Origin of the sequence: Rhizobium sp. SL42, from assembly GCF_021729845.1 — a bacterium.
Taxonomy (GTDB): Bacteria; Pseudomonadota; Alphaproteobacteria; order Rhizobiales; family Rhizobiaceae; genus Allorhizobium.
In genome coordinates this window covers 2,301,764-2,417,106 of sequence record NZ_CP063397.1, presented here as the reverse complement: position 1 = coordinate 2,417,106, position 115,343 = coordinate 2,301,764, and the positions used below count along the sequence as shown (strand labels likewise).

General features: G+C 60.9%; 102 protein-coding genes, 4 tRNA genes and 3 pseudogenes (2 of these 109 running past the window's edge). 50 read left to right on the top strand and 59 right to left on the bottom strand.

Annotation, left to right across the window (positions count from 1 at the left end):
• A protein-coding gene (gene traA / locus IM739_RS11480) for a Ti-type conjugative transfer relaxase TraA (RefSeq protein ID WP_237367892.1) crosses the window boundary here: on the bottom strand, positions 1-2,101 show its 5' portion. Its footprint begins 1,223 nt before the window's first position; 2,101 of the gene's 3,324 nt are visible here — the first part of the coding sequence; the start codon lies at positions 2,099-2,101; the stop codon falls past the left edge of the window.
• A 186-nt stretch (positions 2,102-2,287) separates the two neighbouring features.
• On the opposite strand from traA, the gene IM739_RS11475 reads away from it, so the two are divergent.
• From IM739_RS11475 to IM739_RS11420, 12 genes and pseudogenes are all read left to right on the top strand, one after another.
• Entirely contained in the window at positions 2,288-2,587 is a 300-nt protein-coding gene (locus IM739_RS11475) for a mobilization protein (RefSeq protein WP_237367891.1), read from the top strand.
• Positions 2,588-2,712: 125 nt separating this feature from the next.
• A complete protein-coding gene (locus IM739_RS11470; protein ID WP_237367890.1) occupies positions 2,713-3,636 on the top strand; it encodes a nucleotidyltransferase and HEPN domain-containing protein in 924 nt (307 codons plus the stop codon).
• A 503-nt stretch (positions 3,637-4,139) separates the two neighbouring features.
• On the top strand, positions 4,140-7,736 hold the full coding sequence (locus IM739_RS11465; RefSeq protein ID WP_237367889.1) for a YobI family P-loop NTPase: 3,597 nt from the start codon (positions 4,140-4,142) through the stop codon (positions 7,734-7,736).
• A gap of 158 nt (positions 7,737-7,894) precedes the next feature.
• On the top strand, positions 7,895-8,257 hold the full coding sequence (locus IM739_RS11460; protein WP_237367888.1) for a transposase: 363 nt from the start codon (positions 7,895-7,897) through the stop codon (positions 8,255-8,257).
• Positions 8,254-8,589 (top strand): IS3 family transposase, encoded by a 336-nt coding sequence (locus tag IM739_RS11455; RefSeq protein ID WP_237367887.1) that lies wholly within the window; start codon positions 8,254-8,256, stop codon positions 8,587-8,589. Before IM739_RS11460 ends, IM739_RS11455 begins: the two co-directional genes overlap by 4 nt.
• A complete protein-coding gene (locus IM739_RS11450; protein WP_336886413.1) occupies positions 8,561-9,052 on the top strand; it encodes an IS3 family transposase in 492 nt (163 codons plus the stop codon). Before IM739_RS11455 ends, IM739_RS11450 begins: the two co-directional genes overlap by 29 nt.
• 681 nt (positions 9,053-9,733) lie before the next feature.
• Positions 9,734-9,955 (top strand): helix-turn-helix domain-containing protein, encoded by a 222-nt coding sequence (locus IM739_RS11445; RefSeq protein ID WP_237367886.1) that lies wholly within the window; start codon positions 9,734-9,736, stop codon positions 9,953-9,955.
• Between the two features lie 609 nt (positions 9,956-10,564).
• Positions 10,565-10,729 (top strand): annotated as a pseudogene (locus tag IM739_RS11440) (JAB domain-containing protein); the annotation flags it as partial.
• Between the two features lie 163 nt (positions 10,730-10,892).
• Complete coding sequence (sthA, locus tag IM739_RS11435) at positions 10,893-12,317, top strand: Si-specific NAD(P)(+) transhydrogenase (protein ID WP_237367885.1); 1,425 nt, start codon at positions 10,893-10,895, stop codon at positions 12,315-12,317.
• 142 nt (positions 12,318-12,459) lie between these two features.
• Positions 12,460-13,656, top strand: a complete 1,197-nt coding sequence (locus IM739_RS11430; RefSeq protein WP_237367884.1) for an MFS transporter — start codon at positions 12,460-12,462, stop codon at positions 13,654-13,656.
• Between the two features lie 82 nt (positions 13,657-13,738).
• Positions 13,739-14,542, top strand: a complete 804-nt coding sequence (locus IM739_RS11425; RefSeq protein WP_237367883.1) for an endonuclease/exonuclease/phosphatase family protein — start codon at positions 13,739-13,741, stop codon at positions 14,540-14,542.
• A gap of 120 nt (positions 14,543-14,662) precedes the next feature.
• Positions 14,663-15,682, top strand: coding sequence for an LLM class flavin-dependent oxidoreductase (locus IM739_RS11420; RefSeq protein ID WP_237367882.1), 1,020 nt, complete (start codon positions 14,663-14,665; stop codon positions 15,680-15,682).
• A 170-nt stretch (positions 15,683-15,852) separates the two neighbouring features.
• On the opposite strand, the gene tig is transcribed toward IM739_RS11420, so the two are convergent.
• From tig to IM739_RS11395, 5 genes are all read right to left on the bottom strand, one after another.
• Complete coding sequence (gene tig / locus IM739_RS11415) at positions 15,853-17,334, bottom strand: trigger factor (protein ID WP_237367881.1); 1,482 nt, start codon at positions 17,332-17,334, stop codon at positions 15,853-15,855.
• 183 nt (positions 17,335-17,517) lie between these two features.
• Positions 17,518-17,602, bottom strand: a tRNA-Leu gene (locus IM739_RS11410).
• A 161-nt stretch (positions 17,603-17,763) separates the two neighbouring features.
• Positions 17,764-18,339: a GDYXXLXY domain-containing protein gene (locus tag IM739_RS11405; RefSeq protein WP_237367880.1), complete on the bottom strand. Its 576-nt coding sequence runs from the start codon at positions 18,337-18,339 to the stop codon at positions 17,764-17,766.
• A complete protein-coding gene (locus IM739_RS11400) occupies positions 18,336-19,445 on the bottom strand; it encodes a DUF2157 domain-containing protein (protein ID WP_237367879.1) in 1,110 nt (369 codons plus the stop codon). The genes IM739_RS11405 and IM739_RS11400 overlap by 4 nt, the downstream gene beginning before the upstream one ends.
• A complete protein-coding gene (locus tag IM739_RS11395) occupies positions 19,427-19,759 on the bottom strand; it encodes a hypothetical protein (RefSeq protein WP_237367878.1) in 333 nt (110 codons plus the stop codon). The genes IM739_RS11400 and IM739_RS11395 overlap by 19 nt, the downstream gene beginning before the upstream one ends.
• A gap of 416 nt (positions 19,760-20,175) precedes the next feature.
• On the opposite strand from IM739_RS11395, the gene IM739_RS11390 reads away from it, so the two are divergent.
• The 3 genes from IM739_RS11390 to trmFO all read left to right on the top strand — a co-directional run bounded on the left by IM739_RS11390 (position 20,176) and on the right by trmFO (position 22,378).
• Entirely contained in the window at positions 20,176-20,322 is a 147-nt protein-coding gene (locus IM739_RS11390; protein ID WP_007606945.1) for a DUF1127 domain-containing protein, read from the top strand.
• Positions 20,323-20,625: 303 nt separating this feature from the next.
• Positions 20,626-20,769 (top strand): DUF1127 domain-containing protein, encoded by a 144-nt coding sequence (locus tag IM739_RS24130; RefSeq protein WP_007606944.1) that lies wholly within the window; start codon positions 20,626-20,628, stop codon positions 20,767-20,769.
• Positions 20,770-20,968: 199 nt separating this feature from the next.
• Complete coding sequence (gene trmFO / locus IM739_RS11380; protein WP_237367877.1) at positions 20,969-22,378, top strand: methylenetetrahydrofolate--tRNA-(uracil(54)-C(5))-methyltransferase (FADH(2)-oxidizing) TrmFO; 1,410 nt, start codon at positions 20,969-20,971, stop codon at positions 22,376-22,378.
• A 30-nt stretch (positions 22,379-22,408) separates the two neighbouring features.
• Here the strand turns inward: trmFO and IM739_RS11375 are convergent, their stop codons facing one another.
• From IM739_RS11375 to yajC, 5 genes are all read right to left on the bottom strand, one after another.
• Complete coding sequence (locus tag IM739_RS11375; RefSeq protein WP_237367876.1) at positions 22,409-22,867, bottom strand: hypothetical protein; 459 nt, start codon at positions 22,865-22,867, stop codon at positions 22,409-22,411.
• Between the two features lie 117 nt (positions 22,868-22,984).
• The gene (locus tag IM739_RS11370) at positions 22,985-23,839 is read right to left on the bottom strand and encodes a phytoene/squalene synthase family protein (protein ID WP_237367875.1); all 855 of its coding nucleotides are present in this window, start codon (positions 23,837-23,839) and stop codon (positions 22,985-22,987) included.
• A gap of 17 nt (positions 23,840-23,856) precedes the next feature.
• Positions 23,857-24,255: an Mth938-like domain-containing protein gene (locus tag IM739_RS11365; protein WP_237367874.1), complete on the bottom strand. Its 399-nt coding sequence runs from the start codon at positions 24,253-24,255 to the stop codon at positions 23,857-23,859.
• A 4-nt stretch (positions 24,256-24,259) separates the two neighbouring features.
• Complete coding sequence (gene secDF / locus IM739_RS11360) at positions 24,260-26,821, bottom strand: protein translocase subunit SecDF (protein WP_237367873.1); 2,562 nt, start codon at positions 26,819-26,821, stop codon at positions 24,260-24,262.
• A gap of 65 nt (positions 26,822-26,886) precedes the next feature.
• Positions 26,887-27,234 (bottom strand): preprotein translocase subunit YajC, encoded by a 348-nt coding sequence (gene yajC / locus IM739_RS11355; RefSeq protein ID WP_007608272.1) that lies wholly within the window; start codon positions 27,232-27,234, stop codon positions 26,887-26,889.
• A gap of 209 nt (positions 27,235-27,443) precedes the next feature.
• On the opposite strand from yajC, the gene IM739_RS11350 reads away from it, so the two are divergent.
• Positions 27,444-28,322 (top strand): ATP-binding protein, encoded by an 879-nt coding sequence (locus tag IM739_RS11350; RefSeq protein ID WP_237367872.1) that lies wholly within the window; start codon positions 27,444-27,446, stop codon positions 28,320-28,322.
• 53 nt (positions 28,323-28,375) lie between these two features.
• Here IM739_RS11350 and IM739_RS11345 read toward each other — a convergent pair whose 3' ends face one another.
• From IM739_RS11345 to IM739_RS11280, 14 genes are all read right to left on the bottom strand, one after another.
• Positions 28,376-29,959: a peptidoglycan DD-metalloendopeptidase family protein gene (locus tag IM739_RS11345; protein ID WP_237367871.1), complete on the bottom strand. Its 1,584-nt coding sequence runs from the start codon at positions 29,957-29,959 to the stop codon at positions 28,376-28,378.
• A 208-nt stretch (positions 29,960-30,167) separates the two neighbouring features.
• Positions 30,168-30,821, bottom strand: coding sequence for a protein-L-isoaspartate(D-aspartate) O-methyltransferase (locus IM739_RS11340; RefSeq protein WP_237367870.1), 654 nt, complete (start codon positions 30,819-30,821; stop codon positions 30,168-30,170).
• Positions 30,818-31,588, bottom strand: a complete 771-nt coding sequence (gene surE, locus IM739_RS11335) for a 5'/3'-nucleotidase SurE (RefSeq protein WP_237367869.1) — start codon at positions 31,586-31,588, stop codon at positions 30,818-30,820. The genes IM739_RS11340 and surE overlap by 4 nt, the downstream gene beginning before the upstream one ends.
• Positions 31,589-31,621: 33 nt before the next feature.
• On the bottom strand, positions 31,622-32,905 hold the full coding sequence (gene serS / locus IM739_RS11330; protein WP_237367868.1) for a serine--tRNA ligase: 1,284 nt from the start codon (positions 32,903-32,905) through the stop codon (positions 31,622-31,624).
• A 106-nt stretch (positions 32,906-33,011) separates the two neighbouring features.
• Positions 33,012-33,821, bottom strand: a complete 810-nt coding sequence (gene tatC, locus IM739_RS11325) for a twin-arginine translocase subunit TatC (protein ID WP_237367867.1) — start codon at positions 33,819-33,821, stop codon at positions 33,012-33,014.
• The gene (tatB, locus tag IM739_RS11320) at positions 33,818-34,594 is read right to left on the bottom strand and encodes a Sec-independent protein translocase protein TatB (protein WP_237367866.1); all 777 of its coding nucleotides are present in this window, start codon (positions 34,592-34,594) and stop codon (positions 33,818-33,820) included. Before tatB ends, tatC begins: the two co-directional genes overlap by 4 nt.
• A gap of 121 nt (positions 34,595-34,715) precedes the next feature.
• Positions 34,716-34,943 (bottom strand): twin-arginine translocase TatA/TatE family subunit, encoded by a 228-nt coding sequence (locus tag IM739_RS11315; RefSeq protein WP_007608253.1) that lies wholly within the window; start codon positions 34,941-34,943, stop codon positions 34,716-34,718.
• A 13-nt stretch (positions 34,944-34,956) separates the two neighbouring features.
• Complete coding sequence (locus tag IM739_RS11310) at positions 34,957-36,084, bottom strand: ABC transporter ATP-binding protein (protein ID WP_237367865.1); 1,128 nt, start codon at positions 36,082-36,084, stop codon at positions 34,957-34,959.
• Between the two features lie 100 nt (positions 36,085-36,184).
• Positions 36,185-36,919, bottom strand: coding sequence for an SMC-Scp complex subunit ScpB (gene scpB, locus IM739_RS11305; RefSeq protein ID WP_237367864.1), 735 nt, complete (start codon positions 36,917-36,919; stop codon positions 36,185-36,187).
• Positions 36,920-36,926: 7 nt separating this feature from the next.
• A complete protein-coding gene (locus IM739_RS11300) occupies positions 36,927-37,796 on the bottom strand; it encodes a segregation and condensation protein A (RefSeq protein ID WP_442981040.1) in 870 nt (289 codons plus the stop codon).
• Positions 37,796-38,821: a beta-N-acetylhexosaminidase gene (gene nagZ / locus IM739_RS11295; protein WP_237367863.1), complete on the bottom strand. Its 1,026-nt coding sequence runs from the start codon at positions 38,819-38,821 to the stop codon at positions 37,796-37,798. The genes IM739_RS11300 and nagZ overlap by 1 nt, the downstream gene beginning before the upstream one ends.
• 128 nt (positions 38,822-38,949) lie before the next feature.
• Complete coding sequence (locus IM739_RS11290) at positions 38,950-41,940, bottom strand: SPOR domain-containing protein (protein ID WP_237367862.1); 2,991 nt, start codon at positions 41,938-41,940, stop codon at positions 38,950-38,952.
• A gap of 66 nt (positions 41,941-42,006) precedes the next feature.
• Complete coding sequence (gene argS, locus IM739_RS11285) at positions 42,007-43,767, bottom strand: arginine--tRNA ligase (protein ID WP_237367861.1); 1,761 nt, start codon at positions 43,765-43,767, stop codon at positions 42,007-42,009.
• Between the two features lie 60 nt (positions 43,768-43,827).
• Positions 43,828-45,045 (bottom strand): deoxyguanosinetriphosphate triphosphohydrolase, encoded by a 1,218-nt coding sequence (locus IM739_RS11280; RefSeq protein ID WP_237367860.1) that lies wholly within the window; start codon positions 45,043-45,045, stop codon positions 43,828-43,830.
• 209 nt (positions 45,046-45,254) lie between these two features.
• Here IM739_RS11280 and erpA point away from each other — a divergent pair, with 209 nt between their 5' ends.
• The 3 genes from erpA to IM739_RS11265 all read left to right on the top strand — a co-directional run bounded on the left by erpA (position 45,255) and on the right by IM739_RS11265 (position 47,219).
• Complete coding sequence (gene erpA / locus IM739_RS11275) at positions 45,255-45,587, top strand: iron-sulfur cluster insertion protein ErpA (protein ID WP_237367859.1); 333 nt, start codon at positions 45,255-45,257, stop codon at positions 45,585-45,587.
• Positions 45,588-45,594: 7 nt separating this feature from the next.
• Complete coding sequence (gene xth / locus IM739_RS11270) at positions 45,595-46,380, top strand: exodeoxyribonuclease III (RefSeq protein ID WP_237367858.1); 786 nt, start codon at positions 45,595-45,597, stop codon at positions 46,378-46,380.
• A 206-nt stretch (positions 46,381-46,586) separates the two neighbouring features.
• Positions 46,587-47,219: a hypothetical protein gene (locus tag IM739_RS11265; protein WP_237367857.1), complete on the top strand. Its 633-nt coding sequence runs from the start codon at positions 46,587-46,589 to the stop codon at positions 47,217-47,219.
• A 37-nt stretch (positions 47,220-47,256) separates the two neighbouring features.
• Here the strand turns inward: IM739_RS11265 and exoR are convergent, their stop codons facing one another.
• The 9 genes from exoR to IM739_RS11220 all read right to left on the bottom strand — a co-directional run bounded on the left by exoR (position 47,257) and on the right by IM739_RS11220 (position 56,736).
• Entirely contained in the window at positions 47,257-48,048 is a 792-nt protein-coding gene (gene exoR / locus IM739_RS11260; RefSeq protein ID WP_237367856.1) for an exopolysaccharide production regulator ExoR, read from the bottom strand.
• A 542-nt stretch (positions 48,049-48,590) separates the two neighbouring features.
• Positions 48,591-49,763 (bottom strand): OmpP1/FadL family transporter, encoded by a 1,173-nt coding sequence (locus tag IM739_RS11255; RefSeq protein WP_237367855.1) that lies wholly within the window; start codon positions 49,761-49,763, stop codon positions 48,591-48,593.
• 447 nt (positions 49,764-50,210) lie between these two features.
• Positions 50,211-53,138 (bottom strand): valine--tRNA ligase, encoded by a 2,928-nt coding sequence (locus IM739_RS11250; protein ID WP_237367854.1) that lies wholly within the window; start codon positions 53,136-53,138, stop codon positions 50,211-50,213.
• Positions 53,139-53,256: 118 nt separating this feature from the next.
• Complete coding sequence (locus tag IM739_RS11245; RefSeq protein ID WP_237367853.1) at positions 53,257-54,192, bottom strand: PopZ family protein; 936 nt, start codon at positions 54,190-54,192, stop codon at positions 53,257-53,259.
• Positions 54,193-54,388: 196 nt separating this feature from the next.
• Positions 54,389-55,057 (bottom strand): protein-L-isoaspartate O-methyltransferase family protein, encoded by a 669-nt coding sequence (locus tag IM739_RS11240; RefSeq protein ID WP_237371043.1) that lies wholly within the window; start codon positions 55,055-55,057, stop codon positions 54,389-54,391.
• 158 nt (positions 55,058-55,215) lie between these two features.
• Positions 55,216-55,545: a hypothetical protein gene (locus IM739_RS11235; RefSeq protein WP_237367852.1), complete on the bottom strand. Its 330-nt coding sequence runs from the start codon at positions 55,543-55,545 to the stop codon at positions 55,216-55,218.
• A gap of 204 nt (positions 55,546-55,749) precedes the next feature.
• Positions 55,750-55,823: transfer RNA gene (locus IM739_RS11230), tRNA-Cys, on the bottom strand.
• Positions 55,824-55,931: 108 nt separating this feature from the next.
• Positions 55,932-56,195: a hypothetical protein gene (locus tag IM739_RS11225; protein ID WP_237367851.1), complete on the bottom strand. Its 264-nt coding sequence runs from the start codon at positions 56,193-56,195 to the stop codon at positions 55,932-55,934.
• Positions 56,196-56,454: 259 nt separating this feature from the next.
• Positions 56,455-56,736 carry a hypothetical protein gene (locus IM739_RS11220; RefSeq protein WP_237367850.1) on the bottom strand — a complete coding sequence of 94 codons (282 nt, stop codon included), beginning with the start codon at positions 56,734-56,736 and terminating at the stop codon, positions 56,455-56,457.
• Positions 56,737-56,900: 164 nt separating this feature from the next.
• Between IM739_RS11220 and IM739_RS11215 the strand changes: the two genes are divergently transcribed.
• The 3 genes from IM739_RS11215 to IM739_RS11205 all read left to right on the top strand — a co-directional run bounded on the left by IM739_RS11215 (position 56,901) and on the right by IM739_RS11205 (position 58,931).
• Positions 56,901-56,975: transfer RNA gene (locus IM739_RS11215), tRNA-Asn, on the top strand.
• A 186-nt stretch (positions 56,976-57,161) separates the two neighbouring features.
• On the top strand, positions 57,162-57,389 hold the full coding sequence (locus IM739_RS11210; RefSeq protein WP_007606528.1) for a hypothetical protein: 228 nt from the start codon (positions 57,162-57,164) through the stop codon (positions 57,387-57,389).
• Positions 57,390-57,488: 99 nt separating this feature from the next.
• Positions 57,489-58,931, top strand: a complete 1,443-nt coding sequence (locus IM739_RS11205) for a cryptochrome/photolyase family protein (protein WP_237367849.1) — start codon at positions 57,489-57,491, stop codon at positions 58,929-58,931.
• 15 nt (positions 58,932-58,946) lie between these two features.
• On the opposite strand, the gene IM739_RS11200 is transcribed toward IM739_RS11205, so the two are convergent.
• Entirely contained in the window at positions 58,947-59,627 is a 681-nt protein-coding gene (locus tag IM739_RS11200; protein WP_237367848.1) for a hypothetical protein, read from the bottom strand.
• A 211-nt stretch (positions 59,628-59,838) separates the two neighbouring features.
• Between IM739_RS11200 and IM739_RS11195 the strand changes: the two genes are divergently transcribed.
• The 5 genes from IM739_RS11195 to sseA all read left to right on the top strand — a co-directional run bounded on the left by IM739_RS11195 (position 59,839) and on the right by sseA (position 63,844).
• Entirely contained in the window at positions 59,839-60,093 is a 255-nt protein-coding gene (locus IM739_RS11195; RefSeq protein ID WP_113141125.1) for a type II toxin-antitoxin system Phd/YefM family antitoxin, read from the top strand.
• Complete coding sequence (locus IM739_RS11190; protein WP_237367847.1) at positions 60,090-60,344, top strand: Txe/YoeB family addiction module toxin; 255 nt, start codon at positions 60,090-60,092, stop codon at positions 60,342-60,344. The genes IM739_RS11195 and IM739_RS11190 overlap by 4 nt, the downstream gene beginning before the upstream one ends.
• Before the next feature lie 261 nt (positions 60,345-60,605).
• Positions 60,606-61,643 (top strand): cysteine synthase A, encoded by a 1,038-nt coding sequence (locus IM739_RS11185; RefSeq protein ID WP_237367846.1) that lies wholly within the window; start codon positions 60,606-60,608, stop codon positions 61,641-61,643.
• 8 nt (positions 61,644-61,651) lie between these two features.
• On the top strand, positions 61,652-62,389 hold the full coding sequence (locus IM739_RS11180; RefSeq protein WP_237367845.1) for an alanyl-tRNA editing protein: 738 nt from the start codon (positions 61,652-61,654) through the stop codon (positions 62,387-62,389).
• Positions 62,390-62,410: 21 nt separating this feature from the next.
• On the top strand, positions 62,411-63,844 hold the full coding sequence (gene sseA, locus IM739_RS11175; protein WP_237367844.1) for a 3-mercaptopyruvate sulfurtransferase: 1,434 nt from the start codon (positions 62,411-62,413) through the stop codon (positions 63,842-63,844).
• Positions 63,845-63,891: 47 nt separating this feature from the next.
• Here sseA and IM739_RS11170 read toward each other — a convergent pair whose 3' ends face one another.
• Positions 63,892-64,803 (bottom strand): DUF4344 domain-containing metallopeptidase, encoded by a 912-nt coding sequence (locus IM739_RS11170; RefSeq protein ID WP_237367843.1) that lies wholly within the window; start codon positions 64,801-64,803, stop codon positions 63,892-63,894.
• Between the two features lie 168 nt (positions 64,804-64,971).
• On the opposite strand from IM739_RS11170, the gene IM739_RS11165 reads away from it, so the two are divergent.
• Positions 64,972-65,442: a DUF1203 domain-containing protein gene (locus tag IM739_RS11165; protein ID WP_237371042.1), complete on the top strand. Its 471-nt coding sequence runs from the start codon at positions 64,972-64,974 to the stop codon at positions 65,440-65,442.
• 139 nt (positions 65,443-65,581) lie between these two features.
• Here IM739_RS11165 and ald read toward each other — a convergent pair whose 3' ends face one another.
• Positions 65,582-66,700, bottom strand: a complete 1,119-nt coding sequence (ald, locus tag IM739_RS11160) for an alanine dehydrogenase (protein WP_237367842.1) — start codon at positions 66,698-66,700, stop codon at positions 65,582-65,584.
• 157 nt (positions 66,701-66,857) lie between these two features.
• On the opposite strand from ald, the gene IM739_RS11155 reads away from it, so the two are divergent.
• The 4 genes from IM739_RS11155 to IM739_RS11140 all read left to right on the top strand — a co-directional run bounded on the left by IM739_RS11155 (position 66,858) and on the right by IM739_RS11140 (position 70,558).
• Entirely contained in the window at positions 66,858-67,319 is a 462-nt protein-coding gene (locus tag IM739_RS11155; RefSeq protein ID WP_237367841.1) for an Lrp/AsnC family transcriptional regulator, read from the top strand.
• A gap of 94 nt (positions 67,320-67,413) precedes the next feature.
• Complete coding sequence (locus tag IM739_RS11150) at positions 67,414-67,749, top strand: PilZ domain-containing protein (protein ID WP_237367840.1); 336 nt, start codon at positions 67,414-67,416, stop codon at positions 67,747-67,749.
• Positions 67,750-68,088: 339 nt separating this feature from the next.
• On the top strand, positions 68,089-68,445 hold the full coding sequence (locus IM739_RS11145) for a PilZ domain-containing protein (protein ID WP_237367839.1): 357 nt from the start codon (positions 68,089-68,091) through the stop codon (positions 68,443-68,445).
• A 124-nt stretch (positions 68,446-68,569) separates the two neighbouring features.
• Complete coding sequence (locus tag IM739_RS11140) at positions 68,570-70,558, top strand: bifunctional 2',3'-cyclic-nucleotide 2'-phosphodiesterase/3'-nucleotidase (protein ID WP_237371041.1); 1,989 nt, start codon at positions 68,570-68,572, stop codon at positions 70,556-70,558.
• Positions 70,559-70,648: 90 nt separating this feature from the next.
• Here IM739_RS11140 and IM739_RS11135 read toward each other — a convergent pair whose 3' ends face one another.
• On the bottom strand, positions 70,649-71,608 hold the full coding sequence (locus IM739_RS11135; RefSeq protein WP_237367838.1) for a LysR family transcriptional regulator: 960 nt from the start codon (positions 71,606-71,608) through the stop codon (positions 70,649-70,651).
• 131 nt (positions 71,609-71,739) lie between these two features.
• Between IM739_RS11135 and IM739_RS11130 the strand changes: the two genes are divergently transcribed.
• The gene (locus IM739_RS11130) at positions 71,740-72,354 is read left to right on the top strand and encodes an FMN-dependent NADH-azoreductase (RefSeq protein WP_237367837.1); all 615 of its coding nucleotides are present in this window, start codon (positions 71,740-71,742) and stop codon (positions 72,352-72,354) included.
• 56 nt (positions 72,355-72,410) lie between these two features.
• On the opposite strand, the gene IM739_RS11125 is transcribed toward IM739_RS11130, so the two are convergent.
• The 3 genes from IM739_RS11125 to IM739_RS11115 all read right to left on the bottom strand — a co-directional run bounded on the left by IM739_RS11125 (position 72,411) and on the right by IM739_RS11115 (position 77,432).
• On the bottom strand, positions 72,411-73,667 hold the full coding sequence (locus IM739_RS11125) for a GGDEF domain-containing protein (protein WP_237367836.1): 1,257 nt from the start codon (positions 73,665-73,667) through the stop codon (positions 72,411-72,413).
• 90 nt (positions 73,668-73,757) lie between these two features.
• Entirely contained in the window at positions 73,758-77,006 is a 3,249-nt protein-coding gene (gene amt / locus IM739_RS11120; RefSeq protein WP_237367835.1) for an ammonium transporter, read from the bottom strand.
• Positions 77,007-77,108: 102 nt separating this feature from the next.
• A complete protein-coding gene (locus IM739_RS11115) occupies positions 77,109-77,432 on the bottom strand; it encodes an HlyU family transcriptional regulator (RefSeq protein ID WP_237371040.1) in 324 nt (107 codons plus the stop codon).
• Positions 77,433-77,589: 157 nt separating this feature from the next.
• Between IM739_RS11115 and IM739_RS11110 the strand changes: the two genes are divergently transcribed.
• Positions 77,590-78,609 carry an alpha/beta hydrolase gene (locus IM739_RS11110; protein WP_237367834.1) on the top strand — a complete coding sequence of 340 codons (1,020 nt, stop codon included), beginning with the start codon at positions 77,590-77,592 and terminating at the stop codon, positions 78,607-78,609.
• Here the strand turns inward: IM739_RS11110 and ilvA are convergent.
• A complete protein-coding gene (gene ilvA / locus IM739_RS11105; protein ID WP_237367833.1) occupies positions 78,602-79,852 on the bottom strand; it encodes a threonine ammonia-lyase in 1,251 nt (416 codons plus the stop codon). The two genes, IM739_RS11110 and ilvA, sit on opposite strands and share 8 nt — an antisense overlap.
• A gap of 98 nt (positions 79,853-79,950) precedes the next feature.
• On the opposite strand from ilvA, the gene IM739_RS11100 reads away from it, so the two are divergent.
• The 3 genes and pseudogenes from IM739_RS11100 to IM739_RS11090 form a co-directional block, all read left to right on the top strand.
• Complete coding sequence (locus tag IM739_RS11100; RefSeq protein ID WP_237367832.1) at positions 79,951-81,405, top strand: TrkH family potassium uptake protein; 1,455 nt, start codon at positions 79,951-79,953, stop codon at positions 81,403-81,405.
• 166 nt (positions 81,406-81,571) lie between these two features.
• On the top strand, positions 81,572-82,171 hold the full coding sequence (locus tag IM739_RS11095; RefSeq protein WP_237367831.1) for a hypothetical protein: 600 nt from the start codon (positions 81,572-81,574) through the stop codon (positions 82,169-82,171).
• A gap of 530 nt (positions 82,172-82,701) precedes the next feature.
• Positions 82,702-83,556, top strand: a pseudogene (locus tag IM739_RS11090) (GNAT family N-acetyltransferase); the annotation flags it as partial.
• A 122-nt stretch (positions 83,557-83,678) separates the two neighbouring features.
• Here IM739_RS11090 and IM739_RS11085 read toward each other — a convergent pair.
• The 3 genes from IM739_RS11085 to wrbA form a co-directional block, all read right to left on the bottom strand.
• A tRNA-Leu gene (locus IM739_RS11085) sits at positions 83,679-83,763 on the bottom strand.
• 79 nt (positions 83,764-83,842) lie between these two features.
• Positions 83,843-84,103 carry a PilZ domain-containing protein gene (locus tag IM739_RS11080; RefSeq protein WP_237367830.1) on the bottom strand — a complete coding sequence of 87 codons (261 nt, stop codon included), beginning with the start codon at positions 84,101-84,103 and terminating at the stop codon, positions 83,843-83,845.
• Positions 84,104-84,257: 154 nt separating this feature from the next.
• Positions 84,258-84,854: an NAD(P)H:quinone oxidoreductase type IV gene (gene wrbA, locus IM739_RS11075; protein ID WP_237367829.1), complete on the bottom strand. Its 597-nt coding sequence runs from the start codon at positions 84,852-84,854 to the stop codon at positions 84,258-84,260.
• Between the two features lie 274 nt (positions 84,855-85,128).
• Between wrbA and IM739_RS11070 the strand changes: the two genes are divergently transcribed.
• The 3 genes from IM739_RS11070 to gpt all read left to right on the top strand — a co-directional run bounded on the left by IM739_RS11070 (position 85,129) and on the right by gpt (position 87,676).
• Positions 85,129-85,914, top strand: coding sequence for a competence/damage-inducible protein A (locus IM739_RS11070; RefSeq protein ID WP_237367828.1), 786 nt, complete (start codon positions 85,129-85,131; stop codon positions 85,912-85,914).
• Between the two features lie 140 nt (positions 85,915-86,054).
• Positions 86,055-86,897 (top strand): universal stress protein, encoded by an 843-nt coding sequence (locus tag IM739_RS11065; protein ID WP_237367827.1) that lies wholly within the window; start codon positions 86,055-86,057, stop codon positions 86,895-86,897.
• Positions 86,898-87,178: 281 nt separating this feature from the next.
• The gene (gene gpt / locus IM739_RS11060; protein WP_237367826.1) at positions 87,179-87,676 is read left to right on the top strand and encodes a xanthine phosphoribosyltransferase; all 498 of its coding nucleotides are present in this window, start codon (positions 87,179-87,181) and stop codon (positions 87,674-87,676) included.
• Between the two features lie 69 nt (positions 87,677-87,745).
• On the opposite strand, the gene IM739_RS11055 is transcribed toward gpt, so the two are convergent.
• On the bottom strand, positions 87,746-88,567 hold the full coding sequence (locus IM739_RS11055) for an SDR family oxidoreductase (RefSeq protein ID WP_237367825.1): 822 nt from the start codon (positions 88,565-88,567) through the stop codon (positions 87,746-87,748).
• On the bottom strand, positions 88,564-89,757 hold the full coding sequence (locus tag IM739_RS11050) for a phytanoyl-CoA dioxygenase family protein (RefSeq protein WP_237367824.1): 1,194 nt from the start codon (positions 89,755-89,757) through the stop codon (positions 88,564-88,566). Before IM739_RS11050 ends, IM739_RS11055 begins: the two co-directional genes overlap by 4 nt.
• Positions 89,758-89,853: 96 nt before the next feature.
• On the opposite strand from IM739_RS11050, the gene IM739_RS11045 reads away from it, so the two are divergent.
• Complete coding sequence (locus IM739_RS11045; RefSeq protein ID WP_237367823.1) at positions 89,854-90,879, top strand: LacI family DNA-binding transcriptional regulator; 1,026 nt, start codon at positions 89,854-89,856, stop codon at positions 90,877-90,879.
• Between the two features lie 41 nt (positions 90,880-90,920).
• Here IM739_RS11045 and IM739_RS11040 read toward each other — a convergent pair whose 3' ends face one another.
• Together IM739_RS11040 and IM739_RS11035 are read right to left on the bottom strand one after the other, a co-directional pair.
• On the bottom strand, positions 90,921-91,550 hold the full coding sequence (locus tag IM739_RS11040) for an NAD(P)H-binding protein (RefSeq protein WP_237367822.1): 630 nt from the start codon (positions 91,548-91,550) through the stop codon (positions 90,921-90,923).
• A 168-nt stretch (positions 91,551-91,718) separates the two neighbouring features.
• Entirely contained in the window at positions 91,719-93,626 is a 1,908-nt protein-coding gene (locus IM739_RS11035) for a methyl-accepting chemotaxis protein (RefSeq protein WP_237367821.1), read from the bottom strand.
• 784 nt (positions 93,627-94,410) lie between these two features.
• Between IM739_RS11035 and IM739_RS11030 the strand changes: the two genes are divergently transcribed.
• The 4 genes and pseudogenes from IM739_RS11030 to IM739_RS11015 all read left to right on the top strand — a co-directional run bounded on the left by IM739_RS11030 (position 94,411) and on the right by IM739_RS11015 (position 101,183).
• The gene (locus IM739_RS11030; protein ID WP_237367820.1) at positions 94,411-98,187 is read left to right on the top strand and encodes a vitamin B12-dependent ribonucleotide reductase; all 3,777 of its coding nucleotides are present in this window, start codon (positions 94,411-94,413) and stop codon (positions 98,185-98,187) included.
• Positions 98,188-98,835: 648 nt separating this feature from the next.
• Complete coding sequence (locus IM739_RS11025; RefSeq protein WP_237367819.1) at positions 98,836-99,228, top strand: hypothetical protein; 393 nt, start codon at positions 98,836-98,838, stop codon at positions 99,226-99,228.
• A gap of 1,114 nt (positions 99,229-100,342) precedes the next feature.
• Positions 100,343-100,627 (top strand): GIY-YIG nuclease family protein, encoded by a 285-nt coding sequence (locus IM739_RS11020; RefSeq protein ID WP_237367818.1) that lies wholly within the window; start codon positions 100,343-100,345, stop codon positions 100,625-100,627.
• 127 nt (positions 100,628-100,754) lie between these two features.
• Positions 100,755-101,183 (top strand): annotated as a pseudogene (locus tag IM739_RS11015) (VOC family protein).
• A gap of 82 nt (positions 101,184-101,265) precedes the next feature.
• On the opposite strand, the gene IM739_RS11010 reads toward IM739_RS11015, so the two are convergent.
• A complete protein-coding gene (locus tag IM739_RS11010) occupies positions 101,266-101,697 on the bottom strand; it encodes an OsmC family protein (RefSeq protein ID WP_237367817.1) in 432 nt (143 codons plus the stop codon).
• 1,408 nt (positions 101,698-103,105) lie between these two features.
• Here IM739_RS11010 and IM739_RS11005 point away from each other — a divergent pair.
• Entirely contained in the window at positions 103,106-103,417 is a 312-nt protein-coding gene (locus tag IM739_RS11005; RefSeq protein WP_237367816.1) for a DUF1883 domain-containing protein, read from the top strand.
• Positions 103,418-103,450: 33 nt separating this feature from the next.
• Here IM739_RS11005 and IM739_RS11000 read toward each other — a convergent pair whose 3' ends face one another.
• The 3 genes from IM739_RS11000 to IM739_RS10990 all read right to left on the bottom strand — a co-directional run bounded on the left by IM739_RS11000 (position 103,451) and on the right by IM739_RS10990 (position 107,307).
• Positions 103,451-104,764 carry a replication-associated recombination protein A gene (locus IM739_RS11000; protein WP_237367815.1) on the bottom strand — a complete coding sequence of 438 codons (1,314 nt, stop codon included), beginning with the start codon at positions 104,762-104,764 and terminating at the stop codon, positions 103,451-103,453.
• Positions 104,761-106,173 carry a DegQ family serine endoprotease gene (locus IM739_RS10995; RefSeq protein WP_237367814.1) on the bottom strand — a complete coding sequence of 471 codons (1,413 nt, stop codon included), beginning with the start codon at positions 106,171-106,173 and terminating at the stop codon, positions 104,761-104,763. The genes IM739_RS11000 and IM739_RS10995 overlap by 4 nt, the downstream gene beginning before the upstream one ends.
• 108 nt (positions 106,174-106,281) lie before the next feature.
• Positions 106,282-107,307: a serine hydrolase domain-containing protein gene (locus IM739_RS10990; RefSeq protein ID WP_237367813.1), complete on the bottom strand. Its 1,026-nt coding sequence runs from the start codon at positions 107,305-107,307 to the stop codon at positions 106,282-106,284.
• 148 nt (positions 107,308-107,455) lie between these two features.
• Between IM739_RS10990 and IM739_RS10985 the strand changes: the two genes are divergently transcribed.
• Positions 107,456-107,821, top strand: coding sequence for a lysozyme inhibitor LprI family protein (locus tag IM739_RS10985; protein ID WP_237367812.1), 366 nt, complete (start codon positions 107,456-107,458; stop codon positions 107,819-107,821).
• 93 nt (positions 107,822-107,914) lie between these two features.
• Here IM739_RS10985 and IM739_RS10980 read toward each other — a convergent pair whose 3' ends face one another.
• The 3 genes from IM739_RS10980 to IM739_RS10970 form a co-directional block, all read right to left on the bottom strand.
• Positions 107,915-108,244, bottom strand: coding sequence for a DUF5615 family PIN-like protein (locus IM739_RS10980; protein ID WP_237367811.1), 330 nt, complete (start codon positions 108,242-108,244; stop codon positions 107,915-107,917).
• The gene (locus tag IM739_RS10975) at positions 108,244-108,468 is read right to left on the bottom strand and encodes a DUF433 domain-containing protein (RefSeq protein WP_237367810.1); all 225 of its coding nucleotides are present in this window, start codon (positions 108,466-108,468) and stop codon (positions 108,244-108,246) included. Before IM739_RS10975 ends, IM739_RS10980 begins: the two co-directional genes overlap by 1 nt.
• Before the next feature lie 147 nt (positions 108,469-108,615).
• On the bottom strand, positions 108,616-109,524 hold the full coding sequence (locus tag IM739_RS10970) for a LysR substrate-binding domain-containing protein (protein ID WP_237367809.1): 909 nt from the start codon (positions 109,522-109,524) through the stop codon (positions 108,616-108,618).
• Between the two features lie 115 nt (positions 109,525-109,639).
• On the opposite strand from IM739_RS10970, the gene IM739_RS10965 reads away from it, so the two are divergent.
• Positions 109,640-110,776, top strand: coding sequence for a TauD/TfdA family dioxygenase (locus IM739_RS10965; RefSeq protein WP_237367808.1), 1,137 nt, complete (start codon positions 109,640-109,642; stop codon positions 110,774-110,776).
• Entirely contained in the window at positions 110,773-111,537 is a 765-nt protein-coding gene (locus IM739_RS10960; RefSeq protein ID WP_237367807.1) for a class II aldolase/adducin family protein, read from the top strand. Before IM739_RS10965 ends, IM739_RS10960 begins: the two co-directional genes overlap by 4 nt.
• 9 nt (positions 111,538-111,546) lie before the next feature.
• On the opposite strand, the gene IM739_RS10955 is transcribed toward IM739_RS10960, so the two are convergent.
• The 3 genes from IM739_RS10955 to IM739_RS10945 form a co-directional block, all read right to left on the bottom strand.
• Complete coding sequence (locus IM739_RS10955; protein ID WP_237367806.1) at positions 111,547-111,975, bottom strand: VOC family protein; 429 nt, start codon at positions 111,973-111,975, stop codon at positions 111,547-111,549.
• A 167-nt stretch (positions 111,976-112,142) separates the two neighbouring features.
• Complete coding sequence (gene ilvD, locus IM739_RS10950) at positions 112,143-113,978, bottom strand: dihydroxy-acid dehydratase (RefSeq protein WP_237367805.1); 1,836 nt, start codon at positions 113,976-113,978, stop codon at positions 112,143-112,145.
• 420 nt (positions 113,979-114,398) lie between these two features.
• On the bottom strand, positions 114,399-114,602 hold the full coding sequence (locus IM739_RS10945; RefSeq protein WP_237367804.1) for a DUF1059 domain-containing protein: 204 nt from the start codon (positions 114,600-114,602) through the stop codon (positions 114,399-114,401).
• Positions 114,603-115,058: 456 nt separating this feature from the next.
• Between IM739_RS10945 and msrP the strand changes: the two genes are divergently transcribed.
• Positions 115,059-115,343, top strand: partial view of a protein-methionine-sulfoxide reductase catalytic subunit MsrP gene (msrP, locus tag IM739_RS10940; RefSeq protein WP_237367803.1) — the start only. Its footprint extends 663 nt past the window's final position; 285 of the gene's 948 nt are visible here — the first part of the coding sequence; the start codon lies at positions 115,059-115,061; its stop codon lies off the right edge, out of view.

Sequence of the window (115,343 nt, the reverse complement as noted above, 5' to 3'; positions counted from 1 at the left end):
CGGAACGGGTGGTCTTCTGCCCGGCGCCGTCGAGCCGTATCTGTATTGCGTCCGGCTCGACGGCCCAAACCGTTCCCAGCATGCCGTTCTTGACGCCGAGGTCTCGATTGTTCTCCAGCAGGACGATCCGGTCACCCGATGCAAACGACCGCTTGCCGCCATTGGTCTGGTAGACCACTTCCCGCCCCAGACCGACCTGCTCCTCATCACCCCGCGCCAGTTTCCCCAGCTCCTGGAGGCCTGCTCGGATATCGGCGTTGATCGCGCGAACATCGACGCGGCGATGGGTCAGCGCGATCCGGGATCCGCTTGGATGCGCCTCCAGGTCGGCGAGATAATCACTGACGAGTGCCGCCCGCGCCTGGACCCTGTCGTCGCAGAAGTTCACGGCACCATGATCGGCATAGCTCGCCAGCCCCTCGCTCGTGCGATGGGTGGCAAAGGCGATCGAAGCCTCGCGCTGCCAGCCTTCGTTCTGCCGGCGGATTTCGGAAAGCTCGACGGCGCCGATGCGCTCGGCAATCGCCCGGAACGGAGACCCCGCCCCAATCGCCTGCAGCTGTTCATGATCGCCGACCAGTACCAGCTTGGCGCCGCGCAGCTCGGCCTCCGCCACGAACTTCGCCAACTGCCGGCTTCCGATCATGCCTGCTTCGTCAATAACGAACACGTCCCCTTTGCCAAGCTCCCCCTTGCCCGCCTGCCAGCCATATTCCCAAGACGCCAAGGTGCGCGATGCAATGCCGGAGGACTCCTCAAGTCCCTCGGCCGCCTTGCCGGCGAGTGCCGCGCCATGAACCCGGTAGCCCTGCCGTTCCCAGGCATCGCGTGCGGCAGCCAACATGGTTGACTTACCAGCGCCGGCAAAGCCGATCACAGCAGTAATCTGCTCAGGCCCGCTAATGTGGCGGATCGCTGCGCGCTGTTCTTCGCTCAGGCCGGAACGCTCAATCACCCGCTCCCGATCATCTAGGCGATTTTCGCCGCGTTCAACTTTTCCTGATAGGGAGGCAGCCGTCCTTGCCCTGATCGCATCGTCCTGTAGGTTCAGTGACTGATCGACATGATGTCGATTAACGCCATGGCTGCGGCGCTGCCCCAAAGCTTCAGCGCTCGCCGCCATGGCGTGCTCGATCTCCACCATTTCTCGTGTCGAGTACCGCGCAAGCGCGCCATTCTGCTCAGGCTGCAATTCCACCAATGCCGGTGATGCCATGACGGCGACAAAGGCATTCAAGAAACCATTGATATCGTCGATATAGCGATGCAGCGCGCGCGCCACGTCATAGCGATCGAACACGCTCTTTTCTGCTGTGATGATTGTCAGCACCTGCTCGGGTTTGGCGCGAACCAGATCGGCGTTGCGACGTGCCGTCTCCGCATCGATCCTCGATCTTGACACCTCCAGCCCGCGCCGATCCATCTGCGAGGCAAAGACACCCATATGTTCCGTCGGCTCGATCGCAAGGCCACGCTCCAGGTGCGACCGGTGATCAACCCGGATATCAAGACCGGCCCGCACCAGATGGCGGTTGACGTGGTTTTCCCAACTTTGCCTGATATCGCGAAGCTGCATATGCGAGGTCGGCTGGTCGTGGTTCAGCAGCCACTTGTTCTCCCGCTCGATCAGCGTCTTCTCACCCAGCCCATCGGGCGTGATCATGCGCGTCGTCATCACCACATGGGCATGGTCGTTGCGTACATCACCTTCCGTGTGTGGCCGGTGAATGGCGAAGTCGACGGCAGCGCCATAACGGTTGGCGAGTTCCTGGGCGAAGTCCCGTGTCAGCGACAATCGTTCCGCCGCACTCAGCTCATGCGGAAGCGCAATCTCGAACTCACGGGCCACCCGGGCGTCCTTCCGTTTCTCCGCCTGCTCCACCGCATTCCAAAGCGCCGAGCGATCCAGAGCCCAATCCGCCTTCACGCCTTGCGGCAGCACGATCTCGCAATGCTCAACGCCGCGCTTGGCTGTGAAATCATGCACGAGGCCATCGCGTTCATTCAAAAGCCGCGATGCCGTACGGTAGGCGACAGCAGCCACCGCACTGCGACCGCCGCTGCGCGCCACCGGCTTCATGCTGCAATGATAGATCGCCATGCCAGCCTCCAATCGGACGAAGGCCCGTCCTGAGCGCTGAGTAGCCTTGCTACTCGTAAGTGCGCCCTTGCACTTCCTTCGCTTCGCTACGGTAACATGCGGGATTCCGCTTCGCGGCTAACACTTCTGCTAGTTGCCTCAACGGATTGCTTGGGTTCCAATCCGGCATTCTCAAGAGGGATGGGCATGGCACGCAGAGCGATCAGGGAAAGACTGGAGCAGCTTGAAGCGCGCAGACAGGTGCTAGTCGCGCGGCTCGCAAAACAGGAACGGGCTCGCGACACCAGGCGCAAGATCCTGCTCGGCGCGCTGGTGCTGCAACGGCTGCACACCAACAGCAAGGCGGAATTCTCGCAGCATCTGGGCGAATGGCTGAGGGCTGAACTGCCGGGCTTCCTCATCCGTGACGGCGACAGAGAACTGTTCGACGACATTCTGGCCCCAGCACCTATGCCCAGAGAAATCAGCGAGAGGAGCCCAGAATGACGTTGACCGCCGAGCAGCCCAACCGTGCCGCTTTGTGTTTTGCTTGCCTCTGGTGTAACACCGGCCCATACCATACGTCTGATTTGTCGATCGTTTCCACCTGACTCGCGGATGATATTACCGCCATGATGAAATCATCTCTCGATCATATGCCGCCACGCAAACAGCGCGAACTCGCACGCGTTGTCGAGGTCCTGCACGAGGAGTTCGAGGACGCGCTGAAGGAGGGAACCGCCGACTTCAAGAAGCGCGGCCGCATCCTGAAGATCATCCTCTTCGGCTCCTACGCCAAGGGTGGCTGGGTCGACGAGCCCTTCACCATGAAGGGCTACCGCTCGGATTTCGACCTGCTGATCATCGTCAACAATCGCAAGCTCTGCGACTACGCCGAATACTGGCACAAGGCCGCCGATCGGCTGATGCGCGATCCAGCCATCGAAACGCCGGTCAGCTTCATCGTGCATTCCCGTCGCGAGGTGAACACCTACCTCAAGGAGGGGCAGTATTTCTTCTCCGACATCCGCAAGGAAGGCGTCATCCTGTACGAGCTCGATGATGAGCCGTTGGCGGAGCCGCAGAAGATGACGCCCGAGGAACGGTTGAGGTTGGCGGTAGAGCATTTTCAAGCGAAGCTGTCTTTTGCGGATGGCTTGCTTGACGGCTTCCAGTTTCATCTGAGCAAGAAGCGCTACAGTCACGCTGCTTTTGAGCTTCACCAAGCGATCGAGCAGGCCTACGCGTGCATTCTTCTGACGCTCACGAACTACGGGCCACCATCGCACAACATCAAATTCCTCCGCTCGCTCGCGGAGGAACAAGATCGCCGACTGGCGGAAGCATTTCCACGCGACCAGCATCGAGAACGGGCGTGGTTCAACACGCTGAACGAAGCCTATGTGAAAGCACGCTATTCCGAGCATTTTGAAATCAGCGCAGAAGCGCTGGCTTGGCTAGGCGCGCAGACGGCCGTGCTGTTGAGCATTGTGAAGCAAGTATGCGAGGGTCATATCGAACAGCTCCAGGCACAACTCGGGGATGTCTGCAGGTAGCGTGAACACAGCTGAAATTGGACACTACGTCTCAGGGCCGATGTGGAACCGCATTGCTCCTGGCCAACATAGCCGGTATCTTTGGCGAAGAGATGCATCGATCAAAGCGATACGGACGCTTGGCCAGAGGCTATCATGTTTCAGACGGAGAGCCTGGAAGGCTGCAAAGCGATATGGGTTGGGCGACGGCAGTGGGCAAAGATTGCACCACTCTCGCCGGGCAAGTCGAGGCCCCAGGTCGGACCGGCTCGGATATCTTAGCCTTGATCTCTTCGCTTGTGCGTCTGTTCATTTTTGTTCTCCCCTATCTTCCTGTGTTGGCGCCCCGATAGGCGGGGCCGTTCAGAAGCCGGCAGCGGATGGTCCGCAGAGAAAAAATCCCGGGATAGTTGAATTTCTGTTTCGACGGACGTTGCGACCTCGGCCGCTTTCCATACTAATCTCACCGGTGTGGGAGTCTCGTTCTTCGCGAAACGCGGACCGGCATTCAAGACTCGAACGATATGAATCGACTTACGGAATTTTCGTCAGTGAACCCTTTGCGAAGAATTTGGCAGAGCCTTGCGATTACGTCGTCGCCGAGAGGGTCAGCGAGCCGTTTTGTTGATCTAGCGCCCACCGGCGATGCTGACCAAACGGGAATATATTTTAGGGCGCTCGAATACGCGACCAGCAATCCGGAAGTGCTCAACATCGCGCTCACGGGCCCTTACGGCTCGGGAAAAAGCAGCGTGATCAAATCGTTTCTTTCCCGTTACACCGGAACGGCGTTGCAGCTGTCGCTGGCATCATTTTTGCACGATGGTGAAGTTCCGGGTATGCGCGTCAGCAAGCAGGAGATTGAACGCAGTATTCTGCAGCAAATCCTCTACGGGGCAGATGCGAACCGACTGCCACTATCCCGTTTCAAGCGAATACAGACCCCAAAAAAATGGTCGCCCCTTAATTCGCTGTTTGTATCGATCGCAGTTTTCTGCCTCTGGTACCTGTTCAGCAAGCAGGCTGATTTGCTCTCGGGCAACTACTTCAAGCCGTTTCAAGCGTCCAATTGGTTCAACTTCTTCTGCTTTGCGATTGGCTCAATCTTCGTCTGGCGGATGATCCACAGCGTTTACATAAAGAGTTTCGGCTTTTCACTGAAAAGCATCTCGCTGAAAGATATCCAGATCGCCCCCCATGCCGCGGACGAAGAGTCTATTCTCAACAGGCACCTGGATGAAATCCTCTATTTCTTCCAATCGACAAAATACGATCTGGTGGTCATCGAGGATCTTGATCGGTTCGAAAATCCCGACATCTTCGTCACCCTTCGCGAAATCAATGGCCTCATCAACGCGAATGCGGGGATCCACCGACGAGTCAGGTTCCTGTATGCTCTTCGGGACGACATCTTCGTCAATACCGATCGAACGAAGTTCTTCGAATTCATCGTGCCGGTAATCCCGATTATCAACCATTCAAACTCCATCGACAAGGTCCTCGAACACGGCCAGCGGGTCAGCCTCGACGCCCGGATCGACCGGCGTTTCATCCGTGACGTGTCGCGCTATCTCAGCGATCTCAGATTGATCGCCAATATCTTCAACGAGTATGTCATCTACTCGTCCAATCTTAAGGCGGACCAAGACAATGTGCTTGATCCCAACAAGCTGCTGGCCGTGCTGATCTACAAGAATGTCATTCCGAAGGATTTCGCAGCGCTGCACCGCCAAGAAGGCGCGCTGTCGAAGGTCCTGAGCCGATACGAAGAATATATTTCAAAGATCGAAACCGGAATTCGGTCCGAACTTACCTCGACCCAAGCGGAGCGCGAAGAAGTCGAGAAACATTCGCTCCGTGATCAAAAGGAACTCTGCCAAGTTTATGCGATGGCGATTATCGAGCGTGCGCAGCCGTACACAACGGCAGTCTCGGTTGCCAACTCAAACGTGCCGTTCACACAGCTTGCTCGTTATCCCGATCTGCAAAGAATTCTGGCGCGCGACACAATCACGGCCCTGCATGTAAATGGGCAGCGACTGGCAATCGATATCAAAGGAGTTGAGGCGGACGTCGATCCGACAAAGACATTTGCAGAGCGCAAGATCGAGGTCGAGCGCAAGTCCATAAAATATCTAGCAGGGCTAGAGAAAAGGACCCAAGAGCTAAAAACCCAACTCGCCTCGCTTCGAACGCGAAAATTCAATGAAGTCGTCAGGGAGAGCGCGAGCGTGATCGAGGAGGTCTTCGCAGAGGTCGGCGAGAACAGCGATCTTCTAAAATTCCTGATCCTGGAAGGATATCTCGACGACACCTACTACCAGTACATCTCACTATTCCACAGCGGGCGCCTGTCGCCAAACGACAACAAATTCCTGATCCAAATCCGTAGCTACAACAATCCCAGCCCGGACTTTCAGATCGACAACGCTCAGGAAGTCGTGGCTTCCATGCGGGAGGAAGATTTTGGCCACCACTACGTCTTAAACAGATTTGTCATTGATCAGCTGTTGGCTGATTCTCAGAAATACACGCTGCAAATTGCGGCCGCTATTCAGTTTATTGCCAATCATTTCGAGAAGTGTGCAGACTTCTTTTCGAGCTATTACGAAAGAGGAGTGCAAGTTGATCGCTTGGTTTCGACGCTTGCCGTTAGATGGCAGGCCTTCGCGGGCGTCGCCCTCGATGGTCCGCAGAGCGCGGCGCACGCGGCTCGTATTCTTGCCTACGCACCTGCGCAAATCTTCGAGGATGCCTCGTATCCCGGCCGTGAGGCCTTGATCGACTATGTCTCCGTCAACACTCTCCAACTCCTCAACCAGCGCGTCGAATTCGATCCGCGCCGGCTGGTCGATCTTGGCGCGCAAGTCGAAAATCTCGCCGATATTGGCGGTCACGAAGATCTGGTCTCGCTTGCAGCATCTGAAGGACTTTATCGGATCTCTATCGCCAACCTTCGATACATCATGGAGCATGTGGTCCGTTGGCGAAGTCTGGCCGATCTGGAGACACGACACTATTCAACGCTCCTGGAGGCAAACAGTATCGCGGTTCTGGCGCATATCGACCGAGGCTTTGACGTCTATCTGCGGGAGGTTTTGCTAAAGCTTGATCACAATACGGCTGAGGATTTGCCATGTATAGTGAATGTGATTGCTCGCCAAGAGGTAGATCAGGATCTACGCCGGGCGTTTCTCGAGATGCAAGCGGCTGTCTTTCCGTCGTTCGAGAGTGTTCCCCCCGGTTTCCACGGCACTTTGCTGACGAACGGGAAGATTGAGCCGACCTGGGCCAATTGCGTCTCCTTCATGGTCAGTGAAGCTTACAGCTCGGATCTGCTGACCGCGTATCTGCAGAGGGACGATACCAGAACTGCCCTCACTCTACAGCCAATGCCTGGCGATGATAGCGCACGCGTACTCTGCCATTTCCTGGTGGGCAATGAGACGTTTTCGCGTGATGTCTATAGAGTTTATGTCCGAATGCTTCCCAAGCGCTTTCCAGGGTTTCCTGACGTCAGCCCGAGCAAGATGAAGGTCTTGATCGAGGAGGACAAGATCGAATTTTCCGCCGAAAATGTCGAACACCTGGAGAGTGAGGATCTCAAAGTCCTGTTTGTTGCCCTGAATTTCGGTGCATATCTGGCTGATCCAAACAAGTATGCGATTGACGATCCGTTTCGGCACAAACTCTTGATTTCGGCAATCACCGACGCCCAGAAACTGCACGTGATCGCAGATATTGATCCCGGCTTCGTCGCCAGGAACGCGCCCGTTGCGTCAGTGATCGGTCCAATACTGGATCGCTCGAGCATCCGGCCAGACGATTTCGGGCCACAAGTAGTGCAAGCCGTCATCATGAATGCTCGGCCGGAAGCGCTGCAAATATCGCTGCTGAACAAGCTCCATGGTGCGCTGTCTGTGGCGGAAGTGCGCGATCTGCTCCGCGTCCTTCCAGAGCCGTACTGCGATATAGCCAGTTTCGGGAAATTTCCGCGGATCGACGATAGCGAGGCTAATCAGCAGCTCGCTTCATGGCTAAAGGAACGGAGCCTGATATCATCCTTTGCCCCCGCGTTGTTCGGCGGCATACGGATCAACACCTTCAGAAAGCCAACCTAACAGTCAGAATGCGGTCCGAAGACAAACGTCGAAGTCTCAGCAACCTTTGCTGTTGGTTTCCGCGCGGAACTGAGCCGGTTTTGGAGTGAACCCCTCGGGCTGGACCACGAGACCTGGAAAAACTGATACACTCTGCGGGCCTCAATCGGAGAAGGCTCATGAAGTCCCGAGGTCCATATCGACGGCATTCGACGCCGTTCAAATTGCAGCTTTGCCAGGATATTCGGAACGGCGTCATCGGACGGCGGGACGCACAGCGCACGTACGGCGTTTCGGCTAACCTCATCCAGCTATGGCTGACGCAGTTCGATCGCGGCGAACTGAACGACGAGGAGGCTGAGGCCAGCGTTATTGCTGAATACGAGGCCCACATTGCGGCGCTGGAACGTAAGGTCGGCCAGCTCACAATGGAGCTGGACCTGGTTAAAAAAACTCCGCGTCAGCCGATCGCCGGCGACAGCGGGAAGTCCTCCATCATCACCGGTCCCCGGCCTGTTCTATCCGACGGGGGTGTAAAGTGACCGATCTCCCGAGGAGCACTTACTATTACCGATCGACGACAAAGGCTTTGAATCTCGGCGACAGCGAGCTCGTTGCAATCATCGAGGACATCCAGGACGAGCTGCCTTGCTATGGATACCGACGCGTCACGCATGAGCTTCAGCGAAGAGGCCACCTCGTCAATCACAAGCGGGTCGCCCGCGTCATGCGTGCCAATGGCCTCGGGATCAAGCCTCGCAAGCGGTATGTTCGCACGACGGATAGCAACCACGGTTCGCCGATCTACCCAAACCTCTATCGCAACGTGATCCCGGCGCGACCCGATATGGTCTGGGTGGCAGACTTCACTTAACATCCGCATCGCCGTCGGCTTCTGCTATCTTGCCGTCATTCTCGACGCTTGCAGCCGGAAAGTCGTCGGCTATGGCCTGTCGAAACGACTGGATACGCCGCTGGCGCTGGCCGCACTACATTCGGCCATCGAGAACAGAAAGCCTCCGCCTGGCTGCATTCACCACACGGACCGCGGATGCCAATACGCAAGTGAGACCTTTCGACGAGCGCTCGATGCCGCCGGCCTGCAGGGTTCCATGAGCGCCGTCGGTAACCCGTACCATAATGCGCAGGCAGAGAGCTTTATGAAGACCCTGAAAGTAGAAGACATCTATCCTGCCGGCTACGAAACCTTCGCGGACGTCGCCGAGCGATTGCCCAGGTTCATCGAAGAAGTCTACAATGCCAAACGGTTGCACTCGGCCCTTGGCTACATGTCGCCAGCAGAATTTGAAACCCAACTCGCCCAGCAGGCGGCTTAGTTTGAAGCGCCTCGTGGTCCAGCCCGAGGGGTTCACTCCATAACCGGCTCAGTTCCGCGCGGAAACCAACACTTTGCCATACTGTCCCATTGCGCAGAACCTAGTTCTGCATCTGGCTAGGGATTTTTAACGAAATCTGTTTTCCGCCCCCACTTTTGGGGATCGGGTTTTCCCCGGAAACTGCGCCACCTCTGGAAAATGGATCGGTATCCAGAGGGTTCCTGTAGGCGCGAAACCCTTCCAAAACCTCTCGAATGCTACGTAAAATAATGCCAAAAACACAATCTCCGCCTCCGCGGTTAGGCTGTTGTATTCGACCTGAACCGCACGCAAGCGGCTGCCCTCCTCGTCGTATGTGGCGAGATACGGCCGCAGATGTTCGGCGGGCAACACACGCACCTCAGCAGGTCTGGCTTAGCCAAACACGTGGACCTCTCGCAAAGGGCTGACCCAGCAGTGAAATCGCAACGCTATATGGAATGACATGGCCCGAAAGCCCCCGTGTTGTTGTCAACTGAATGCTAGCTGTGTCGCGCAGCCAACACCGACTCACAAATTTGCTAGTCCTAAAACCCTGTGTTCTCTGCTTCAAATCGATATCTTTCGAACTTTCGCATTTGGGTTTTAGCTTTTACGCTCAACCATCAGGCCGATAAACCGGATTTGGAGAAGGAGTGTCACATGGAAGACAACAAATTTTTCACTGCTGATGAAGTGGCCGACCGCTATCGCGGTAGCATCTCCGTCGGAACATTGAGAAACTGGAGGGCGATGCGCATCGGCCCCAGTTTCGTCAAGATCGGCAAGGCCGTTTTATACCCAGCAGATGAGCTTGACGCGTGGGACTTGAAGAACAAGGTCAAGTGCCGTGATCGGATAGGCCTAAAAGACGCTGGGAGATGATCGTGCTTGATCATTGCGGGTGGTGCCCCAAGCTGGGTTCCGGAAAGCGTTTGCCCAGGACGCTACCGCTTTGATCGCTTGGCGGACAGCGACTATCGCTTCAATGCGACACAATGGTTCGAGAAGAACGCACTTGAGTCTGGCATTCGTCAGAGGAGTCGACGCGCAAGGTCCGGTGGGAGGCGGTGGGCGCTGATCAACGTCATTTGCACTTCCGATATTTAAACACGTCAATCGGAGCGGCACTCTCCTACGGGCTTAAGAATCATCGCCACCCTCGAACGGAAAACAATCTTGTTGTGTTATGGACTGGCTTGACACCATCGCCCTCAAGCATTGTAGTTGACTTGGGGAGGTGTTGAGGCACAACGTTTGTTCACTCGTGACTCCAGTTGCGTGTCGCACGTATATCGCGACAGGTGTACTCCCAGGATCGTGCCCCACAGAATCATGTTACCTTACGTGCGTATCTGGAAGTGGGAAGGATCGACCGGAATGTTGCGGGACATCTAAAGAAATTCATTAGTTCCAGCCACCAATCCCATACCCCCGTTTCGCAAGAAACATCGATAGTGCATTGGCAGACAATAGCTATTTCCTTCGGCTGCTGTGGTTCACAACCATCCGAGCGGCGACCCGACACCGTCGCGCGCCGACATTGATATGACGCGCACGATCATCGACACGGCAAAGCCTCTGGGTATTACTGTCCATGACCACATCATCATCGGCAAGGACGGCCATGCGAGCCTCAAGGGCCTGCGGCTGATCTGACCCGCCCGATAAGGGGTGGTGCAGAATTGCCGCGTGAGGGCAAATTTCCGTCGCAGACAGGCGCAAATTTTCGTCGATAACGAAACGGTTAGATTGCCCTGATAGTTTCGCCATGGGACACATTGCAGTGCAGCATCCGGCACACGAATCAGGGACGAATATCATGAACCAATACGACTTTGTCGTCATCGGCAGCGGCCCGGCCGGGCGCCGCGCCGCCATCCAGGCTGCCAAGCTGGAAAAGAAGGTTCTGGTGATCGAGAAGGGAACGCGCGTCGGCGGTGTTTCCGTGCATACCGGTACCATTCCTTCCAAGACACTGCGCGAAACCGCGCTGAACCTCACCGGCTGGCGCGAGCGCGGCTTCTATGGCCGAAGCTACCGCGTCAAGCAGGAGATCAATGCCGACGATCTTCGCCGCCGCCTGTTGATCACCCTCGACCACGAAGTCGAAGTGCTCGAGCACCAGTTCGCGCGCAACCGCGTGCAGCAGATGCGCGGCACGGCGACCTTCGTCGATGCCAATACGATCGAAATCACCAAGGAAGACGGTGAAGTTCTGCGCGTGCAGACCAAGGCGGTTCTGCTTGCCGTCGGCACACGCCCGTTCCGCCCGTCGCATGTCCCGTTTGATGGCGTCAACATCATCGACAGCGACGAAATCCTGGAGATCAAGGAGTTGCCGCGCTCGATGGTAGTCATCGGCGCCGGCGTCATCGGCATCGAATATGCAACGATCTTCTCTGCGCTCGATACCGCCGTCACCGTGGTCGAGCCGCGCGACACCATGCTTGACTTCATCGACAAGGAAATCGTCGAGGACTTCACCTACCAGCTGCGCGACCGCAACATGAAGCTGATCTTCGGCCAGACGGTCGAGACGGTCGAAAAGCTCGACGGCAAGTGCCGCGTCACGTTGAAGAACGGCCGGGTGCTGATGGCCGAAATGGTGTTGTTTGCCGCCGGTCGTGTCGGGGCCACCGATACGCTGAACCTTGCTGCCTGCGGTCTCGAGGCCGACAATCGCGGGCGCCTGAAGGTCAATCCCGAAACATTCCAGACCGCCGTGCCAACCATCTATGCTGCTGGTGACGTTGTCGGTTTCCCGAGCCTTGCCTCGACATCCATGGAACAGGGCCGCATTGCGGCGCGCCATGCCGTCGGCGCCCCTTCGCAGGAGCCGCCACAGTTCTTTCCCTACGGCATCTACGCCGTGCCGGAAATTTCCACCTGCGGCCTGACCGAAGAGGAAGTGATCCAGCGGAACATTCCCTACGAATGCGGCATCGCCCATTTCCGCGAGACCTCGCGCGGCCATATCATGGGCCTCGACAGCGGCATGCTGAAGATGATCTTCTCGCTGAAGACGCGCCGGCTGCTCGGCGTTCATATCGTCGGCGAAGGCGCTACCGAACTGGTGCATATCGGCCAGGCCGTGCTCAACCTCAAAGGCACGGTCGAATATTTCGTCGAGAACACGTTCAACTACCCGACGCTTGCCGAAGCCTACAAGATCGCCGGTCTCGACGCCTGGAACCGCATGGGCGAACTGAAGGTCGAGAAAATCGAACGCAAGGCTGCCGAATAAGCAACCGGCGGTTTCTGCGCGCGCCCGCCCGGTTATCGGACAAAAACGGGCGCGCGTCCGAGGCGACTCATGCAAAGCTGTCGCCTCCCGGCCAGCGCGCAATTGAGCAGCGAGGGTCACTTCGGCATCCAGAGACACATTCATGTTTTCATCCCTCGGCCATATTGCCGGCCGGCCTCAGCTTCTCGTCCTCGCCCTGATGATCTTCGTCCAGGGTTCCGCCTATGGCTCGACCCTCCCCTATCTGTCGGTCACGGCAATCGGGGAACTCGGCATGAGCGAAAAGGCCTATTCGCTGCTGGTATTCGTCTCATCGCTTGCTGCCGTGACGATCAGCGTCTCGCTCGGCATCCTGTCCGACACGGTCGGCGATCGGCGGCAGATGATCATCGCCCTGTCCCTCATGGGCATCGCCGGCTACGGCGCGATTTTCCTCTTTCCGTCGATCCCGGTTTTCATCGGCGCTACGGCGCTGGTCATCCCGTTCTTCAATGCCGTTGCCTCGCTGATCTTCGTCAGCGCCAGGGCGGAGACAGCAGACTTCCCGCCGACGGAAGCCGCTTCGATCAATGCGACACTGCGCGCCTTCATATCCGCCGCATGGGTGATCATGCCGGCGGCGCTCGGACTGGCGCTTGCCGGTTCCGCCAGCATGCTCGGCGCCTGGGGTGTTGCCGGACTTTGCGCCCTGTTCATTTTCCTCTGCTCCGCCTTCCTGCTGAAAGGACAGCCGCCGCGTCCGGCCCAGAACAGAGCCAGCTCAGGGTTCTTCGCCGCACTGAAGGAACTCGGGGCGCCGATCATGCTTGCGCGCATGATCTCGATGGCTTCGATCACCGCAACCATCCGCCTTTCGGCTACCGTATGGCCGCTGATCCTGACACTGGAGCTCGGCGGAAAGACCTCAGATGTCGGCCTTATTGCCGGGATGACCGCACTGATCGAAATTCCCTTCATGCTGATCTGGGCGGGACTCCTGAAGCGTTTCAGCATCCTCTCCATCATTGTCGCGGCAGCCCTGCTCTATGGCTGCTACATGACCGCACTGTCCTTCGCCGCGGCACCTTGGCACATCTATGCGTTGTCGGTCCCGGGTGCCGCCGCAGCGGCCGCATTGCTCGCCATGCCGCTCAACTATTTCCAGGAGCTGTTCCCGGGCCGCCCAGGACTAGGCACCGCCTTCAACCCGATCAACTCCTTTCTTGGCAATGCGATCACCGCCGTCACCTTCGCCGCCGGCTCGCACTATCTCGGTTATTCCGGGACGATTCAGCTCGGTGTCGCACTGGCGCTGGCCGGTATCTCGATCCTGATCACCGTAGAGCGTGTTCTTCGATGATCAAAGCCCGCGGTCAGCTTGAAGGGCAAGAACGGTCGAATTATCCTTTCGGTTCGACCACCTCGCCACATCAATGGACATCATGAAGATCGTTTCTCTCAATATCTGGGGCGGGATGCTGCATGCGCAGCTGATGCGCTATCTACCAAGTATCAACGCCGACGTGCTTTGCCTGCAGGAGGTCGCACGCGCGCCCAATGCGCGGCATGAGTGGCTGACCTATCGCGACGGGGCGGTCGCGCTGCAGCAGCGTGCGCATCTGTTTGACGAAATCGCAGCCGTCCTGCCGGGCCACGACGGATTTTTCTGCCCGACCGCCAGGGGCGAGCTTCAGGATGGCCAACACACCTGCTGGCAGGAATTCGGCATTGCAACCTTCGTGCGCAAGGATATTCCTATCATCGGCCAGGCGCTGGATTTCATTCACGGCAGATTCTCGCCAAACGGTTTCGGTGACCATCCGCGTTCGCGCAACGCGCATGGGGTCACACTTTTCGACCACGCGACCGCGGCGCCGATCACCGTCGTCCATCTACACGGCCTGCGCGATCCCGCCGGCAAGCAGGATACGCCAGCGCGCGAGCGCCAGACCGAAGCGCTGACAAGCCTGATCACGCGGCTATGGCGACCCGGCCAGCGGCTTGTGGTCTGCGGCGATTTCAACGTGCTGCCAGACAGCCATGTGTTTGCAGCGCTCGGCCGGCTCGGGCTCACCGACCTGGTGGCCGGCCGCGGCTTCTCCGATACGCGCACCTCCCATTACACAAAAGACGGACGGTTCGCGGATTATATGCTGGTCACGGCGGATGTCGTCGTGACGGCATTCACGGTGGTCGCAGAACCGGAGGTTTCGGATCATCGGGCACTCCTGCTGGATATCGGCTGAGACACGCCGTGACAGGCTCCTGTTTCGGGATCGGAGACAGTCTGTCACCGCATCCCCTCTATGAGACACTGCGCCTTGATGCCATCTAGGCTGCAATCGCCATCACGAAAGCGCATCATCATGAAGAAAATCGGTTTTCTCTCCTTCGGCCACTGGTCGCCCTCGCCGCATTCAGGAACACGCTCGGCGTCAGACACCCTGCTGCAATCCATCGACCTTGCGGTCGCGGCCGAAGAACTGGGAGTCGACGGCGCCTATTTCCGCGTCCATCACTTCGCCCGTCAGCTCGCGTCGCCCTTCCCGCTGCTTGCCGCCGTCGGTGCCCGGACATCGAAAATCGAGATCGGTACGGGCGTCATCGACATGCGCTACGAGAACCCGCTCTACATGGCAGAAGATGCCGGTTCCGCCGACCTGATCTCGCGCGGACGCCTGCAGCTCGGCATCAGCCGCGGCTCGCCGGAGCAGGTGATCGAAGGCTGGCGCTATTTCGGCTACCAGCCGGAGGAAGGCCTGAGCGATGCCGATATGGGCCGCCGCCATGCCGAGGTCTTTCTGGACGTGCTGAAGGGGGAAGGTTTTGCCAAGCCCAATCCACGGCCGATGTTCCCCAATCCGCCCGGTCTGCTCAGGCTGGAGCCGCATTCGGAGGGCTTGCGCGAACGCATCTGGTGGGGCGCCGGTTCGAATGCCACTGCCGTCTGGGCCGCAAAGCTCGGCATGAACCTGCAAAGTTCGACCCTGAAGGACGACGAGACAGGTGAGCCGTTCCATATCCAGCAGGCCAAGCAGATCCGCGCCTATCGCGCGGCCTGGAAGGAAGCGGGCCACACGCGCGCGCCGCGCGTTTCCGTCAGCCGCTCGATCTTCGCCATCGTCAACGACATGGACCGCGCCTATTTCGGCCAGAACAAGGACCAGGATTCGATCGGCTATATCGACGAAAGCACAAGGGCGATCTTCGGCCGGTCCTATGCGGCGGAACCCGACAAGCTGATCGAGGAACTGAAGCGAGACGAGGCGATCGCCGAGGCCGATACCCTGCTGCTGACCGTCCCGAACCAGCTCGGCGTCGACTACAACGCCCACGTCCTCCAGTCGATCCTGACCCATGTCGCACCAAGCCTTGGCTGGCGATGAGATAAATCGGCAATTCGCTAAATAGCGTCACCACATAGGGTGACGCTGTCTTCCGGACGAAAACAAAAGCTTGCAAGCCGCCATAGGCCGCACGCTTACGAAGAATACAAAAGCAGAAAGGCCGCCCGAAAGGGCGGCCTTTTGCAATTTCAGTCGGTGCCTACCGAAGATTATTCGGCGTCGCCTTCAGCGGCCTTCTTCTTCGGGGCTGCCTTCTTCTTCGGAGCGGCTTCTTCGCCTTCGGCGGCGTCGTCAGCCTTGGCAGCAGCCTTCTTCTTGGCAGCGGTCTTCTTGGCGGGCTTGTCGCCGTCTTCAGACTCGTCGTCAGCCATCAGCTCTTCCTTCGACACGGACTTGTCCGTGACGCTCACTTCGGCGAGCAACTTGTCGATGACCTTCTCTTCGAAGATCGGCGCGCGCAGCGAAGCCGATGCGCCCGGCGTGTTGCGGAAGAAGTCGAGGATCTGCTTTTCCTGACCCGGGAACTGCTGCAGCTGGGCAAACAGCGAACGCTGCATTTCCTCGTCGGTGACTTCGATACCGGCCTTTTCGCCGATTTCGGACAGAACGAGGCCGAGACGGACGCGACGCTCGGCCAGCGCGCGGTATTCGTCGCGGGCTGCTTCTTCGGTCGTGTCTTCGTCAGCAAAGGTCTTGCCGGACTGTGCGAGATCGGTGTTGATCTGGCGCCAGATGTTGTCGAACTCGGCGTCGATCAGCTTCGACGGAGCGTCGAACTTGTAGAGCGCATCGAGCTGGTCGAGGATCTGACGCTTGACCTTCTGGCGGGTGACGTTGCCGTACTGGCTTTCGATCTGGCCGCGAACGACTTCCTTCAGCTTGTCGACCGATTCGACGCCGAGCTTGGTTGCCAGTTCGTCGTTGATCTCGAGAGCGGCCGGAGCGGCGACTTCCTTGACGGTGATGTCGAAGGTCGCTTCCTTGCCAGCCAGTTCGGCAGCCGGATATTCCGCCGGGAAGGTTACGGTGATGACCTTTTCATCGCCAGCCTTGAGGCCGACGAGCTGGGCTTCAAAGCCCGGGATGAAGCGGTTCGAACCGATAACCAGTTCTGCGTCTTCGTCCTTGCCGCCGTCGAAGGCAACGCCATCAACCTTGCCGAGATAGTCCATGGTGACGCGGTCGCCGTCGGCGGCCTTGCCCTTCTTGGTCTCGAACGTGCGGGCGTTTTCAGCAATCTTCAGGATCTGCTCCTTGATCTCGTCGTCCGAGACTTCGACCACTTCGCGAACGATCTTGATGCCGTCGACCGACTTCAGCTCGATCGGCGGGATGATTTCGTAGGACAGCGTGAATTCGAGATCGGCCTGGGCGGACAGGATCTTTTCAGCTTCGGCTTCGTCCTCTGTCATGGCGATTTCAGGCTGGGTCGCCGACTTTTCGCCGCGCTCCGACAGGATCGCGCTCGGACGGTCGCGGATGATCTCGTTGACGAGTTCAGCCATGATCGACTTGCCATACATCTTCTTCAGATGCGCGGTCGGAACCTTGCCCGGACGGAAGCCGTTGATGCGAACCTTGTCCTTGGCATCCGCCAGGCGTTCGTTCATCTGCTGTTCCATATCCTTGGCCGGGATGATGACCTTGATTTCGCGCTTCAGCCCTTCAGCGAGCGTTTCGATAATCTGCATGTTCTTACCTTCATGTCGTGGCGGCCGTGCTCGGACAGCCGGTGGTTTCACTGAGCACGACGCCGGAATTTCTTTTCCCGGACGTGGCTGCGTCGCTATCGTCAAACATATGCCAAGCAAAACGGCGCCGGACAGACGGGATCAGCAAAGGCTGCCTCTCACATCAATCCCGCGCGGCTAAGCTGGTGCGGGTAGAGAGACTTGAACTCCCACGCCTTGCGGCACCAGAACCTAAATCTGGCGTGTCTACCAATTTCACCATACCCGCGTCCAAAAGCGCATGCTGCGTGAGCGCATGGCCCCTCCGGAGCGCGCGTCTCTATATCACCCGTTTTCCGCCGCGCAAAGGAAAAATGACACCCGTCCCCGGCCAAACCATGCAGGCATTCCCGGCGTTGGCACCGGGTTTGGCGCAAAGCTTGATGACAATCAGTAGAGCGGTTCCTGATAAAGCGGAGCGCCATCCAGCATCAGCGCGCGAATCTGTGCCTGGCCGCTTTCGGAGACACGCACGGCGACGGAGACCCGACCAGTGTTGCGTCCATCCTCGATCGGGCGCCCCTCGCCTTCCGGTACATAGTAGCTCTCGATGCCGTAGGTGACCCAGACCGTGCCATCGGCGCCGGTCGGCACATCATAGGAGCGCAAGGGCAAGGTATGCAGGACCACGCTGCCATCCAATGCAGGCAATGGCTGGAAGGAGGCTTCCGCCACGGTCCAGAATCCGTCCAGGCCGGGCTTCAGCCGCACCTGCAGCGGCATCTTCTCATCGCCGACGGGCCTGTCGCCGGTGACAAGCGCCGTGGAAATCGTCGAGATGTCGTAGCTGAGAATGACGTAGTCGCCACGCAGCAGATCGCGCGGATCGACGGGCGCCGTCTTCAACAGGATCTCTGTGCCATGACGCAGAATGCTGGCCCGGCTTTCGACCATGTAACCGAGGATCGCCGTCTGGCCGAGGCAGACGGCGAGTGCTGCCAGAGCGAAGCGTCTGGTTGCGATCATGGTTGCACCTCCGTCGGACGTCGGCCGAAATGTTTCTCAAGGCGGATGACGAGAAAGGCCAGCACGGCGACCACAAGACCGGCGAGCAGGAAGAAAGCCGAGGTTCCGAGAATGCTGTCGATGGTCTCATAGGACAGGTAGAGGACCTCCAGCGCAAAGACGATATAGGCGAGGAAGCGCACCGCGCCATTGTCTCGCCCCTCAAGCGCCAGCGCCGCCAGGCACAGCGCGATCACCAGGACGGCCAGGATTGCGTTCGTCTGGCCATCGACGGCGTTGCCATGCCAATAGCCGAGACCGATGAAGGCGAGCAGCAGCGGATAGAAGGTGATCGAGGCGCCGAGCCTGCCGCGCAGTTGCGACAAAGGTGATGCCGGAAGCGCAAACGCGAAGAAGATCGCGGTGCCTACGCCGGTCATCAGGGTCGCCCAGAGCACGTCATCGCCGAGCACATAGAACCAGACGCACCAGCTCAGCAGCAGCAGATAGGCAAAATGCTTGGCCGGATCGGTCTTGGTCCAGACGGTGAGCGCGGCCAGAACGACCGCTGCTGCCGGTGGCCAGTAGGAGGCCAGTTCATGCCAGCGGAAATCATAGTCGAATCGATCGATGATCGTCCAGAACACGACGAAGGACAGAATGCCGGCCATCACGGTCAGCGCGCCTGAGCGGAAAAATGCCGCAGAGACGGCGGTGACGACGAACCACAACAGCATGGCGGAGAATGTGTCACCCGACAGATGATAGAGTTGGCCGATCAGGGAAATCGCGCCGCCGAAACTGGCGGCTCCCAGCACAAGGCACGCAGCCGCCAGCCGGTCCGCATCCCGCGACCGGGCAAACAGCGCCGCCAGATGGAAGACCCAGATCAGCGCGACAATGCCGATGACCTTGGTCAGGCGCGGGATCGCCTGCCAATTCGACGCGACCAGCAACAGCACCGAGGCGGCAACCAACACCGCCGCCAGCATGACCAGCACGGTGCCGACGCTGAAGGCCGAGCGCCTCGAATCGACATCGGCGAGCAGGCGCCCGGCGGTCGTCTCGTCGATCAGCCCCTTGCGGGTCCATTCCTGCAAGTCCCGTTTCAAATGACCGCGATACATGCGTCCCCCGCAATCGATCCCATTGCCGATCCCATTGCCTCGCCAAAGGCAAAATTACAGGATTTGCCCGAAGTCTGGAACGGTCGGAAGAGAAACTCAATCGAAGATCGGCGGCCCACGATAAAAAGGCAAAATCCCCTCAAATAGTTAGGGGCATCCGGCGGTTTATGCGCAGCACATAATCCATGCGAATTGCGCATGGCTTCCATGACGATATTGCACTGCACAAGATGCCGACTCAGGCGTATATTCATAGCCAACAAAGGGCAGTTGAAATCACGTTTCACCAGCCCCGAGTGACCGGAAACGGTCATACCTGCTTCGGCCCCGCATTATCCTCCTCCCGATGCGGGATCGAATGACCAGCGACACTCCTCCTCCCAGTCGTTGGTCTGTCAAAATGACGCTCACCGGATCCTCCCCCGGTGAGCGTTATTCGTTTTGGCCAAGCCGTTTCCCCAGCATGCCGCCAGACATTTCCGCACCAGCCGGTGCTGCCCCAATGCGCATCTGCGCCCGCGCAGCCATGCCCGCTAATGCGGCAATGCAAACTGAGAGGCAATAGCCTCAAAAAGCATCAGTTTACAGTCGATTAACCGTGTTGTTATGCGATTTACGCATGGGTGGTGTGAGGCTTTATGTCTTCAATCGTTTCGCAATGCAGCATATATTCCAGTCATCGAATTTGAACACGGCGCCGACAGTTGCGCCCAACCCATGAGGCAAGGCCATGAACATCGCTCGCTCGCTCAACAACTGGCGCAAGTATCGTCAGACCATCACCGAACTCGGCCGCATGTCGGACCGCGAACTGCGTGACCTCGGCATTGGCCGCGAAGACATCCGTCGCGTCGCCCGCCACGCAGTCAACAGCTAATTCCGTCTCGGCGCCCAGGCGTCGGACAATTTGATCGATCTCAAGGCCTCCCGCTTGCGGGAGGCCTTTTGCGTTTCTGCCTCGCGCAATTTTCACAATGAAATCATGCGGCAAGATGGCCGGAACGCAGATGCCTAATTTCTGCGCTCTGCTGCTAATATCGTCATCATCATGCACAAACGCATAGCAGTCGCCTAGAATTTGCACTGCACAATCTTATTCTACGGGCGTATAAGAAGCTCAATCGCTGAGGCGGAAACGAACCGCCAGATCAGCAACCAAGATCCCACAAGGAAAACGACCATGAACCCGCTTCGCATTGCAAAAAACTGGATGAGCTATCGCCGCACTCTCGCTGAACTCGGCAACCTGTCGAACCAGACCCTCAGCGACATCGGCATCACCCGCTACGAAATCCGCAACATCGCTTCGCGCTCCTTCCGTTAATCGGAAGCCCGCCCTTGCGGCGACGGCATCAGGCGACGACTGTCAGACGGCACCTTGGGTGCCGTTTTTGATTCCAGGCCCTGTGCTGGCCTCTGCTCTGCATACCGCATTTGACCCATCCTGATTCGTGCGCGTTTTGCGTCCCGGATGTAGCGCAAAGCATGGACCTGCCGAGCCGCGCCATGATATGGAGCCGCTCATGACACACATCACCCTTTCCCCCATTCACATCATCGGCGGCGGCCTTGCCGGGTCGGAAGCCGCTTGGCAGGTTGCACAGGCCGGCGTTCCGGTCATTCTGCACGAAATGCGCGGCGTGCGCGGCACCGATGCCCACAAGACCGACAGCCTGGCCGAACTGGTCTGCTCCAATTCGTTCCGCTCCGACGATGCGACGGCCAATGCTGTCGGCGTCATCCATGCGGAGATGCGGCTTGCCGGATCGCTGATCATGGCCTGCGCCGATCGCCATCAGGTGCCGGCAGGCGGCGCGCTCGCCGTCGACCGCGACGGTTTTGCCGAAGCGGTGACCGCAGAGATCGACAAACATCCGCTGATTACCGTGGTGCGCGAGGAAGTCGCCGGCCTGCCGCCGGAAGACTGGGACCAGGCCATCATCGCCACCGGTCCGCTCACCTCTCCCGATCTCGCCGAGGCCATCCGCGCCAAGACCGGCGAGGATGCACTTGCCTTCTTTGACGCCATTGCACCGATCGTGCATCGCGACAGCATCAACATGGACATCTGCTGGTACCAGTCACGCTACGACAAGGTGGGACCAGGCGGCACGGGCAAGGACTATATCAACTGCCCGATGGACGAAGCCCAGTACAACGCCTTTCTCGACGCGCTGATCGCCGGCGACGCGGTCGGCTTCAAGGAATGGGAAGGCACACCCTATTTCGACGGTTGCCTGCCGATCGAGGTCATGGCCGAGCGCGGTCGTGAAACCCTTAGGCACGGTCCGATGAAGCCGATGGGCCTGACAAACGCGCATAATCCGACCGTCAAGGCCTATGCCGTCGTGCAGTTGCGCCAGGACAACGCGCTCGGCACGCTCTACAACATGGTCGGCTTCCAGACGAAATTGAAATACGGCGCCCAGGCTGAAATCTTCCGGATGATTCCGGGTCTGGAAAATGCGGAATTTGCACGCCTCGGCGGCCTGCATCGCAATACCTATATCCACTCCCCGACATTGCTCGACCCGACGCTGCAGCTGAAGGGTCGCACGGGCCTGCGCTTTGCCGGTCAGATCACCGGCTGCGAAGGCTATGTCGAGAGTGCATCGATCGGCCTGCTGGCCGGACGTTTCGCTGCGGCGGAACGCAAGGGCGAAGAGATCAGCCTGCCGCCAGCAACCACTGCGCTCGGTTCCCTGCTTAACCACATCACCGGCGGTCATCTCGTCTCGCATGATGAGCCGGGCAAACGGTCATTTCAGCCGATGAACATCAATTTCGGCCTGTTTCCCGAGCTGGAACCCGGCTCAATCGTCAAGCCGGAAGGCGTCAAGCGCTTCCGTGGCAAGGACAAGACAGTGATGAAGCGGCAGCTTGTGGCCCAACGCGCGCTTGCCGACTGCAAGGCATGGCTCGGCCTCGCTTAGTCGCAAAAGTCCGAATCGCGCTGCTGCCGATCAAGTGGTCGGCAGCCCCTTTGGAGCCGGATCGAGATCAGCCGGCCCGACATAGTTGCCAAGAAGCCAGAGTGACACTTCTGCCGCGTCGGCCGCCGAAGCGAAGGTGAACTCGCCATTGTGGGATGGCGAATCGAGAAACTCGACCGCAAAGCCCTTGCCATTGGCCAGGTTGCGGACCCGCACGGTACCCGGCTCGATCAGATGGCAGGCATAGTGGTTGCGCAAGGTGCGCATGATACCGGCCTTGTTGTCGTGCAGGCGGACAAAGACGGCCTTGGCATCTGCCGTTGCGTGAAGGCTGCGAATGGCTTCCTGCGGGAAGGCGCGGCCAAATTCGAGGATCGCCAGACCGGTGTCCTGCAATCCATCCTCTTCCTTATGTCTTGCCATGCGGGTGGAATAGAATGCGAGAGCAACGACTATTCCCAACAGGACCGCCCAAGTTACCACGCTCACCTTAAATCTCCCGCCGAGGCAATTGCATCATCATCAGTGATCTAGCAGCCGAGCCTTGCGTGAGCGTGACGCCGGCCGGCCGCATCCGTCCACGAGACAGTTCACCGGAAGGTCAGGTCAGATCCGCCCGGAGACCAGCGTCGCCATCATGCGCAACTGTCGGCGCCATTGCGGCGGACGGATGTCGTGGTCGAGGATTGCAGCCCCCTTGCCGCGCGCGGACAACAAGACCTTCTGCGCCAGTGTCATCGGCAGATAGGCCGGCAGAATGGAGCGAGCCGGGCGGCCGGAACGCCGGGCCTTTTCCAGATGATCGAGACCCAGACCGGCAAAGGCTTCGATCGCCGCCGACAGCCGCACCCTGTCAGAACCCTTGAGCAGGTCTGGACCGTCCAGGCCAACGGCGCGCAAAATTTCCAGCGGCAGATAGATCTGTCCGCGCGACCGATGGATCGGCAGCAGCAAGAGGCAACCGGCAACCGCCTGGGCGACACCCGCATGGCCGGCGGTTTCCGCGGAGGATGCCGCAGCAGCGGGATCGAGAACCAGGCTTGCCAGCTGGATCAGGGCGGCAGCCGTCTCACCGGCATAGCCCTCGAACATGCTGACCGTTTCCATCGGGTCGTCATAGAGGTCGAAGATACGGGCATCGGCCATGGCAGCCAGCGGCCCGAACGGCAGGTGGTAGGTCTGCATGGCCTGCAGCAGTTCGGCTGCCACCGGATTGGCATCCGAAGCACCATGGGCAATACCCTGCAGCAGATCGCGCCAGTATTGCAGCCGCACCTCGCCGGGAAGCGGTTCGCGAACGAGATCACGGACCCGCGCCAGTTCGGCATTGTAGGCATAAAGCGCCGCAACGCCGGCACGGCGGTCGACTGGCGTCAGAATAGCGGCAAGATAACGGTCTCGATCGTAGTCGCGCAATGCTGCAAGGCACAGCGCCTCGTTGGCCGGTTTCGTCTCGCTCAAGGCGCACCTATTTCGGTTCAGACCGCAACCAGCGCGGCGGCAACCGGACGCTGCTCGGCCAGCATGATATTGTATGTGCGGACCGCGGCTCCGGTTCCCATCGGATCCGTGGCAATGCCGCGCTGCTTGAGGGCGGCCCGGACATCCGGATCCACCAGGCGCATCTGCTTGCCGGTGCCCAGCAAGAGAAACTCGATGCCGCTCTCTGCCAACACGCGCTCGAAAACGGCAAGCGTCAGTTCGTCGCCTTCATTGACATCCCAGCCATAGACGCCGGACGGCAGCAACAGAAGCGAGCCGCGATGCGACATGTCGGCAAATCGAAACCCGCCATTGCCATAGGCATCAATCGGCGCCCGGCCGGGGAAATGAGCCTCGCGGATGACGATGCCCTTGTCTCCGAAGCCGAACGCCATTCGATCAGGCTCCTGCCTTGGCGGCTGTCTTCGTAGCCTTGTCGCCCTTGTCGTCGTCCTGCTGGAAGCTTTCGGGGCGAAGCCGGAATGCGATCAACACCGGTGCAGCGATGTAGATCGACGAGAAGGTGCCGATCAATACGCCGAACAGCATGGCCAGGGTGAAGGACGAGATGACCTCGCCGCCGAACATGTAAAGCGCAAGCAGGGCAAGCAGCGTTGTCGAACCGGTCAAAACGGTACGCGACAGCGTCTGATTGATCGAGATATCGATCAACACATTGAGCGGCATCTTCTTGTAGCGCCGCAGGTTCTCGCGCATTCGGTCATAAACGACGACCGTGTCATTGAGCGAGTAGCCGATGATCGTCAGGATCGCGGCGATACTGGTCAGGTTGAATTCCAGTCCGAGGAAGACAAACAGGCCGATCGTCAGGATCACGTCATGCATGGTCGCGATGATCGCGCCGACGGCAAACTGCCATTCGAAGCGGAACCAGATGTAGATCAGGATGAAGAGCAGCGACACGGCCACGCCGAGCGTCGCAGTGAAGGTCAAGTCACTCGAAACAGATGGACCGACAACTTCCACACGGCGGAATTCATACTGTTCCTCGAGTTCGCCGCGCACCTTGGCTATGGCGGACTGCTCCGCGTTTTCGCCACCTTCCTGCGCCTGCAGGCGGATCAGCACGCTCGCATCGCCGCCGAAGCCCTGCGCCTGGATTTCGCCCAGATTGAGCTGGCTCAGTCGCTCGCGGATATCGGAGATATCGGCATTGCCGTTGCGGGCCTGCGCCTCGATGATCGAGCCGCCCTTGAAGTCGATGCCAAGGTTCATGCCAAGCGTTGCAAAGCCAGCGAGCGATATGAAGGCCAGCGTCCCGGCCAACGCAAACGTGTAGTTGCGAACAGCCATGAAGCGAATGTTCTGGGCGTCGAAGATACCGGTGCGTACGCCCTTCGGGATATGCTTCGGACGCTTCCAGCGGAACCACATGGCCATCAGCCACTGGGTCATGGTGAAGGCGGTAAAGACGGTGGTCACGATACCGACCGCAAGCGTCACGGCAAAGCCGCGCACCGGACCGGATCCGAGGAAGAACAGAACGACGGCCGCAATCAACGTCGTCAGGTTGGCATCGACGATGGTGGCAAAGGCCTTGGTGAAACCGGTGTCGATCGCCTGGTGCAAGGGCCGGCCGGCCTTCGCCTCTTCGCGGATACGTTCATAGACCAGAACGTTGGAATCGACCGCCATGCCCATGGTGAGCACGATACCAGCAATACCTGGCAGGGTCAGCGTCGAACCGATCAGGCTCAACACCGCCAGGATCATGGCAACGTTGGCGGCAAGCGCGATGTTCGCCATGACGCCCCAGGAACCGTAAAAGGCGATCATAAAGAACACGACGAAGAGTGCACCGATGCCACTGGCGACGACACCGGCGTTGATCGAATCCGCGCCAAGGCCCGGACCGACGGTACGCTCTTCGACCACCGTGAGGGTCGCCGGAAGCGCGCCGGCGCGCAGCAGCACGGCGAGATCGTTTGCGCCTTCAACGGTAAAATTGCCTGAGATCTGGCCGGATCCGCCGAGGATCGGCTCGCGAATGACCGGAGCCGAAATCACCTGCTGGTCAAGCACGATGGCGAAGGGCCGACCGACGTTCTGCTGCGTTGCCTGAGCAAAACGCTGGGCGCCGCGGCTGTCGAACCGGAAGCTGACAACGGGTTCGTTGCTGCGCTGGTCGAAGGACGCCTGGGAATCGACGAGATTTTCGCCGGAGACCAGCGCACGCTTCTCGATCAGGTAGGGAACGGCCGGATCGTCGGTCGAATAGAGGATTTCAGACGACGGAGGCGGACGATTGTTCATCGCCTCGGTCACCGGCATCGAGGTGTCGACCATGTGGAAGGACAGCTTGGCCGTCTGGTTGAGCAGTGATTTCAGGCGCTGTGGATCGGTCAGACCCGGAACCTGGACGATGATTCGATCGGCGCCCTGGCGCTGGATAAGGGGTTCGGTCGTGCCAAGTTCATCGACGCGGCGGCGAACCACCTCCATCGACTGGGTCAACGCCGACGACACACGGTAGTCGATGCCGGCATCCGTGAGGTTCAACCGCAGAAGGCCGCCTTCCTGTTGTTCAAGCGTGACTTCCGCAATCGATCCGCCCGTCAGGCCGCCGGCGCTCACCGGATCGGTCAATGTGCGCAGCGCCTCGACGGCTGCCTCGACCTTGTCAGCATCGGTGATGCGGACCTGGACCTGCTGGCCGACGCCGGACAGGCCGGTGTAGCGAATGCTTGCATCGCGCAATTGCGCGCGGATATCGCCAACAACGGTTTCCAGCCGCTCCTTGACGATATCCGCACGCTCAAGCTTGAGCATGATGTGCGATCCGCCCTGAAGATCGAGGCCAAGCGTTACCTTGTTGGTCGGGAACCAGGATGGGAAAGCCGACAATTCTTCATCGCTGAAGGCGTTGGGCAAAGCCAACAGGACGCTGACCAGGACGGTCAACCAGATAAACACTGTCTTCCAGCGAGAAACGTATAACATGGCACTCTCAGAAATGAGGCGTCGAACAAAACGCAAAGGCCGGCGCGAGGCCGGCCTGGCGATGATTAGGAGGCAGCGTCCGTCTTGACGGGCTCGCCCTTGACGCGGACTTCGGCAATATAGGTGCGCATGGCACGAACCTTGACGCCGTCGGCGATTTCAACTTCGAGTTCGTTGTCGTCGACCACCTTGGTGACCTTACCGACGAGGCCGCCGCCGAGAACAACCTGGTCGCCGCGACGAATTGCGGACAGCGATTCCTGGCGCTTCTTCAACTGGGCGCGCTGCGGGCGAATCAGGAAGAAATACCAGACCACCATCAACGGTGCGAACAGCAGCAGCATTTCGAACCCGGAACCCATCGCGCTCGGAGCTGCGGTCGTTCCCTGGGCAAAGGCCTGCGTGATAAACATGAAAAACTCCTATGAAGACAAGCGGCAGGCTTCACGGCCCCCGCGTTCAGGTCGCCGGAATATAGTGACCAAGCCTGCGAATGCAACAAAAACAGCGTGCCTGCGTACCATTTTCCCGGCTCTTACCCTTTCAGTGGAAAATTCGCCATGATACCCGGCGGACAAGGGGCCTTCGAGGCCCGATGAATGCAGATCGCAAGGAGGTTGCCATGAGTGATGACACGACGCTGGCTCTGCTGGGTGAAGTCAAACGGCTGGCCGACGCCATCGAGCGGCTGGCCGGACCACCCCCGGTGGTCAACGATTGGAGCGCCGCCGACTGTTTTGTCTGGAACGCGGCGCGTCATCATCTTCAGCCTGTCGTGCGGCCCAACCGCGTCGAACTGCAGTTGATCCGCGGCGTCGATCATGTGCGCGACATCCTGCAGGACAACACGTTGCGCTTTGCCGAAGGATTTCCGGCCAACAATGTCCTGCTCTGGGGAGCCCGCGGCATGGGCAAGTCATCGCTGGTCAAGGCCGTGCATGCCGATATCCGCAAGACGACCGGCGTTTCGCTGAAGCTGGTCGAGGTCCATCGCGAGGATATTTCCAGCCTGCCGGGCCTTCTGGATATTCTCAAGATCGCCGAGCACCGGATCATCGTTTTCTGCGACGACCTGTCGTTCGACCATGACGATACCGCCTACAAGTCGCTGAAGGCGGCCCTCGACGGCGGCATCGAGGGACGGCCGGACAATGTGTTGTTTTACGCAACCTCGAACCGTCGCCATCTCTTGCCGCGCCATATGATGGAAAACGAGCAGTCGACGGCGATCAATCCTTCCGAAGCCGTCGAGGAAAAAGTCTCTCTGTCTGATCGCTTCGGCCTTTGGCTCGGCTTCCACAAATGCAGCCAGGACGATTATCTGACGATGATTGATGGCTATGCCGATCATTTCAAACTGCCGCTCGACAAGACGCAACTGCATCACGAGGCGCTGGAATGGGCGACAACGCGCGGCGGCCGATCCGGCCGCGTTGCCTGGCAATATATCCAGGATCTCGCCGGACGGATGCGCATTTCAGTCGACCGTCCACAAGCCTGAACGAAAAAGGCCCGGGTTCCCCCGGGCCTTTCTCACTACCTGGTACGCAAAACCTATTCCAGGAAAGTCATTGGATTGACCGGCGATGCGTTCTTGCGCACTTCGAAATGCAGCATCGGCCGCTTGACGTTGCCGCTCATGCCGGACGTGGCGATCGTCTGACCGCGCTGCACCTTCTGGCCGCGCTGAACGTCCAGAGCATCGGCATGACCGTAGACGGTGACGGTACCGTCGTCGTGACGGACGAGGACAGTGTTGCCGAGTTCCTTCAGCCCGTTGCCGGCATAGATGACCACGCCATTTTCAGCCGCCTTGACCGGGGTACCCGTGGGAACCGAGATCGAGATGCCGTCGCTGCGCTTGCCATCGACATTGGCGCCGAAACCGGCAATCACCGCACCGCGTGCCGGCCAGCGATACTTGCCGATGCCGGTTGCTTCCGGTGCTGCCGATTCGGTATCGACGGAGGCGACTTCGCTGACCGACTTGGTCGCGGTCGGCGCCTTGTAACCGGCAGGCTGGTTGCCGGCGGTTGATGCCGCAGGCACGGATGCCGTCTTGACCAGGTCGCTTGCCGGAGCCGCCTTGGCGACGCCAGCGCCGTTTGCCGGAATCCTCAGTGTCTGGCCGATACGAATATTGGCGGTGGTCAGGCCGTTCGCCTTTTTCAACTGTTCAACCGGCGTGCCTGTCGCCTTGGCAATACGGGCCAGTGAATCGCCCGGCTTCACCACATAGCTGCCGGGTGCATCGCCCTCGCCCGCGCCGGAGAGTGCCTTGCCATTGGCGCTGGCGGACGCCGTCTGCTGCTTTTCGCGCGAATTGAGCGAGGTCGGCAGAACCGCCACGTTCTGCTGCTGGTCGGGCAGGATCGGCTTCTTGCCGTCGAGCGGAACAGCCGACGAATCCGAGGCCGCGCGGGCTGCATTCGCACCGCCGCCGAAGGTCGGAATGATGACCATCTGGCCGCTTGCGACATCGCTGGACTTCGACAGGCCGTTGACCCGGAGGATTTCCTTCTGCGGCACGCCGTAGCGATCCGAAAGCGTGGCGATGGTTTCACCCGGCTTCAAGGTCACACGCGCACCGTTGGTCGCGCTCCAGCCAGCGGTCCTTGGCGTGGTGCCGGTCGTCGCCGGTTCAGCCAGGTTCCTTGCGGGAGCAGCCAGCGCCACGGTCTCATTGCCGTTCTGCGCCGGTGCGCTCGGGAAGGGCTGGGCCAGAGCTTCGGCACGGGCGGTGTTGCGATCGGTTCCGCCAGACGATGCGGCGCCGATCGGTGCCGCAAGTTCGGTGCGCTGGACGGCGACCGGCGTGCTGGCGGCGCGTGCCGAGGCGGGCTGATAGGTGCTGGCGGCGGGCATGGGCTGCGCCATCGCCTGCTGCTGGGTATTGTAGTTGTAATTGGGCTGCGAGGCGACAGAGCCGCTGCCAATATTCTCGGCCGGCATGGGAGCCTGACCGTTCATTCCGGCCTGCTGACGCGGGATCGATGCCGTGGTGATATTGTCCGTGGAAAACAGCGAGCTGAAACGGGTCGCATCGGAACTGCACCCGGCCGCGGTACTGGCCAGAAGAATGGCACCGCAGAGACGGGCGAAGGGCAATCCGGCTTTCGGCGATACACTTTTACGCATGACTCGACCCACATATGACGCAACGAACTATGGGGTTTATTAAAGCGCGTTAGTGTTACCGGCCGGTTAACCGCTCGGAATCGTTGTGAACTATTTCGACATTACGCATGTAATCACTTGACCATCGGCAGGCCGGCAACACCGTGCCGCCATCCGAAACCCTCTGCCAGACAAGCGATGCGGCCAGGCAGCAGACTTCCGGCTTGCGTCAGATATGCAGGGCGATTTTCGGCTGCATCGGCAGGAAAGGCACTTCGAAGAGGTCTTCCCGCTCGAAACGACTGCCGGTCTTGGTCAGCCGAACCATGATGCAGCGCTCTGCATCGACCATGATCGGCACCAGCAACATGCCGCCCGAGACCAGCTGTTCGGCAAAAAAACGCGGCATGGAAGGATAGGCGGAGGTTGCGAAGATGCGGTCGAACGTGCCCTCGCCGGGCAGACCGTTGCTGCCGTCCACCTGACGCAGGATGACATTGCGCAAACCGAGGCTGTCGAGCCGGCGCTGCGCATTGCCGACCAGGGTGCGGTAGCGTTCGATCGAAATGACGCGTTCGGCCAGACGCGCCAGCACGGCGGTGACAAATCCGCTGCCGGTTCCGATTTCCAGCACCCGCTGGCCCGGCTTGACCTGCAGCAGCGACAGCAGGCGCACGGCCAGATCCGCCCCTTCCATGAACTGCCCACATTCGATCGGGATCGATCGGCTGGAATAGGCATTCTCGGTATATTCCGGAGCGACGAATTGCGAGCGTGGCGTCTGCTCGACGGCGGTCAGCAGGTCGATATTGCTCAAGCCTTCGGCCCGCAAACGCAGAACCAGCGCGGCAAAACCTTCCTTCTCGAGCAGAGCTGACTTCACACGCCGCTCCCGAAGCCGAGGGCTGCCGCCACGCGGTCCTGAACCGCGTAGTCGGTCATATCGAGTTTGAGCGGCGTCACGGAAATCTTTTTTTCCCGCATCGCCTGCAGATCCGTGCCGGCGCGGAAATCACCCTTGCGATCGCCGAACTGCAGCCAGAAATAGGGAACGCCGCGATTGTCGTTTCGCTCTTCGACGCTGAGGCCGAAATCAAGCTTGCCCTGCCCCGTCACCTCGACACCGGCAACCTCCTGCGGCAAGGCGCACGGGAAGTTCAGGTTGAGAAAGGTCCCAGGCGGCAGATCGACGGTGGACAGCTTGCGGATCAGATCAGGCGCATGGGTTTCGGCCACATCCCACGGAACTGGCGTGCGGGCGACGTAGTCATAAACCTGGGAGAGCGCGAAAGATCGTACGCCATGCACCGTACCCTCGATCGCGCCGGCCACCGTACCCGAATAGGTCACGTCATCGGCGATATTACCGCCGGCATTGACACCCGACAACACGAGATCCGGCTTGCGATCGAGTACCTTGCGGATCGCCATGATCACGCAGTCGGTCGGCGTGCCGCGCAGGGCAAAGCGCTTTTCGCCAACTTCGCGCAAGCGCAGCGGCTCCGACAGGGTCAGCGAATGGGCAAGGCCACTCTGATCCGTCTCGGGCGCTACGATCCAGACGTCGTCGGAGAGCGTGCGGGCGATCCGCTCGAGAACGGCCAGACCCTCGGCATGGATCCCATCGTCGTTGGTCAGCAGAATACGCATCGCCCGTTCCCTCTTTCGGCTCAACTGGCCGGCTCAGTTGGCCTTTTCGATTTTCGTCAGACCGCCCATGTAGGGCAGCAGCACGTCGGGAATAGTGATCGAGCCATCCTCGTTGAGATAGTTCTCCATGACCGCGATCAGGCAGCGACCGACTGCCGTGCCCGAGCCGTTCAGCGTGTGCACGAAGGTGGTACCCTTGCCGTCCTTGCCGCGATAGCGTGCATTCATGCGCCGCGCCTGGAAATCACCGCAGACCGAGCAGGACGAGATTTCGCGATAGGTGTTCTGCCCCGGCAGCCAGACTTCGAGGTCATAGGTCTTGCGCGAACCAAAGCCCATGTCGCCGGTGCACAGCGTCAGCGTGCGGAAATGCAGACCGAGGCGCTTCAACACCTCTTCGGCGCAGGCCGTCATGCGCTCGTGCTCGGCAATCGAACTCTCCGCATCGGTGATCGAGACGAGTTCGCATTTCCAGAACTGGTGCTGGCGCAGCATGCCGCGCGTGTCGCGACCGGCCGAGCCTGCTTCCGAGCGGAAGGACGGCGTGAGTGCCGTGAAACGCAGCGGCAGCTTTTCCTGATCGAGAATTTCCCCGGCGACGAGATTGGTCAGCGTCACTTCGGCTGTCGGAATCAGGTAGCGACCATCGGTGGTCTTGAACAGGTCTTCCTCGAATTTCGGCAGATTGCCGGTACCGTAGAGCGTTTCGGCGCGCACCATCAGCGGCGACGACACCTCCGTATAGCCATGTTCGCTGGTGTGCAGGTCGATCATGAACTGGCCGAGAGCCCGTTCCAGCCTGGCCAAAGGCCCGGTCAGCACGGTGAAGCGCGAGCCCGACAGCTTGGTGGCACGTTCAAAATCCATAAAGCCGAGCGCTTCGCCGATCTCGTAGTGCTCCTTCGCCGGATGGTTCCAACCCGGCTTCTGGCCGGTCATGCGGGTAACGACGTTGTCGTTTTCGTCCTTGCCGACTGGCACGTCATCGTGCGGAATGTTGGGAATGCGCGACAGGGCGTCCGAAAGCTCGGCGTTCAACCGGCGCTCATCCTCTTCGGCTGCCGGCATCGTATCCTTCAGATGCGCCACCTCGGCCTTCAGCCTGTCGGCCAGCGCCATGTCCTTCTGGCCCATCGCGGCCCCGATCTCCTTGGAGGCGGCGTTGCGGCGCGACTGCATGTCCTGCAGCGACTGCACGACGGAGCGGCGCTTTTCATCCAGGGCGATCAGGCTGGCGGACAGCGGCTCGGCGCCGCGCTTGGCCAGCGCAGCATCGAGAGCCTCGGGATTGTCACGGATCCACTTGATATCGAGCATTGTCGTTCCAGGTCTTGATTTGGACCGGGATCGGATCTGGCCGGCGGCCTGGTCCGGCCCCATGTCGGCATGGGTTAAACCGGCGGCGGGAATGGCGGAGACCCGCCTATTCCGTCTCGTTCAAGGCAGCCTCGACAGCGGTGGTCTTGGCCCGATTGCGCTCGACGATTCGCGCCGCATAGATGGAAATCTCGTAGAGAAGGATCGTTGGCAGCGCAAGACCGATCTGGGAAAGCGGGTCCGGCGGCGTCAGAACCGCAGCGACCACGAAGGCAATCACGATGAAATACTTGCGCTTCTCCGCAAGCCACTGGCTTTCGATGATGCCGACCCGCGCCAGGAGCGTGGTTACCACCGGTAACTGGAAAACCAGGCCGAAGGAAAAGACCAGCGTCATGATCAGGCTGAGATATTCGGAAACCTTCGGCATCAGCGAAATGGCCACTTCGCCCTCGCCCGGTGCCTGCTGCATGGCGAGGAAGAACCACATCACCATCGGGGTGAAGAAGAAATAGACCAGCGAGGCTCCCAGAAGAAACAGCAAGGGAGAGGCAACGAGGAACGGCAGGAACGCCTGGCGTTCGTTCTTGTAGAGGCCGGGGGCGACAAACTTGTAGACCTGCGATGCGATCACCGGGAAAGCGATGACCATGGCGCCAAAGGCCGCGACCTTGACCTGGGTGAAGAAGAATTCCTGCGGCGCCGTGTAGATCAGCTCTGCCTTGGAAAGATCGAGGCCCGCCCAGAGAACAGCCCATTTATAGGGAATGACCAGCAGGTTGAAGAGCTGCTTTGCGAAGAAGAAACAGACGATGAAGGCCAGGAAGAACGCACCGATCGCCCAGATGAGCCTTGAGCGCAACTCGATCAGGTGTTCGATCAACGGCTGCGGCTTGTCTTCGATTTCGCCGCTCATGCACGGTCCTCACTCTTGGTCTTGCGGGGCTTGCGCGGGGCGGCAGGCGCTGCAACCGTTCCGGCTTGCGTAACGGCAGCGACGGGTTCCGCCGTCTTCGGTCCGGCCAACTCCGAACCGCCACTCTTCGGGGCGGCGACCTTGGGTTCAGCCACCTTGCCCGCGGTCTTCGCCGCCGGCTTTGCCTTGGGAGACTTGACTGCCGTTGCGGAAGTTGCAGGTGCCGTCGTCGTTGATGCGGTCTTGCGGCTCGCCGTCTTCTTGACCGGCTGATCAATGCCCGCCGGGGATGAGGTGGCAGGCGCTGCGGCGGCCGGTGGCGTCGACGCGGCAAGATCGGCAGGCGGCGCGGTCGGCGCGATCAGGTCCGGCAGGATCGAATGTTCGACGACCGGCGCGCTGGCCACGTCGCTGGCGGCTGCAGGGTGGCTTACGGCTGCCGGCTTCTCGGAGACAGAAGGCGTATCCACCCGGCTCGCCTTCTGCAGGTCGGACTTGATGTCCTGGCCCATCTGGCGCAGCGGATTGATCGCGTCGCGCAAGGAATTGGTCGGATTGAGCGAGCGGAGATCATCGACCGATTTCTTCAGATCGTCGAGTTCCGCCTCTCGCAGGGCTTCGTCGAACTGGGAGCGGAATTCGCCCGCCGTCTGGCGAAGACGCTTCGTCATCTTGCCGAATGCGCGGATCATCGGCGGCAGGTCCTTCGGACCGACCACCACGATCAGGACTACCGCGATGACGAGCAGCTCGGTCCAGCCAATATCCAGCATTCAACGGCTCCTGATGCCATAGTCCGGCGACGCGACGATATAGCGCCATTCAATCCCGCATCCATGCGACATGAGGTCCCGGCGGCATGGGCCGCCGGAACCGGATACGGGATAAGGGGTGTTACTTGGTCTCGTCGGCCTTGTGGTCGACAGTCTTCGCGGTGGTCGCACCGGGCGTGGTCGAAGTCGAGGATGCCGTATCCTGCTCGTCCTCGTCGCTGATGCCCTTCTTGAAGCTCTTGATGCCCTTCGCAACGTCGCCCATGAGTTCCGGAATCTTGCCACGACCGAACAGCAGAAGGACAATCGCCAGGACGATGATCCAGTGCCACAAGCTGAAAGAACCCATTACCTGCCACTCCTTAGATTTGCGTTTCCCCGATGTAGGGGGTTTCTATCGATTTTTCAAACACCAAAATGTCTCGGGGATCGACTGCGATACTCACATCCCTGATAGCTGGGGATAACAGATCGGCGCGGATGCGTGCCCTTACCGGACGCTCCGTGCCCGGTATGGCGAGGTCGAGAAGTTCAACCACGCCGAGGAAGCGACGGGCAAGGATACGGGCCGGGATCGAGCCGCCGCTTTCACGTACCGAAAGACCGGACAACCTGACGGCGATCGACACGTCGCTGCCCTCCACGAACCCGGCGGCAGAAGCAGCACCCAGCGGCGTCTCCACCCTGCCGCCCGCAACCGTTCCGGTAAATTCATTGATTTCCGAAAAGAAGGCTGCGGCAAACAGATCACGCGGTCGCCGATAGAGATCGTCGGAGGATCCGACCTGGACCAGTTGACCGTCGCGCAATAGCGCGATCCGGTCCGCCATGCGCATGGCTTCCTCGGCGTCATGGGTCACCACCACGGCGGTCGCCCTGCTCTCGCGCAGGATATCCAATGTATCGGCCCGAATTGTGTCCTTCAGACGCGAGTCGAGACCGGAAAAAGGCTCGTCCATCAACAGAACGCTCGGACGCGGCGCCAGAGCGCGGGCCAGCGCCACACGCTGCTGCTCGCCGCCCGACAGCGCATGCGGATATTTGTCGGCATAGTGCGACAGCCCTACCCGCTCGAGTGCCAGCATCGCCTCGGACACGGCATCCTTCGACGGCATGGCCGTCAGGCCAAAGCGGACATTGTCCAGAACGCTCATATGGGGAAACAGGGCGAAATCCTGAAACATCAAACCGATGCCACGCTTTTCCGGCGGCAGGAAGCCCGACGGACCAGCCACTTCGCTGTCATTGATCAACAGCCGGCCGCTGGTCTGCGCCTCGATGCCGGCGGCGATGCGCAGCAGCGTCGTCTTGCCCGATCCGGATGGTCCGAGCAGACACAGGACCTCGCCCGGCTCCGCCGTCAGCGTGACGCCGCGGATCGTGTCCTTGCCGTGATAGCGGTGGTGGATGTCCTCAAAGGTCAGGCGCGCGGCAAAGGTTACACCGGCCGTGCGCTGTCCGTCTCCATGCTGGCTTCTCGCTGGGGTCATTCCGTCGTCCGCGCGGCCTGCGGCCCGCAGGGTGCGCCGCCAGGACTGAGTTCCCACCGGGCATCCGGGGGACCTGCCGGTTACCATTCAAAAGCTGACCCTATTCCTCTGCTTCACCGCCCGGAGTCAAGAGGCCGAGTTCCTCGAGATCAAGCTGTGTGATCGGATCCTCCTCTTCGGTGAGGTCATCACCACCGAACGGAAGCGGAATATTGAAATTCGACGGGATGCGCCCGGACAGGAGACCGGCACCCTTGAGTTCCTCGAGCCCCGGCAGGTCTCGCAGCTCCTCCAGACCGAAATGATCGAGAAAATCACGCGTGGTGCCGAGCGTCACCGGCCGACCCGGCGATCGGCGACGGCCGCGAAACCGCACCCAGCCCGCCTCCATCAGAACGTCCAGCGTCCCCCTGGAGGTCTGGACGCCGCGGATATCCTCGATTTCCGCCCGCGTCACCGGCTGATGATAGGCGATGATCGACAGCACTTCCAAGGCCGCGCGCGACAGCTTCTTGACCTCTGTCTCTTCGTTGCGAATGGCAAAGGACAGGTCGGCTGCCGTGCGGAACGCCCAATAGTCGTCCACCTGAACCAGATTGACGCCGCGGCTGGCATAGTCGTCCTTCAGGCGATGGAGGATCTTGCCTGCGTCGATATCGCGCGGCAGTCGCTCGGCGATGAAATGGGTCGATACCGGTTCGGCGGAGGCAAACACCAGCGCTTCGGCGATACGCAGCGCCTCGCGCTCGTCGAAAGCCCGCTGCGGATCGGCGGTCTGCCTGCTACTCTCCGAATCCTGGTCATCGATGAAATCGCTCTGGTCACTGCCGCTCATGCACGCCTCATTCCACCGATTTCAGGGCTTGGGCCTTGGGTCCACTGCGCATGAAGATCGGCTGAAATGCGCCTTCCTGGCGGATCTCCAGCCGTCCTTCGCGCACCAGCTCCAGCGAGGCGGCAAACGAACTGGCTATAGCCGTCACGCGCTCTTCCTCGCTTGGCAGATAGCGCAGCAGATAGTGTTCCAGGGCCGTCCAGTCGTCGATCTCGCCGATCATGCGTGTCAGCATGCCGCGCGCATCGACGAGCGACCACACCTTGCGGCGCTCGATCGTCACCTGCGTAACGGCCTGACGCTGGCGCAGGGATGCGTAGGCTGTCAGAAGGTCATACAGCGTGGCCTCATAGGCACTCTCCGTCCGGCGCGGCACATGTTCCGGCGCGCCGCGGGCGAACACGTCACGTCCCAGCCGATTGCGGTTGATCAGGCGCGTGGCTGCATCACGCATCGCCTCCAGCCGCTTCAGCCGGAAGGCCAGAGTCGCGGCCATTTCTTCGCCCGAGGGTCCGTCGTCCTTGGCCTGCTGCGGGATCAGCAGCCGTGACTTCAGATAGGCGAGCCAGGCCGCCATAACGAGGTAGTCGGCCGCCAGTTCAAGGCGGATACGTCGGGCGCTTTCGACAAACTGCAGATATTGCTCGGCCAGCGCCAGCACGGAAATCCGCGACAGGTCGACCTTCTGATTACGCGCCAGAAACAGCAGCAGGTCGAGCGGTCCTTCGAAGCCCGCAACATCGATCAGAAGGGCAGGATCGGTAACAGCACGGTCCTCGGCATTGTCCTGCCATAGACTGTCCATCGGCATCGGCGCCGGGGTCTCGGCGTTCGACGGACGATTGACGATCGTCGGGAGGACCGGGCCGCGCACCATCAAGCAACCGCCAAAAGCGATGCGAACTCGTCGCGCAAGGCCTGCTCGTCGCTGTCATCCGGCAGTGTGAAGGCCGCCTCGACGGCATCGGCTCTTGCCCGCGCGGCACCCGACAGCTCGGACGCTGCAGCGGCAACCGCCTGCATTTCGTCCATATGGCCATGGCAATGCAGGATGACGTCGAGCACGCCAGCAATGCGTTCAGCCCGCTCGCCGATCGTACCCTTCAGGGCGTTCATCGAAATATCGTCCGACATCAGCAGCCCTTCAAACCCGATAGACCCGCGAATGATCTCGTCGGTGACGATCCGCGACGTCGATGCCGGATGCTCCGGATCGATATCGGAATATACCACATGGCAGCTCATGGCCATCAACTCGTTGCGCAACGCCTTGAATGGCAGGAAATCATGCGCTTCCAGGTCGGCACGCGGGACCGTGACCACCGGTAGATCATGATGGCTGTCGGCCATGCCGCGGCCATGGCCCGGAATATGTTTCATCACCGGCAGAACGCCACCGGCCTTCAGGCCATCGGCCGCCGCTTGCCCGATGGCGGCAACGATCTGCGGATCAGTCGCATAGGCGCGGTCGCCGATCACGTTGCTGGCACCCTCGACCGGTACATCAAGAACCGGCAGGCAATCGACATTGATGCCGAGACGGTAAAGGTCGAAAGCGTGAAGACGCGACAGCAGCCAGGCGGCGCGAAGGCCCTTTTCCGCATCGACACGGTACAATTCGCCGATCATGGCGCCGGACGGGTAGCGTGGCGCGATCGGATCGCGAATGCGCTGCACACGGCCGCCTTCCTGGTCGATCAGAACCGGCGCGTTGCGCCCGCCAACCGTCTCGCGCATTTCCGCGACAAGGTCCCGGATCTGTCCCGCCTCGCCAATATTGCGGCCGAACAGGATGAAGCCCCAGGGTTGCTCGTCGCGATAGAATGCCTTTTCATCCGCCGTCAGGCGTTGGCCGAGGCATCCGAGGATCATGGATTTTGATGGGGTGCGTGTCTGGTTCATGGCTGAATCATAGTTCTGGAGGGAGGAAAGCCGAAGCGGGGGATCGTGCGAGGACGGGCCTCATACACAGAAAAAGAGGCGGAACCTTCGGTCCCGCCCCCTGAATTATCCAATCGAAGCTGTCATGATCATTTCGAGACCAGGCAACTGCCGCCGGCCGCGCGATATTTTTCGCACAGCGCCACGGCTTCGGCCTTGCTGCCTGCGCCGACGCGAACCCGGTAGAACGTGCCCTTGCCAGGAATGTCGGCCTTGCGGATCTCGAACGGCTGACCACCGAGCACGCTGGCAAACTTGCCGGACAGGTTGCGGTAGCTCTTCTGCGCATCGGCTTCAGACGGCAGCGAAGCGATCTGGATGGCATAGCTTCCGGACGCTGCCGGAGCCGCCGGTGCCGTTGCAGCCGGTGGCGTCGGCGTGGCAGGTGCAACGGCTGCGGTTTCCGTCGGCGCGGTCTGCGTCTCGGTTGCGGCGGGAGCAGGTGCCGGGCGCACATTGCCCTGATCCGTCACGGTGCTGACGACATTGACGGGCTGCTGGGCCGGGCGGCTTGTCGGAATCGGTGCCTTGGGATCGGGCGTACCGGTCATTTCGGCTGCCGGCGTCTCGACAGGCGCGACAGCCGCCGTCTCAACCGGCGCAGAGGCAGTCGACGTTGCGACCGGCGGAACGACGCTGGTCTCGATCGGCTTGACGACATCCGTCGTGTTGGTGGACGGCTGGCTTGGTGCGGCCAGAACCGGGGTTGCCGGCTGCTGGCCGGCCTGCGGTGCGGCGGCACTCTGGGCCTGGGTCGCCACTTCCGGAACGTCCTGGGCAACCAGCGTGCCGTCCGGACGAACGATCATCGTGCGGACCTTGCGCGGCGTGATGGTACCGGGATCCTCGGCCGCAGCAGCGGTTTCCGCAGGCTGGCCATCCGGCAGCAGACGCGGATCTTCCGTCTCGCCGACCGGGGTGGCAATCGCGCCATCCTGGCCCTCGTTTTCCATCGGCAGGTTTTCCGGAATAAGGGTCCGCTGAACCACGTCCATCGGCTCTTCTTCAGACGAAATCAGGCTGGTCTGCTTGGGATCTTCAACCCCATTGCCGGCAACGCGGTCATAGACAGCCTTATCCTGGTTGGGCACGGATTTGCCACCCGGATTTTCCGGCACGATCTTCACCGGATCCTTGTCGGCTGCAATCACCTGCGGCTCGCCGCTCGTCAATGTGCCGACGGAGCCGGTGCCGAGCCATGCATAGAGGCCGCCGGCACCGAGCAGCAGGACTACCGCGGCGGTTCCCGCCATCAGATAGGGCTTGATCCGGCGGAACCCCTGGGCCTCTCCGGCAATGGTGATATGGCCGCGCGTTTCACGTTCAAAGGTCTGCGTCGAATTCAGCGAGGTGCGGAAGTCTTCCTCGAGAGCACGTTCGAAGGCCTCGAACTCATCCAGCGGCGGCTGTGCAGCCGCTGGCTTGACCGGTGTTTCCACGGCGACGCGACCGGCACTGGGCAGCGGGGTCGCGGGCGGCGGGCTGGCCACCGGTTCGTTGAACAACGTGGCCAGTTCGGAATCGATATCGAAATCGTAGTCGGCCTGAGGTGCTGCCTGTGGGCGCGCTTCAGCCATCGGCACTTCCGGCACGTCCATGCCGGAGAAGCTTTCGATCTGCTCGTCCTGCTCGGCTATCTCGGCTGGATCGAAGCCAACGCTGTCCTCGTATTCCGGCACTGCGCGGGCAGCCGGTTCAGCAGGCAACGGCTTGGCCGGGACAGGCTCAGACCGGACCGGTTCAAATCGCACAGGTTCAAATCGAACAGGCTCGGGCCGGACGGCATCGGACATGGCCGGCTGCGGCTGGTATTGCGGTTGCGACGGTACAGCCGGCGCGAAACTCACATCAGGCTGCGGCACGCTGCGCACAACTGGCGCACTCACTGTGACCGCAGGCGCCGATGGCTCGACCCTGGCCGACGTGACATTCACCGCCGACACGAAAGCCTGGGCGGATGCGATCGGTGCGACCTGGGCCGCTGCGACAGGCCCCTCGGCAACCGGCTCGATTTCCGACAGATCCAGGTCGAGCTCGTCCAACTGCAGGTCGAAGTCATGATCAGCGAAGGGATCGAACTCCTCGTCAGCGCCCAGCGGCGGACGCTGCAATGCCTGAGACGCTGCAACCGGCGCAATTTCTGCCGGCGCGGCAGCAGCCGGCGCCACTACCGGAGGCGCGACCGGTTCAATCTTGTCGACCGGGCCGCGAATCATGTCATCGGAAAAACTGAAGCCGAAATCCGGCTCGCCCTGACCAAGGCTACGGCCCGCAGCACCGGAAACCGGCACGGCATCATCAGACTGCTCGGAGAAATCGAAGGAAAAATCGCCGAGCTCAGGCACGACAACGTCTTCGGCCTCCACCGCAGGCTCGACCGCCACGGCAGACCAATCGAAAGCCGGTTTATCAAAGGAAACCTGAACGGTCGCCTGGCGCACGGATGCAGGCTCGACGACATCCGGGGCAACAACGGAGGAAACCGGAACCGAGACAGCCTGCGGAGCCGCGGCGGGCTGCAAGACCGGCTCCACGCGTGGCGCCGGCGCAAAATTGGCCAATGGAAGACGCAGGCGCGGCACTTTCTCGACACGCTGCGGCGCGGGCGGCGCCTCGACCTCGGCCACCGCCATCTCAAGCTCGTCAGCCAGATCCAGGGCAAACGATGGCTCGTCACGGGAGGCATCACCGGCCACACCGAAGGACACCTCCGGCTCGACATCAAGCGAGACACTCTCGAACGCGCCGTCATTGGCGAAATCCGGCTCGGCGCGTGGCGCCTCATAGGACTGCGGCGCAGGCTCGAAACGTGGCGCAACAGGCTCCGGCGCCTCGTAGAACCGGTCATCCTCGACCTGATGCGACGCAGGCGCCCCATAGACCGAGAACTCGCGGAGCAGTTCATCTTCGAGATTGAAATCGGACTCCGCCGACACCGGCACCTGCGGAAGCGACATAACCGGCTCCCGCTTCAACGGCTGGTCGAAACCGACAATGCGGGCAAGCTCCGCCAACGGATCATCATCCGCGAAGCTGTCGCTCTGCGATCGTATGCTGTTTGCGGCCTGCTTCTGTACCATTACCTATTTCCACTCATTCACGCGACAATACGCTTGCCAGTGCAATGCGGGGAAATGGTGACAATACTATCGCATTTCTAGCGGAGCTTCGGTGCCAGTAATGGCCAGTCCCGACTTCAACACGGAGGCGACAGCATGCACCAGCCCAAGCCTGGCGATGGTTAATTCTCTATGTTTATCGTTAACAAAGCGTAATTCGGGAGAATCCTTGCCCTTATTCCAATGAGCATGGAAGGAGCTTGCCAGATCATATAGGTAAAATGCAAGCCGATGCGGTTCCTGCGACTGTGCCGCTGCCTCCACAATTCTCGGGTATTCGGCCATTTTTCCAATCAATTGCAGCTCGGTCGGATCAGCGATACGTCCAGAGACGGCGGCAGGCAGATCGAGGCTGGCAATATCCAGATCCGGGAAGGCTTCCTTCGCCTGACGGAAGACCGACATGCAACGCGCGTGAGCGTATTGCACGTAGAATACCGGATTGTCCTTCGACTGTTCCGTCACCTTGGCAAAGTCGAAATCGAGCGGCTCGGAGCTCTTTCTGTAGAGCATCATGAAACGCACGGAATCGCGTCCGACTTCCTCGACCACTTCGCGTAGCGTGACAAAATCGCCCGAACGCTTGGACATCTTCACCGGCTCGCCGTCGCGGAACAGCTTGACCAGCTGGCACAACAACACGGTCAGCTTGCTCTTGCCTTCCGAGACCGCACGGTTGACCGCCTCCAGCCGCTTGACGTAACCGCCGTGGTCGGCGCCGAGCACATAGATCATCTCGGAGAAACCGCGGTCGAACTTGTCCTTCAAATAGGCAACGTCGGCGGCAAAATAAGTATAAGAGCCGTCCGACTTGACCAGCGGACGGTCGATATCGTCACCGACCTCGGTGGAGCGGAAAAGCGTCTGCTCACGGTCTTCCCAGTCTTCCGGCAACTGGCCCTTCGGCGGCGGCAGGGCGCCGCGATAGACGTGGCCCTTGAAGGTCAGGTCATTGATCGCGGTACGGATCCGGGCTGCACCATTGGCATGCAGCGAGCGCTCGGAGAAGAACACGTCGTGATGCACGTTGAGCTGGGCAAGATCGGCACGGATCATCGCCATCATCGCATCGATGGCGCGCTCCTTGACGATCGCCATCCAGTCCTCTTCCGGCATCTGGTGCAGCTTGACGCCAAACTCCGCGGCCAGCGCCTGGCCGACGGGCACGAGATAGTCGCCCGGATAGAGACCCGCCGGGATCTCGCCGATCTTTTCACCCAGCGCTTCGCGGTAGCGCAGGAATACCGACCGTGCCAGCACATCGATCTGCGCCCCGGCATCGTTGATGTAATATTCCTTGGTCACGTCATAGCCGGCAAAGGCGAGCAGGTTGGCCAACGCGTCACCGACCACGGCGCCACGGCAATGGCCGACATGCATCGGGCCGGTCGGATTGGCCGACACATACTCAACATTGACCTTGCGGTCCTGACCAAGTGTCGAGCGGCCGAAATCGGTGCCCTCGGCGATAATGGTCGCCAGCAGGCGCTGCCAGTACTCGGTCGACAGGCGAATATTGATGAAGCCCGGCCCCGCGACGCCAACCTCTGCGATATCCGGATCCTGCTTCAGCTTTTCACCGATGATGTCAGCCAGCGCACGCGGGTTCGTTCCAAGGCCCTTGGCGAGCACCATCGCGGCGTTGGTCGCCGCATCGCCATGGCTGGGATCACGCGGCGGCTCGACGACGATTCGGCTGAAATCGAGGCTTTCGCGCTTCTCGCGAATGCTGTCAATCTGCTCCAGCGCGGCCTTAATTCTGGTTTCGAAATCGGCGAATAGGTTCATGACTTCTACCTGCACACACGCCCGTTGCGGCTGTGTCTCTCAATGAAATTTGAGCGCTGCCTATCGCAATTCGGGAGTCTGGTCAAACAGCTCACGGTGAACGCGCACCGCATAGGTATCGGTCATGCCGGCCAGATAGTCGCCGACATGGCGGGCCTTGGCGCCGTCGTTGAGGCCGGAAATATGATTGACCCAGTAGTGGCTCTTCATCAGCGTCGGATCGGCCATGTACGCATTGAACAGATCGGTGACGATCTCGGCGGCCGCTGCACGAATGCGCATGATGTCCGGATGCCGGTAGATACGGCTGAACAGCAGCTTCTTGATCTGCTTGTCGGTCTCGGCCATGGCATCGGAGAAGGTAGCGATGGTCATCGACGCTGCCCGCACATCCTCGACGCTTTGCGGCTGCACCTTGCCCAGTCGGTCCTGCGCCACCCCGATCACGTCCTCGACCATGCGGGTGATCTGGCGCCGCATGATTTCGTGGGTAAAACGGTCATCGTCGAGATGCGGATAGCGATCGCGCACCTCCTTCATCAGGCCGGCCAGGAAGGGCACCTCCTCCAGCATGGCGAAGGTGAGGTAGCCGGAACGCAGGCCGTCGTCGATATCATGGGTATTGTAAGCAATATCGTCGGCAATCGCCGACACCTGCGCCTCAAGACCGGCATAGCTTGCCAGTTCCAGATCGTGGATCTCGCAATAGTCGAGGATCGGCTGCGGAACCGGTCCACGCGTGCCCTCGCCGCTTCTGGTCAACAGAGGGCCGTTGTGCTTGACGAGACCTTCCAGCGCTTCCCAGGTGAGGTTCAAGCCGTCGAAATCGGCGTAACGACGTTCCAGCTTGGTGACAATGCGCAGCGACTGCGCATTGTGGTCGAAACCACCATAGGGCTTCAGCACCTCGTGCAGGGCATCCTCGCCCGTATGGCCGAACGGCGTGTGGCCAAAATCGTGGACGAGCGCCACGCCTTCGGCAAGATCTTCGTCGAGCTTGAGCGCACGCGCCAGCGCTCGGCCGATCTGCGCCACCTCGATCGTATGGGTCAGCCGGGTTCGGTAGTGATCGCCATCGGGTCCGATGAAAACCTGGGTCTTGTGCTTCAGGCGGCGAAACGCCGTCGTGTGCACGATGCGGTCGCGGTCGCGCTGGAAATCCGAGCGCGTCAGGCTGCCGTCTTCGGGAAAGAGACGTCCACGGCTTTTCCACGGATTGCTCGCGTAAACCGCCCGGTCGCCAGACCCGAAACCCAGTGCAGATTTGTCAATCGTCATTCGCCTGCTGTCCGCTCCCCATTGACGCGCTACCTCAGCCTTCATACCTATAGCGGACGAAGCCGCAAGGCTGTTGGCCTCGATCAAGGTCTATCATGCAGCTCTAGCCGATGCGAAGCTTGCGGCATTTCGTGACATTTCCCGACAAGGGGCTGATCCTTGCCGATATTCCAGGTTTTCCACGGGCCTTGAACCCGTCAGGAGGCAACATGACGACGCAGAACGTGACACTTTCCCAAGCCGCCGCGAAACGAATCGCTGCGATTGTGGCCGCCGATACCGACAAGAACGCCTTGCGCGTCGCCGTCGAGGGCGGCGGCTGTTCCGGCTTCTCCTACAAATTCGACCTCGACAACCACCAGCAGGACGATGACATCGTGATTACCCGCGATGGCGCGACCGTGCTGATCGATCCGGTCTCGCTGATCTACATGGCCGGCTCCGAGATCGACTTCGTCGACAATCTTCTCGGCCAGTCCTTCCAGATCAAGAACCCGAATGCGGTTGCCAGCTGCGGCTGCGGCACCAGCTTCTCCGTGTGAGTGAATGATGAAAATAGCGACCTGGAACATCAACGGCGTCAAGGCACGCATCGAAAGCCTGTGCCAGTGGCTTCAGGACTCGCAACCCGACATCGTCTGCCTGCAGGAGATAAAGTCGGTGGACGAGGGTTTTCCGCGGCTTGAGATCGAAGCGCTCGGCTACCATGTCGAGACGCATGGCCAGAAGGGCTTCAACGGCGTGGCGCTCCTGTCAAAGATGAAGCCGGACGAGGTCAATCGCGGCCTGCCGGGCGACGACACGGATGAACAGGCCCGTTTCATCGAAGGCGTGTTTTCGGTCGCAGGCGGCGTACTGCGTATCTGCTCGCTCTATCTGCCGAACGGCAACCCGTCCGATGACCCGGTCAAATATCCCTACAAGCTGCGTTGGATGGCCCGGCTGGAGGCGTTTGCCCACGACCGCATGGCGCTTGAAGAACCGTTGATCCTGGCCGGCGACTACAATGTCATTCCGGAACCGTTCGACTGCCGCGATCCGAAGCAATGGGAAAATGATGCCCTCTTCCTGCCGCAGACCCGCGCGGCGTTCCGCCGTCTGGAAAATCTCGGGTTCATCGATGCAGTTCGCGCGACCACCGACGATGCCATGCTTTATTCCTTCTGGGACTATCAGGCCGGTGCCTGGCAGAAGAACAACGGGATCCGCATCGATCACCTGATGCTGTCGCCGGAAGCCTCCGACCGGTTGCGCTCGACATCGATCGAGAAACATGTCCGCGCCTGGGAAAAACCATCCGACCACGTTCCGGTGACGGGCATATTCGGCTTTTGACAGCTGAGGTCGGGCTTTCCCTCCGTTGACCTCTCCCTCCGCTCCTGCCGCCTCTGGCCTCCTTGCCCGACAGCCCCGGACAAGCCCTGCGCCCTAGTCTTGGGGCCAGGCTTTCCAGACGGGGTATCGGCTGCCGTTTTCGGCCGCGCCGATCTTTTCCCTGCGCAGGCTTTGCCGGGCAATAGAACGGGAGCGTTATATTCAAAATGGTTTCATCAATCAGTTCCGCAAACCAAACGATCACGCAGATCTTTCTGAAAGTGCAGAAAGAAACCCAGCAGGCCAGCGAAAGCGAAAGCGGCAGCAACGACGGCTACTACAGTTCGTCGCTTGCCAACCTGATGCGGACTTACGGTCAGGACGAGGACAGCACGGACGATACCTACAGCACCGGGCTTTTGCAGGCACTCAATGCCACCGAAAGCGAGGACGACGGGCTCTCCGCGCTGACAAAAACGTCGGATGACATCCAGACCGCCACGTTCATGGACAACCTGAAAGCAAAGCTGACGGAACTGTCACAGTCCGGAGACGGCGCGCTGAAAGCAAAAGAAATGCTGGCCGCGCTGGATGCCGGGACGCTGACGGTCACGGATGCTGAAAAAGGCAAGCAGACAACGGCTTGGGATAGCAGCACCGTCGATGGCGACAAGACCGCGACCGACGTCACTGCGCGCGACTGGTCGAGCTTCCTCCGGTCGGAGCTGAAACGGGAGAGCACGGGCGGCTACGAATTGACCGAAAGCGGTGCCCATGTCGACAAGACGACAGGCAACAGTGCCAGCTTCGTGCTTGTCGAAGACACCTATGTCTACCTGACATGGACCGCCGCAAGCTAGACCCGGTGATCGTCACGGACTGCGCGCCGTGGCGCTCTCACTGTTCTTGGTAGACTTCCGGGGCAAGCGCCACGGCAACGCGCCGGTCGTCTTCGCTGGCCATGGAGAATGCGCGCTCCTGCAAGTCCTGCATCCACGGACAATCCTTGGCGTTGCAGCGGTCGAGAGCCGCCGTCATGAACGCCAGCCCGCGAACAGTCTGGCCTTCCTCGAACAGGACATTGCCGAAGACCGACATGGCGCCCGCATGGCCGCTCTTGCGGGCAAGGTTGAGCCACTTCTTCGCCTGCTGGGTATTGGCGCTGCCGCCCTCCCCGGCCAGGATCATCTGGGCCAGGCGGAACTGCGCTTCGGGAATGCCGAACGTCGAGGCCGCCTGGAAATAGAGCTGGCGGGCCTGCGAGAGGTCGGAATTCACCGGGCTGCCCGGAATGCCTTGGCGATAGTAGCGGGCCAGCGACAACAGCGCGTTGACGAAGAACCCGGTGTCGTCGGAGCCCGGCTCGACGCCTTGGCTCGCGATCTCGGAATAGATCTTGAACGCCTCGAAATCATTGCGCACGACACCGTCTCCGGCGGCATACATATTGGCCAGCGCCCAGCGAGACCCGGTATGGCCCTTTTCGGCGGCATATCGATAGGCTTCGACGGCTTCTTCTTTCTGGCCCTTCTTGTAGGCATTGAAGCCGAATTTGAAGAGATCGAACGGACCGGATTCCTTGCTGACGCTGCCATTGATGTCAAAGGCATAGGCCGCTGGACTCGAAGAGAACAGCAGCGCCGTAGACAACAGCAGTATAGCCGAAGATTTCCAATCGCGAACTTGCATGGCTGCGTAATTCTTCCAGGACAAAACAGACATCAGCGCACCCATCCCGTCACCATGACGAGTCCAGCTGCGTCTGATCTTTTGATACACAATGACCGATGAACATCTGGTTCACGGCCCGATACTGCAACGGCGCCATTGTTGCGCCGGACGCTTGCACTTGTTCTCATGAGCCGAAGGTTAGGACAGCTTTCCGGCAAGACTGGGACAGAGATCAACTGGGATCCTTGCTGGCCAAAACGTCTGGCGTTGCGCCGACCACCCCTGGCCAAAAAGTCTTGAATTCGAAAGTGATCTGCGACCGAAAGGCCCATATAGAAACTCACGCACCATACACTCGAAACGGCCCCTGCACGTTTCTGAACAGCATCGGTGCTCCCCGTTTGTGGCGGGATGTGGACAAATTTGGCCGTTCGGTGGCCGCGATTGAAGGATAAACGATATGTTGCATAAACGTCACATTTTGACGCAGGTCGCGCTGCCAGTTTGCATAAAAGAAGCCCGGACAAGCCGGGCTTCTTTCTCACTCGATTGCTTCAGGATCAGAAGGCGATCTTGTAGGACGCCGTGAGCGCATAAGCCCAGTCACCGTCGGCGGTGGCGTTGAAGTCGGCTTTGTCGGCTACCGACTGTTCGCCGGAAGTCAGGTACGACACCGCACCGCCGAGGCGCAGAAGGCCGGGACCTGCCTTGATCTGCGTGCCCGCACCCAGCGTCCAGGTATCGCTGACGATATCGGCGCCAGTGCCGACTCCGCTATCCCAGGTCAGGCTCAGCGCGCCGGATACGGTATCGGTGAACGTGTGACCAACACCACCGGAGATGGTCCAGCCGTCCTTCCAGAAGAAGTTCTTCTGCTGATCGCCGAGGCGGGTAATGTTGTAGTTCAGGGTCTGGAGCACGCTCCAGTCCGTCCACTTGACGGAACCGAATACCAGCCAACCCGGTGCGACACCGCTCTGCAGGTTCAGTTCCAGCGACTGCGGCAGGGAGCCGTAGCCGGTTGCGGACAATTTCGAGCCCGTCGGAATGCCGGCGAACGAAAGCGGAGAATTGGATGTGAACGTACCATCCGCCTCATGATCCACCTGCGAGCGATACATCAACTCGGCGCGAAGAGCGTATTCGGTAATCTCGTAGGCAGCGCCGATGCGGTACCCAAACGCGCTGGAATCGTCCATTTCCAACGTGCCGAATGTCTTGCTTTCGGTGTAGTCGAAAGACTGAGAGAACACGCCGCCGATGAAATGGATATTGCCCGGACCTGCGGCAAAATTGACGGCGCATGTGCCGCCATATTCATTGGTATCGAAACTGGCTTCCTTCACGGCATTGCCGCCGAGGGCGCCGGTCGTGCCACCTGCAGCGATATCCGCGGCGCGGTCTGCGGCCTGCGCCTGCGTGCCATAGGTGGAGGACGCGCCAAAAGGCTGCGTGTAAGTCAGAGCACAGGAAAAGCTCTCAGAAATCTGGAATTTCGCAGCAAAAGACGGAATGCCGTAACTATCCGTGAAAGCGTCATCGGTACCGGCAGCGCCTCTGACCGTATCATAGTCGCGATCCGGCATGACATAGGTATAGCCGCCGCGGAAAACTGCCGTGCCATCCTCGTAGAGAATGTCCGTGTCAGCTTCGCCGCGGGCAAATCCGCCAGCATGCGCAGCACCGGCAAACGCACAGGCGCTGAGCAGGCTGAGGGTCAGTTTCTTTGTCAAATGTATCGCCATATCTCTCCCCAATTTTGGCAAAACTGTGAGTTGGGATCTTAGTCACGTCGGTGTGAATAACAATCGCACGCAAAAGGTGGAGAAATTGTTCCGACCGAGAAATTTTTACGTAATTAATTTGACGTGCACGTAAATCAGAAGCCAATTTGGACAAATATTGCTCAAACCTGCACACAGATACAAAAAGTTAGATTTTTTTCCCAAATGTGCGGCACGCTGTGTCGCAAGCGTCACAGCAGCGTCATACCTAAACGACGGGGGAAAACGGCGCGTTTTTGGGCTCCGTTGCTGTATTGCAGCATAAAATCCCCGCATAGAGAGCGATTCTGCATGCGATGCAGCAAAAACGAGCAGCGAACCCGCCGCAGCCCGGAATCGCAAACGCCGGACCTTCCGGCCCGGCGTTTGGAAAACGATTCTCTTTTACAACAAATATCAGCCGGCCTCGAGAACCCGCTTCAATGCCGTTTCCAGGCTCGCCTTTTGCACCTCGAGTTCCTGGAACCGCTCCCGCTCGGCGGCCACGACCTCCGGATTGGCATTGGCTACGAACTTCTCGTTGTTCAGCTTGCCGGAAATGCGGGCCATTTCCTGATCAACCTTGGCGATCGCCTTTTCCAGCCGTGTCTTTTCAGCTGACAGGTCGACCAGCGTGCCGAGCGGCAGGCAGACCGTTGCCTCGCCGACGACAATCTGGGCGGCGCCCTTGGGGGCGACGCTGGCAAAGGTAATGGCCTCGACGCGGGCCAGACGCTTGATCGATGCCTCGTGGCGAGCAAAGCGCTCCTGCGTGACGCCATTGGCGCCCACCGCGACCAGCGGCGCGATCGCGCCCGGCGGCACATTCATCTCGGCGCGAACCGAGCGGATGCCGGTGACCAGGTCGATCAGCCAGTTGATGTCGGCAGCGGCGGCCTCGTCGGCGAATTCCGGTGCCGGCCAGTCGGCGTGGCAGAGCAGCGTGTCCCGCGACTTGCCCTCGCCTGCCGTGTGCGCCCAGAGATCTTCCGTCATGAAGGGCATGAAAGGATGCAGCAGCTTGTAGGTCTGCTCCAGAACGTATGCGGCGCAGGCCTGGGCTTCGGCCTTGGCAATCGCGTCCTCGCCGGCAAAGACCGGCTTCAACAGCTCGAGATACCAGTCACAGAAGTTGTTCCAGACGAAGCGGTAGAGAGAGCCTGCCGCATCGTTGAAGCGGAAGCTTGCAATCGCCTCAGTCACTTCGTTCTCGGTGCGCGCCAGTTCCGTCAGGATCCAGCGATTGATGGCAAGCGTCGTCGTTTCGGGCAGGAATTTCGGATCCGCCTTCACGCCGTTCATCTCGGCGAAACGCGTGGCGTTCCACAGCTTGGTGCCGAAGTTGCGGTAACCGGCGATACGGGCCGGATCGAGCTTCACGTCGCGCCCCTGGGCAGCCATGATCGCCAGCGTGAAGCGCAGCGCGTCCGCACCGTATTCATCGATCAGTTCCAGCGGGTCGATGACGTTGCCCTTGGACTTCGACATCTTCTGGCCGTTCTTGTCGCGAACCAGCGCGTGAACATAGACGGTGTGGAAGGGCTCGACCGGATTGCCGTCCTCGTCCTTCATGAAGTGCAGGCCCATCATCATCATGCGGGCGACCCAGAAGAAGATGATGTCGAAGCCGGTGACCAGGACGTCGGTCTGGTAATACTTGTCGAGTTCCGGGGTCTCGTCCGGCCAGCCGAGCGTCGAGAAGGGCCAGAGCGCAGAAGAGAACCAGGTGTCGAGCACATCTTCGTCGCGGGTCAGGATCTCGCCGGGCTGGAAGTTCTCGAGCTTCTCCTCAACCCAGGCCTTCCATGGACCTTCATGGGCGATGTAATGCTGGATGGCGGCATGCAGCGCCTCTTCCTCGGTCTTTTCGACGAAAACCTGGCCGTCCGGACCATACCATGCCGGGATCTGGTGGCCCCACCACAGCTGGCGCGAGATGCACCAGGGCTGGATGTTCTCCATCCACTCATAGTAGGTCTTGTCCCAGTTCTTCGGAACGAACTGCGTGCGGCCCTCGCGGACGGAAGCGATGGCAGGCTCAGCCAGTGTCTTGGCGTCGACAAACCACTGGTCGGTCAGCATCGGCTCGATGACCACGTTGGAGCGGTCGCCGAAGGGCTGCATGATCTTCTTCGATTCGACATAGGGAATGTCGTTGCCTTCGGCATCCTTGACGGTGACCGCAAGGCCTTCGGCATTGATAGCATCGACGATCAGCTTGCGGGCCGCATACCGGTCGAGACCGCGATACTCGTCGGGAACAAGATTGATGCCATCGACTTCCTCTTCGCTCGGAACATGGCCGGACTTGGCGATTTCCAGCGCCTGGGCGGCGTAGTCGGCGTAAACCTCGCCATCGCTTCGCATCGAGGCGGTGGTGTCCATCAGGCGATAGAGCGGAATATTGTTGCGGCGGGCGACCTGGTAGTCGTTGAAATCATGGGCGCCGGTGATCTTGACCGCGCCGGAACCGAATGTCGGGTCGGGATATTCGTCCGTGATGATCGGGATCAGGCGGCGATGCGCCTTCGGTCCGACCGGGATTTCGCAGAGCTTGCCGACAATCGAGGCATAACGCTCGTCGGACGGATGAACGGCAACGGCACCATCGCCCAGCATCGTCTCGGGACGGGTGGTGGCGATCGAGATGTAGTTGCGCTCTTCCGAGAGGATGACGTTTCCGTCAGCATCTTTCTCGACATAGGTATAAGTCTCGCCGCCGGCGAGCGGATACTTGAAATGCCACATATGGCCTTCGACTTCGCGGTTTTCGACCTCGATGTCGGAGATTGCCGTTTCGAACTTCGGATCCCAGTTGACCAGCCGCTTGCCGCGGTAGATCAGGCCTTCCTTGTAGAGCGAAACGAAGACTTCCAGGACGGCGGCCGACAGGCCCTCGTCCATGGTGAAGCGCTCGCGCGACCAGTCACAGGATGCGCCGAGGCGCTTGAGCTGGTTGAAGATAAGCCCGCCGGATTCGTCTTTCCATTCCCAGACCTTGTCGATGAAGGCGTCACGGCCCATGGCGCGACGACCCGGCAATTGCTGTTCCATCAGCTTGCGCTCGACAACCATCTGGGTCGCGATACCGGCATGGTCCATGCCGGGCTGCCACAACACGTCCTTACCGCGCATGCGCTCGAAGCGGATCATGATGTCCTGCAGCGTGTTGTTCAGCGCATGGCCCATATGCAGCGAGCCCGTCACGTTCGGCGGCGGGATGACGATGGTGAACGTGTCCTCGCCCGGCTTCGCATTGGCGCCGGCGCGGAAGGCATCCGCATCTTCCCAGGCCTTGGCGATCTTCGGTTCGACGGCGGCTGAATCGTATGTCTTCTCGAGCATTTTCCGACCAGATTTTGGAGTTCTTGTTGTGGGATTGGTAAACAGGACTGGCAAATCCAAGTCAATAAAAAAGCCGCTCCGGACACCGGAGCGGCTCTCAACCCGGATCCTGTCGTGTTTAGCGGCGCGGACCGCGTGCGACGCGTTCGATCTCTTCGCGCACAAGGCGTTCAACCAGCGTCGGCAGGTTGTCGTCGAGCCAGTCGCGCAGCATCGGACGCAGCATGTCCTCGGCCATTTCGTCGAGCGAGCGGCGCTGCTGGCCATCGATGGCGGCGGCCAGTTCATCAAACGAGCGGGAAACGTGTTCGACGGTCGCGGCCGAGACCAGTGCATTGAGGCTCTGGCCGGCAGTTTGAGCGGTGTTCTGAACGCCCTGATCCACCGGGATCTCCAGTTCGACGACCGAAACGTCCTCTTCGATCATCTCGACCTCCTGCATCGGCAATTCGGCCGGCTGATCGAAGGACAGGTGCGGCTCCCGGCGCATCTGGACTTCGACTGAATCGATGGTCTGATGGCCGCGCTCTTCGACAGCGTGAACGACCGGTTCCGGCTGCCGGACCTGCGGCGCGCGCAATTCTGCAAGACGGCTGGTCATCAGCGGGCTTTCTCCGCGCGGTGCCGGCTCGGCGGGGGCGGGCTGCACCATGTAGCGATCGGCACGTTCCGAGGCCGAGCGCACGCGCGCGGCCAGATCGGCCAGCGACATGCTCTTCGGCGCTTCCGGCTGTTCGTGGCGGGGCTCGGGCTGCACGGTGCCGCGGAGGCTGCCGCTCACGCCCTGCTCGACCCGGTTGAGATCGGCAAGGGTTGGGCCTGCAAGTGCCGGGCCCGGATCGTTGGCAGGCGTGAATTCGACGGCCTCATAACCACGACCGTCGTTAGCCCCGTGCATGCCGGCTTCGATATCGCCATGTTCCTCGTCATACATGGACGGCATGTCGTCGGACACATCCTTGGCGCTGCCGGGATCATTGCTTTCAATGATCCGGCGGATCGATGCCAGGATCTCTTCCATGGACGGTTCACGTGCCACGCTTGGCTGAGCCATACTAATCCCCGTTGTCCCTAGAATGTTCGGCCATCAAGTCGCATCTCGGCCGATTCGGTTCACCCTAGGATACGCTTTCGCAGAAAAAAATCACGGCGGTGCAACGAACTGGCTTGATGCACAGCTTTGTTGCCCTGCTGAAAACAAAAAGGGCCCGCACGAGGCAGGCCCTGTCCATGATCGCCGTTTGCCGGGATCAGAAAACGAATTCGGCAACCTTGCGGAAACCCGGCAGCGGCTTGACCGACGCATTGAAATATTCGGTGTAAGAGGTGATGCCGTCGGCCTTGACATAAAGACGGGCGCGCGCGGCATTGCCGTAACCGACGACCGCCACCAGACGGCCACCTTCGCGCAACTGCGAAAGCAGCGCCTCGGGCAGAACCTCGATCGCACCATTGACGAAGATCACGTCATAGGGCGCCTCAGCGGGATAGCCCTGCTCCAGCGGACCGGTGACGACGGCCACATTGTCATAGCCAAGGCTGGAAAGGGTCTGAGTTGCCGTATTGGCCAGCGCCTCGTCCTGTTCGACCGCAACGACCGAGCCGGCCAGAGACGACAGGAGCGCCGATACGTAACCCGTTGCACAGCCAATCTCGAGAACGAGATCGTCGCGGGTGATGGCGGCAAGCTGCAGCAGCTTGGCCAGCGGCGACGCCTCCATGATATAGCGGCCGGTACTGCCGGCGACGGCCGGAGCCACCTGCATGTCCTGGTCGATATAGGCAAGCGCCTTCAGATGCTGCGGCACGAACGCTTCGCGTGGCACGGTCAGACATGCGGCCAGCACGGAATGCGACGTGACGTCGGTCGTGCGAATCTGATTGTCCACCATCTTGGTGCGTGCTGCTGTGTAGTCCATCATTTCCTGTCGCCCCATATCGGCCGGTGTCATGACCCAGTGTCTTAATTGCAGGCCGTCCGGCTTTCAAGACACACAGGGCGGATAGCTGCAGAATATCGCAGCTGCGGCAAAGGCTGCATATGGCATCGACAGACTGGCAGCTGGCAGCCCGATCGTCACTCGCCGATCGTATAGTTGCCAACCTCGCAGAAATCGGTCTTGTCGCTGATGTCCTCATAAGAGTTGTCTTCGAACACTGCGCGTGTGGAGTAGACACAGGCATCGGAATCGTCGGCAATGGTCAACATGCGCGACTTACCCGCCCAGAGACCGTGCTTGTTGAGCAGTTCGATGCGTTTGCCCGAGCCGTCAGCGGGCGTTGCGAAGAACTTTACGATCATGGCGCCCGATCTGTTGTCGAGCGTGAAGGTAAGGTCTTCGGCTGATGCCGCAACGGGTGCAAAAACGAACACGGACGCAAGAACGAAAGCGGTGACCTGACGCATGGCTGGCTCCTCAGCACTATCGGATTGAGATCGATCGCTGTGGATTGCGCCACGCACTGACGTCCGGCAATGGCCACGCCCGGCCAAAATCGGGCGCATCCCGCCAGACCCGGCGATTGGCACAAACTTGGCCGCAAGCCGCGGACAGTCGGCAGCTCTCAAGGCATAAATGCCAGAGCCCAAAGATGAAAAAGAAAGAAGAGTTGGAGGCCTCGCCCGGAATCGAACCGGGGTGCAAGGATTTGCAGTCCTCTGCGTAACCACTCCGCCACGAGGCCGTCCGTTTTGCTTAAAAGCGAGTGGTGGGCGGCGTTTAGAACGGATCGAGAGTGAGCGCAAGGGGAATTTTTGAAAACCCCGGCGCGGCATCGCAAATCTCAGATTGCTCAGCGCAAACTGTGGATCAGCCCGACCCCGGTCATCGTGCCAGCGGCGTCGGCGAGCTTTGCCGGATCGACGAGACCGGCTGCGTAGAGCTTCAGGACGACCCTGCCCAGGGTCTCGATATCGCCGACAGTACGAAGAGGATCACCGGCATCGTGCGCCATAAGCAGTGCATCATGCACGGCATCCCGCATCACACGAAGATCGACCGGCGACATGATCCCAGACACCATCTCCGGCAGAAACTGTTGAGCTGAATCGTTCATCGCCCCTCCTGCCCTGCCATCGGACTGGTCGTCCGTTTATCGCCAGGCTTGCGTCGTGATGACGTCGTTGATTCTAGCAGCACGGCGGCGGACGCGCATTTGCATTTGACATAGTCGCCGGACAAAGCCCCGCCTCAACACGGACGGGCCTCGACAATGCGCAACCACGCGAACCGAAACCAGACGGACCATCATCCGGTCCTGCGTCACGGCATCAGAGTTTACACCTCGGAGCGGTCGAGCTCCCGCACGCGAGGGCTCACTTGGTCCCGGCGCGCTTGACCTCCGGATGTCGCTTGCGCCACCAGATGGCGATGCGGCGACGCCGACGGCGGACGAAGGACAGGTCATGCGAGAGCACGAGGACGCCAAGCGGCACCATCCAGAAGCCGAGGATCGGCAGAAATCCGAGAAAGCCGCCGCCGATCAGAGCCGATCCTGTCGCGATCCGACCAACGCGAGACCGTGGAAAGGGGATTTCGAAGCCTGGAAGAACAAGTCGCCCGCGCGCGGCATCTATCCGGTATCTACGCTCTGCCAATCGTCAAACTCCCTGCATTTCCGGCATTTTCTGCTGCTTTTTCTGCCCTCAACAGATGGGTAGCCCACAGAATAAAACAAGCCGAATGCATTTTTTTTGAAAAACCGCTTGGCAAATCGAACCAGCATTTGTATTAGCCCACTCACACCGCGGCAAGCGGCTGTTCCCTGGTAGCTCAGCGGTAGAGCATTCGACTGTTAATCGACAGGTCGCCGGTTCGAATCCGGCCCGGGGAGCCATCTCATTCAAAAGGCCTGCGCTGTACAAGCGCGGGCCTTTTCTCTTTCAGGATCCTGCGTTCGCGGGCTTCCGCATCAACTCTCTTTCAACCTTCATCACTCGTCTTTTGTCAGTGCGGCAACTCCGTCTTCATCTTTGCTTGCTATCCGTCGAACATTGACAAATGGCATTTAGGAGAGTCGCAGATGTGGATCCAGCTTCATGACGGGGACGGCTTCCCCCTCTTCGTGAACATGGACAATGTGGTGGACTTCCGCTGGTTCGATCGGGAGAAATACACCTGCCTGCTGACAAACGCACCGGTCGCGGAAAAGCTCCATCGCCTCTATGTTCGCGAAAATGCGACGGAAATCATGGCATTGATTCATGCCGAGCAACGTCACCGTTCCCCCGCCGTGCTGACGGCTGCCTGAAGGCGCTTTTGCTCCTTTCCCGGCTAATTCCCACTCCGGCATGATCCTTCCGCGCTGATCCTTCGTATCAGGAGGTTAAACAGCAGATGAGTATCCGGAATGCCCTCGACCAAACCCCTGATTTTGTGGTTCCGCAAGGACCTGCGTCTCGATGACAATGCGGCACTGGCAACGGCGGCCGACGAGGGGCGGCTTGTTATTCCGGTTTATATCCGCGAGCCGGCCGAGGCCGGCACCGGACCGCTCGGAGCGGCGCAGGCCTGGTGGCTGCATCACTCCCTCGCAGCCCTTGCCCGCTCGCTTGAGGCGATCGGCAGCCGACTGACCTTGCGCAGCGGTCCGGCCGGACAGGTGCTGGACCAGTTGATCGACGAGACGGGGGCCGCCAGCGTCTACTGGAATCGCCGCTACGATCCACCGGGCATTGCCATCGACAGGGCGATCAAGGCGCGATTGACCGAAGACGGCCTGATCGTGCGCACCTTTGCCGGTCAGATCCTGCATGAGCCGACGCGGTTGACCACCGGCGCCGGCGGCAATTTCAGGGTCTACACGCCTTTCTGGAAGGCGCTTGAAAGCTCCGGCGAACCGCGCGAACCGGCGCCTGCACCGACCTCCCTCAACAAGCCGCCGTTCTGGCCAAACAGTGAACCGCTCGACAGTTGGGCCCTGCTTCCGACAAAGCCGAACTGGGCGAGCGGATTTTCCGAGATATGGCAGCCCGGCGAAGCCGGCGCCCTGGCGCGGCTCGATGCCTTTATCGAAAACGGCCTTGCCGGCTATCGAACCTTGCGCGATTTCCCTGCCCGGCCAAATACGTCGATGCTGTCGCCACATCTGGCGATGGGCGAGATTTCCCCGGCCCGGATCTGGCATGCGACGCGCGGCCTTGCCGGGCGCTTCGCCTCCGAAGACATCATCCATTTCCGCAAGGAAGTGGTCTGGCGTGACTTCTCTTACCATCTTCTGTTTCATTTTCCCGACCTCAAGTCGAAGAACTGGAATGCCAAATTCGACGCCTTTCCGTGGCGGTCGGCGCCGGATCTCCTGGAAAAGTGGCAGCGCGGCCAGACCGGTTACCCGATCGTCGATGCCGGCATGCGCCAGCTCTGGCGCCACGGTTACATGCACAACCGGGTGCGGATGATCGCCGCCTCGTTCCTGATCAAGGACCTGATGATCGACTGGCGCGAGGGCGAGCGCTGGTTCCGCGACACGCTGGTCGATGCCGATCCGGCGTCTAACGCCGCCAGCTGGCAATGGGTCGCCGGCTCCGGCGCCGACGCGTCGCCGTTCTTCCGCATCTTCAACCCGATCACCCAGGGCGAAAAATTCGACGTCGAAGGCCACTATATCCGCACCTTCGTGCCGGAGCTGAAGGCTATGCCGGACGCCTATATCCACCGGCCGTTCGAGGCGCCGCTTACGGTGCTGAAGGAAGCCGGCGTAATCCTGGGCGAAACCTACGCAAAACCGATCGTCGATCACAAACAGGCGCGCGACGAGGCGCTTGCGGCTCTGCAGGGGTTGAAGGGGGAGTGAGTTTCAAAGACATAGTCATTTGTAAAGCTCCGTCGAAAAAGGACGGGGAGTCAAATATTGAATGTCAGGATCAGTCGCATTCTCGCGAAGTCTGGGAGGATTTGGAATTAAAGTTGGACGCTCGCGTCCAATTGCAGTGAGCCATCCCAGCACCTTCTCCACTCGCCCCTCGGTCATCGGCTCGTCCGTAACCGACAACGTGATAGCATTGAGCAGATAGCCGGGGCCAAGGCTGGCCGCAAGGTTTCCGGGATCGACCCGGCGAACGGTGGCAGGGTCACCGATGTCGCCAAAGGTGACGAGCAGCGGATAGTGCTTGCGCGGCACGTCACGGGACTGGCCGGTGCTTGCAACCAGTCGGTCGAGATAGGGAAACATCTCCTCCTTCAGCAGTGCCTTTCCTTCCAGTTCCGGGAAAAAGGCGGTATAGGCTGTCCATTCGGTGTAGCCCTGGAGCAGGGCGAACAGATAACGGCCCTCGCCGAGATCGACCACGACCGCCTCGCCGGAGACGCCACCGCGCTGCATGCCGGCCGTATCGCCCACGCCCGTCCATTTGGGCGGAAACTCGATACGCGCGGACGTAACCGAACTGCCGGACTTCATCCCCCCCGTCGTCATGACGGACACCGTCAGTTTCTGATGCCATCGCCATTCCGGGAAATCGAAGAGCAGATCGCAGCCGGCAAGCGTCAAACACAGGGCCAAAGCCGCAAGAACCCTCAGCATCTTCACCCTTCGCACAACCTTGAGCCGCATTATCCGCAGACTTCCCCGCTAGGTATGAAGATCCGGTGAAGGCGATCGGTCAATTTCTAACGATCAGCAATGGAAACCGGCGTTGACGTGCGCTCACGCCGACCATGATAGCACTTGATTCCTGTACGCAATTGCGTACAATTCACCCATGAGAACCACATCCTACAGCGACCTGCGCAAGAACCTCGCCTCCCTGCTCGACAGCGTGACGGAGGACCGCACTCCTGTCCTGATCACCCGTGATCGCGGCAAGCCTGCCGCCGTTCTCATGTCGGTGGAGGATTTTGCTTCCTATGAGGAGACGCAGCATCTGTTGAAGAGCCCCCGCAATGCGGAACGCCTGCTCGAAGCGGTGCGTGAACTCGATGAAGGTAAGGGCGACGTGCGCGAGCTTTCTGAGTGAAGATCATCTTTCATGCGCGTGCCTGGGAGGATTACCTATATTGGCAGTCCACCGATCAGAAAATGCTGGCGCGCGTCAATCACCTGATCAGGGAAACCAGCCGGTCACCGTTTCAGGGTATCGGCAAACCGGAGCCGCTGCGGGGTGATCTGCGTGGCTGGTGGTCGCGGCGGATCGACCAGGAGCATCGGCTCGTCTATCGCCCGACGGAAGATGGCGTACTGATCGCGCAATGCCGCCATCACTACTGATCGATTTTGCGACGAATGAAAGCAGCCGGTTCGACAGCCTTCCAAATGTAGCCCAATCCGAACGCATTTTTCCTCCCCCCACCTCGGCGCGAAATGCCATTCCTTGCCTTTGCCGGCCCCCAAGCGGAAAACACCGGTTAAATCCCGCGCAGACCGCTTCGCCCACATAATCATATCCAGAAGGACAAAATCGCATGGGCGCGCGCTTTTCATTTCGCCGCGATTGGTTCTAGTGTCCGGACAAAGAGAAGGCAGATATTCATGGCATTTCATCCCTCCGTGCTCGAAGCGATCGGCAATACGCCCCTCATCCGGCTGAAGGGCGCCTCGCAGGCGACCGGCTGCACCATTCTCGGCAAGGCCGAGTTCCTGAACCCCGGCCAGTCGGTCAAGGATCGCGCTGCCCTGTTCATCATCCGCGACGCCGAAAAGCGTGGCCTGCTGCGGCCCGGCGGCGTGATCGTCGAGGGCACGGCCGGCAATACCGGCATCGGCCTGACCCTGGTTGCCAAGGCGCTTGGCTACCGCACGGTGATCGTCATTCCCGAAACCCAGAGCCAGGAAAAGAAGGACGCGCTGAAGCTGCTCGGCGCCGAATTGGTCGAGGTCCCGGCGGTTCCCTACAAGAACCCGAACAATTACGTGAAGATTTCCGGCCGACTGGCCGCCCAACTTGCCAAGAGCGAGCCGAATGGGGCGATCTGGGCTAACCAGTTCGACAACACGGTCAATCGCGATGCCCATATCGCAACGACGGCCCGGGAAATCTTCGAGCAGACCGGTGGGGAAGTCGATGGCTTCATCTGCGCCGTCGGCTCCGGCGGCACGCTGGCCGGTACGGGGATCGGCCTTCGCAACCTTAAGCCCGAGGTCAAGATCGGTCTTGCCGATCCGCTTGGCGCAGCACTCTACGAATTCTACAAGAACGGCGAGCTGAAGTCGTCCGGCTCTTCGATCACCGAGGGTATCGGCCAAGGTCGGATCACCGCCAATCTCGAAGGCTTCACCCCTGACCACGCTTACCAGATCCCGGATTCCGAAGCGCTCGACATCGTCTTCGACCTGGTCGAAAACGAAGGCCTGTGCCTGGGCGGCTCGTCAGGCATCAACATTGCCGGCGCGATCCGGCTTGCGAAAGATCTCGGCCCCGGCCATACGATCGTGACGATCCTGTGCGACTACGGCAACCGTTACCAGTCGAAGCTGTTCAATCCGGAATTCCTACGCTCCAAGGAACTGCCGGTACCGGGGTGGATGGAAAAGCGCACCGACTATGACCTGCCGTTCGAAACTGCCTGAGGAATAGCATGCCCACCACCGCTCTTTATCGCGACGACTTCTATCTCTCGACATGCGAAGCGGTGGTGACGGCCATCCATCAAGATGGCGGCATCGAACTCGACCAGACCTGTTTCTACGCTGCTTCGGGCGGCCAGCCCGGAGACCTCGGTTTTCTGGAACGTGCGGACGGCAGCCGCATCGCCATCGCGCTGACGCGTCATGGCGAGACCAAGGACATCATCCTACATCAGCCGGCCGAGGGCCAGCCGTCACCGGCGGTCGGCGAAACGCTGGTCCTGCATATCGACTGGCCGCGGCGCTACAAGCTGATGCGCATGCACACCGCCTGCCATCTGCTGTCCGTCGTCTGTCCGTTTCCGATCACTGGTGCTGCCGTCGGCGAGGAGGAAAGCCGCGTCGATTTCGACATGTCGGAGACGATCGACAAGGAACAGGTCACCACCGACCTGATGAAGCTGGTCGCGGAAAACCACCCGGTTTATCTGCAATGGATCACCGACGCCGAGCTCATCGCCAATCCGGGAATCGTCAAGTCGAAGAATGTCCGCCCGCCCGTCGGTCTCGGTCGGGTCAGCCTTGTCGCCATCGGCGAGAACTCCGCCGTTGACAGCCAGCCCTGCGGCGGCACACATGTTTCAGAGACCCAGGAGGTCGGCGCGATTCATATCGCCAAAATCGAGAAAAAGGGCAAGGAGAACCGCCGGTTCCGCATCCGCTTTGGTGCTCCGGAGGTCTCCGCCTGAAACAAGGTACGGGAGAACAGCATGTCCGGGGAAAGAAGCCGTTTCGTCGTCTCAGCAGACTGGGTCGAAAAGCACCTCGGGGCTCCCGAATTCAGGCTTGTCGACGCGTCATGGTACCTGCCGGCTCATAATCGCAATGGTGCTGCCGAATATGCCGCCGGCCATATTCCCGGTGCCGTCTTCTTCGATCAGGACGTGATCGCCGACAAAAGCACCAATCTTCCGCATTCCCTGCCCTCGCCCGCCTTCTTTGCCGATGCCGTCGGCCAGCTCGGGATTTCCGCGACGGACACGATCGTGGTCTATGACGGTCCGGGCTTCTTTTCGGCGCCGCGCGTCTGGTGGATGTTCCGCGTCATGGGCGCGCAGCGCGTCTATGTGCTCGACCGCGGGCTGGATGGCTGGAAAGCCGATGGCCGCAAGCTGGAAACCGACCTGCCCGAGCCGGAGCCCGTGACGTTCGAAGCGCATTTCGACCGCAACCGGATCACCTCCTTCGACCAGATGTCGGCCATTGCCGACAACGGTGACCGCCAGATTGCCGATGCACGCCCGGCCGGCCGCTTCACCGGCGAGGAGCCGGAACCGCGCGAGGGAATGCGCTCCGGCCACATCCCAGGCGCGCGCAGCGTGCCGGCATCGATTCTGGCTGAAAACGGCCGCCTGAAGGACCTGGCCACCCTGCGCTCGATCTTCACCAATGCCGGGATCGATCTGTCGCAGCCGGTGGTGACCAGCTGTGGATCCGGCGTGACGGCAGCGGTCGTGACACTTGCGCTGGAATCGCTCGGCCATACCGACAATTCGCTCTATGATGGCTCGTGGTCGGAATGGGGCTCCAAGACTGACACGCCGGTGACGACGGGTGCGGCCGAACCTTTGACGTCAAGGACGGACGGACCGTTGACGGCCCACGTCACCCGGCTCGAAATGACGGCGCCGCCGAAATCCAGCCTGCCGGTACCGGTCAACATCCAGACCGCCATCATGCGCACCCAGGAAATTCCGCTCGCCTTCTATCGCTTCCTGCATCGCCAGGTCGGTGCGCGCTGGCATTGGTACGAGCGCCTGCGCATGACTGACGACGCGCTGAAGGCGATCATCCACAATCCGAAGGTCTCCATTTCGGTCCTGTATGTGAACGGCGCGCCGGCCGGTTTCTACGAATTATCGCAGGAAAACGAAAAGCTAGTCGAGCTCTCCTACTTCGGCCTGTTCGAATATGGCCTGGGTCTTGGAATCGGCAAATGGTTCCTGCTGCAGGCGCTTTATGCCGCCTGGACGAGCAATCCGGACAAGGTGACGGTGACGACCAATTCGCTTGACCATCCGCGCGCACTGCAGCTCTACCAGCAGTTCGGCTTCTCCCCGGTCGAGACCTTCAACGCGCTGGTCGAGCCGATGACCGAGCAGGAGCTGCTGCAGTTGATGAAGCGCGACGGCGCGACATTCTGACAAAGGCCGTGAGTCCCGCTTCGCCTGCGGCGAAGCGGGATCTGCCGTCACGGATCGGCGGCCGCGGCCTTGAGCGCGGACACCAGTCCACTTTTTCCGTCGGCGGGAGCCTGTGCCTGCGGCTGGTCTTCCGATGATGGCTGCGCGCGATTTTCCTCGTAATACTGGCTGACCAGATCGGCGTGGTGCGCCGCGAACTCGTAGCAGAAGGTGATCTCTCGGGCCCCGGGATCCCAGAATGCATTGATGACGCCGCAGGTCTTGGCCGTCACCTTGATCCCATCGGGAATGTTATATCCCTCGCCGAAGGTTGCCGAAATCGCTTCGAGAACCTCGCCCTCCTTCAGCATATCCTCGACATATTTCAGATCGTCGCCGGCCGGCTCGTAGGTAACGGTAAAATTCGAGGTCTTATTGTCATCGATATAAGGATCGAGCACGCCCCACCAGCTGTCGCGCGTCTGCGCGTATTCATCCACGCACTCCGCACGGCGGTCCTCGGGAAATTCCAGGGAATCGATGAACTCCTTGAAATATTCGGGATCCTTGCCGGACATCATGCAGACCAGCGCATAGGCACGCTGTTTGTTGAGACCGTGGGTGCCCTGGAAATCCGCCTCTTCGAGCCCTTGCGCATTCGCCGCATCGATCAGGAACCAGCCATCGGCCGCATCCTGCATTGCCGCCCGCAACTCCTCGTCTTCGCTCTCCAGCAGCATCACGGAGGACAAGCCGTCGACCGCATCTTCTTCACGGCCGAGCACCGGCAAGCCGAGTTCGGAGACCAGCATATGGCCACCCTCGTGGAAGAGGACGAAGATCGCGTTGTTGACCACATATCTGCGGCCTTCGGTGATTTCCTCCTGCGTCAGGTCGGCTTTCGCCGACCCCGCCGGCATGGCGAAGAATGCAGCGCAGGCGCCGCCGAGCGCGATCAGCGCAGTGGTCATATATCTCATGGAATGCCCCGATCCCGTTCAGCTAGCATGACGCTAATCGAAACAGCATAGGCGAGAGAACCTCCATTTTTGGTGAATGTCGCATCGGCCCGCAGGAAACGGGTGGAGCGTGCCGGCAGAATTTCCCATGATCGCCGGAAACATCCTTCAGATAATCTGCGAGACACGATCATGAGCCTGCACTTCACCGCCATTTTGACCGACGAGCTTGTCGCCTATCAGGCCGGCGCGGCGGATGCCTACGGTCTTGCCCCCGAAACGCGGTTGTCGCCGGGCGGCGGCTATCCCTGCCGGCACTGCCTCGATTTCATCGAAGAAGGCGCGCCCTATCTGACGCTCGCCTATCGACCGTTTCCGAGCCTGCAGCCCTATGCCGAAACAGGACCGATCTTCCTCCACGCAAAACCCTGCGCACGGTATGCCGCAAGCGAAATCCTGCCGCCGATGCTGGATAGCCCGGACTATATCGTGCGCGGCTATGGTGCCGACGATCGCATTGTCTATGGAACGGGCGCCGTCACTCCGACAGCGGCAATCGCCGCCCGCGCCGCGGCACTGCTTGCCGATCCGGCGATTGCCTATGTGCATGTGCGCTCGGCGCGCAACAATTGCTACCAGTGCCGGATCGAACGCGGCTGACGGGACCGGCGGCACTGGCCCAGTAAAAAACCGGTCCAACAAGAAAAGGCCGGCCGAAGGATACGGCCGGCCCAATTGGCCGCGCTCAGTGAAGCGCTGCGGACGTCACGCATGGTAAGGTGACTGGAGATCCTATTCCTTACGCAACGTTGAGCAGCGATTCGGCGGCGAATGCCGGATAACCGAGGGCATCGGCTACCGGCTTGTTGGTAATGCGACCCTTGTGCACATTGAGGCCGTTGCGGAGATGGCGGTCCTCGGCAATGGCCCGCATACCGCGATCGGCCAGCGCCAGACCGTGAACCAGCGTCGCATTGTTCAGCGCGTGGGCGGACGTAACCGGGACAGCGCCCGGCATGTTGGCCACGCAGTAATGCACGATCCCGTCGACTTCATAGGTCGGGTCGGAATGGGTCGTGGCATGCGAGGTCTCGAAGCAGCCACCCTGATCGATGGCGACATCGACGATGACGGCACCCTTCTTCATGCCTGTGAGCATTTCCCGGGTGACCAGCTTGGGGGCCGCAGCGCCCGGGATCAACACGGCACCGATGACGAGATCGGCGGAAAAGACTTCCTGCTCTAGCGCATCGATCGTCGAATAGACGGTATGGATCCGGCCGGAGAAAAGATCGTCAAGCTGGCGCAGCCGCGGCAGCGAGCGGTCAAGGATGGTGACATCGGCGCCAAGCCCGACAGCCATGCGGGCCGCGTGCAGACCGACGACGCCGCCGCCGATGACGGTGACCTTGGCCGGTAGAACGCCCGGCACGCCGCCAAGCAGAATACCACGGCCGCCATTGGCCTTTTGCAGGGCGGTGGCGCCCGCCTGGATCGCCAGACGTCCGGCGACTTCGGACATCGGCGCCAGCAAAGGCAGGCCGCCACGCTCGTCGGTCACTGTCTCATAGGCAATCGCGGTGACACCCGATTCGAGCAGGCCCTTGGTCTGCTCCGGATCCGGCGCCAGATGCAGGTAGGTGTAGAGAATCTGTCCGTCGCGCAGCTGTACCCATTCGGACGGCTGCGGTTCCTTGACCTTGACGATCATGTCGGACTTTTCGAACACGTCCTTCGCCGAGGCGGCAATCCTTGCGCCAGCGGCGATATAGGCATGATCGTCTGCGCCAATGCCGGCGCCTGCACCCGTTTCAATCAGAACGTCGTGGCCGTGCGCCACATATTCCCGTACCGCGCCCGGCGTCAGCCCAACACGATATTCATGGTTTTTGATTTCCTTCGGGCAACCGACACGCATTCAGCGTTCCTCTCCATTTCGGCGGCAAAGCCGCACCTCCAACAAGGAGCGAATTGAAACACTCTTCCCGGCGAATGTCCTTGCAAATACGGTTTGCCACAGGCGAGACATTCGAAGATAATTGCGTCAATTGCTCCAATTTTGAGGAATGTTTCGGATGACTGCGCTCGACAGCATCGATCTTGCCATCCTGAAGGCTTTGCAGGAAAACGGGAGAATGACCAATGCCGACCTTGCCGAAAAAGTCGGCCTGTCTGCATCCGCCTGTTCGCGGCGCCACGACATGCTGGAGAAATCCGGCGTGATCAGCGGCTATCACGCGCGCCTGTCGCACAAGGCGATCGAGTACAAGATGATGGTCATCGTGCATATCTCGCTGTCGGGCCAGTTCGCCAAGACGCTGACGGAATTCGAGGCGGCGGTGAAGCGCTGCCCGAATGTTCTGGTCTGCTACCTGATGTCGGGCGAATACGACTATATCCTGCGCGTCGCGGCCAAGGATCTCGAAGACTACGAACACATCCACAGGGACTGGCTGTCCGCCCTTCCCCATGTCGTGAAGATCAATTCGAGCTTTGCCCTGCGCGAAATCATCGATCGTCCCAATGTGGGGCTTTAAAACCGCCGATTGCGGACAATCCTAACGATTGAGTTCAACCGGTTCTTACGTTTCATCGCTACCGTGGTCCTGTCTCAATGGCTGGAACAATCAAATGAGCAATAACCTCAATATGGATGGGCGCACATCGCCGAGAAGCCGTTGCCGTGTCGACAGTCGTGTGCGCCACCTCAAGCAGGAGGCCGATGCCCGCGTGATCAACATTTCACGCACCGGCCTCGCCCTCGAACTGTACAGCCAGCTTCATGCCGCCGCCGGCAGTTCGGTCGTCATCGAGAACGATGACATCGGCCTGATCGAGGGCACAGTGCGCTGGAACCGCAGCGGTCGTCTGGGCATCCAGATCAAGCAGAACAGCAATTCGCTGGCCAAACTGGCCGCCTATTTCCGCAACTTCCACAAGGAAGTCCGGCCGGTACTGACGCGCTGAAGCATATCGCGATCTGCCAGATCGCCCGGTAGCCTCCGGCCGTCTGTTTTGCGCAGGTCGCTCGCGCAAAACCGCTGCACTGTCTTGCGCTGCCTGTTGCAGGCGTCCGTGACCCACGCCCCGACCGTACCGAAAAGAATGGACGCTTCGGCGTCCATTTTTGTTGGCGGCAGGACAATACCCCTATCAATTTACGGTAAAACGCGCCTCCTTTGGGGCGAATACCTTATTTCTTCTAGGTGAAACGCCAGCATTTTAACGAGATCGGCGAGGTCCTGTTCATTCCCATGGCGAAACTTGGCGGCATTTCTTTCATTCCTTTTCATGGAGCGATTAGTCATGCTTGCTGCCACCCGCCAGGAAAGCTTCAACACCGGCCAGGACGGACGTCAGACCCAGCGCCTCCGCTGTCGCTTCAAGGGCACGCTCGACTATCTCGGCCACCAGATCGACATCCGCGTCATCGACATTTCCCGCACAGGCATGGCGCTGCAACTGGAGGGCTGGATCGAGGCCAAGCGCGGCAGCACAGTCACCGTCAGGACAACCGAACTCGGCCTGATCGAAGGCACGGTGCGCTGGTACCGCGCCGGCAAGATGGGGCTGGAATTCGAAAAGACCAGCAATACCCTGGCGCAGATTTCCGCCTATTTCCGGCATTTCCATCGCGACCCGGGACACTTGTCCGGCCGCTAACAGCGCGAGAATGCGGCGATCGCACATCACACCCTTGTCATTTTCGGGGTGCAACTGTCTTGAAAGCGACCTAAACTCCTCAACTTTAAAGACGGTATTTTCTGAAGGAGCCCTCATGCCCGCTATGCCATTGTCAATCGACCTGCATCCGATTTCGCGCCGCTCTTTGCTCGGCGGGCTTGCCGCCACGGCCGCCCTCGTCACGCTTCATCCCTTTGCCGCGCGGGCAAACGGCAGCCAAGCGCATCTGCGACTGATGGAAACCACCGATATCCATGTCAATGTGATGCCCTACGACTACTACGCCGACAAGCCGAACGACACGATGGGCCTGGCGCGCACCGCCTCGATCATCGATTCGATTCGTGCCGAGGCCGGCAATTCGCTGCTGATCGACAATGGCGACCTTCTGCAGGGCAATCCGATGGGCGACTACATGGCCTACAAGAAGGGCATGAAGGCCGGCGACCTGCATCCGGTGATCAAGGCGATGAACGTGCTCGGCTATGATTGCGGCACGCTCGGAAATCACGAGTTCAACTACGGTCTCGACTTCATGTTCAATACGCTCGGGGGAGCCAATTTCCCGATCGTCTGCGCCAACCTGTCCAAGGGTGAACTGGCGGCGAACCCGAAGTTGGATCACCTGTATTTCAAGCCCTATGTCATCCTCGAAAAAATGATCCGCGACGGCTCGGGCGCCGAAAGCCCGATCAAGGTCGGCTTCATCGGCTTCGTGCCGCCGCAGGTCATGGTCTGGGACGCAAAGAACCTCGAGGGCAAGGCGCAGACGCGTGATATCGTCGAGACGGCGCGAGCCTGGGTGCCGCAGATGAAGGAAGACGGCGCCGATATCGTGATTGCGCTCTCGCATTCGGGAATCGACGGCCATGGCCAGAGCGAGCGCATGGAAAATGCCTCGCTCTATCTCGCCGGCGTCGAAGGCATCGATGCGATCTTCACCGGCCACCAGCATCTGGTCTTTCCCGGCCCGAAGGATTTCGTCGACGTGCCGGGTGCCGATCCGGTCAAGGGCACGCTGCTTGGCAAGCCCGCCGTCATGGCCGGCTTCTGGGGCTCGCATATGGGCCTGATCGACCTGTTGCTGGAAAAGGACGGCAAGAGCTGGAAGATCGTCGACTTCACCTGTGAGGCCCGGCCGATCTCGCATCGCGACGAAAACAAGAAGGTTGTCGCTGACGTCAAGGACAAGCCGGAGGTGGTCGCAGCGGTCGCCGGTGAACATCAGGCAACGCTCGACTATGTCCGCACACCGGTCGGCAAGACGTCCGCACCGCTCTATTCCTATTTTGCCCTGGTCGCCGACGATCCTTCGGTGCAGATCGTCTCGATCGCGCAGACTGCCTATATCAAGGACATGCTGAAGGACGGCGAACTGAAGGACCTGCCGGTCCTGTCGGCCGCGGCGCCGTTCAAGGTCGGCGGTCGCGGCGGCGCAGACTATTTCACCGACGTTCCGGCGGGCGACATCGCAATCCGCAATGTCGCGGATCTCTACCTCTATCCAAACACCGTCCAGGCCGTCGCCATCACCGGCGAGCAGGTGAAGAACTGGCTGGAAATGTCGGCCGGGATCTTCAACCAGATCACCCCCGGCTCCAAGGACGCAGCCCTGATCAATCCGGACTTTCCGTCCTACAACTACGATGTGATCGACGGCGTCACCTATCAGATCGACCTCAGCAAGCCGCCGCGCTACGACAAGGATGGCAAGATCATCCATCCCGAATCAAGCCGTATCGTCAACCTGCAGTTTTCCGGCCATCCCATCGATCCCGGCCAGCGCTTCGTGGTCGCGACCAACAACTACCGCGCCGGCGGTGGTGGCAAGTTCCCGGAAATCGCCGGCGACAAGGTCGTCTTTGTCGGCCCCGACACCAATCGCGATATCATCGTGCGCCACATCGTCGAACAGGGCACGATCGACCCGCAGGCCGACGGAAACTGGTCCTTCGCGCCGCTCGCCGACACAACCGTCACCTTCGAGACCGGCCCCAAGGCCCGCGACTATCTTGCCGCGATCAAGGGTATAAAGATCGAGGATGCCGGCGAAGGCGCGGATGGCTTCGCCCGGTTCCGCCTGACGCTCTGACAGCGTCGATCAACAAACGACTAAGGCCCGCGTTGCCTGAGACCGCGGGCCTATTCTTGTCATGTGTCAGCGGGTCGTTACCGAGTCGATTCAGGCCGGTATCGCCAATTGCTCATGTCGCATCTGAGGCAGGATCCCGGTCAGGTCGGACGGGCAGTTGGACAGGCGTTCGCGAAACGCATTGACCATCCAGCTTGCGGCCGGGCCCGGCGGATTGGCCGTTTTGCGGATCGCGTACAGATTGTAGGAGCCTTGTTCATAGGCTTCCAGATCGAGCTGTACCAGCCGACCGCTGACAAGGTCCTCCCTGATCACCGAGGCCGGCAATCCACCCCAGCCGAGCCCCCGGCGAAGCAGCTGGTACTTGGTCGCGATGTCGCTCACCCGCCAGGTCTTGTAGGACAGCACATTAAAATCACGACCGACGGTCAGTTCGGAAGCGTCGCTGACCACCAGTTGCACTTCCTCGCGCACATCGACCAGGGTCAGCGGCCGGTTCAACAAGGCCAGCGGATGGTCGGCTGCGGCAACCGGCAACAGATAATTGTGTCCGATGCGTTCGACCAGAAGCGAATCATCCTGCCTGAGCAGCGCGCCGCCGATGCCGATCGTCGACCGGCCATTCATCACCAGTTCCATGATCCGGCCGAGTTCGCCAACCTCCAGCCGCAGCGACACCGATGGAAACGTATCGCGAAACTCCTTCAGCACGCCGACCATGACCTCGGTCGGGACCATCACGCTGATCGCCACGGAGACCTCCGCCTCGAGGCCCTGCTTCATGCTGGTTGCGCGGGCCCGCATGACCTGCAGGTCGCTGACGATGCGGCGAGCATCGGCCAGCATTGCCGTGCCAGCCTCCGTCAGCCTCGGCTGGCGGGCGCCATTGCGCTCAAACAGGCTGACGCCGAGCTGCATTTCGAGATTGCCGATCGTGTAGCTGATCACTGACTGTGCGCGGTTGAGCTGGCGGGCGGCCGCGGAAAAGCTGCCGGCGTCGGCAACCGCGAGAAAGACCTGCAACTGGTCGAGGGTGGGGTTCGCGTCCATGGGAGGCATCCAATTATTCGATACTATCGATCTACATTATCACAGTTTTATCGATGGCCCAATCATCCTATCTCCGGGGCTACGGCGGCGTTACCTCCAGTCGCTGCCACGCAACGATCAAGGAAATTCCCATGTCTTCCATTCTTCTCGTCACATCCAGCCCGCGCGGTGCGGAATCGCTTTCGAACTCGGTTGCCACCGACCTTGCGGCAAAGCTGAGCGCCCAGACCGGTGCCGCCGTCGTCACGCGTGACCTGGCAGCCGACGCGCTTGACCATGTCGACGGCACCTTCACCGCCGCGATCCGCAAGCCCGCCGCGGACCGCAATGCGGCCGAGGCAGAGGCCGCAGCCGTATCCGACGCACTGGTCCAGGAACTGCTCGCAGCCGACACGATCGTCATCGGCACCGGCCTGATCAACTTCAACATCTATTCGTCGCTGAAGACCTGGATCGACCATGTCGCACGCGCCGGCCTGACATTTACCTACACAGAAAAAGGCCCGGTCGGCCTTGCCACCGGCAAGAAGGCCTACCTCGTTCTCGCTGCCGGCGGCGTCTATTCGTCGGGTCCCGGCGCACCGATGAACCATGCCGAGCCTTACCTGAAGACCGTACTCGGCTTCATGGGCATCGAACTGGTCGAAACGATCTATGTCGAAGGCCTCGCCTATGGACCGGAAGCCGCCGAGAAGGCTGTTGCCGCGGCCCATGCCAAGGCTGCCGAGCTGGCTTTGGCTGCCTGATAGCCGGCTTCTTTTGCTCCAGAATTTCAAATCCGGCGACAGGTTCGCCGGATTTTTTATGCCATCTGGCGGCCGATGACACGATTGCGGCCGTCGCTCTTGGCGCGGTACAGCCTGACATCGGCAACGGACAGCACCGCATGCAGGCTGGTGCCGTCGATCGGTGCGCTTGCGACACCCAGGCTGATCGTGACCGGCTCGCCGTCGGGATTGCGGATGTCACTGGCGACGCGCTCGCGCAGTCGCGCAGCAATGCGCATGGCGTCCTGATGCGCCAGATCCGGCAGGAGCAGAACGAATTCCTCGCCGCCATAGCGGAACACGAAGTCCTGTGGCCGGACCGCCTTGGTCATGGTCTCGGCAATCTCCTTCAGCAATTCGTCGCCAACAAGATGACCGAAGCGGTCGTTGATCTGCTTGAAGTGATCGATATCGATGATCACGATGCTGGCGGGTTTATCCTGGCTCAGGGCCAGGGCGAGGAGCCGCGGCGCATCGATCTCCATGCGGCTGCGGTCCAAAAGGCCGGTCAGGCCATCCCGGCCCGTGCGCGCCAGCAGATCCTCGTAGCGTTCGCGGAAGGTCAGGTCGTGGAAGACGTCGCGAACCTTGCGCTGGCGCCCGCCCATACGGCCCTCGCTCAGATAGAACTGGTAGAGTGCAAACAGCGCCGTATAGATCAGCACGGCAACCATCTTCGCTTTCAGGCCACCCCAGAACACGTCGGCGGGTGCGCCATAGAGCAGGTTGAGCATGACAAAGAAGCCGATCTGGTCGAAAATCAGCACCACAGCACCGCAGATTGCAAAGCGCAGCACGGTGCGGCGCGGCAACCAGCGACCGAGCCGCTCATACAGCAGGATGATGCCGACCGAATCCAGATAGAGCAGGGTCGTGCCCCAAAGCATCAGCGCGCCCATGTCCTGCAGGAAGGTGAAATCGGCTCTCTGGTTTGCGGTGGGCTCGACGCTGTAGTGCAAAAGCAGCAATTGCGCGATCGCCAAGGTCACCAGATTGCCGAGGAAGAGACCATAGATCGGCTGGCGGACGGTCGATGCGTCTTCCTTCATGTACAGCATCAGGATCATCATAAGCTTGCCGGCAAAGAAGATCGATGAGCCCGGCGACACGATGCCGAATGGCAGCGCGACGTAGAAGACCGCCGCCAGATAGGTTTCGACGAAGTGCATGACGCCGAGCGCGGTCAGGAAGACACCAAGCCCAATATAGGTCCGCAGGTGCAGCAGCGTCGTCATCAGGGCGAAATACAGCACCGCCTCGGAGACAAAAAGAACCAGATTCCAAACTTCCATGGCAATGCCCTGCGTCACGCGTTGAAGCCGTAACCGGCTTCCATGTCATTTCCGGGATCGCTGTTTCGGAAGAGCCAGCGATCCCGTCTTTCATGCCCCGAGAGACAGAGGTCGCGGCAGATCAGCCGCTGTGCGTCCAATGCCGAAGTCCCGCTCCTTGCCCGTACGCATAACGAAGCTTGCGACTTTTTGTAGTTCGTTCGCGATCATCGGCGACACTATTTTTGGTGCGTCGGCCACCGGCACCGGTCGTCCGAGCAGGTATCCCTGCAATTCCTCACAGCCGGCTGCGGCGAGATAGAGCGCCTGATCCAGGGTCTCCACCCCCTCCGCCACCACATTCATGCCCAGGCCGCGACCCAGGTCGATGATCGAACGGACGATGGCATTGGCGGTTTCTTCGGTACCGAGGGCGGCGACGAAACTGCGGTCGATCTTGATCACGTCGAACGGATAGCGGCTCAGATAGCTGAGCGAGGAATAGCCCGTGCCGAAATCATCCAGCGCAATGCGGAAACCGAGATGTTTCAGATGCGTCAGGATGTTGAGTGCGCGGTCATCGTCATCGATCAGCACACTTTCGGTAATCTCGAGTTCCAGCATCTGCGGCCTGACGCCGGTGTGCGCCACGCAATGGCTGAGTTCGGCGAGGAAATCCGGATGGCGGAACTGCACCGGCGAGACATTGACACTCAGATGCACGTCCCGCGGCATTGTGGCCAGCAGGCGGCAGGCATCTGCCAGAACCCAGGCCCCAAGGGCAACGATCTTGCCCGACACTTCGGCCACCGGAATGAAATCGTTCGGCTGCACCATGCCGCGCTCCGGATGGTTCCAGCGCACCAGCGCCTCATATCCGGAGACTTCGGCAGTGGCCGCCTTGACCCGTGGCTGCAGAAAAAGCTCGAATTCGCCATCGGCGAGCCCCCGCTCGATATCCGCCTCCAGCGCCCGGCGCTTCTCAATCAGCTCGTCCATGCCGTCGCGGAAGATCCGGAATGTGCTGCGGCCCGATTTCTTCGCGTGATACAACGCAACGTCGGCGCGACCGATCAGTTCGTCCAGTGTCGAGGCATGCTCGGGGCACAGCGCACCGCCAACGCTGACGCTGCATTTGATGACCTCGCCGTGGCCGGTGTCGAAAGGCTGCCGGAACGCCTCTATCAGCCGTCGGCCGAAATCCTCGACCTGCGTCTTGAAATGCGTATTGGCGAGGATGATGGCAAATTCGTCTCCGCCCAGGCGCGCCGCCAGGTCGCGTGGCCCCAAGGCACGGCTCAGACGCCGCGCCGTCTCGCGGATGACTTCGTCGCCGGCCGGATGTCCATGGAGATCGTTGACATCCTTGAAGTGGTCGAGATCGACGAGGATCACGGCGCATCCCCAGTTGATCGCAGCGCGCTCGACATGCATGGTCAGCGTCTCGGTGAACAAGGTACGATTGGCCAGCCCCGTGAGCGGATCGTGCTGGGCCAGATGCCGCATGCGCTGTTCCACCGCCTTGCGTTCCCTCAGGTCGACGAGGCAGCTGATGCGGATCTTGCGGCCGCGATACTCGATGTTGCGACCCCGCGCCTCGATCGGGATCTGCTGACCATCCTGACGCAAGACGGTGAATTCCCGCAGCACATCATGGGCAGGCTCAGGATCCTCCGTCAGGCGCCGCCGCCCCTCCTCATCGACCAGGTCGGCGATCGGTCGGCCAATCAGCTGATCCAGCGGCAGGCCGATCAGAAGCTCGAGCTGCTCGTTTCCATCGATGATCAGGCCACTCTCATGCATGACAATGGCCTCGAACGTCGCATTGGCCAACGCCGCGACACGGTCGGACTCCTCCTGGTCGCGGATCATCGACTGCAGTTCGCTGCGCCCGCGTTCCTCCTGCTCGATCGTATCCATCAGGCTGTTGAACAGCCGTGTCAGCTTTTCTGCCTCGTCGCCGGGATCGACTGTCAGGCGGTGGCTGAGATCGGCCGTGCCACCGACCAGTTCGGACAAGGCGTCCTCGACATGACCGACTCCGAGCCGCGTTCCATGCTCCGCGATGTTGAGGCCAATCTCCTCGACGGGTGCCGAAACGCGGATCTGGATCAGCCGGTCGAGCGCAAAGAAGAACAGATAGCCCAGACCGAAGGACCAGTAGAAATTCAGCGCCGAGCCGAAGACCTGCACGTAAAGCTGGCCGAAACGGCTACCTGCCGGCAGATGCTCCACCGGTGCCAGGAGCGCCAGCGCCAAGGTGCCAGCGACACCGGCAAAGGCATGCACGCCGATGGCGCCGACGGCATCGTCGACCTTCAGGTATTCTTCGACGAACTGGTTGCCGTAGACAGCGACCGCCGCGCCCAGCGCACCGACCAGCAGCGCCCCGCCCGGCTCCAGCACATGGCATCCGGCCGTCACCGCAACCAGCGCGCCGAGCATGCCGGCGAGCGATTTTTCGGGCAGTACGACGCCATCCTGCTTGAACCCCAGAAGATACCCGACACAGGTTCCCATGCCGCCGGCAAGAACGGTATTCATTATGATCGGCGCCACGTCGAGCGAGGCCTTCAGCGTCGAGCCGCCATTGAAGCCTATCCAGCCGAAGAAGAGGATCAGCGCCCCGGTCGTGGACAGGACGGGATTGTGGCCGGCAATACGCACCGGCCGGCCATTGGCATCGAAACGGCCGATCCGCGGCCCGAGCACCATGCAGGCGGCAAGAGAGATCCAGCCGCCGGTCGCATGGACCACGGTCGAGCCGGCAAAATCGACGAAGCCGATATTGGCGAGAAATGCGCCGGAATTCGGCCCCAGCGCCGTGCCCCAGGCCCAGTGGACAAAGACCGGATAGATCAGCGCCGAGAGGAAGATCGAGCCGAACACATAGGCGACCAGCTTCATGCGCTCGGCCACGGCTCCGGATACGATCGTTGCGGCAGTGCCGCAGAACATCACCTGGAAGACGAAGAAGCCGGAAACCCAGCTGCCGGTCTGCTGCAGGAAGAACAGGTCGCCATCGACGCCAAACGGCAGCCAGCCGGTCTTGCCGAAGGCGAGCATGAAGCCGACGGCCGCAAAGGCCACCACGCCGAAAACGAAGTCGAGAAGGTTCTTCTGGGCGACGTTGATCGAGTTCTTCGACCGCACCATGCCGGCTTCCAGCAAGAGGAACCCGACCTGCATCATCATGACCATGCCGGAGGCCGCCATCAGCCAGGCAAGATCCGCCGGATTGTAGACGGTGGCAACCTGGTCGTCGGTCGCCAGCGACGGCGTTGCCACGAGAACAGCGGCAAACGCTCCGAGGCATGTCGCAAGAATGGCGAATCTGGCAATCGAAAATTTGGAAAACACGCAAAGAACCCGGAAAATTGAGCCGGGTTCATTTGATGACAGAGGCTTTAACAATGCGTGAGTGCGGGTAAGCCTTTTTTCACCAAAAGAAGGATTTTTTCCTCAGGCGCTACGCTTTTCCGCGCCGTCGGAGAAAAGCGACGGGCCGTTCTGGTCGACGATCTGCTGCGCCTTGCGGAAGGTGCATTCGAGCGCATCATCGAGGGAGGAGAAAATGTCGGCGCGAATGAACGTGCGCTCGAGCGTGCGACCCGAGACCTCCTTCACGATGCGGCCGGCCAGACGATACTGGCCACCCTCGCGGATCGGCTCGGCGTGGATGAGGCAGTCCTTGTAGACCTGCGGTTCGGCAACGGGTGCCTTGGCCGTGTCGGATGTGGAGCCGCCGGTGAAGATCGAAAGGATGCGCGCGATAATCGATGTCATGTCCGCTCGATAGCACAGCTCGCGCCGATGAGAAAGCCGATCCGGTGAATTGGGCAAGGCGTAGGCGATGATGCTCACCGTCTGCCTTTCCATCCGCGTTGAACCGCGCTGGACTTCCGCCCCGGCATGGGAGAGGCTGATGCAAAGGACACAATCGATGAGACTGTTCATGGGTTTTCTGGCTGGCATCCTTGTCATCGTCGCCATCCTTTTCATCGTCTATCGGATGCCGCCGCGGCTCGATCTCGAACGCGAGGCAGCGCATGCCGCAGGCCATGGCCCGAATGATACCAGTCTTGATAAACTGGGCCTCGATGATATCGACGCCTATCTGAGCGCGAGCGAATTCCGTTTTTCCGGGCTGCGCAAGGGCCTCGGCAGGCAGGTGATCTGGGCCGACCCTCAGCTCAGGGCGAAGACCGCGGTTTCAGTGATCTACATCCACGGCTTTTCCGCCTCTTCGGGCGAGCTCCGCCCTCTGCCGGATCTCGTCGCCCGGGCGCTCGGCGCCAATCTCTACTACGCACGCCTTGCCGGCCACGGGCTCGACGACGCCGACGCCCTGGGGCAGGCGACCCTGATCGACTGGACCGCCGACATGGCCGAGGCCCTGGCGATCGGCCGCGTGTTGGGCGACAAGGTGGTGGTGATCTCGACTTCGACCGGCAGTTCGCTGGTGACCTGGGCTCTAGCTCGCCCTGCCCTTGCTCGCGACATCGCGGCCACGGTGTTCATCTCGCCCAATTACGGCCTGCATGCCTTCGGCAGCTTCCTGCTCACAGGGCCATTTGCCGGTCCGCTTGCGCATCTGCTGATCGGCGCACGGCGCGGTTTTCAGCCGATCAGCGAGATGAACGCCTTTAACTGGACGACCGACTATCCGGTCGAGGCGCTGATCCCGATGGCGCAGGCGGTGCGGCTGGCACAGCATACCAGGGTGGAGGCAATCACGGTGCCGGCGCTGTTCGTCTATTCGCCAATGGACAAGGTGGTCAGCGCCCAAGCGACGGATGCCGTTGCCGCGCGCTGGGGCGGCGCGCATGCCACGTTCGATCCGGGCCCCAACGGCGACGCAAACAGCCATGTGATCGCCGGCGATACCTATTCGCCGCAAACCACACAGCCGGTCGCCGACCACATCCTCGCCTGGCTGACAGCCCTGCCGGGTCTCAGATGATCAGGTTGGCCAGGATCTCGTTTTCGGTAATATCCTCGAAGCCGAGACCGGCCTGATCGAAGCGGGCAAAGAGTTCGGCGAAATTCTCGCGCTTGCCGGTTTCGATGCCGATCAGGATCGAGCCGAAATTGCGGGCCGACTTCTTCAGATATTCGAAGCGGGCGATATCGTCCTCGGGGCCGAGAAGATTGAGGAAATCGCGCAGGGCGCCGGGCCGCTGCGGCAGGCGCAGGATGAAGTATTTCTTCAGCCCGGCATGGCGCATGGCGCGTTCCTTGACGTCCGGCAGGCGATCGAAGTCGAAATTTCCGCCCGAGACGACGGCGACAACGGTCTTGCCGGCAAGTCGTTCCGGCGGCAGGAGGTCAAGCGCTGCAATCGACAGCGCGCCGGCCGGTTCGAGCACGACGCCTTCAACATTGAGCATTTCGGTCATGGTGACGCAGATGGCGTTTTCCGGGACGATCACCACCTGCTCGGCGGCAAAATGCCTGAGGGCTGCGAAATTCTGGTCACCGATGCGCGCGACCGCCGCGCCATCGACGAAATTGTCGACCTTGGGCAAGGTCACCACGGCTCCGGCCTCAAGGCTGCGGCGCAGGCTGGGCGCGCCGGCCGGTTCGCAAAAGACCATGCTGTCTTGAGCGACGCGGCCTGCCAGATAGCCGGTCATGCCGGACGAAAGCCCGCCGCCGCCCACCGGCATGACAACCAGATCCGGCGTCACGCCTTCCGGCAATTGCTGGATCACCTCGGCCGCAACCGTCGCCTGTCCCTCGATGATGTCGGCGTGGTCGAAAGGCGGCACCATGTAGCCGCCGATCGCCTCGACATGCTCGCGGGCGGCCGCATAGCACTGGTCGAAAATGTCGCCGAACAGCCGGATGGTGATGAATTCGCCGCCGAAGGTGCGGGTCTTGTCGATCTTCTGCTGCGGCGTCGTCACCGGCATGAAAACCACACCCTGCACGCCGAAATGGCGGCAGACAAAGGCGAATCCCTGCGCATGATTGCCGGCCGAAGCGCAGACGAAGGTGGTGTTGGCCGGGCTGTCGCCGACGATCTTGCGGAGGAAATTGAACGCACCGCGGATCTTGTAGGAGCGGACCGGCGTCAGGTCTTCGCGCTTGAGATAGATATTGGCCCCATAGCGGGCACTCAAATGATCATTGAGCTGCAGGGGTGTTTCGGGGAAAAGGCCACGCATGGCTTCCAGCGCGGTCTCGACTTCCTGTGGCGTCACGACGTCCATCCGTTGAATTTTGATCTGCCTCCCGCTATGGCATAGACATCAGGCACTGACAAAGCTTCTTTGCAGTGCAACCAAACGGAAGAAATTCCTTGAACACCAATCTCCTGCGCACCCTGGTCTACATCGCCGCGCTCTGCGGCCTCTATCTGTCGACCGCAATGCTGGTGCCGGCGATGGTCGACCTCTATTATCGCGACGACAACTGGTCGGTATTCACCGTCTCGGCGGCGATGGTCGGCGGCATTTCGCTGACGGCGGCAATGGCGACGCGCGGGCCACCGCCGACCTTTACCAAGCGCATGGGCTTCCTGCTGGTCAACGTGCTCTGGGCCGTCTTCTCTATTGTCGGCGCGATCCCGCTCTATTTTGCCGACCTCGACCTGACCTTCGCCCAGGCGCTGTTCGAATCGATTTCCGGCATCACCACGACCGGTTCCACCGTATTGGGCGGTCTAGACAACACCGCGCCGGGCATCTTGATGTGGCGATCGCTGCTCGCCTGGCTCGGCGGTATCGGCATCGTGGCGCTTGGCCTTTTCGTGCTGCCCTTCCTGCGTGTCGGCGGCATGTCCTTCTTCAAGATGGAATCGTCGGATACTGGCGACAAGCCTTTCGCGCGATTGGCCACCTTCACCCGCGCGTTCATGGCGGTCTATGTCGGGATCACGCTCGCCTGCATCATCGCCTATGATTTCGCAGGCATGAGCCATTTCGATGCAATCAATCATGCCTTTTCGACCGTGGCGACGGCGGGCTTTTCGACCCACGACATGTCGTTCGCCTTCTTCGATAGCCATTCCATCTTGTGGATCTCGACCTTCTTCATGACGGTTTGCAGCCTGCCTTTCTCGATCCTGATCGTTTTCGTGTTGCGCGGGCGGCTGGACGCCCTGCGCGATCCGCAGATCCTGGTCTTCATCGCCTATCTATGCGGCTTTGCGCTTGCCGGCGGTATCTACAACCACCTTCGAAACGGTATCGACCTGCCGAACGCGCTCACCCATTCCTTCTTCAACTTCGCCTCGATCCTGTCGACCACAGGCTTTGCCAGCGAAGACTACACACTCTGGGGTCCGTTTGCCGTCACCGCCGCCTTTTTCGCCACCTTCATGGGCGGCTGCTCGGGCTCGACCGCCGGCGGCATCAAGGCCTATCGCTTCGTCATCCTGTTCAACCTGATTGTCACCGGGCTGAAAAAGCTGATCTATCCCAATGCCGTCTATTCGGTGCGCTACGGCAACCAGACCGTCGATGCCGATACGCAGCGTGCGGTCTTCCTGTTTTTTGCCGCCTACATCTTCATCTGGGTAATCGGCAGCATGGGCATGTCGCTGGCCGGCTATGACTTTGCCACATCGACCTCGGCGGTGATCACCGCATTGTCCAATGTCGGCCCCGGCATCGGCCCGCTGATCGGACCGGTCGGCAACTTCGCGATGATGAACGACCCGGAACTCTACATCCTGTCGCTCGCCATGCTGCTCGGCCGTCTGGAGGTGCTGACGGTGCTCGTGCTGCTCGTGCCGATCTTCTGGCGTTCCTGACCCGCCGCCTTGGTGTCGGCCAACTTGCCGCTACATTGGCCCGTCCGACGGCGGCAAGCTTGTAGTTAACTTGCCACCAAACTTGGCATCGAACTTGCCATCAATCTTGACTGCCGAGTCCGGATCTTTCCAAACTCGGCCGGTGTGCCGGATGCAGGAGAATCACATGACAGCCGTAAAACTCGCTCGCCTTGCCAAAGTCACGGCCGCCCAGATCACCGCCCTGATGCTGGCCGTCCCTGCCGGGGCCGGTGCACTGCTCGACGGCGCCAGCGAGGCCGAACGCAAGGCTGCTGCGGGCGATGCGCGCGGCGCCATTATCGGCCTGCACCAGAGCGTGGCGACCTTTTCCGCGAACCTGCCGCTGATCGTTCCGCGCGCGCTGTTCGTCACCGAGAAGCCGACCGGCTACGGCGCCTACACAGCGAAGAAGGAGCCGATCTTTGACAGCGGCGAACCGCTGATCACCTATCTCGAAGTGGCCGGCCTGAAATGGCGCACGCTGGAGGATGGCCGTAAACAGTCGAATTTCAGCGTCGACCTGGAGCTGAGCAACGACAAGGGCAAGACACTGGCGCTGAAGAAGGACTTTGGCAGCTTCACCTTTACCGGCCATGTCGAGGCGCAGGAGATCTATACACACCTGACGCTCGACGTCGCGGGTGCCGCCCCCGGCGCCTATATCCTGCGCTACACGGTCAACGACATCGTCGCCGAGCGTTCGACGCCCTTCGAGCAGCATTTCACCGTCAGCGACAAGAAGTAACACGGCCAACCATTGGTGCCGTCCCATGGCAGGGCGTGGTCGTTGTGGGGCAATAGAGCCACCCCTTCTGCCATACGCCGCGTCGTGCCCCAGCGCGGTAAGGTCGGGTCATACCCAGGCAGGAGGGCTGCGGCCCGTCAAGCGGCCTTTGGAAATCCCTGTCTGTAGCTTCCGCCCCCTCTGCCGCCCATCGGGTCACTCTTGCCAGCACACCCCTGCCAGAATTCTCTCGCCAGTCGCCTTTGCCGGTCAAGCGTGCCCTGGCTCCACGACCCTGAACCCGTTCCGACAAATGTCGATTTTCCACCTCGGCCACTTGCAGGGACGCAGTGCGGCGGGCAATATGGTTGTATTACTCAACCAAATGGACGACAAGCATGACCGACACGACGCCCGCGACCGTAAAGGCTATCCGCGCCGCCTCAAGGGACCTGGTGCGCAAGCTCGGTTTCCTCGGTGACGATCTCGCCGAAAGCGGTCTGCCGCCTTCCGCCGTTCATGCGCTGATCGAGATCGGCGATGCCGGGCATATGACGGCGAAGGACCTGCGCGGCCTGCTGGATCTGGAAAAGTCCAGTGTCAGCCGGATGTTGCGCAAGCTGGTGCAGGCCGGCCTGCTCGCGGAACAGACTGACGAGGCTGACGCCCGCGCCAAGCGGATTTCGCTGACCACTGCTGGCAAGGCAAAACTGTCGCAGATCGATTCCTTTGCCCGCAGCCAGGTCGGCGGCGCGCTAGCGCGACTGGCGCCCGGACAGGACCGGACGATCCTGCAGGGGCTGCAACTCTATGCAGACGCCCTGTCGAAGGTGCCGCTGGATCGTGTGTCCGAGGCGCTGCCCTTGCCAGTCCCCTTGGCCGCGCCCCATTCCACCGCATTGCGGGCGCCCGATTCGGGAATATTGCCGCTGCCTTCCCTTCCACAGGCCGGCATCGCCACCGGCTACCGTCCGGGCCTGATCGGCCGCTGCTGCGACCTGCACGCGCGCTATTATGCCCGCACCGTCGGCTTCGGGCGGGCGTTCGAAGCCATCGTGGCCACTGGCTTGGCGGACTTCTGCACCCGCCTCGACCGCCCCGGCAACCAGGTCTGGACCGCCATCGCGCATGACGAGATCGTCGGCACGATAGCAATCGACGGCGAAGACCTGAACAGGCACGGCCAAACAGATTCGGATGGGGATGACCGCGCCGGCGCAGGCACTGGAACCGCTAAAAATATGGGCGATGGCACGGGCATGGCCGGCCGCATCGCCCATCTGCGCTGGTTCATCGTCGATGACGACCTGCGCGGCAGCGGCCTTGGACGCCGGCTACTCTCGACCGCCCTCGCCTTTGTCGACCACCACGATTTCACGGAAACGCACCTCTGGACCTTCCGCGGCCTCGACGCGGCCCGCAAGCTCTATGAGGCACACGGCTTTGCGCTGGCGAACGAATATCAGGGCCGGCAATGGGGGAACGCGGTGATGGAACAGAAATTTGTCAGGCCAAGGCATACGGCCATTGGTGCGGGCGGCGGGGGTCGAACCCGCACAGCCGAGGCCGAGGGATTTTAAGTCCCTTGCGTCTACCAGTTTCGCCACGCCCGCAACTGCGCTCTGTTTCATCCACTTGACGATTGTCGTCAAGGGTCGTTGGTCACGTCGCGGTACGCTGGCCCGGTGTTTGTCAGTTGATCTTGCGATCGGTGAATTCGACGCCCAGTTCGCGTGGCGTTCGCCAGCGTACATGGCAGTCATGGGTGGTGCCGTCTTCAAAGCGCAGGCGGAAATCGGCGGGAATATCGGCCGTCGATTCGAACTGCACCTTGGCGCCGGCTTGCGACAGGTTGCGCACCATGCAGTCAAAGGTCGAATTGCCGCCATCCAGTATGGCGCGACCGGCCTTGAGCGCGCGGGTGCGGGGTACGTCTCTTCGTTCCTGTTCCATGGCAAAGACACCTCATATCGATGTTGTGCCCGCCATCCATCGCAGATCGGGTTTAACCGGTGCTGAAGCCAATCGGTCGGATTTTAGCGATCGGGACGCTGCCGACGAAAAAGGGCGGGAAAATCCCGCCCTTGCTGCATCGAGTTGGCAATGATCAGGCCAGCTTCGCGGCCAGCTTGGCAACATGCGCCCCCTGGTACCTGGCGGCCTCGAGTTCGATGTCCGAAGGCTGGCGCGAGCCGTCACCATCGGTGATCGTCGACGCGCCATAAGGCGAGCCACCCTTGACCGCTTCAACGCCCATCTGGCCCTGGAAGGCGTAAGGCAGGCCCGCGACGACCATGCCGTGATGGAGGAAGGTCGGGATGAAGCCGAGAATGGTTGATTCCTGGCCGCCATGCTGGGTCGCCGACGAGGTGAAGGTCGAGCCGAGCTTGCCGACCAGCTTGCCGTTGAACCACAGGCCACCGGTCTGGTCCCAGAAATTGCGCATCTGCGAGGCGACGGTGCCGAAGCGGGTGCCCGCGCCCACGATGATCGCGTCGTAGCTTGCCAGTTCGTCCACCGTTGCAATTTCGGCCTTCTGGTCCATCTTGAAATGCGAGGATTTGGCGACCTCTTCCGGAACCAGTTCCGGAACGCGCTTGACGGTGACGTCGGCGCCGGCCGACTTGGCGCCTTCGGCAACGGCATAAGCCATGGTTTCAATGTGACCGTAGGACGAATAGTAGAGAACCAGAACCTTAGCCATGACGTATCTCCTGTTGGACTGTTGTTGGACTGTGGGTGCATTGGCGGCCATGCCGAAAGGCGTTTAGGCCGCGTGGTGTTTCGATGGTCTTGATGTAACGCAATCCGCCACGCTGACCAGCCATGCCGATAGGAACGCAGTGTTCACTCAAATTGCACCGACCCTTCTCAGAACGTTCACATGGCGCTAGATTTGCACAATCTTGCCCGAGACAGCGCATCCCGTCCCGGGTGGCATGTCCCGGATCTTCGCCCACCAGACTGACAGGATTAGCATGAGCCCCACGATCAAGACCGCCGGCATGCTCGCCATCGGCGACGAACTTTTGTCCGGCCGGACCAAGGACAAGAATATCGGCCATCTCGCCGATCTGCTGACCGTTGCCGGCATCGACCTGAAAGAGGTCCGGATCGTCGCCGACGAGGAAGACGCCATCGTCGAGGCGGTCAATGCGCTGCGCCAGCGCTATGACTATGTCTTCACCTCCGGCGGTATCGGCCCGACCCATGACGACATCACCGCCGACAGCGTCTCCCGGGCCTTCGGCGTGCCGTGCGTGCATGATCCGGATGCGATGATGCTGCTCGGCAACATGTATGCGGCGCGCAACATGGATTTCACCGAAGCGCGGCAACGCATGGCCCGCATGCCGCAGGGCGCCCGCCATATTCCCAATCCGGTGTCGACCGCTCCCGGTTTCATCATCGGCAATGTCCATGTCATGGCCGGCGTGCCTCAGGTCTTCCAGGCGATGATCGCGCATGTGGTCGACAGCCTGCCGACCGGCACCAAGGTGCTGACCCGCGCCATCGTCTGCCCGTTCGGCGAAGGCGATATCGGCACGCTGCTCGGCCAGATCCAGAAAGCGCATCCGCTGACCTCGATCGGTTCCTATCCGCAATTCGACGGCAAGCGCTTTTCGACCGAGCTTCTGGTGCGCGCCCGCGACGCGACGGCGCTGGATGCCGCCGCCGCCGATGTCGCGATCATGGTGGCGCAAATCGCGGCGGAGAAGGATGCATTGGCAAAGCGCGATCTCGGAACCGGCGAGGTCGCCTGACCGAACCCGAACCGGGCGCCGCGGGCGGACAAAAACCGGGTTCCGTCTTGTCACTTGACCGAAGTCAAAGCGGAACTTCACCTTGACGAGCATAGTTTTTTCATGCGGACATCGAATAAGGACCGCGTGAGGAGACGACCATGGGTTATCGTACACTTCTTGCCATATTGGACACGCCGAACACGACGAAGCAGGTCACCGATTTTGCGGTGGCGCTCGCCAACCAGTTTCAGTCACACGTGATCGGCGCGCATGCCGAAGCGATTGCCATGGTGCCGCTGGTGGCGCCGATGGAAATTCCCGATCCGGCCACCATCCAGGCGCTGCAGGACATGGCGCATCAGGAAACAGAAAGCGTCGAGGCGCTGTTCCGCTCGATCGCGGTGCGCGAGGGCCTGTCGCATGAATGGCGCAGCTTCGTCACGTCGGCGGGCCTCAATTCCGCCGCCCTGATCGACAGCGCCCGCTCCACCGATCTGGTCGTCGCGCCGCAGGGCGAACACGGGCTCCTGTCGGAATCGCGCGCCGAGCTCGAAAGCTTCCTGTTCGAGAGCGGCCGCCCGGTGCTGCTGGTGCCGCATATCCTCAAGGCTCCCAAGCCGATAAAGCGGGTTATGGTCGCCTGGAACGGCTCGCGCGAAGCGGCGCGCGCCACCTTCGATGCCCTGCCTTTCCTCAAGGCGGCCGACGAGGTCGAGGTGTTCAGCGTCGATCCACCGGAAAACAGCATCCAGACGGCCGCCGTCGCCGGTGCCGAGATCGCCTCCACCCTTGCCCGCCACGGCGTCAAGGTGACCGTTGCCACGTCCGAACAAAGCGGACTGTCGCCAGCCATGGCGATTGAAAACCGGCTGTCGGACAGTTCAATCGACCTGCTGGTCATGGGCGCCTACGGCAACAAGCGCTGGTGGGAAGTGCTGTTCGGCGGCGTTACCCGCACGGTGCTCGATTCGATGACCGCACTGACGCTGCTGTCGCGCTGACCGCAACGGCGGCGGACCATGGCCGGGCCTTGCCATGCGGCAGGGATTCCGGCTAATAGCAGCGGCCAAAGACCAGTGCCCGATCAGGGCGGCATTCGCGCGGTATCGCGGGATCCCGAAAATGTCTGCGGCATCCGCAACGGATCCGCTCCCGTTTTCGGATACCGAAGCCGCGCGAAACGCATTTCGGGTATTGTCCCGACATGCGACGCCTCCCCGGCTCCGGTTTTGAACGCCGTATATGCCGGCGCCCGAAAACCTCGTCTGCGGAGCCTTGCGACATGTCTCTTCCCGATAAAGCCTTTCCCGTATCCTGGGACCAGTTCCACCGCGATGCCCGTGCGCTTGCCTGGCGCCTTGCCGGTCTCGGCCAGGAGTTCCGTGCCATCGTCTGCATCACCCGCGGCGGCCTGGTGCCGGCGGCGATCATCTCGCGCGAACTCAATATCCGCCTGATCGAGACGGTCTGCGTCGCCTCCTATCATGACTATGTCAACCAGGGCGAAATGAACCTCCTGAAGGGCATCACGCCCGAACTGATGACCGATGGCGGCGCAGGCGTGCTCGTCGTCGACGACCTGACCGACACCGGCAAGACGGCGCTTGAAGTGCGCGCGATGATGCCCAAGGCACATTTCGCCTGCGTCTATGCCAAGCCGAAGGGCGTGCCGACCATCGATACCTTCGTCACCGAAGTCTCGCAGGACACCTGGATCTATTTCCCCTGGGACATGGGCTTCACCTACCAGGAGCCGATCGCCAAGGGCTCGAAGGGCTGAAAACCGCTGATCGTGCTATCCTGAAAAAGCCCGCGTTGCCGCGGGCTTTTTCTTTTGCCAAGGGTGTGTCTAAAGCGCCTGCCTGGGATGCGGGCTGTCCTCATAGGCGCCCCAGATCGACTGGTCGAAATTGATCGTCGATCCGGTCATCAGGCCGGATTCGGCCGATGACAGATAGGCGACGGCCCGTGCCACCTCGGCCGGATCGACCAGGCGTCCAAACGGCTGCGCAGCCGCGGCCTTGTCCAGCCAGTCCTCGGCGGCGCCATGATATTCGCGCTGGATACGATCCTCGCCGTCGCTCGACATCCAGCCAATATTGAGTGCATTGACCCTGATGCGGTTCTTCAGCAGCGCAAAGGCGGTATTGCGCGTCAGCGTGTCGAGTGCGCCCTTCGATGCGCAATAGGCGGCGATGAAGGGCTGGCCGGCCATCGCCGACATCGACGAGATGTTGACGATCGTGCCTTCGGTGCCATGCTCGCGCATCACCTTGATCGTATCCTGCATCAGGAAGAAGGGCGCCCGTGTGTTGATCGCGAACATGCGGTCGAACAGGTCCGGGTCGGTATCGAGGATCGTGCCGCGATCGGTGATCGCCGCGACATTGACCAACGCATCGATCGTCCCGAAACGCGCATGTGCCGCCGCGATCACCTTGCGGCAATCCTCGACCCGGCCGAGATCGGCTTCGATGAAGGCGACCGGCACCCCGTAACGATCGGTGATTTCGGCCGCCTTGGCCTGCCCCTTGTCGGCACTGCGGCCGCAGATCGTCAGGCCTCTTGCGCCGCGTTCGGCAAACAGCCGGGCGACTTCCGCGCCCAGTCCCTGCGTGCCGCCGGTGACGACCGCATATTTTCCATCCATTCTACCCATGATGCTCCTCATGCCCTGCGCTTGTCGGCGTGACGTTCGATCACGTCGGCGAAGCTTGCAGCATCCATCCCGGCCTCCAGCGCCTCGGCCATGATGGCAGCCTGGGTCTTCGGCGCAAGCCCCCCGACCGGTGGATCACTGTCGAGATTGGTGGGGAAGGCATAACCCTCGGCGGTCGCGGCAATGGCATTGGCCACATCCTGCGCCGTCATCGTCCCGGACCTCTTCGCCTCCAGCAAGGCCGGATAGACGGCCGTCGACATGCGCTCCCGATCGACCGTCTCCATTGCCCGGCCGAAGGCGGACGAAACCTGCAGGAGATTTGCCATGCGATAGATGTCGGTCGAGACATTGGTGCCGGCGCCATGCATCAGGGCCGGGTTGAAGAAGACGGCGTCGCCCTTGGCGAGCGGCAATTGCACATGATGCTCGGCGAAATAGTGCTGGAACTCCGGCCGACCGAAGGCAAGATATCCCTCGAAGAAGGTCTGCGAATAGGGAAGGAACAGCGTCGGGCCGCTTTCGATCGGCATGTCGCAATGGGCAACGGCGCCCTGCAGCGTGAGAACCGGCGAGATCGCATGGATATGTCCGGGATAGGCCTGCATCTGCGCCGGCGACATGAAGCCGAGATGATAGTCGCGGTGCGCCTTCTGCGCCGCGCCGCCCGGATTGACGCGGTTCATCTGTGCCGTCATCTGATAGCCTGCGCCCAGCCAGGCCTGCGACACCATGGCAATGGCTTCGGAGGCATAGTAGCTGGCAAAATTCTCGGGATCCGCCAGGCAGTGCTTCTGCAGGGAATTCCAGATCCGGTCATTGGCGCCGGCCTTGGCGAAATGGTCGGCCGCAACCTTGCCCTTTTCCCGTTCGTCGCGAACGATCGCGTCGAAGACCTCGGTGGCCCGATCGACGACGGTCAGATCCGGCATCGCGCCCTTGATCACGATCACCCCCGGTCCCGTGGCAAAAGCCTCCACCCATTCGGCCATCAGTTCACGGCGCAGTTGCGGGTCGCGACTGATCTGGCGGAGTTTGATCCCGTCATAGATCAGGACATTTTTCTCGACGCCGACGGCAAAGGGCCAGTCGGCCGGGTCGGTGGTCTTTTCGACATCCGCCCTGAAATGATCCAGCCGGCCGCTGTCAGCGTTCAGCCAGACCTTGTCGCGGCGCCGGCTCGAAAGGGTTTGCGCATCCATTGTATTTCCTCCCATTGGTGTTTCCGGACTTGATCCTAGGCAAGGGCGCGCGCATGAATAGCCGCAGATCACCTCAAAAACACCTCAGGAGGCAGGATGAAACCGCCCTACCCGTTGAAGGACATTGCCTTCCAGGCGGGACTCAGCCTGGCGACCGTCGATCGGGCCGTGCATCAGCGGCCCGGCGTACGCCAGACCACCCGGCTGAGGATCGACGCAGCCATTGCCGAACTCGACCGGCAATATGCGCAGTCGGGTCTGGCCGGCCGACGCTTCGTCCTCGATATCGTGATGGAAACGCCGCAGCGCTTTTCCAATGCCGTGCGCGCCGCTTTCGAGGCGGAGCTTCCCGGTATGCGGCCGGCCGCGTTTTCAGCCCGCTTCCATGTCGCCGAAACTATGAACGAGCGCGATCTGATCGCCATCCTCAAATCCATCCGTCGACGCGGCAGCCATGGCGTGGTGCTGAAAGTGCCGGCAACGCCGGCGATGTCGGACATGGCAGGATCGCTGCTCGAGGCTGGCATACCGGTGGTGACGCTGGTCACCGACCTGCCGGCCGGAATGCGCACCGGCTATGTCGGCATGGACAACCATGTCGCCGGCGCAACCGCCGCCTATCTGCTCGGGCGCATGGCGGGTCCGCTACCGGGCAAGGTCCTGGTCGCCCTGTCGAGCGCGCATTTCGCCGGCGAGGAAGAACGTGAGCGCGGCTTTCGCCGCGCCCTGAAGGAGCGGTTTCCCTGGCTGTCGGCGGTGACGGTCTCGGAGGGTTTCGGCGTCGATCGCACGACACGGACGATCGTCCGCTATGCGCTGGAGAGCCATCCCGACATCCGGGCGGTCTATTCCATAGGTGGCGGCAACCGCGCCATACGACAGGCCTTTGCCGAGCAGAAGCGCGATTGCGACATATTTGCCGGTCATGATCTCGACAGCGACAATCGCCAACTGCTCTTGAACGGCGACCTGACCTTCGTCATCCATCACGATTTGCGCCAGGACGCCCGCAGCGCCTGCCAGATGGTTCTCGCCTATCACCGCATGCTGCCCGCCGATTTCAGGATCGCCCCATCGAGGGTTGCGATCGCCACGCCTTACGATGTCGGCGGGGAACTCTGACAGGTGGGCCCTCATTCGATGACAAATCCGGTCTACGTGCGTTACACCAACGCGTCGGACGATACGACGGTCACGCCCGGCACCGCCGAAAACGCCTGATCCAGCATAGCGCGTGCGATCGTCTCCGGCCGGTTTGCCTGCAGCGACCGAGGCAGGACCGGTTTCAGCAGCCGCAGCAGCGAGCCGAAAAACTGTTCGCCCGGACGCGGATCCGGCCGAGGTCCGTCGATCAGGCCCGGGCGGACCAGCACCGTGCGTTCGAAACCAAGCGCCACGACATCCTTCTCCGTTTCGCCCTTGACGCGGCTATAGAAGATTGCCGACTTCACGTCGGCGCCTTTCGCCGAATTAAGGACAAAGCCTTTTGCGCCGCCTGCCTTTGCCAGCTTGGCGATCTCGACCGTATAGTCGTGGTCAATGCGGTGAAACTGCTCGCGCGACCCCGCCACTTTCAAGGTCGTGCCGAGGGCACAGATGACGGCGTCCGCCGCCCAGACGGCTGGATCCTGAGGCAGATCCTCGAAATCGAGGAGCGGCGCGGAAAGACGCGGGCGTTGCGGCAGCGGTCGGCGCGTCGGGGCCGTCACTGAGGTGACGCGCGGATCGGCAAGCGCCAGCGTCAGAACATGGCTGCCGACAAGGCCGGTCGCGCCCAACAACAACAGATGCATGGTCCTGCCACTCCTTCACCGGAACTCTGTGCCGCCTCGCGCGGACTTCGCCTCGCCATGGGGCAAGGACGCCAGCACTGTGTGTGCAACATAGCCCGTCCTGTCGCACAAACGCAAAAGGCGCCGCATCGCTGCGGCGCCTTTGTCTTTCTGAAGCGTCTTCGGTAATCAGGCCGCCGAACGGTACTGCGCGCCAACCGATGCGCCGGCTTCCAGCTGGAAGCGCTGCAGCTGCGCCTGCAACTGGCGGGCTTCGCCGGCGAGAACCTGGCTGGCGGCCGTGGTTTCTTCGACCATGGCTGCGTTCTGCTGGGTCATCTGGTCCATGTGGTTGACCGAGGTGTTGATCTCGCCGAGGGCCAGCGACTGTTCCTGGGCTGCACGGGCAATCGAGGTGACGTGGTCGTTGACGCGGTTGACCAGTCCTTCGATCTCCTTCAGCGCCTCGCCGGTGGACAGAACGAGCGACACGCCGCCCTTCACTTCCACGGCCGAGGTATTGATCAGAGTCTTGATCTCCTTGGCGGCGTTTGCCGAGCGCTGGGCCAGCTCGCGGACTTCCTGGGCGACGACGGCGAAACCACGACCGGCTTCACCGGCACGGGCGGCCTCGACGCCGGCGTTGAGCGCCAGCAGGTTGGTCTGGAAGGCAATCTCGTCGATGACCGAGATGATCTGGCTGATCTTCTGAGAAGACTGCTCGATGCGGCCCATGGCGTCGATGGCGTTGCGAACGATATCCCCAGACTTGCCGGCGCTGTCCTTGGTTTCGCGCACCATCTGGGTCGCTTCGTGGGCACGCTCGGTCGAGGTCTTGACCGTGGTGGTGATTTCCTCAAGCGCGGCTGCGGTTTCTTCCAGCGAGGCGGCCTGCTGCTCGGTGCGGCGAGCAAGCTGGTTTGCGGCGGACGACAGTTCACCGGAATTGTCGGTGATCGTTCCGGCTGCCTGGCGGATGTTCTGCATCGTGCCGCGCAGCGTTGCCATCGTCTGGTTGACGTTGGTCTGCAGTTCGGCAAAGGCGCCCTGGAAATTGCCCTGCATGTCGTGGGTCAGGTCGGCATCCGACAGGGCCGCGATGACGCGGCGGACTTCGGTCACGCCGAGATCGACGCTTTCCACCAGTTCGTTGACGCTGTCGGCGAAACGCTTCAGGTCGGCATCGTCATAGGACTTGGCGATACGCTTGGAGAAGTCACCGGCGGCGGCAGCCGCGACAATGCCGCTGATCGAGGACTGCAGGTCCTTGCTCTGGGCATGAAGGGCGGCTTCCTGGGCTTCCATGGCGCGCATCTGCTGCTCGTTGGCACGGAAGACTTCCAGTGCGCGGGCCATTTCGCCGATTTCGTCCTTGCGGTCGGTACCGGGAATGGTTTCACCGAGCTTGCCACCGGCCATGTCGGACATGATGCCGGTCAGGCTGCGGATCGGGTTGACGATGCCGCGGCGGGCAAGCAGGAACGAGACGGCAACGCCGGCCACGATACAGATAGCGGCGGTCGCCATCAGGACCAGCATGGTCTGGGTCGAGGCGGCCAGCGCATCGGCGCGCGATGTCGCAAGCGTGGTGGCCGAATAGGTCGAGTATTCCTTGACCGCGGCGGTGACGATCTTCTGGGCGTCCAGCGCCTTGCCGAGCTCGGCCTTCATCACGGCCGGGTCCTTGCCGGCTTCGGAAGCGGCAACGGCAACCATGGCGCGGATCTGGTTGAAGTAGCTGTCGAGCGTGGTGCGGATGCCGTCCAGCAGTTTGGCCTCGTTGGCATCGGCGGTCGAGGCGATCTTCGGCAGGCGGGCGAGCATTTCGCCCGAACGCTTTTCGGTTTCAGCCTGGAAATCGGCGGCCTTCTCCGGCGCCAGCGCCAGCTGGTAGGTCATGCGGCTGATGGCGATGATATCGACGCGCAGGTCCATGGCTTCACGCGCCACTTCCTCGCGGGCGCCGGTATCCTTCAGCGACGCGCCAAGCGAACCGAGACCCTGCGCACCCACAGCGGCAATCGCAGCCGCGGCGACGCCCATCAGGACGACGACCAAGGTGACCTTTTTCAAAATGGAGAGATTGCTAATATTCATGGGTGAGACGACTCCGTTCCAAACCCTCCATCCTGGAGAGCGGCCATACACGGGCCAACGCATGGACGTCATTCCACACACATGCGGCAATTTGTATGATTGAGACCTTTCAATTTCGTTGATTGGCAGAAAACTGTGGGAATCTTGTTGCGATGCACACGCCGCAGCGTGATCGCAGCCGCCGCCATGTCACAGGAAACGGGCCGGCGCGGCACTGCCGGCATCCACCATCCACAGTGCCAAAATGACACCTAAAAAATATAGGTTCGGCTGCTTGACACGGCAGGCCATGGGATCGCGCCGATTCCGGCGCTCCAGAAAGCCTTGATATTCCCGTGACTTCGTAATTTCCCCCGTTATCCACACCCTCCACCACAATATCTAGCGTTAATATTTCGTTCATAGCCCACCCCTTGACGGAATCAGTGCTCTCGATGTTAATGACCCCTGTTGCGGCGGCGACGAACCGGGCATGAACGAGGCCGGGTTTCATCACACATTGTCACGCGTTTTCGGCACGGTGGAATGGCGTTTTAACGACGTCCTCCCCGGTGGGAAAATTGTGCGATCTTTCTCCGCGCAACAGGGGATTGGGGCTGGCGGAAAGAAACTGTTAATACTATATTTAGTGTTTGCAGCCACCATCAACACTATATACAGGACTGACCATCTCCGGATGACTCACCTGACGAGATGAACAAACAACCGGCTGCGCGCTTTGGACGCGAAGCCGGGCGGGCTTTTTCGCGCCAAACGGCGCTTCCAGATCGAGGGACACAGGCAGATGCGCATTGAACGCCGCTTTACCAAACCGGGCCAATCTCCTTATGCGGAGATCGAGTTTCGCAAGGCCATCAGCGAAATCAAGAATCCCGACGGCTCAATCGTATTTCGTCTTGCCGATATCGACGTCCCGAACCAGTTCAGCCAGGTGGCTGCCGACATCCTGGCGCAGAAGTATTTCCGCAAGGCCGGCGTGCCGAAGTTCCTGAAAAAGGTCGAGGAAAACGACGTTCCGTCTTTCCTCTGGCGTTCCGTCGCCGACGAGAAGGCGCTCGCCTCGCTTCCCGAAAACGAACGCTACGGCTCGGAAACCGATGCCCGCCAGGTCTTCGATCGCCTGGCCGGCACCTGGGCCTATTGGGGCTGGAAGGGCAAGTATTTCACCTCGGAAGACGATGCCCTGACCTTCAAGGACGAGCTCGCCTATATGCTCGCCACCCAGCGCGTCGCACCGAATTCGCCGCAGTGGTTCAACACCGGCCTGCACTGGGCCTATGGCATCGACGGCCCGGGCCAGGGCCATTTCTACGTCGACCCGTTCACGGCTAAGCTCACCAAGTCGAAGTCGTCCTACGAGCATCCGCAGCCGCACGCCTGCTTCATCCAGTCCGTCGAGGACGACCTCGTCAACGAAGGCGGCATCATGGACCTGTGGGTCCGCGAAGCCCGTCTCTTCAAGTATGGTTCCGGCACCGGCTCGAACTTCTCCTATCTGCGCGGCGAAGGCGAAAAGCTGTCCGGCGGTGGCCGCTCGTCCGGCCTCATGTCCTTCCTGAAGATCGGCGACCGGGCTGCCGGCGCGATCAAGTCGGGCGGCACGACGCGTCGTGCGGCGAAGATGGTCGTGGTCGACATCGACCATCCGGATATCGAAGCCTATATCGACTGGAAGGTGAAGGAAGAGCAGAAGGTTGCAGCCCTCGTCACCGGCTCGAAGATCGTCGCCCGTCACCTCAAGGCGATCATGAAGGCCTGCGTCAATTGCGAAGCCGACAACGGCGACTGCTTCGACCCGAACAAGAACCCGGCCCTGAAGCGCGAAATCAAGGCTGCCAAGAAGGACCAGGTTCCGGAAAACTACGTCAAGCGCGTCATCCAGTTCGCCCAGCAGGGCTACAAGGATCTCGAGTTCAAGACCTATGACACCGACTGGGATTCGGAAGCCTACCTGACCGTCTCCGGCCAGAACTCGAACAATTCCGTCTCGCTGAAGGACGACTTCCTGCGCTCCGTCGAAAGCGACGGCGACTGGAACCTGACCGCCCGCAAGGACGGCCGCGTGATGAAGACGCTGAAGGCGCGCGACCTGTGGGAAAAGATCTCCTACGCCGCCTGGGCATCGGCCGATCCGGGCCTGCATTTCAACACGACGATGAACGACTGGCACACCTGCCCGGCTGCCGGCCCGATCCGCGCATCCAACCCGTGCTCGGAATACATGTTCCTCGACGACACGGCCTGCAACCTCGCCTCGCTGAACCTGTTGCAGTTCAAGGACGCCAAGACCAAGAATATCGACATCGGCGACTACGAACATGCCGTGCGCCTGTGGACCGTCGTGCTTGAAGTCTCGGTGATGATGGCGCAGTTCCCGTCGCGCCAGATTGCCGAGCGCTCCTACGAATACCGCACGCTCGGCCTCGGCTACGCCAATATCGGCGGCTTCCTGATGTCCTCCGGCATTCCTTATGACAGCGACGAAGGCCGCGCCATCTGCGGTGCTCTGACCGCGATCATGACCGGCGTCTCCTATGCGACGTCTGCCGAAATCGCCTCGGAACTCGGCCCCTTCCCGGGCTACAAGCCGAACCGCGAGAACATGCTGCGCGTCATCCGCAACCATCGCCGCGCCGCTTACGGCGAGACCACCGGTTATGAAGGCCTGTCGGTCGATCCGGTCGCGCTGATCCACGCCGAATGCACCGATCCGGCCCTGATCGCCCATGCAACGGCGGCCTGGGACAAGGCTTTGGCCCTCGGCGAGAAGCACGGCTACCGCAATGCCCAGGTTTCCGTCATCGCGCCGACCGGCACGATCGGTCTCGTCATGGACTGCGACACGACCGGCATCGAGCCCGACTTCGCGCTGGTCAAGTTCAAGAAGCTCGCCGGTGGCGGCTACTTCAAGATCATCAACGCTGCCGTTCCGGAAGCGCTGCGCACGCTCGGCTACTCGGAAAGCCAGATCGCCGAGATCGACGCCTATGCCGTCGGCCATGGCAACCTGAACCAGGCACCGGGCATCAATCCCTCGACGCTCAAGGCCCGCGGTTTCACCGATGAGAAGATCGAAGCCGTCAACGGCGCGCTGAAGGCCGCCTTCGACATCAAGTTCGTCTTCAACCAGTGGACGCTCGGCGTCGACTTCCTGAAAGACACGCTGAAGGTCTCCGACGAGCAGCTCGCCGACATGAGCTTCAACCTGCTCGACCACATGGGCTTCTCGAAGAAGGACATCGAGGCAGCAAACATCCATGTCTGCGGTGCGATGACGCTCGAAGGCGCGCCCTTCCTGAAGGCCGAGCATCTGGCCGTCTTCGATTGTGCCAATCCGTGCGGCAAGATCGGCAAGCGTTATCTCTCGGTCGAAAGCCATATCCGCATGATGGCGGCCGCCCAGCCGTTCATCTCGGGCGCGATCTCCAAGACGATCAACATGCCGAACGAAGCGACCGTCGAAGATTGCGGCGCCGCCTACATGCTGTCCTGGAAGCTGGCGCTGAAGGCCAACGCGCTCTACCGCGACGGCTCGAAGCTCTCCCAGCCGCTCAACGCCTCGCTGATCGAGGACGAGGATGACGAGGACGGTGTCGAGGAACTGCTGGCCCAGCCGCAGGCCGCCCAGGCCGTGACCATCACGGAACGCATCGTCGAGCGGATCGTCGAGCGTGTCGTGCGCGAGCAGGAAAAGCTGCCGGCCCGCCGCAAGGGTTATACCCAGAAGGCGAAGATCGGTGGCCACACCATCTTCCTGCGCACCGGCGAATATGACGACGGCCGCCTCGGCGAAATCTTCCTTGACATGAACAAGGAAGGCTCGGCTCTGCGCGCCTTCATCAACAACTTCGCCATCTCCGTCTCGCTCGGCCTGCAATATGGCGTGCCGCTCGAGGAATATGTCGACGCCTTCACCTTCACCAAGTTCGAGCCGGCCGGCATGGTCACCGGCAACGACGCGATCAAGAACGCCACCTCGATCCTCGACTATGTCTTCCGGGAACTGGCGATCTCCTATATCGGCCGCAGCGACCTCGCCCATGTCGACACGTCCGACTTCTCGACCACGGCGCTTGGCCGCGGCGTCAAGGAAGGCAAGGCCGACGTCGTTTCCAAGGGTCTGACCCGCGGATACAAGCCGACGCTCGTCTCCAACCAGCCGATGTCGGCCGAGCCGAAGGGAGCCGCCAGCGCGTCCCCCGCCAAGGCCTCGGTCTCGTCCGTCACCGCCTTCTCCTCTTCGGGCAGCGCCGCCCGCAAGCTGGAAGTGACGACCGCGATCGCCACCTCGGAAGTGGTCTCGTTCAAGCGCGACTATGAAGAGCGCGCCGTCGAACTGGCCGAAGAGATCGCCGAGGAAGGCCTGTTCTCGGATGCCGCTGCCGACGAAGCCGAAGCCGCCAAGGCCGAAGCCAAGAAACTCGAAGCCGCCCGCCGCATGCGCTCGATCGCGCAAGGCTACACGGGCAACATGTGCTCGGAGTGCCAGAATTTTACGATGGTGCGGAATGGGACTTGCGAGAAGTGCGATACGTGCGGAAGCACGAGTGGGTGCAGCTGAGGATCTTCGGGAAGGAGAAATCAGCATGGAACTGCGTCGACCTTCCCGAAAGTTTCAAGTCATTGATGGAGGGGGCAATCCCCCTCCACTTTGGCGGGATGTGCCATCAACTGTTTTGGCCAGATCCGTTCAAGACCGAAATCTCGCCGCATTCTATCGAGTGGCTCAGAACGATGTGCAGAAGGCGCTTTCAGTAAATCGGCGCCAACCCCTTCTAGATTTGTGGACGTGCGTCGTAGGTGAGATTCCACCTTTCCCAAACGCCCGGGCCAAATGGGCCAAACACCTAGAAAACCCCAAGCTTGTCTCGATGGCAGATGCCACGGCATGTTTCCGTGGTTTGAAGCGACCACTCGCCGATGATGATCGTGGATTTGACTGCTATGCGTTAGTAAGTAAGCCAACGAAGCGATTTACATACGCTCCCGATATGGCATGCAGCCTTAAGCTCGTAGACGTGCCCGACGATTTGGTGCATATTACCTACGTTCGCTGTGACGTACCGGCAGCACGAACGCGACGCGGGTTGGCTACAGATTCAGTGCCAAATGTCGGGGTGGTAACCCATTGGCATTTTGTAGAGGCTGACCCAACGGATGCGTTGTTACCCATCGATTTTAGAGACAGGTACCGACAGAGAATTTGGTGATGAACGACTTCGACAATATTGATGGCGTCGGATCGTATAAGCCATCGGCTATCTACTTTGAAGAATCCGACTGCCTCGAATACGTACGATCAGATGTTCCAAATATTTACCGAAGGATCGATGAATTTTTGACTCTCATCGTTTCCATGGAGGAGCGTGAGCCGATTGGCTTCACTCTCAAGGGTTTCAGAAATTTCTATATACGGAAGTACGCTCCTAAGGCTCAAGCCCCGGAGTTTCGCAATCTCGTGAAGCTTATAGAGGCCGTCGTTTGTGAAATTGGAGACGATATCTTCAGCGAAAGCAAGCGTACCGCGTACCGCCAAGCTCTCGAAATCGCCAACAAGGATCAGGTTCAATTGACAGACGTGCCGACTTACGCTTGCGCTTGATTGTGGGGCGTGAAGAGCAACACATGGCCGACGGCCACCTCCCCCCATGCGGGGGAGGACGGAAAATCGAAGGCTTAGGCGAGCGCAAGCCGCCTAAACTTCAGATTTTCCTGGAGAGGGGCACGGTTCCGTTGGCACCAAACCTCAAGCCGACCTTCGCGCGATGACATCACCACCGCCAAGCAACCTCGACCTCTCGTCTGCCACCAGCCTCTCCCCACACTCCAGTCATCCTCGCCCTTGAGGCGAGGATCCAGTCGCAAGCAGCCCCTCAGGCGCTACGTCCCGCTTGGAAATCGCACGCTGCCCCGTCATCCGCACCACTCTGTCAAAACCCGTCCACCTTGCGTATGGATCCTCGCCTCAAGGGCGAGGATGACAGTGGTCTTGGGAGCGCCATTGCCCCAAGCCAACGCCACGTCCACGGATCGCACCTAAGTCCTCCCCACCCTTGGCATCTCGTCTGCCACCCACATCACCCCACACTCCAGTCATCCTCGGGCCTGACCCGAGGATCCAGTCTCAAGCGCCAGCCCCGGGAAGGGTCCGTTCAGGTGAACCCATTCCTTCTCCGGCATCCGTATCGCCAATCACCCGCCTTGCGTATGGATCCTCGCCTCAAGGGCGAGGATGACAGTGGTCTTGGGAGCAACATTGTCCCAAGCCAACCTTCGCGCCCATCCATCTCCCACCTGCGCTCTCCTCACCTTCGACGTTTCGTCTGCCGCCCGCATCCCCCACACTCCAGTCATCCTCGCCCTTGAGGCGAGGATCCAGTCGCAAGCAGCAGCTCAGGCGCTACGTCCCGCTTGGACATCGCACGCCGTCCCGTCATGCGTACCCACCTTGCCAGACCCCGTCCACCTTGCGCATGGATCCTCGCCTCAAGGGCGAGGATGACAGTGGTCTTGGGAGCGACATTGGTCCAAGCCAACCTTCGCGCCCATCCATCTCCCACCTGCGCCCTCCCCATCCTCGATCGCCCATCGGCCCCGCCCCTCGGCCTCGCATCTCCCCTCACTCCGTCATCCTCGCCCTTGAGGCGAGGATCCACACGCAATCCCCCTAAAAAGCCAGGATTGACGGCCCTGCCCGCGACGCCGAACATTTGACCATGGCCGGCTACGTCTACATCGTTACCAATCACAAGAACGGCACGCTCTATATCGGCGTCACGTCCGATCTGGAGCGGCGCATCTACGAGCACCGGGAAGGCCTGACGCCCGGATTTGCGACGAAATATGGCTGTAACCGGCTCGTCTGGTATGAAGAACATCAACGCATCGGCACCGCCATCCAGCGGGAGAAATCCCTGAAGCGATGGTACCGCAAATGGAAGATCACACTGATCGAGAGCATCAATCCGGAGTGGCGGGACCTGTACTATGAGCTGTGGTGACAGGAAAAAAGCCGCGTCTCGCGCCATCGACAATGCCTAACCGTCCAGCGCTGCCCCCATTGAAGCCCCCGCCATACGCACCTAGATTCATGCAAGCGCCAGGAGCAAGCGCCAGGAGGAGGAAGCCATGGAAACGCAGGAATTGCATCGCGGCCGGTTGATCGATCATATCCAGCTGGTGGTTCGCGACCTGCCGGCCAGCCGGCGGTTTTATGCGGCGATCTTCGAGGTGCTGGGCGTTCCGATCGGCGGCGAGACGGCGGATTATTTCTAGGCCGACGAGTTGTTCGTCTCGACTGCCGACAGCGATGCCGCACTTGGCAAGCTGACCGGCCGCCATCATCTCGCCTTTCAGGCCGCCGATGCCGCCATGGTCGATGCCGCGCACGCGGCCGGGCTCCGTGCCGGCGGAATGGACAATGGCGCGCCCGGAGAGCGACCCTATCATCCGGGCTACTATGCCGCCTTCCTGCTCGATCCGGACGGCAACAATATCGAGGCCGTCTTTCACGGCCCGTCAACCCGCAGTGCCGCCTCCGTCAAGGTGACGTTCTGACAGAAAAACGGCGTCCGGCCGAAATCGGCGGACGCCGCAGGCAGTGTGTTTGTCCTGCCGGCGAAAGTCAGCCCGCTGCCAATCAGCCGAACGTCACGCTTAGCGTGATCGGCACCGCCTTCAGCGCCTTCGACACCGGGCAGCCGACCTTGGCCTTTTCGGCGATCGCGGCAAATGTCGCCTGGTCGGTGCCAGAAACCTTGCCATGCAGGGCAAGCGCGATGCCGGTGATCTCGAAACCGTCGCCGACCTTGTCGAGCGACACTGTCGCCTTCGTTTCGAGGCTGTCGGCCTTCAGGCCCTCCTGTTCGAGCTGCAGCGACAGCGCCATGGTGAAGCAGGCGGCATGGGCGGCCCCGATCAGTTCTTCCGGATTGCTGCCGGCCACGCCCTCGAAACGGGTCCTGAAGCCGTAGGGCTGGTCCTTCAGCGCGCCGCTTTCGGTCGATACCTTGCCGAGACCGTCCTTCAGGCCACCTGTCCAGTGGGCCGAACCATATTTCTGAATGGCCATGGGGTCTTCTCCTTCTGTGGGGGTGAGTGTTGGATGTAGATGCTGTCATGCATGCCTGTCATCGATGACTGCCATCCATGCGTGGGATCAATGCATGGGATCAATGCCTGACGCAGCGATCCGTTCCGCAGAACGGCCATCTCCGTCGCGCCGCAACCGGGCAAACGGCCGCATCTCCAGCATAGGCCTGCTTCGACTTGACGTCCATCGCGCGTCCAGCATGAAACCTGCCGCATAACCTGCGGGCGCCCGCCCCCGCCCCGCCGCCAGAATCGCCCTTTGCGCGGGGATGACTTTTCCAAATCCCCCAACCTTTTCAACAAAACACACCCCAGTTCATCCCCCTTGTTTCCACCCGTGCCATACTCACCCCGTTCCGCTTTCGGATACACCGGGTGTTGCGAGCCCGGCGAAGCGGAACCGGCGCCGGAGGGCGCGGCTGTCGCTGGCCAGACCCTCCGGGCCGGATGCAACGGTCTCCCTCCGGTGGAGGGATGGTGGATGGCAAAGACCTCGGATGGTTTGAGCCAACCTCGATCCCAACGGCCATCGGACGTGCCTCAGCGGCACGCAAACAAGGCGCCGGACCTGGCTGATTGATCGAGTGATTGATCGGGTCCGGTGACAAAGACGGCGGGAGCTGCGGTCGTAAATGACCCGCTCCCCGGGCGAGGGTCAGGTCGGTATGTGCGCACATCCGCCGAGAACCTGAAACCTCCCGGGCACCCGGCCAGGACGTTTTTACGAGACGTTTTGGACCCGAGCCCGATTGACGACGAGACTTCGGTCTCAAAGCCAGCGCCGCCTTGCCAGAGAGACGCATGCAACCGGCAAAAATCGCCGAACGGGGCGCCGGAAGGAGCCACATACTAAACTTACAGAGGCTGCTTCCGGCGCCCTGTCCGAGACTGCCATCACCCCCGGAGGAGGACAATCCGACCGGTCAATTGGCGTGGGATTTTTGAAGTTTTGGGATGAGGATGAAGGGTGGATGATCGAGGATCGAACCGTGTAGGTCGCCTTCCCTTACCCGCAGCAGCCAGCGCCAGTTCGCCCCCCTCTGTCGGCTCCGCCGACATCTCCCCCACACGGGGGGAGATCAGCCGAGATCTCGGCACAAGGGCGAGGATGGTGACCGCAGTGCAAAGGCAAAATCAACGGACGGTCAGCAATCGCCCCATTGCACCGGTCATTCGACTGCAGATAGATTTCCGGTTGAACGAGCGGCCAACCCCAGGTCGATCTCCCCACCTGTGGGGGAGATGGCCGGCAGGCCAGAGGGGGGCTACGGGAAAACGTGAGTAGCCAACCCTACCGGCGTAAAACCGTGCACCGCTTGGCAAACTTTTCGTTAACCGGTCGCCTGTAATTTAGCACCAGTCAAAACACCACCGAGGCGAGCAGCAGCGTGTCCAAGCCGAGTTTCCGCTTTACCCACTACGACCTGAAGGAGCAGCGCGCCGGAACCATCATCGAGGTGACGCTGTCGGCCGTCAACAATGTGCGCCTGATGACGCCGGCGAATTTCCAGCGCTTCAAGGAGACGCTGGACTTCAAATATATCGGCGGCGTGGCGAAGAAATCGCCGCTCAAGCTGGTGATCCCGGAAAGCGCCCATTGGCACCTGATCGTCGACATGGAAGGCCATCACGGCCTGGCCGAATCCAAGGTCAAGATGCTCGCGGCACCGGCGTCCGCGCCGAAGCAGAAGGCCTCCTGAGCGGGGCTTTCCGCTCGACGCACCCCACCTGCCCTACGGCTCGCCGCGCTCGCGACGCAGCTTCGACCACCAGTCGAGGCGCTTCTTGATGTCGCGTTCGAAGCCGCGTTCGGGCGGATCGTAATACTGCTGGCGGCCCATCTTCTCGGGAAAATAATTCTGCCCGGAAAAGGCGTCCGGCTCGTCGTGGTCGTAGCGGTAGCCTTCGTTATAGCCCTCCGCCTTCATCAGCTTGGTCGGCGCATTGAGAATATGCTTGGGCGGCAGCAGCGAGCCATGTTCCTTGGCCGCGCGCATGGCGGCCTTGTAGGCAACATAGACGCCGTTCGATTTCGGCGCGGTGGCGAGATAGACGCAGGCCTGCGCCAGCGCCAGTTCACCCTCCGGCGAGCCGAGATAGTCATAGGCATCCTTGGCGGCATTGCAGATCACCAATGCCTGCGGATCGGCAAGCCCGATATCCTCCACCGCCATGCGCACCAGCCGCCGGCCGAGATAAAGCGGATCCTCGCCGGCATCGAACATCCGGCAAAGGTAATAGAGGGCCGCATCCGGATCGGAGCCGCGCACCGACTTGTGCAGCGCCGAGATCAGGTTGTAATGGCCGTCCTGGCCCTTGTCATAGACAGGTGCCCGGCGCTGGACGATGCGGGCAAGGCCTTCCGTGTCGAAAATCTCGCCGGCCCTTGCCGCCCGCCAGACTTCCTCGGCCAGGGTCAGCGAGGCGCGGCCATCGCCGTCGGCCATGCGGATCAGTGCGGCGCGGGCGTTTTCATCCAGCGGCAACGGCTTGGCTTCGGTGTCTTCGGCGCGCTTCAGCAGCGTCTCGATGCTGGTCTCGTCATGGCTCTTGAAGGTCAGCACCCGGGCACGCGACAGAAGCGCTGCATTGAGCTCGAAGCTCGGATTTTCCGTCGTGGCACCGACCAGGATCACGGTTCCGTCTTCCATCACCGGCAGGAAACTGTCCTGCTGGGCACGGTTGAAGCGGTGGATCTCATCGACGAAAAGCAATGTCTGGCGGCCTTCCATGCGGCGCATGCGCGCGCCCTCGAAGACCTTCTTCAGATCGGCGACGCCGGAAAAGATCGCCGAGATCTGTTCAAACGCCAGCCCCGCCTCGCCCGACAGAAGCCGGGCGACCGTGGTCTTGCCGGTGCCGGGCGGACCCCAGAAGATCATCGAACCGAGCGAACCGGACGCGATCATCCGGGCCAGCACGCCATCTTCCCCGGTCAGATGCTCCTGCCCCGTCACTTCCGACAGGTTTTTCGGCCGCAAGCGGTCGGCCAGCGGCCGCCGCTCGGCGATATCTTTCGGAACATGCGAGGCGAACAGGTCGCTCATCGGAAGATCTGCCGAATGCGCTGTCCGTCGCGCTCGATCTCGACCCGCCAGAAGCTGGCATCGCTGCCGGCGGCTGCGACCAGATCGTCGACCGAATTGACGTTGGCGCCATTGATCGCGACGACGATATCACGGGGGGCAAAGCCGAGGCGGGCTGCCGGCGAGCCCTTCACCACTTCGGTGACGACGACGCCTGTCACTTCGGACGCCATGCGCAGCTCATAGGCAAGACGCGGCGACAAATTGGCGGCGCGCATGCCGGCAAACGGGCTGCGGCCCTCGATCAGCTTGATGTCGCGCGGCCGGGTTTCCGGCGCGGATGCCAGTTCAAGGTCGATTTCGCCGCTCTTGCCATTGTCGCTGACCGAGAGTTTGACCGTCTTGCCGAGCCCGGCGGTGGTCAGGCGGTAGCCCAGCGCATCAGGATGCTCGACGGGAATGCCGTTGACGGCCGTGATGACTTCGCCCGGCTTCAGGCCCGCCTTCGCGGCCGGGCCGTCTTCCACCACGCGAACCACCAGCGCGCCACGCACGGTCTGAAGACCCAGCGCTTCTGCGACTTCCGAGGTCACCGGCTCGAAAATGGCGCCGATATAGGGCCGCTCGAAACTTGCCTCCCCCTGATCGGCAGCCTCGAGGAAGACGCGGACAAGATTGGCCGGAATGGCAAAGCCGACACCGTTCGAGCCGCCGCCCTTGGAGAAGATGGCCGTGTTGATGCCGATCAGTTCGCCCTTCATGTCGACGAGCGCGCCGCCGGAATTGCCCGGATTGATCGCGGCATCGGTCTGGATGAAGAAGCCGAAATCGCCTTCCGTCACCTGGTTGCGGGCCAAAGCCGAGACGATGCCGCTGGTGACTGTCTGGCCGACGCCGAAGGGGTTGCCGATGGCGAGAACCAGATCACCGACCTCGGTCTTGTCGGAATCGGCGATCGGCAGGAAAGGCAGTTTCTCCTTGGTCTCGAAGCGCAATACAGCGAGATCGAGCCGGTCGTCCTTCAGCACGACCTTGACCGGGAATTCCCTCCCGTCAGCCAGCGCCACCTTGATGTCGTCCGCACCGTCGATGACGTGGTTGTTGGTGATCACCGTGCCGTTCGATTCGACGATGACGCCGGACCCCAGCGAGGACTGTTTTTCGGTCCGGTTCGGCATGCGCTGACCGAAGAACTGTTCGAAGAAGGGATCACCGGCAAACGGGCTGGCACGGCGCTGGACCATACGCTCGGCATAGACGTTGACCACCGCACCACGGGTCTGCTTGACCAGCGGCGCATAGGAGAGCTGGACATCGAGCTTTGATTGCGGAACGACCTTTTCCTGTGCGACCGCGGTCACCGGCATCGCAAGTGCGGCGATCAGAGCAACATTTAGCACGACAGGCAGGCAGTGTTTCAGACGAAGCATGCGAATCCCCTTCAAGGCATTGGCAGAAGTTCTAGACCTCGTTCCTGCAAACCGAAATAGGCGGAAGCAAGGAAGCGTCTGTGCAAATGGGGATAAAAGCCCTGATGCTCAAGCCTTTACCGCTTCGATCATCCGCGTTACCAGAGCGTGCAACTCGTCGCGATAGCCGGTGCGGGCAGACGGGGCTGCCTCGTTCGACGTGATGGTGACGGTGAGGTCGAGGCTTGGCACGATATAGAGCATCTGCCCGCCATAGCCCCAAGCGTAGTTTACCCGCTCGCCGGCCATGTCCTTCAGGAACCACGCGTAACCGTAGCCATCGCCATTGAAGACCGAATTGGTGCGCTGGACCCAGCTTTCGCGGATCCATGCCTCGGAAATCAGCCGGGTTCCGTCGGAGGTGACGCCGCCGCGGCGATAAAGTTCACCGAAGGCATGCAGCGAGCGCGGCGTCATGGCCATCTGGTTGCCGCCGAGATAGTAGCCTTGTGGATCGCGGTCCCACGCCCCGATGCGGAAGCCATCAAGCGGACCGAGCCAGTCCCGCGCAAGGGCCAAAGTCGGTTTGCCGGAAACCTTGGTGAGAATGACAGAGAGCAAGTGGCTGGATGCAGTGGAATAGAGCATGCCGCCGCCCGGCTCGTCGATGAAATCGGCAGCCAATGCCGCCCGGACCCAGTTTCTGCTGGCAACCCAGCGGCCGTAGTTGGGACCGGACATGCGGTCGAGCCCGGCACGCATCGAGAGCAGATGACCGATCGTGATCTTCGACAGTCTCGGATCGGGATTGGCCGGAAATTCGGCGCGCAGCACCGTCTCGATCGGCTGATCGACGCCGTCGAGCAACCCCTTGTCGATCGCGATGCCGACAAGCGCCGAGACGATCGATTTCGACGCCGACTTGATATTGGTCGAGCCGGCCAGCGCATTGTCGCCAAAAGCGCGCTCGGCGAGCACGTCACCATTGCGGGTGACGATCGCGGTTTCCAGGCCGTCGAGCCGGCGCGCCGCCTCCAGTAAGCCGGCAATGCGCTGCTTCGACAATTCAGCAGGCCCTGGCGACTGGGCAAAGCTGCGGGTCGCGGCCACTACCGGAAGGGCTGTGATGAGGGCAATGAGTGATCTTCTGTTCATGAGCTACCATTTAGGAAACGCACCCGCCGAACAAAGGCCGGCGGCAAGGATCTCACCTGATCGTGAGAACCTGTCATGCGCAAGATGCATGGAACGATCTCTTGCCGGACGACGTTCATCAGCCATCGTTAAAACAAGCGAGGTGACCATGTCCGATCCCAATGCAGCCGCACGCGCCGTCGTCTTCGCGCTTCTTGCCGCGCCGTTGCTGGCAGGCGCACTGCCAGCCAGGGCTGCGAGCTTCGATTGCGGCAAACCGGATCTGGCTGCCGACGAGGCGACCATCTGCCAGACCCTTTCGCTGAACGACATGGACGTGAAAATGGTCACGACATTCGAGCTTCTGTCCGGCCTTCTGGCAATGGGCAGCCGGGGCGAATTGCAGGACCAGCAGATCGCCTGGCTGAGCAAGCGCGGCGAATGCAAGGCTGACGTCGATTGCCTGACCGCGGCTTATGCGGCGCGCATGGCACAACTGACAAGCGTGTACGAGGGGATCGAAAGGCCGAAGTGAAATACCGTTCACTAGTTACCCAACAACCTAATCACCTGTCGTATTTATTTGCGAATTCGGTGCTTGCGGAATGAAACAGGTCAGCCGATCCGGTTACGCGAGCTCGAAAAGATGATCTCCCCGCTCAAGGGCGCTGATCATCTGCGGCAGCATGATCTCAAACCATTGCAGCAATTCGCGACGCCTTGAATTGGGTAGCCGCACCCAGACAATAGGTGGACCGGATCGGTCAAATGTCTTGCGAAGCGCAAAGTCCTCGTCTTTGGAAATGATGATCGCGTTGGTCTGTAGAGCCACATCCCATATCATCTTGTCCGATGCACCTTGCATACCAAGGTCGACAAGATGTTGCGCCTCATGGCCACATGCAACGAGCCAGCGCGCGAGCGCGGGAGGCAGTTGCGCATCATCGAGAAACCGCATCAAGCGACACGAAGTATTGTGTGATCAGCCTGGCGCGCGGCAAACTCCAGCACGGCTACAATGTCCAACGGCTCCAGGTATGGATAATCTTCGAGGATTTCCTCATGACTCGCCCCTGCGGCCAGAAGCTCGAGGATATCCTTCACGCGAACCCGCAGCCCACGAATCGTCGGGCGGCCTGAGCAAATTTCCGGGTCGACGCTGATCCTGTGAAGTTCTGACATGAGAGCATCCTGAGTGTCCTGTAAGCAAGGATAGCACAGCGCGCAATCAGGACAAACCCGTGCGCGCTTGCAAGCCTTGCAACCACGATACGCCCTGCCAGCATTGCGCAATGGGATGCATCTCTTCTCCAACCTCGTAGTCGTGATTTAACGTTGGGCTACCAGATCAATCGCACGGCCGCCCAACCATTCGACAAATGCCTGCACCACGGCCCTTTTCGACCCTGCGGGCGCCACCGTCGCATAGTAGCCGGTGCCAAGATCCAACGACCCTTCCGGCCAATGAACCAGCGAGCCGTCGGCGACGAGGCCGTCGGTGATCGAGTGCCAGCCGAGCATCAGGCCGCGTGTATCGAGGGTCGCCTGAACGGCTTGGACGTAGTTGTCGAAGATCTGGCCGGGACTGGCGGGCTTGCCGAGGCCGCGCAGAGCGAGATAGTCGCTCCAGCCGGCCCAGTGGCGCGTCTCGGCCGACCGGACATGAATGAGCGGCGCCTGTTCCAGCCCCTCGCCTGCGGCCAGCAGCCGCTCGACCAGAGCCGGGCGCCCGACCGGGCAGACCGTCTCGTCGAACAGCTTGGTTGTCGCGCCATCGCTCCACTGTCCCGCTCCGTAGCGCAAGACAAGGTCGGTGCCGGGCGAAATTGCCGGCAGGTCGGTGGGCGGGACCTGGACATTGACCATGACATCCGGATAGCGGGCGTAGAAATCGGTGAGCCGCGGCATCAGCCAGTAGGTCGCCATGCCGATTGTGCAGGCGACAGTCAGGCGCTGTTCCTCGAGGCCGGCACTGATGCGGATCTCCTCGATCGTGTCCGCAATCAGATCCAGCCCATCACGGGTGGCCCGGGCGAGCTGCTGACCGGCATCGGTCAGGCGTGCCGGCCGCGTCGTGCGATCGATCAGTGCAGCACCGACATGCTCCTCCAGCGCCTTCAAAGCCTGGGTCACGGCCGGCTGGGTGACATTCAGGCGGATCGCCGCCTCACGCATCGAGCCGAGGCGCGACACGGTCTCGAACGTGGTCAGAAGACGCAAGGGAGGCAGGCGGATCAAGTTAATCTCCAGCTTAATTTACAATAAGCATAATCCCTCTGGTTTCTGATGAAAAGACGGATGATGATTGTCAAATCCGACCACACTTCCGTCGAGCCAGATTAAGGAAACCACGATGAACATGCATGTTGCGACCGAAGCCGTCACGCTTGCCGAAAATGGGCTTCATGTGCCGCTGGCCGAGGGCAGAACGGGTTACTTCAACTATTACTGGCTGCGCGACAATTGCCCCTCGTCCTTCGACAGCACGACGCGCGAGCGCAGTTTCGACATCTTCCATCTCGACCAGCCGCCACGCGCCGAAAGTGCCAACATCGAAGGTGACACTCTGGTGATCCGATGGGCGAGCGAGGATCATGTGTCGCGCTACCCAACGGCGATGCTGGCGCTCTATGCCGACGGCCGGCATCGTGCCGATCCGGCCGACCTGCCGCGCAAGGCCTGGTTCAGCGATCACTATCCGAGCATCGCCCGCTTCTCGCAGGCGGAGCTGAAGGCCGATCCGGCAAAGGTTGCGGACTGGATCAGGGCGATGATCGTCGATGGCCTGACGATTGTCACAGACATGCCGGACAGCGACGAGGGACTGACCGAAACAGTGAAGCTGATGGGCCATGTGCGGCCAACCTTTTTCGGCGAGTTCTTCAATGTGCGCACCCATATCAACCCGACCAATACGGCCTATACGGCCAAGGCACTGGAGCTGCATACCGACACGCCGGCGGAAGAACATGCCCCGGGCATCCAGTTTCTTCACTGCCGGGCCAATTCGGTCGAGGGCGGCATGAGCATCTATTCCGATGGCGTGGCTGTAGCCAATGCGTTCCGGGAGATCGATCCGGAGGGTTTCCGACTGCTGTCGGAGATCGACATTCCGTTCTACTGCGAGCATGACGACTACGACATGCGTTCGCGCCAGCGGGTGATCGAGCTCGACAGGCATGGGGAAGTCTCGGGCCTCACCATCAGCCAGCACATGGCCGATATCTTCGACCTGCCGCAGGCCGTGCTCGATAGCTATTACCCAGCCTTCTGCCGGTTCGGGAAGATGCTGCAGGACGACCGTTTCATGATGCGCTTCCTGATGAAGGCCGGAGACTGCATGGTGTTCGACAACCACCGCATCGTGCATGGGCGGATGGCCTATTCGGCGACCAGCGGCGACCGCTATCTGCGCGGCTGCTACGCCGACCGCGAAGAAATGCGCTCGACCTATCGGGCGCTGGTCAGCGAAGGGAGGTTCAAGGCATGAACATCACGCCATCCATTCCAGACATGATGGAGGCCACGGCGCTGATGGCACTCAGGCAGGATCTCGCCGCAGCCTTCCGCATCTGCCATCGCTTCGGCTGGAGCGAGTCTGTCGGCAACCATTTCAGCGCGGCTGTTTCTGCAAGCGGGAAACAGTTCCTGCTCAATCCGCGCTGGCAGCATTTCGCAACGATCAAGGCCAGCGACCTCTTGTTGCTCGATGCCGATGATCCGGATGTGATGACGGGCGCGAACGCCCCGGACCCTTCGGCATGGACCGTGCATGGCACGCTGCACCGAATGCTGCCGGAGGCGCGCGTCATCCTGCATTGCCATTCGCCGCATGCTGTGGCGCTGTCCTGCCTCAAGGACCCTACCCTGCTGCCGCTCGACAATAATACCGCGCGGTTCTTCGGCCGGATCGGCTACGACCTCGCATTCGGCGGCATTGCCGATGCGCAAGAGGAAGGCGAAAGGCTGGCCCGGATGATCAAGGGCAAGTCTGTGCTGGTCATGGGCAATCACGGCGTGACGATTGCCGGCGAAACCGTGGCGGATGCGTTCGAGGATCTCTATTTCTTCGAGAAGGCAGCGCAGACGATGATCCTGGCGTTATCGACCGGAAAACCGCTGGCTATCCTGTCCGACGAGATCGCCCAGGCGACGTCGGATGGCTGGATCCCCTATCGCGGCATGGCCGGACGGCATTTCGACTATCTGAAGTCCTGCCTCGACCGGGAAGATATGTCCTGGCGGGATTGAGGGTAGTCGTCAGCCTCGGCCGTCGGGATATTCGGCTGGGCCCTTGATCTCGATCGTGTTGCCGAAGGGGTCCTTGACGTAGAAGGAATGGCCCATGCCGCGGGCGCCGCCATGCATGGCCTCGCGGTCGATGGCAACGCCGTGGCGGGCGAGATGGGCGCGCAACTCATCGTGGTCGAAGGGGCCGGTGGCGATGCAGACGTGATCGACATTGCGACCGCCGGCGACTGGTGGCGCGGCCTTTTGACCTCCGGGATGGGTGATGTCCCACAGAACGATCAGCGCATTGCCGCACCAGACCTGCTCCATGCCAAGGGCCGGATAGGAATAGCCGGGCCGGCAGCCGAGCACGTCATGATAGAAGCTGAGCGCGCTCTCCATGTCGTTGACGATAAAGACGACGTGGTCGATGCCGACGAGACTGAAGGGAACGGTCATGGCGGGTCCGGCTGATCGAGGGACTGGACTGGGCATTCAGCGGCTTCAGCCAGCGCGATCTTTCGGGGACGAGCGAAGTGCACGCGGGCTGGCGAAGGCGGGAGATAAAAAGGTGAGAGATACGTGGCGGGAGGCGGCAAACCGCCACCCGCGTGATCTGCGACGCCTTATTCCGGCAGGATGCGCACGGCGCCCTTGTCGGCGGAGGCGGCAAAGGCGGCATAGGCCTTCAGCGCCGTGGTGACATTGCGCTTGCGTGGCGCTTCCGGCTTCCAGCCCTTGGCATCCTGCTCGAGACGACGACGCTCGAGTTCGGCCGGATCGACAGCGAGATTGATCGTGCGGTTCGGGATGTCGATCTCGATCCGGTCGCCTTCGCGCACCAGGCCGATGGCACCACCTTGTGCCGCTTCCGGCGAGGCATGGCCGATGGAGAGACCGGACGTGCCGCCGGAGAAACGGCCGTCAGTGATCAGGGCGCAGGCCTTGCCGAGGCCCTTCGACTTCAGATAGCTGGTCGGGTAGAGCATTTCCTGCATGCCCGGGCCGCCCTTCGGGCCCTCGTAGCGGATGACGACGACGTCGCCGGCCTTGACCTCGTTGGCAAGGATCGCCTTGACCGAAGCATCCTGGCTTTCGAAAACGCGGGCCGGGCCGGCAAACTTCAGGATCGATTCATCAACGCCCGCCGTCTTCACGATGCAGCCATCGAGCGCGATGTTGCCGTAGAGCACCGCCAGGCCGCCATCCTTGGAGAATGGCTTTTCGACCGAGCGGATGACGCCCTTTTCGCTGTCGGTGTCGAGTTCGTCCCAGCGCGAGGACTGGGAGAAGGCGACCTGGGTCGGCACGCCGCCGGGGGCTGCCTTGAAGAAGGTGCGCACGGTCTCGGAATTGGTGCGGGTGATGTCCCAGCGGTTGATGGCATCGCCGAGCGTCGGCTCATGTACCGTCTTGCAGTCGGTGTTGAGCAGGCCGCCGCGCTCGAGTTCGCCGAGGATGCGCATGATGCCGCCGGCGCGGTGTACGTCTTCCATGTGCACGTCCTGCTTGGCGGGTGCCACCTTGGACAGGCATGGAACGCGACGCGACAGCTTGTCGATGTCGTCCATGGTGAAATCGACGCCGCCTTCGTAAGCCGCCGCGAGGATGTGCAGGACGGTATTGGTCGAGCCGCCCATGGCGATATCGAGCGCCATGGCGTTCTCGAAGGCTTCCTTCGTCGCGATGTTGCGCGGCAGGACGCTCGTGTCATCCTGCTCGTAATAGCGGCGGGCGAGATCGACGATCAGGTGGCCGGCCTCGACGAACAGGCGGCGGCGGTCGGAATGGGTGGCGAGCGTCGAGCCGTTGCCGGGCAGCGACAGGCCGAGCGCCTCGGTCAGGCAATTCATCGAGTTTGCGGTAAACATGCCGGAGCAGGAACCGCAGGTCGGACAGGCCGACCGTTCGATGACCGCGACATCCTCGTCGGAGATCTTGTCGTCGGCGGCTGCCACCATCGCATCGACCAGATCAAGCGCGACGGTCTTGCCATGCATGACGACCTTGCCGGCTTCCATCGGACCGCCGGAGACGAAGACGGCCGGGATGTTGAGGCGCATGGCGGCGTTCAGCATGCCGGGGGTGATCTTGTCGCAGTTGGAGATGCAGACCATGGCGTCGGCACAGTGGGCATTGACCATGTATTCCACCGAGTCGGCGATGATCTCGCGCGACGGCAGCGAATAGAGCATGCCGTCATGGCCCATGGCGATGCCGTCATCGACGGCGATGGTGTTGAATTCCTTGGCAACGCCGCCGGCCGCTTCGATTTCACGGGCAACGAGTTGGCCGAGATCCTTCAGGTGTACATGGCCCGGAACGAACTGGGTGAAGGAATTGACGACGGCGATGATCGGCTTGCCGAAATCGCTGTCCTTCATACCGGTGGCGCGCCAAAGGCCGCGCGCGCCCGCCATGTTGCGGCCGTGGGTCGTGGTTCTCGAACGATAGACTGGCATCGGTGTTACCTCGGATTTCTTCTTTCGCGCGGGCATGTCGTTGAACGCGTCCGGGAAAAAGGCCGCAACACGCCCGCTTTTGACACCGTAGGTAACGGATCGGGCACGGACTGTCACTATCGGCTACCGGCAATTCGGTACGGTCGAGGATAACAGCTCGACGGCGCCTGCACCAGCCGAACCGGCGCGGGCCACAAGGAACCAGCCCCGGCTGCGCCTGCGATTTCGCCAACGGCTGCTGCCGCTCGGGCGGCTGCCCTGCGACCAGCCGATGGTTCTGCAGCCGCATGGCACGGTCTTCCCTGGCGGAAAATGTGGCCACCAGCCTACCCGCCCTGCCGAACGGATCCTCTTTGCTGCCTGTCCCTAAACGCCTGTCTCTTTGCGCCAGTCTCTTTGCGCCTGGCATTTCGCTTCCAGTCAGGCGACCTTGCGGCGCGCGTCCATCTCGTGGACGGCCTTTCTGAGTTCGGCCCGGAAAGCCGGACTGTCGTGTTCGCCGTGAACCGATACCGCATGGGCGACCGCCGCATTGATCAGCTCATCCGTGTCGTCCGCGGATATGGCGATGGTGCATTTCATTTCGCTTGGAAATTCACGGCAATCGATAAATTTGCGTGTCATCTTTGCCTCCCTAGCAAGTCCGTCGAACAGATTGGCAAACCGATTGGCAGACCGACCGGGCGGACGGCGGGATTTTACGCCCATCGCCCCGGGCCGACAAACGGCAAATGCATGGGCGCGAGGTTTGAGGATCGATTGTGCCGGGGAATGCAACCGCAGACATTGCCGCGCACCGCCGCTCCGCGCCTGGCGTGTCGATCACATCCAGCGACACCCTGTAGCGAAGGCGGCATGTGCGGCAACAGGGCAGTAACCGGCAGGCACGAGGCGTCCAAAGACAGATGGATACCGACGATATGCGCGCGAGCGTTTTCTTACAGTCGAGGCAAACAATTCCGTACACAAAATTGTTTTTGGCCGTGTGCTTTTCCAAAGGGTGAAACTCTGTTTTCCTATTCTGCGTCTCCTATGTCATCTGTCATCGGATATGCCGATCAGGAGCGAAAAGAGGTTACCATGTCGCGCTACCGTCCGCCGAAGATCGCCTCGAGCGACATCACCCCCAAGGGGCTCTATCTCAACCGCCGCAGCCTGATGGGACTGGCGGCCGGCGGGATTGCAGCGGCTGCCGCGCCCGGCGCCTTTGCCGAGGCGCTGAAGGTTGCGCCCAGCGCCTACAAGGTCGACGCAAAGCTGACGTCGAAGACCGATGTGACGACCTACAACAATTTCTACGAATTCGGGACCGGCAAGGAAGATCCGTCGAGAAATGCCGGCTCGCTGAACACCCGTCCCTGGACG

Excerpts from the sequence above, each read along its gene's own strand:
- IM739_RS11475 (WP_237367891.1), top strand. The coding sequence starts at position 2,288 with ATGGCACGCAGAGCGATCAGGGAAAGACTGGAGCAGCTTGAAGCGCGC.
- IM739_RS11470 (WP_237367890.1), top strand. The coding sequence starts at position 2,713 with ATGATGAAATCATCTCTCGATCATATGCCGCCACGCAAACAGCGCGAA.
- IM739_RS11465 (WP_237367889.1), top strand. The coding sequence starts at position 4,140 with ATGAATCGACTTACGGAATTTTCGTCAGTGAACCCTTTGCGAAGAATT.
- IM739_RS11460 (WP_237367888.1), top strand. The coding sequence starts at position 7,895 with ATGAAGTCCCGAGGTCCATATCGACGGCATTCGACGCCGTTCAAATTG.
- IM739_RS11445 (WP_237367886.1), top strand. The coding sequence starts at position 9,734 with ATGGAAGACAACAAATTTTTCACTGCTGATGAAGTGGCCGACCGCTAT.
- sthA (WP_237367885.1), top strand. The coding sequence starts at position 10,893 with ATGAACCAATACGACTTTGTCGTCATCGGCAGCGGCCCGGCCGGGCGC.
- IM739_RS11430 (WP_237367884.1), top strand. The coding sequence starts at position 12,460 with ATGTTTTCATCCCTCGGCCATATTGCCGGCCGGCCTCAGCTTCTCGTC.
- IM739_RS11425 (WP_237367883.1), top strand. The coding sequence starts at position 13,739 with ATGAAGATCGTTTCTCTCAATATCTGGGGCGGGATGCTGCATGCGCAG.
- IM739_RS11420 (WP_237367882.1), top strand. The coding sequence starts at position 14,663 with ATGAAGAAAATCGGTTTTCTCTCCTTCGGCCACTGGTCGCCCTCGCCG.
- tig (WP_237367881.1), bottom strand. The coding sequence starts at position 17,334 with ATGCAGATTATCGAAACGCTCGCTGAAGGGCTGAAGCGCGAAATCAAG.
- IM739_RS11405 (WP_237367880.1), bottom strand. The coding sequence starts at position 18,339 with ATGATCGCAACCAGACGCTTCGCTCTGGCAGCACTCGCCGTCTGCCTC.
- IM739_RS11400 (WP_237367879.1), bottom strand. The coding sequence starts at position 19,445 with ATGTATCGCGGTCATTTGAAACGGGACTTGCAGGAATGGACCCGCAAG.
- IM739_RS11395 (WP_237367878.1), bottom strand. The coding sequence starts at position 19,759 with ATGACCGTTTCCGGTCACTCGGGGCTGGTGAAACGTGATTTCAACTGC.
- IM739_RS11390 (WP_007606945.1), top strand. The coding sequence starts at position 20,176 with ATGAACATCGCTCGCTCGCTCAACAACTGGCGCAAGTATCGTCAGACC.
- IM739_RS24130 (WP_007606944.1), top strand. The coding sequence starts at position 20,626 with ATGAACCCGCTTCGCATTGCAAAAAACTGGATGAGCTATCGCCGCACT.
- trmFO (WP_237367877.1), top strand. The coding sequence starts at position 20,969 with ATGACACACATCACCCTTTCCCCCATTCACATCATCGGCGGCGGCCTT.
- IM739_RS11365 (WP_237367874.1), bottom strand. The coding sequence starts at position 24,255 with ATGGCGTTCGGCTTCGGAGACAAGGGCATCGTCATCCGCGAGGCTCAT.
- secDF (WP_237367873.1), bottom strand. The coding sequence starts at position 26,821 with ATGTTATACGTTTCTCGCTGGAAGACAGTGTTTATCTGGTTGACCGTC.
- yajC (WP_007608272.1), bottom strand. The coding sequence starts at position 27,234 with ATGTTTATCACGCAGGCCTTTGCCCAGGGAACGACCGCAGCTCCGAGC.
- IM739_RS11350 (WP_237367872.1), top strand. The coding sequence starts at position 27,444 with ATGAGTGATGACACGACGCTGGCTCTGCTGGGTGAAGTCAAACGGCTG.
- IM739_RS11345 (WP_237367871.1), bottom strand. The coding sequence starts at position 29,959 with ATGCGTAAAAGTGTATCGCCGAAAGCCGGATTGCCCTTCGCCCGTCTC.
- surE (WP_237367869.1), bottom strand. The coding sequence starts at position 31,588 with ATGCGTATTCTGCTGACCAACGACGATGGGATCCATGCCGAGGGTCTG.
- serS (WP_237367868.1), bottom strand. The coding sequence starts at position 32,905 with ATGCTCGATATCAAGTGGATCCGTGACAATCCCGAGGCTCTCGATGCT.
- tatC (WP_237367867.1), bottom strand. The coding sequence starts at position 33,821 with ATGAGCGGCGAAATCGAAGACAAGCCGCAGCCGTTGATCGAACACCTG.
- tatB (WP_237367866.1), bottom strand. The coding sequence starts at position 34,594 with ATGCTGGATATTGGCTGGACCGAGCTGCTCGTCATCGCGGTAGTCCTG.
- IM739_RS11315 (WP_007608253.1), bottom strand. The coding sequence starts at position 34,943 with ATGGGTTCTTTCAGCTTGTGGCACTGGATCATCGTCCTGGCGATTGTC.
- IM739_RS11310 (WP_237367865.1), bottom strand. The coding sequence starts at position 36,084 with ATGACCCCAGCGAGAAGCCAGCATGGAGACGGACAGCGCACGGCCGGT.
- scpB (WP_237367864.1), bottom strand. The coding sequence starts at position 36,919 with ATGAGCGGCAGTGACCAGAGCGATTTCATCGATGACCAGGATTCGGAG.
- IM739_RS11300 (WP_442981040.1), bottom strand. The coding sequence starts at position 37,796 with ATGGTGCGCGGCCCGGTCCTCCCGACGATCGTCAATCGTCCGTCGAAC.
- nagZ (WP_237367863.1), bottom strand. The coding sequence starts at position 38,821 with ATGAACCAGACACGCACCCCATCAAAATCCATGATCCTCGGATGCCTC.
- IM739_RS11290 (WP_237367862.1), bottom strand. The coding sequence starts at position 41,940 with ATGGTACAGAAGCAGGCCGCAAACAGCATACGATCGCAGAGCGACAGC.
- argS (WP_237367861.1), bottom strand. The coding sequence starts at position 43,767 with ATGAACCTATTCGCCGATTTCGAAACCAGAATTAAGGCCGCGCTGGAG.
- IM739_RS11280 (WP_237367860.1), bottom strand. The coding sequence starts at position 45,045 with ATGACGATTGACAAATCTGCACTGGGTTTCGGGTCTGGCGACCGGGCG.
- erpA (WP_237367859.1), top strand. The coding sequence starts at position 45,255 with ATGACGACGCAGAACGTGACACTTTCCCAAGCCGCCGCGAAACGAATC.
- xth (WP_237367858.1), top strand. The coding sequence starts at position 45,595 with ATGAAAATAGCGACCTGGAACATCAACGGCGTCAAGGCACGCATCGAA.
- IM739_RS11265 (WP_237367857.1), top strand. The coding sequence starts at position 46,587 with ATGGTTTCATCAATCAGTTCCGCAAACCAAACGATCACGCAGATCTTT.
- exoR (WP_237367856.1), bottom strand. The coding sequence starts at position 48,048 with ATGCAAGTTCGCGATTGGAAATCTTCGGCTATACTGCTGTTGTCTACG.
- IM739_RS11250 (WP_237367854.1), bottom strand. The coding sequence starts at position 53,138 with ATGCTCGAGAAGACATACGATTCAGCCGCCGTCGAACCGAAGATCGCC.
- IM739_RS11245 (WP_237367853.1), bottom strand. The coding sequence starts at position 54,192 with ATGGCTCAGCCAAGCGTGGCACGTGAACCGTCCATGGAAGAGATCCTG.
- IM739_RS11240 (WP_237371043.1), bottom strand. The coding sequence starts at position 55,057 with ATGGACTACACAGCAGCACGCACCAAGATGGTGGACAATCAGATTCGC.
- IM739_RS11235 (WP_237367852.1), bottom strand. The coding sequence starts at position 55,545 with ATGCGTCAGGTCACCGCTTTCGTTCTTGCGTCCGTGTTCGTTTTTGCA.
- IM739_RS11225 (WP_237367851.1), bottom strand. The coding sequence starts at position 56,195 with ATGAACGATTCAGCTCAACAGTTTCTGCCGGAGATGGTGTCTGGGATC.
- IM739_RS11210 (WP_007606528.1), top strand. The coding sequence starts at position 57,162 with ATGTGGATCCAGCTTCATGACGGGGACGGCTTCCCCCTCTTCGTGAAC.
- IM739_RS11205 (WP_237367849.1), top strand. The coding sequence starts at position 57,489 with ATGCCCTCGACCAAACCCCTGATTTTGTGGTTCCGCAAGGACCTGCGT.
- IM739_RS11195 (WP_113141125.1), top strand. The coding sequence starts at position 59,839 with ATGAGAACCACATCCTACAGCGACCTGCGCAAGAACCTCGCCTCCCTG.
- IM739_RS11185 (WP_237367846.1), top strand. The coding sequence starts at position 60,606 with ATGGCATTTCATCCCTCCGTGCTCGAAGCGATCGGCAATACGCCCCTC.
- IM739_RS11180 (WP_237367845.1), top strand. The coding sequence starts at position 61,652 with ATGCCCACCACCGCTCTTTATCGCGACGACTTCTATCTCTCGACATGC.
- sseA (WP_237367844.1), top strand. The coding sequence starts at position 62,411 with ATGTCCGGGGAAAGAAGCCGTTTCGTCGTCTCAGCAGACTGGGTCGAA.
- IM739_RS11170 (WP_237367843.1), bottom strand. The coding sequence starts at position 64,803 with ATGAGATATATGACCACTGCGCTGATCGCGCTCGGCGGCGCCTGCGCT.
- ald (WP_237367842.1), bottom strand. The coding sequence starts at position 66,700 with ATGCGTGTCGGTTGCCCGAAGGAAATCAAAAACCATGAATATCGTGTT.
- IM739_RS11155 (WP_237367841.1), top strand. The coding sequence starts at position 66,858 with ATGACTGCGCTCGACAGCATCGATCTTGCCATCCTGAAGGCTTTGCAG.
- IM739_RS11150 (WP_237367840.1), top strand. The coding sequence starts at position 67,414 with ATGAGCAATAACCTCAATATGGATGGGCGCACATCGCCGAGAAGCCGT.
- IM739_RS11145 (WP_237367839.1), top strand. The coding sequence starts at position 68,089 with ATGCTTGCTGCCACCCGCCAGGAAAGCTTCAACACCGGCCAGGACGGA.
- IM739_RS11140 (WP_237371041.1), top strand. The coding sequence starts at position 68,570 with ATGCCATTGTCAATCGACCTGCATCCGATTTCGCGCCGCTCTTTGCTC.
- IM739_RS11135 (WP_237367838.1), bottom strand. The coding sequence starts at position 71,608 with ATGGACGCGAACCCCACCCTCGACCAGTTGCAGGTCTTTCTCGCGGTT.
- IM739_RS11130 (WP_237367837.1), top strand. The coding sequence starts at position 71,740 with ATGTCTTCCATTCTTCTCGTCACATCCAGCCCGCGCGGTGCGGAATCG.
- IM739_RS11125 (WP_237367836.1), bottom strand. The coding sequence starts at position 73,667 with ATGGAAGTTTGGAATCTGGTTCTTTTTGTCTCCGAGGCGGTGCTGTAT.
- IM739_RS11115 (WP_237371040.1), bottom strand. The coding sequence starts at position 77,432 with ATGACATCGATTATCGCGCGCATCCTTTCGATCTTCACCGGCGGCTCC.
- IM739_RS11110 (WP_237367834.1), top strand. The coding sequence starts at position 77,590 with ATGAGACTGTTCATGGGTTTTCTGGCTGGCATCCTTGTCATCGTCGCC.
- IM739_RS11095 (WP_237367831.1), top strand. The coding sequence starts at position 81,572 with ATGACAGCCGTAAAACTCGCTCGCCTTGCCAAAGTCACGGCCGCCCAG.
- IM739_RS11080 (WP_237367830.1), bottom strand. The coding sequence starts at position 84,103 with ATGGAACAGGAACGAAGAGACGTACCCCGCACCCGCGCGCTCAAGGCC.
- wrbA (WP_237367829.1), bottom strand. The coding sequence starts at position 84,854 with ATGGCTAAGGTTCTGGTTCTCTACTATTCGTCCTACGGTCACATTGAA.
- IM739_RS11070 (WP_237367828.1), top strand. The coding sequence starts at position 85,129 with ATGAGCCCCACGATCAAGACCGCCGGCATGCTCGCCATCGGCGACGAA.
- IM739_RS11065 (WP_237367827.1), top strand. The coding sequence starts at position 86,055 with ATGGGTTATCGTACACTTCTTGCCATATTGGACACGCCGAACACGACG.
- gpt (WP_237367826.1), top strand. The coding sequence starts at position 87,179 with ATGTCTCTTCCCGATAAAGCCTTTCCCGTATCCTGGGACCAGTTCCAC.
- IM739_RS11055 (WP_237367825.1), bottom strand. The coding sequence starts at position 88,567 with ATGAGGAGCATCATGGGTAGAATGGATGGAAAATATGCGGTCGTCACC.
- IM739_RS11050 (WP_237367824.1), bottom strand. The coding sequence starts at position 89,757 with ATGGATGCGCAAACCCTTTCGAGCCGGCGCCGCGACAAGGTCTGGCTG.
- IM739_RS11045 (WP_237367823.1), top strand. The coding sequence starts at position 89,854 with ATGAAACCGCCCTACCCGTTGAAGGACATTGCCTTCCAGGCGGGACTC.
- IM739_RS11040 (WP_237367822.1), bottom strand. The coding sequence starts at position 91,550 with ATGCATCTGTTGTTGTTGGGCGCGACCGGCCTTGTCGGCAGCCATGTT.
- IM739_RS11035 (WP_237367821.1), bottom strand. The coding sequence starts at position 93,626 with ATGAATATTAGCAATCTCTCCATTTTGAAAAAGGTCACCTTGGTCGTC.
- IM739_RS11030 (WP_237367820.1), top strand. The coding sequence starts at position 94,411 with ATGCGCATTGAACGCCGCTTTACCAAACCGGGCCAATCTCCTTATGCG.
- IM739_RS11025 (WP_237367819.1), top strand. The coding sequence starts at position 98,836 with ATGAACGACTTCGACAATATTGATGGCGTCGGATCGTATAAGCCATCG.
- IM739_RS11020 (WP_237367818.1), top strand. The coding sequence starts at position 100,343 with ATGGCCGGCTACGTCTACATCGTTACCAATCACAAGAACGGCACGCTC.
- IM739_RS11010 (WP_237367817.1), bottom strand. The coding sequence starts at position 101,697 with ATGGCCATTCAGAAATATGGTTCGGCCCACTGGACAGGTGGCCTGAAG.
- IM739_RS11000 (WP_237367815.1), bottom strand. The coding sequence starts at position 104,764 with ATGAGCGACCTGTTCGCCTCGCATGTTCCGAAAGATATCGCCGAGCGG.
- IM739_RS10995 (WP_237367814.1), bottom strand. The coding sequence starts at position 106,173 with ATGCTTCGTCTGAAACACTGCCTGCCTGTCGTGCTAAATGTTGCTCTG.
- IM739_RS10990 (WP_237367813.1), bottom strand. The coding sequence starts at position 107,307 with ATGAACAGAAGATCACTCATTGCCCTCATCACAGCCCTTCCGGTAGTG.
- IM739_RS10985 (WP_237367812.1), top strand. The coding sequence starts at position 107,456 with ATGTCCGATCCCAATGCAGCCGCACGCGCCGTCGTCTTCGCGCTTCTT.
- IM739_RS10980 (WP_237367811.1), bottom strand. The coding sequence starts at position 108,244 with ATGCGGTTTCTCGATGATGCGCAACTGCCTCCCGCGCTCGCGCGCTGG.
- IM739_RS10975 (WP_237367810.1), bottom strand. The coding sequence starts at position 108,468 with ATGTCAGAACTTCACAGGATCAGCGTCGACCCGGAAATTTGCTCAGGC.
- IM739_RS10965 (WP_237367808.1), top strand. The coding sequence starts at position 109,640 with ATGAACATGCATGTTGCGACCGAAGCCGTCACGCTTGCCGAAAATGGG.
- IM739_RS10960 (WP_237367807.1), top strand. The coding sequence starts at position 110,773 with ATGAACATCACGCCATCCATTCCAGACATGATGGAGGCCACGGCGCTG.
- IM739_RS10955 (WP_237367806.1), bottom strand. The coding sequence starts at position 111,975 with ATGACCGTTCCCTTCAGTCTCGTCGGCATCGACCACGTCGTCTTTATC.
- ilvD (WP_237367805.1), bottom strand. The coding sequence starts at position 113,978 with ATGCCAGTCTATCGTTCGAGAACCACGACCCACGGCCGCAACATGGCG.
- IM739_RS10945 (WP_237367804.1), bottom strand. The coding sequence starts at position 114,602 with ATGACACGCAAATTTATCGATTGCCGTGAATTTCCAAGCGAAATGAAA.